Source organism: Agromyces laixinhei (genome assembly GCF_006337065.1).
Lineage (GTDB): Bacteria > Actinomycetota > Actinomycetes > Actinomycetales > Microbacteriaceae > Agromyces > Agromyces laixinhei.
On record NZ_CP040872.1, the window covers coordinates 2,551,724 to 2,666,679 of the forward strand.

Annotated in this window: 104 protein-coding genes, 1 tRNA gene and 3 pseudogenes (2 of these 108 running past the window's edge); 30 read left to right on the forward strand and 78 right to left on the reverse strand. The window is 69.7% G+C overall.

Features of this window, described 5'->3' with window-relative positions:
• The 3 genes in view from FHG54_RS12085 to truB are tightly spaced (at most 26 nt apart) and all read right to left on the reverse strand, a layout consistent with a single transcriptional unit that may run on beyond the window.
• Positions 1-169, reverse strand: the start of a protein-coding gene (locus tag FHG54_RS12085; protein ID WP_139417493.1) for a hypothetical protein. 275 nt of this gene lie to the left of the window's left edge; 169 of the gene's 444 nt are visible here — the first part of the coding sequence; it begins with the start codon at positions 167-169; its stop codon lies beyond the left edge, outside the window.
• 26 nt (positions 170-195) lie between these two features.
• Positions 196-564 carry a hypothetical protein gene (locus FHG54_RS12090; protein ID WP_139417494.1) on the reverse strand — a complete coding sequence of 123 codons (369 nt, stop codon included), beginning with the start codon at positions 562-564 and terminating at the stop codon, positions 196-198.
• Positions 561-1,493: a tRNA pseudouridine(55) synthase TruB gene (truB, locus tag FHG54_RS12095; protein ID WP_420837415.1), complete on the reverse strand. Its 933-nt coding sequence runs from the start codon at positions 1,491-1,493 to the stop codon at positions 561-563. The genes FHG54_RS12090 and truB overlap by 4 nt, the downstream gene beginning before the upstream one ends.
• A gap of 262 nt (positions 1,494-1,755) precedes the next feature.
• Here truB and FHG54_RS12100 point away from each other — a divergent pair, with 262 nt between their 5' ends.
• From FHG54_RS12100 to FHG54_RS12130, 7 genes are all read left to right on the forward strand, one after another.
• Positions 1,756-2,520 carry an ABC transporter ATP-binding protein gene (locus FHG54_RS12100; protein WP_139417495.1) on the forward strand — a complete coding sequence of 255 codons (765 nt, stop codon included), beginning with the start codon at positions 1,756-1,758 and terminating at the stop codon, positions 2,518-2,520.
• Positions 2,517-3,227 carry an ABC transporter ATP-binding protein gene (locus FHG54_RS12105; protein ID WP_198169837.1) on the forward strand — a complete coding sequence of 237 codons (711 nt, stop codon included), beginning with the start codon at positions 2,517-2,519 and terminating at the stop codon, positions 3,225-3,227. Before FHG54_RS12100 ends, FHG54_RS12105 begins: the two co-directional genes overlap by 4 nt.
• Before the next feature lie 98 nt (positions 3,228-3,325).
• Positions 3,326-4,573: an ABC transporter substrate-binding protein gene (locus FHG54_RS12110; RefSeq protein WP_139417496.1), complete on the forward strand. Its 1,248-nt coding sequence runs from the start codon at positions 3,326-3,328 to the stop codon at positions 4,571-4,573.
• A gap of 68 nt (positions 4,574-4,641) precedes the next feature.
• Complete coding sequence (locus FHG54_RS12115) at positions 4,642-5,511, forward strand: branched-chain amino acid ABC transporter permease (protein ID WP_139417497.1); 870 nt, start codon at positions 4,642-4,644, stop codon at positions 5,509-5,511.
• Positions 5,508-6,536 carry a branched-chain amino acid ABC transporter permease gene (locus FHG54_RS12120; protein ID WP_139417498.1) on the forward strand — a complete coding sequence of 343 codons (1,029 nt, stop codon included), beginning with the start codon at positions 5,508-5,510 and terminating at the stop codon, positions 6,534-6,536. The genes FHG54_RS12115 and FHG54_RS12120 overlap by 4 nt, the downstream gene beginning before the upstream one ends.
• Positions 6,537-6,571: 35 nt before the next feature.
• Complete coding sequence (locus FHG54_RS12125) at positions 6,572-7,567, forward strand: ketopantoate reductase family protein (protein ID WP_139417499.1); 996 nt, start codon at positions 6,572-6,574, stop codon at positions 7,565-7,567.
• An 88-nt stretch (positions 7,568-7,655) separates the two neighbouring features.
• Entirely contained in the window at positions 7,656-8,579 is a 924-nt protein-coding gene (locus FHG54_RS12130; protein ID WP_198165844.1) for a LysR family transcriptional regulator, read from the forward strand.
• A gap of 92 nt (positions 8,580-8,671) precedes the next feature.
• On the opposite strand, the gene FHG54_RS12135 is transcribed toward FHG54_RS12130, so the two are convergent.
• Both FHG54_RS12135 and FHG54_RS12140 read right to left on the reverse strand, forming a co-directional pair.
• Positions 8,672-9,970, reverse strand: a complete 1,299-nt coding sequence (locus FHG54_RS12135) for an LPXTG cell wall anchor domain-containing protein (protein WP_139417501.1) — start codon at positions 9,968-9,970, stop codon at positions 8,672-8,674.
• Between the two features lie 273 nt (positions 9,971-10,243).
• A complete protein-coding gene (locus FHG54_RS12140) occupies positions 10,244-10,846 on the reverse strand; it encodes a nucleoside/nucleotide kinase family protein (protein WP_139417502.1) in 603 nt (200 codons plus the stop codon).
• Positions 10,847-10,895: 49 nt separating this feature from the next.
• Between FHG54_RS12140 and FHG54_RS12145 the strand changes: the two genes are divergently transcribed.
• The gene (locus tag FHG54_RS12145) at positions 10,896-11,786 is read left to right on the forward strand and encodes an HhH-GPD family protein (protein WP_139417503.1); all 891 of its coding nucleotides are present in this window, start codon (positions 10,896-10,898) and stop codon (positions 11,784-11,786) included.
• Here the strand turns inward: FHG54_RS12145 and rbfA are convergent, their stop codons facing one another.
• From rbfA to FHG54_RS12260, 23 genes and pseudogenes are all read right to left on the reverse strand, one after another.
• Positions 11,787-12,263, reverse strand: coding sequence for a 30S ribosome-binding factor RbfA (gene rbfA, locus FHG54_RS12150; RefSeq protein WP_139417504.1), 477 nt, complete (start codon positions 12,261-12,263; stop codon positions 11,787-11,789).
• A gap of 65 nt (positions 12,264-12,328) precedes the next feature.
• Positions 12,329-15,130 carry a translation initiation factor IF-2 gene (infB, locus tag FHG54_RS12155; RefSeq protein ID WP_139417505.1) on the reverse strand — a complete coding sequence of 934 codons (2,802 nt, stop codon included), beginning with the start codon at positions 15,128-15,130 and terminating at the stop codon, positions 12,329-12,331.
• Positions 15,131-15,213: 83 nt separating this feature from the next.
• Positions 15,214-15,477, reverse strand: coding sequence for a YlxR family protein (locus tag FHG54_RS12160; RefSeq protein ID WP_139417506.1), 264 nt, complete (start codon positions 15,475-15,477; stop codon positions 15,214-15,216).
• 78 nt (positions 15,478-15,555) lie between these two features.
• The gene (nusA, locus tag FHG54_RS12165) at positions 15,556-16,554 is read right to left on the reverse strand and encodes a transcription termination factor NusA (RefSeq protein WP_139417507.1); all 999 of its coding nucleotides are present in this window, start codon (positions 16,552-16,554) and stop codon (positions 15,556-15,558) included.
• A 102-nt stretch (positions 16,555-16,656) separates the two neighbouring features.
• Positions 16,657-18,421 (reverse strand): annotated as a pseudogene (locus tag FHG54_RS12170) (proline--tRNA ligase).
• Positions 18,422-18,482: 61 nt separating this feature from the next.
• Positions 18,483-18,674 carry a hypothetical protein gene (locus FHG54_RS12175; protein WP_139417508.1) on the reverse strand — a complete coding sequence of 64 codons (192 nt, stop codon included), beginning with the start codon at positions 18,672-18,674 and terminating at the stop codon, positions 18,483-18,485.
• A 74-nt stretch (positions 18,675-18,748) separates the two neighbouring features.
• Positions 18,749-19,879, reverse strand: a complete 1,131-nt coding sequence (gene ispG / locus FHG54_RS12180) for a flavodoxin-dependent (E)-4-hydroxy-3-methylbut-2-enyl-diphosphate synthase (RefSeq protein ID WP_139417509.1) — start codon at positions 19,877-19,879, stop codon at positions 18,749-18,751.
• Positions 19,880-19,949: 70 nt separating this feature from the next.
• On the reverse strand, positions 19,950-20,669 hold the full coding sequence (locus tag FHG54_RS12185; RefSeq protein WP_139417510.1) for a hypothetical protein: 720 nt from the start codon (positions 20,667-20,669) through the stop codon (positions 19,950-19,952).
• Between the two features lie 8 nt (positions 20,670-20,677).
• Positions 20,678-20,968, reverse strand: a pseudogene (locus FHG54_RS12190) (flavodoxin-dependent (E)-4-hydroxy-3-methylbut-2-enyl-diphosphate synthase); the annotation flags it as partial.
• A 262-nt stretch (positions 20,969-21,230) separates the two neighbouring features.
• Positions 21,231-21,965 (reverse strand): hypothetical protein, encoded by a 735-nt coding sequence (locus FHG54_RS12195; RefSeq protein WP_139417511.1) that lies wholly within the window; start codon positions 21,963-21,965, stop codon positions 21,231-21,233.
• 20 nt (positions 21,966-21,985) lie between these two features.
• Positions 21,986-22,414 (reverse strand): hypothetical protein, encoded by a 429-nt coding sequence (locus tag FHG54_RS12200; protein WP_139417512.1) that lies wholly within the window; start codon positions 22,412-22,414, stop codon positions 21,986-21,988.
• A gap of 171 nt (positions 22,415-22,585) precedes the next feature.
• The gene (locus tag FHG54_RS12205; RefSeq protein ID WP_139417513.1) at positions 22,586-23,635 is read right to left on the reverse strand and encodes an alpha/beta hydrolase; all 1,050 of its coding nucleotides are present in this window, start codon (positions 23,633-23,635) and stop codon (positions 22,586-22,588) included.
• Positions 23,636-23,647: 12 nt separating this feature from the next.
• On the reverse strand, positions 23,648-24,289 hold the full coding sequence (locus FHG54_RS12210; RefSeq protein WP_198165845.1) for a CoA transferase subunit B: 642 nt from the start codon (positions 24,287-24,289) through the stop codon (positions 23,648-23,650).
• A 1-nt stretch (position 24,290) separates the two neighbouring features.
• Positions 24,291-25,064: a CoA transferase subunit A gene (locus tag FHG54_RS12215; RefSeq protein WP_139417514.1), complete on the reverse strand. Its 774-nt coding sequence runs from the start codon at positions 25,062-25,064 to the stop codon at positions 24,291-24,293.
• Positions 25,061-25,963: an alpha/beta hydrolase gene (locus FHG54_RS12220; RefSeq protein ID WP_139417515.1), complete on the reverse strand. Its 903-nt coding sequence runs from the start codon at positions 25,961-25,963 to the stop codon at positions 25,061-25,063. The genes FHG54_RS12215 and FHG54_RS12220 overlap by 4 nt, the downstream gene beginning before the upstream one ends.
• 5 nt (positions 25,964-25,968) lie before the next feature.
• Positions 25,969-26,715: a 3-hydroxybutyrate dehydrogenase gene (locus FHG54_RS12225; protein WP_139417516.1), complete on the reverse strand. Its 747-nt coding sequence runs from the start codon at positions 26,713-26,715 to the stop codon at positions 25,969-25,971.
• Positions 26,712-27,416, reverse strand: a complete 705-nt coding sequence (locus FHG54_RS12230; RefSeq protein ID WP_139417517.1) for a TetR/AcrR family transcriptional regulator — start codon at positions 27,414-27,416, stop codon at positions 26,712-26,714. The genes FHG54_RS12225 and FHG54_RS12230 overlap by 4 nt, the downstream gene beginning before the upstream one ends.
• Entirely contained in the window at positions 27,413-28,972 is a 1,560-nt protein-coding gene (locus tag FHG54_RS12235; RefSeq protein ID WP_139417518.1) for a class I adenylate-forming enzyme family protein, read from the reverse strand. The genes FHG54_RS12230 and FHG54_RS12235 overlap by 4 nt, the downstream gene beginning before the upstream one ends.
• Entirely contained in the window at positions 28,965-30,149 is a 1,185-nt protein-coding gene (locus FHG54_RS12240; protein WP_420837416.1) for a branched-chain amino acid ABC transporter permease, read from the reverse strand. The genes FHG54_RS12235 and FHG54_RS12240 overlap by 8 nt, the downstream gene beginning before the upstream one ends.
• Positions 30,149-31,024 carry a branched-chain amino acid ABC transporter permease gene (locus FHG54_RS12245; RefSeq protein ID WP_139417519.1) on the reverse strand — a complete coding sequence of 292 codons (876 nt, stop codon included), beginning with the start codon at positions 31,022-31,024 and terminating at the stop codon, positions 30,149-30,151. The genes FHG54_RS12240 and FHG54_RS12245 overlap by 1 nt, the downstream gene beginning before the upstream one ends.
• Positions 31,021-31,749, reverse strand: coding sequence for an ABC transporter ATP-binding protein (locus tag FHG54_RS12250; protein ID WP_139417520.1), 729 nt, complete (start codon positions 31,747-31,749; stop codon positions 31,021-31,023). The genes FHG54_RS12245 and FHG54_RS12250 overlap by 4 nt, the downstream gene beginning before the upstream one ends.
• Positions 31,746-32,501: an ABC transporter ATP-binding protein gene (locus FHG54_RS12255; protein ID WP_139417521.1), complete on the reverse strand. Its 756-nt coding sequence runs from the start codon at positions 32,499-32,501 to the stop codon at positions 31,746-31,748. The genes FHG54_RS12250 and FHG54_RS12255 overlap by 4 nt, the downstream gene beginning before the upstream one ends.
• Before the next feature lie 74 nt (positions 32,502-32,575).
• Positions 32,576-33,772: a substrate-binding domain-containing protein gene (locus FHG54_RS12260; RefSeq protein WP_139417522.1), complete on the reverse strand. Its 1,197-nt coding sequence runs from the start codon at positions 33,770-33,772 to the stop codon at positions 32,576-32,578.
• Between the two features lie 148 nt (positions 33,773-33,920).
• Between FHG54_RS12260 and FHG54_RS12265 the strand changes: the two genes are divergently transcribed.
• The gene (locus tag FHG54_RS12265) at positions 33,921-35,105 is read left to right on the forward strand and encodes an acetyl-CoA C-acetyltransferase (protein ID WP_139417523.1); all 1,185 of its coding nucleotides are present in this window, start codon (positions 33,921-33,923) and stop codon (positions 35,103-35,105) included.
• 76 nt (positions 35,106-35,181) lie between these two features.
• On the opposite strand, the gene FHG54_RS12270 is transcribed toward FHG54_RS12265, so the two are convergent.
• Positions 35,182-35,493, reverse strand: coding sequence for an SHOCT domain-containing protein (locus FHG54_RS12270; protein WP_139417524.1), 312 nt, complete (start codon positions 35,491-35,493; stop codon positions 35,182-35,184).
• 212 nt (positions 35,494-35,705) lie between these two features.
• Positions 35,706-36,251 (reverse strand): TetR/AcrR family transcriptional regulator, encoded by a 546-nt coding sequence (locus FHG54_RS12275; protein WP_168197170.1) that lies wholly within the window; start codon positions 36,249-36,251, stop codon positions 35,706-35,708.
• A gap of 167 nt (positions 36,252-36,418) precedes the next feature.
• Between FHG54_RS12275 and FHG54_RS12280 the strand changes: the two genes are divergently transcribed.
• Complete coding sequence (locus FHG54_RS12280) at positions 36,419-36,964, forward strand: hypothetical protein (protein WP_139417526.1); 546 nt, start codon at positions 36,419-36,421, stop codon at positions 36,962-36,964.
• A 109-nt stretch (positions 36,965-37,073) separates the two neighbouring features.
• Here FHG54_RS12280 and FHG54_RS12285 read toward each other — a convergent pair whose 3' ends face one another.
• The 5 genes from FHG54_RS12285 to FHG54_RS12305 form a co-directional block, all read right to left on the reverse strand.
• Positions 37,074-37,736 carry a response regulator transcription factor gene (locus FHG54_RS12285; protein ID WP_139417527.1) on the reverse strand — a complete coding sequence of 221 codons (663 nt, stop codon included), beginning with the start codon at positions 37,734-37,736 and terminating at the stop codon, positions 37,074-37,076.
• Positions 37,733-38,941, reverse strand: a complete 1,209-nt coding sequence (locus tag FHG54_RS12290; RefSeq protein WP_139417528.1) for a sensor histidine kinase — start codon at positions 38,939-38,941, stop codon at positions 37,733-37,735. The genes FHG54_RS12285 and FHG54_RS12290 overlap by 4 nt, the downstream gene beginning before the upstream one ends.
• A gap of 130 nt (positions 38,942-39,071) precedes the next feature.
• Positions 39,072-40,397 carry a M50 family metallopeptidase gene (locus FHG54_RS12295; RefSeq protein WP_198169834.1) on the reverse strand — a complete coding sequence of 442 codons (1,326 nt, stop codon included), beginning with the start codon at positions 40,395-40,397 and terminating at the stop codon, positions 39,072-39,074.
• 68 nt (positions 40,398-40,465) lie between these two features.
• Positions 40,466-41,557, reverse strand: coding sequence for a 1-deoxy-D-xylulose-5-phosphate reductoisomerase (dxr, locus tag FHG54_RS12300; RefSeq protein ID WP_139417529.1), 1,092 nt, complete (start codon positions 41,555-41,557; stop codon positions 40,466-40,468).
• Between the two features lie 56 nt (positions 41,558-41,613).
• Positions 41,614-42,249 (reverse strand): 4'-phosphopantetheinyl transferase family protein, encoded by a 636-nt coding sequence (locus tag FHG54_RS12305; RefSeq protein ID WP_139417530.1) that lies wholly within the window; start codon positions 42,247-42,249, stop codon positions 41,614-41,616.
• A gap of 92 nt (positions 42,250-42,341) precedes the next feature.
• On the opposite strand from FHG54_RS12305, the gene FHG54_RS12310 reads away from it, so the two are divergent.
• Together FHG54_RS12310 and FHG54_RS12315 are read left to right on the forward strand one after the other, a co-directional pair.
• Positions 42,342-43,100 (forward strand): lysophospholipid acyltransferase family protein, encoded by a 759-nt coding sequence (locus FHG54_RS12310; RefSeq protein WP_139417531.1) that lies wholly within the window; start codon positions 42,342-42,344, stop codon positions 43,098-43,100.
• Positions 43,101-43,146: 46 nt separating this feature from the next.
• Positions 43,147-44,088 (forward strand): hypothetical protein, encoded by a 942-nt coding sequence (locus FHG54_RS12315; protein WP_139417532.1) that lies wholly within the window; start codon positions 43,147-43,149, stop codon positions 44,086-44,088.
• Here FHG54_RS12315 and FHG54_RS12320 read toward each other — a convergent pair.
• A complete protein-coding gene (locus FHG54_RS12320; protein ID WP_139418441.1) occupies positions 44,075-44,554 on the reverse strand; it encodes an OsmC family protein in 480 nt (159 codons plus the stop codon). The genes FHG54_RS12315 and FHG54_RS12320 overlap by 14 nt on opposite strands.
• An 85-nt stretch (positions 44,555-44,639) precedes the next feature.
• On the opposite strand from FHG54_RS12320, the gene gabT reads away from it, so the two are divergent.
• Both gabT and FHG54_RS12330 read left to right on the forward strand, forming a co-directional pair.
• The gene (gene gabT, locus FHG54_RS12325) at positions 44,640-46,016 is read left to right on the forward strand and encodes a 4-aminobutyrate--2-oxoglutarate transaminase (RefSeq protein WP_139417533.1); all 1,377 of its coding nucleotides are present in this window, start codon (positions 44,640-44,642) and stop codon (positions 46,014-46,016) included.
• 5 nt (positions 46,017-46,021) lie between these two features.
• Positions 46,022-47,011, forward strand: coding sequence for an asparaginase (locus tag FHG54_RS12330; RefSeq protein ID WP_139417534.1), 990 nt, complete (start codon positions 46,022-46,024; stop codon positions 47,009-47,011).
• A 35-nt stretch (positions 47,012-47,046) separates the two neighbouring features.
• Here the strand turns inward: FHG54_RS12330 and FHG54_RS12335 are convergent, their stop codons facing one another.
• The 9 genes from FHG54_RS12335 to FHG54_RS12375 all read right to left on the reverse strand — a co-directional run bounded on the left by FHG54_RS12335 (position 47,047) and on the right by FHG54_RS12375 (position 64,743).
• Positions 47,047-50,025, reverse strand: a complete 2,979-nt coding sequence (locus tag FHG54_RS12335) for an FtsK/SpoIIIE domain-containing protein (RefSeq protein ID WP_139417535.1) — start codon at positions 50,023-50,025, stop codon at positions 47,047-47,049.
• Between the two features lie 140 nt (positions 50,026-50,165).
• Positions 50,166-50,759, reverse strand: a complete 594-nt coding sequence (locus tag FHG54_RS12340) for a zinc-ribbon domain-containing protein (protein ID WP_168197171.1) — start codon at positions 50,757-50,759, stop codon at positions 50,166-50,168.
• Positions 50,756-53,125: a transglutaminaseTgpA domain-containing protein gene (locus FHG54_RS12345; RefSeq protein WP_139417537.1), complete on the reverse strand. Its 2,370-nt coding sequence runs from the start codon at positions 53,123-53,125 to the stop codon at positions 50,756-50,758. Before FHG54_RS12345 ends, FHG54_RS12340 begins: the two co-directional genes overlap by 4 nt.
• Before the next feature lie 8 nt (positions 53,126-53,133).
• On the reverse strand, positions 53,134-54,456 hold the full coding sequence (locus tag FHG54_RS12350; protein ID WP_139417538.1) for a DUF58 domain-containing protein: 1,323 nt from the start codon (positions 54,454-54,456) through the stop codon (positions 53,134-53,136).
• A complete protein-coding gene (locus FHG54_RS12355; RefSeq protein WP_139417539.1) occupies positions 54,453-55,424 on the reverse strand; it encodes an AAA family ATPase in 972 nt (323 codons plus the stop codon). The genes FHG54_RS12350 and FHG54_RS12355 overlap by 4 nt, the downstream gene beginning before the upstream one ends.
• 12 nt (positions 55,425-55,436) lie before the next feature.
• On the reverse strand, positions 55,437-61,322 hold the full coding sequence (locus FHG54_RS12360; protein ID WP_168197172.1) for a fibronectin type III domain-containing protein: 5,886 nt from the start codon (positions 61,320-61,322) through the stop codon (positions 55,437-55,439).
• Positions 61,322-62,743, reverse strand: a complete 1,422-nt coding sequence (locus FHG54_RS12365; protein ID WP_139417541.1) for a serine/threonine-protein kinase — start codon at positions 62,741-62,743, stop codon at positions 61,322-61,324. Before FHG54_RS12365 ends, FHG54_RS12360 begins: the two co-directional genes overlap by 1 nt.
• A 136-nt stretch (positions 62,744-62,879) precedes the next feature.
• Positions 62,880-63,707: a PP2C family protein-serine/threonine phosphatase gene (locus tag FHG54_RS12370; protein ID WP_139417542.1), complete on the reverse strand. Its 828-nt coding sequence runs from the start codon at positions 63,705-63,707 to the stop codon at positions 62,880-62,882.
• Between the two features lie 25 nt (positions 63,708-63,732).
• A complete protein-coding gene (locus tag FHG54_RS12375) occupies positions 63,733-64,743 on the reverse strand; it encodes an FHA domain-containing protein (RefSeq protein WP_139417543.1) in 1,011 nt (336 codons plus the stop codon).
• Between the two features lie 158 nt (positions 64,744-64,901).
• Here FHG54_RS12375 and FHG54_RS12380 point away from each other — a divergent pair, with 158 nt between their 5' ends.
• Both FHG54_RS12380 and FHG54_RS12385 read left to right on the forward strand, forming a co-directional pair.
• Positions 64,902-65,387, forward strand: coding sequence for an Lrp/AsnC family transcriptional regulator (locus tag FHG54_RS12380; RefSeq protein WP_139417544.1), 486 nt, complete (start codon positions 64,902-64,904; stop codon positions 65,385-65,387).
• A gap of 33 nt (positions 65,388-65,420) precedes the next feature.
• Positions 65,421-66,824: an aspartate aminotransferase family protein gene (locus tag FHG54_RS12385; protein WP_139417545.1), complete on the forward strand. Its 1,404-nt coding sequence runs from the start codon at positions 65,421-65,423 to the stop codon at positions 66,822-66,824.
• A gap of 11 nt (positions 66,825-66,835) precedes the next feature.
• On the opposite strand, the gene FHG54_RS12390 is transcribed toward FHG54_RS12385, so the two are convergent.
• Positions 66,836-67,978, reverse strand: a complete 1,143-nt coding sequence (locus FHG54_RS12390) for a DUF4192 family protein (protein ID WP_168197173.1) — start codon at positions 67,976-67,978, stop codon at positions 66,836-66,838.
• Positions 67,979-68,168: 190 nt separating this feature from the next.
• On the opposite strand from FHG54_RS12390, the gene FHG54_RS12395 reads away from it, so the two are divergent.
• Together FHG54_RS12395 and FHG54_RS12400 are read left to right on the forward strand one after the other, a co-directional pair.
• On the forward strand, positions 68,169-68,660 hold the full coding sequence (locus FHG54_RS12395) for a methylated-DNA--[protein]-cysteine S-methyltransferase (RefSeq protein WP_139417547.1): 492 nt from the start codon (positions 68,169-68,171) through the stop codon (positions 68,658-68,660).
• A gap of 2 nt (positions 68,661-68,662) precedes the next feature.
• Positions 68,663-69,256, forward strand: coding sequence for a DNA-3-methyladenine glycosylase I (locus tag FHG54_RS12400; RefSeq protein WP_415858816.1), 594 nt, complete (start codon positions 68,663-68,665; stop codon positions 69,254-69,256).
• 15 nt (positions 69,257-69,271) lie between these two features.
• Here FHG54_RS12400 and FHG54_RS12405 read toward each other — a convergent pair whose 3' ends face one another.
• The 15 genes from FHG54_RS12405 to FHG54_RS12475 all read right to left on the reverse strand — a co-directional run bounded on the left by FHG54_RS12405 (position 69,272) and on the right by FHG54_RS12475 (position 82,083).
• Complete coding sequence (locus tag FHG54_RS12405) at positions 69,272-70,036, reverse strand: YaaA family protein (protein WP_139417548.1); 765 nt, start codon at positions 70,034-70,036, stop codon at positions 69,272-69,274.
• On the reverse strand, positions 70,036-70,608 hold the full coding sequence (locus FHG54_RS12410; RefSeq protein ID WP_139417549.1) for a P-loop nucleotide/nucleoside kinase family protein: 573 nt from the start codon (positions 70,606-70,608) through the stop codon (positions 70,036-70,038). Before FHG54_RS12410 ends, FHG54_RS12405 begins: the two co-directional genes overlap by 1 nt.
• Positions 70,609-70,617: 9 nt before the next feature.
• On the reverse strand, positions 70,618-70,878 hold the full coding sequence (locus FHG54_RS12415) for a F0F1 ATP synthase subunit epsilon (RefSeq protein WP_139417550.1): 261 nt from the start codon (positions 70,876-70,878) through the stop codon (positions 70,618-70,620).
• A gap of 2 nt (positions 70,879-70,880) precedes the next feature.
• Complete coding sequence (gene atpD, locus FHG54_RS12420; protein ID WP_139417551.1) at positions 70,881-72,344, reverse strand: F0F1 ATP synthase subunit beta; 1,464 nt, start codon at positions 72,342-72,344, stop codon at positions 70,881-70,883.
• A gap of 23 nt (positions 72,345-72,367) precedes the next feature.
• Positions 72,368-73,279: a F0F1 ATP synthase subunit gamma gene (locus FHG54_RS12425; protein ID WP_139417552.1), complete on the reverse strand. Its 912-nt coding sequence runs from the start codon at positions 73,277-73,279 to the stop codon at positions 72,368-72,370.
• Positions 73,280-73,372: 93 nt separating this feature from the next.
• The gene (gene atpA, locus FHG54_RS12430; RefSeq protein WP_139417553.1) at positions 73,373-75,013 is read right to left on the reverse strand and encodes a F0F1 ATP synthase subunit alpha; all 1,641 of its coding nucleotides are present in this window, start codon (positions 75,011-75,013) and stop codon (positions 73,373-73,375) included.
• A 77-nt stretch (positions 75,014-75,090) separates the two neighbouring features.
• Positions 75,091-75,885, reverse strand: coding sequence for a F0F1 ATP synthase subunit delta (locus tag FHG54_RS12435; RefSeq protein ID WP_139417554.1), 795 nt, complete (start codon positions 75,883-75,885; stop codon positions 75,091-75,093).
• Positions 75,886-75,888: 3 nt separating this feature from the next.
• Complete coding sequence (locus FHG54_RS12440) at positions 75,889-76,455, reverse strand: F0F1 ATP synthase subunit B (protein WP_139417555.1); 567 nt, start codon at positions 76,453-76,455, stop codon at positions 75,889-75,891.
• A gap of 23 nt (positions 76,456-76,478) precedes the next feature.
• Entirely contained in the window at positions 76,479-76,715 is a 237-nt protein-coding gene (gene atpE, locus FHG54_RS12445) for an ATP synthase F0 subunit C (RefSeq protein ID WP_139417556.1), read from the reverse strand.
• Between the two features lie 45 nt (positions 76,716-76,760).
• Complete coding sequence (gene atpB, locus FHG54_RS12450) at positions 76,761-77,540, reverse strand: F0F1 ATP synthase subunit A (protein ID WP_232331435.1); 780 nt, start codon at positions 77,538-77,540, stop codon at positions 76,761-76,763.
• Positions 77,541-77,720: 180 nt separating this feature from the next.
• The gene (locus FHG54_RS12455; RefSeq protein ID WP_139417557.1) at positions 77,721-78,197 is read right to left on the reverse strand and encodes a Cg1360 family ATP-synthase-associated protein; all 477 of its coding nucleotides are present in this window, start codon (positions 78,195-78,197) and stop codon (positions 77,721-77,723) included.
• On the reverse strand, positions 78,194-79,474 hold the full coding sequence (locus FHG54_RS12460) for an MraY family glycosyltransferase (protein WP_139417558.1): 1,281 nt from the start codon (positions 79,472-79,474) through the stop codon (positions 78,194-78,196). Before FHG54_RS12460 ends, FHG54_RS12455 begins: the two co-directional genes overlap by 4 nt.
• Complete coding sequence (locus FHG54_RS12465) at positions 79,471-80,232, reverse strand: L-threonylcarbamoyladenylate synthase (RefSeq protein WP_139417559.1); 762 nt, start codon at positions 80,230-80,232, stop codon at positions 79,471-79,473. The genes FHG54_RS12460 and FHG54_RS12465 overlap by 4 nt, the downstream gene beginning before the upstream one ends.
• Positions 80,233-80,335: 103 nt before the next feature.
• Positions 80,336-81,169, reverse strand: a complete 834-nt coding sequence (locus FHG54_RS12470) for an ABC transporter permease (protein WP_139417560.1) — start codon at positions 81,167-81,169, stop codon at positions 80,336-80,338.
• Between the two features lie 5 nt (positions 81,170-81,174).
• Entirely contained in the window at positions 81,175-82,083 is a 909-nt protein-coding gene (locus FHG54_RS12475; protein ID WP_139417561.1) for an ATP-binding cassette domain-containing protein, read from the reverse strand.
• A 130-nt stretch (positions 82,084-82,213) separates the two neighbouring features.
• On the opposite strand from FHG54_RS12475, the gene FHG54_RS12480 reads away from it, so the two are divergent.
• Complete coding sequence (locus tag FHG54_RS12480) at positions 82,214-83,197, forward strand: TetR/AcrR family transcriptional regulator (protein WP_232331436.1); 984 nt, start codon at positions 82,214-82,216, stop codon at positions 83,195-83,197.
• A gap of 3 nt (positions 83,198-83,200) precedes the next feature.
• Here FHG54_RS12480 and prmC read toward each other — a convergent pair whose 3' ends face one another.
• Positions 83,201-84,085: a peptide chain release factor N(5)-glutamine methyltransferase gene (prmC, locus tag FHG54_RS12485; protein WP_139417562.1), complete on the reverse strand. Its 885-nt coding sequence runs from the start codon at positions 84,083-84,085 to the stop codon at positions 83,201-83,203.
• Positions 84,086-84,171: 86 nt separating this feature from the next.
• On the opposite strand from prmC, the pseudogene cysK reads away from it, so the two are divergent.
• A pseudogene (gene cysK, locus FHG54_RS12490) lies at positions 84,172-85,108 on the forward strand (cysteine synthase A).
• Positions 85,109-85,152: 44 nt separating this feature from the next.
• The gene (epsC, locus tag FHG54_RS12495; protein WP_139417563.1) at positions 85,153-85,731 is read left to right on the forward strand and encodes a serine O-acetyltransferase EpsC; all 579 of its coding nucleotides are present in this window, start codon (positions 85,153-85,155) and stop codon (positions 85,729-85,731) included.
• Between the two features lie 31 nt (positions 85,732-85,762).
• On the opposite strand, the gene prfA is transcribed toward epsC, so the two are convergent.
• The 8 genes from prfA to FHG54_RS12535 all read right to left on the reverse strand — a co-directional run bounded on the left by prfA (position 85,763) and on the right by FHG54_RS12535 (position 97,058).
• A complete protein-coding gene (gene prfA / locus FHG54_RS12500) occupies positions 85,763-86,842 on the reverse strand; it encodes a peptide chain release factor 1 (RefSeq protein ID WP_139417564.1) in 1,080 nt (359 codons plus the stop codon).
• 7 nt (positions 86,843-86,849) lie between these two features.
• A complete protein-coding gene (gene rho / locus FHG54_RS12505) occupies positions 86,850-89,042 on the reverse strand; it encodes a transcription termination factor Rho (RefSeq protein ID WP_139417565.1) in 2,193 nt (730 codons plus the stop codon).
• A gap of 385 nt (positions 89,043-89,427) precedes the next feature.
• Entirely contained in the window at positions 89,428-90,375 is a 948-nt protein-coding gene (gene thrB / locus FHG54_RS12510; protein WP_139417566.1) for a homoserine kinase, read from the reverse strand.
• Entirely contained in the window at positions 90,372-91,472 is a 1,101-nt protein-coding gene (thrC, locus tag FHG54_RS12515) for a threonine synthase (RefSeq protein ID WP_232331437.1), read from the reverse strand. Before thrC ends, thrB begins: the two co-directional genes overlap by 4 nt.
• Positions 91,469-92,779 (reverse strand): homoserine dehydrogenase, encoded by a 1,311-nt coding sequence (locus tag FHG54_RS12520; RefSeq protein ID WP_139417567.1) that lies wholly within the window; start codon positions 92,777-92,779, stop codon positions 91,469-91,471. The genes thrC and FHG54_RS12520 overlap by 4 nt, the downstream gene beginning before the upstream one ends.
• Positions 92,776-94,203 carry a diaminopimelate decarboxylase gene (lysA, locus tag FHG54_RS12525; protein WP_139417568.1) on the reverse strand — a complete coding sequence of 476 codons (1,428 nt, stop codon included), beginning with the start codon at positions 94,201-94,203 and terminating at the stop codon, positions 92,776-92,778. Before lysA ends, FHG54_RS12520 begins: the two co-directional genes overlap by 4 nt.
• A gap of 181 nt (positions 94,204-94,384) precedes the next feature.
• The gene (locus FHG54_RS12530; RefSeq protein WP_139417569.1) at positions 94,385-95,362 is read right to left on the reverse strand and encodes an LmeA family phospholipid-binding protein; all 978 of its coding nucleotides are present in this window, start codon (positions 95,360-95,362) and stop codon (positions 94,385-94,387) included.
• Positions 95,363-95,384: 22 nt separating this feature from the next.
• Complete coding sequence (locus FHG54_RS12535) at positions 95,385-97,058, reverse strand: arginine--tRNA ligase (RefSeq protein ID WP_139417570.1); 1,674 nt, start codon at positions 97,056-97,058, stop codon at positions 95,385-95,387.
• Between the two features lie 39 nt (positions 97,059-97,097).
• Here FHG54_RS12535 and FHG54_RS12540 point away from each other — a divergent pair, with 39 nt between their 5' ends.
• The 4 genes from FHG54_RS12540 to FHG54_RS12555 all read left to right on the forward strand — a co-directional run bounded on the left by FHG54_RS12540 (position 97,098) and on the right by FHG54_RS12555 (position 99,857).
• A complete protein-coding gene (locus FHG54_RS12540; protein ID WP_139417571.1) occupies positions 97,098-97,721 on the forward strand; it encodes an iron ABC transporter ATP-binding protein in 624 nt (207 codons plus the stop codon).
• Between the two features lie 16 nt (positions 97,722-97,737).
• Positions 97,738-98,919, forward strand: coding sequence for an ROK family transcriptional regulator (locus tag FHG54_RS12545; protein ID WP_139417572.1), 1,182 nt, complete (start codon positions 97,738-97,740; stop codon positions 98,917-98,919).
• Positions 98,920-98,984: 65 nt separating this feature from the next.
• Positions 98,985-99,057, forward strand: a tRNA-Arg gene (locus tag FHG54_RS12550).
• A gap of 86 nt (positions 99,058-99,143) precedes the next feature.
• On the forward strand, positions 99,144-99,857 hold the full coding sequence (locus FHG54_RS12555) for a response regulator transcription factor (RefSeq protein ID WP_198165851.1): 714 nt from the start codon (positions 99,144-99,146) through the stop codon (positions 99,855-99,857).
• Here FHG54_RS12555 and vanX read toward each other — a convergent pair.
• Genes vanX through FHG54_RS12570 form a run of 3 tightly spaced genes read right to left on the reverse strand, consistent with a single transcriptional unit; the run spans position 99,785 to position 102,499 of the window.
• Positions 99,785-100,441: a D-Ala-D-Ala dipeptidase VanX gene (vanX, locus tag FHG54_RS12560; RefSeq protein WP_139417573.1), complete on the reverse strand. Its 657-nt coding sequence runs from the start codon at positions 100,439-100,441 to the stop codon at positions 99,785-99,787. The two genes, FHG54_RS12555 and vanX, sit on opposite strands and share 73 nt — an antisense overlap.
• Entirely contained in the window at positions 100,438-101,475 is a 1,038-nt protein-coding gene (gene vanA, locus FHG54_RS12565) for a D-alanine--(R)-lactate ligase (RefSeq protein ID WP_139417574.1), read from the reverse strand. The genes vanX and vanA overlap by 4 nt, the downstream gene beginning before the upstream one ends.
• Entirely contained in the window at positions 101,468-102,499 is a 1,032-nt protein-coding gene (locus FHG54_RS12570) for a D-isomer specific 2-hydroxyacid dehydrogenase family protein (protein WP_139417575.1), read from the reverse strand. The genes vanA and FHG54_RS12570 overlap by 8 nt, the downstream gene beginning before the upstream one ends.
• A 175-nt stretch (positions 102,500-102,674) precedes the next feature.
• On the opposite strand from FHG54_RS12570, the gene FHG54_RS12575 reads away from it, so the two are divergent.
• The 5 genes from FHG54_RS12575 to FHG54_RS12595 all read left to right on the forward strand — a co-directional run bounded on the left by FHG54_RS12575 (position 102,675) and on the right by FHG54_RS12595 (position 108,465).
• On the forward strand, positions 102,675-104,660 hold the full coding sequence (locus FHG54_RS12575) for a TPM domain-containing protein (RefSeq protein ID WP_139417576.1): 1,986 nt from the start codon (positions 102,675-102,677) through the stop codon (positions 104,658-104,660).
• 85 nt (positions 104,661-104,745) lie between these two features.
• Positions 104,746-105,483 carry a PspA/IM30 family protein gene (locus tag FHG54_RS12580; protein ID WP_139417577.1) on the forward strand — a complete coding sequence of 246 codons (738 nt, stop codon included), beginning with the start codon at positions 104,746-104,748 and terminating at the stop codon, positions 105,481-105,483.
• A gap of 128 nt (positions 105,484-105,611) precedes the next feature.
• Positions 105,612-106,466 (forward strand): arginase family protein, encoded by an 855-nt coding sequence (locus FHG54_RS12585; protein WP_139417578.1) that lies wholly within the window; start codon positions 105,612-105,614, stop codon positions 106,464-106,466.
• Positions 106,467-106,513: 47 nt separating this feature from the next.
• On the forward strand, positions 106,514-107,995 hold the full coding sequence (locus tag FHG54_RS12590; protein WP_139417579.1) for a dihydrolipoyl dehydrogenase family protein: 1,482 nt from the start codon (positions 106,514-106,516) through the stop codon (positions 107,993-107,995).
• Positions 107,992-108,465: a Fe-S oxidoreductase gene (locus FHG54_RS12595; protein WP_233437763.1), complete on the forward strand. Its 474-nt coding sequence runs from the start codon at positions 107,992-107,994 to the stop codon at positions 108,463-108,465. The genes FHG54_RS12590 and FHG54_RS12595 overlap by 4 nt, the downstream gene beginning before the upstream one ends.
• Here FHG54_RS12595 and FHG54_RS12600 read toward each other — a convergent pair.
• The 5 genes from FHG54_RS12600 to FHG54_RS12620 form a co-directional block, all read right to left on the reverse strand.
• Positions 108,428-109,432, reverse strand: coding sequence for a siderophore-interacting protein (locus FHG54_RS12600; protein WP_139417580.1), 1,005 nt, complete (start codon positions 109,430-109,432; stop codon positions 108,428-108,430). The genes FHG54_RS12595 and FHG54_RS12600 overlap by 38 nt on opposite strands.
• 59 nt (positions 109,433-109,491) lie before the next feature.
• Positions 109,492-111,636, reverse strand: a complete 2,145-nt coding sequence (locus FHG54_RS12605; RefSeq protein ID WP_139417581.1) for an iron ABC transporter permease — start codon at positions 111,634-111,636, stop codon at positions 109,492-109,494.
• On the reverse strand, positions 111,608-112,588 hold the full coding sequence (locus FHG54_RS12610) for an iron-siderophore ABC transporter substrate-binding protein (RefSeq protein WP_139417582.1): 981 nt from the start codon (positions 112,586-112,588) through the stop codon (positions 111,608-111,610). The genes FHG54_RS12605 and FHG54_RS12610 overlap by 29 nt, the downstream gene beginning before the upstream one ends.
• Before the next feature lie 71 nt (positions 112,589-112,659).
• Positions 112,660-113,538, reverse strand: a complete 879-nt coding sequence (locus FHG54_RS12615; protein WP_139417583.1) for an ABC transporter ATP-binding protein — start codon at positions 113,536-113,538, stop codon at positions 112,660-112,662.
• A 56-nt stretch (positions 113,539-113,594) separates the two neighbouring features.
• Positions 113,595-114,956, reverse strand: partial view of an amidase gene (locus tag FHG54_RS12620; RefSeq protein WP_139417584.1) — the 3' portion only. Its footprint extends 63 nt past the window's final position; the window shows 1,362 of its 1,425 coding nt (coding positions 64-1,425); its start codon lies off the right edge, out of view — the gene reads right to left on this strand; its stop codon occupies positions 113,595-113,597.

Consider the following 114,956-nt stretch of genomic DNA (forward strand, 5'->3'; position numbering starts at 1 on the left):
AGAGTGTGTAGGCGAGGGGCGCCTCGTCGAACTTCGAGGCGATCTGCACGAAGGAGCGGCCGATCGCCGCAAGCGCGAGCACGCCGTAGACGGCGACGAGCACTCGCCCGATGCCGCTCATCCGTCGGCCCTGCCGCGCATCGGGCCGGGCGCTGCGCACGTCACTCATGTCGCTCGATTCTCTCAGACCCGCGCTCACGCCTGCTGCACCGTCCAGATCTGCAGCATGCGGTAGACCATCACGCCCACCGCGAGCGCAGCGACCCCCAGGATCACCGTCGACCAGCGATTGCGTTCGACGAGCGCCCAGAATGCCGCTGCCGGCGGCAGAAGCAGCGCGCTGATGAGGTAGGTGTAGAACTCGAGCACGCTGCCGCTCGGCTCGTTGCCGGACGCCGGCGCAGCGATCGCCACGACGAGTTGCGCGACGAGCAGCACCTCGACGAGTGCGAGCGCGCCGATCGTGAGGTCGCTGGGCACCCGGCCCACGAGCCCGAGTGCGATGCACATCAGGCCCGCGACGACCGCAACGGCGAGTTGCACCCACGTGAACCACTCGATCATGCGCCGGCCTCCGTCGATGCGGCGGGCGGAAAGCCCGTGACGACCTTGAGCTGCGTACCGCGCGGCTCGACGATGGCGACGAGGTGGTCGTTCGGATCGACGGCCGCGAGCACCGAGGGCGGCGCGTCGGCGTCGGACGCCTCGAGCCCGCCGACGGCCGCGAGGTCGACGCGCTTGCCGTGGCCGAGGTCGACGGCCTGCTCGGCCGTGAGGGTCACGACGGGCAGCGCCCGCCGCGCGGCATCCGCAGGGCTCATGATGGCGCCCTCGACGTCGAAGCCCTCGAGTTCGCCCGCCTCATCGACACCGAACCGGCCGATGCGGGTACGACGGAGTGCCGCGAGATGGCCGCCGGTACCGAGAGCGGCGCCGAGGTCTCGGGCGAGGGCGCGGATGTACGTGCCCGACGAGCACTCGACGCGCACGTCGATGTCGAGGTGTCCATCGCCGGGGCGGAACGCGAGCGTCTCGAACACCGCCACGGTCACCCGACGCGGAGCCAGTTCGACGGCTTCGCCGTCGCGTACCCGCTGATAGGCGCGTCTGCCCGCGACCTTCACCGCGCTGACCGCGCTCGGCACCTGCTCGATCTCGCCTGTGAGGGGCTCGATCGCAGCGTGGACCGCGGTCTCCGCGACGGCGGCGACGAGTTCGACCGGGGCCGCCTCGAGCGGTTCGCCCTCGGCATCGTCGGTCGTCGTGCTCCAGCCGAGACGGATGGTGGCGACGTACTCCTTGTCGAGGCCGACGAGGTAGTGCAGGAGTCGCGTGGCACCGTTCACGCCCAGGAGGAGGAGTCCGGTGGCCATCGGGTCGAGGGTGCCGGCGTGGCCGATCTTGCGGGTGCCTGCGAGGCGGCGCATGCGCGAGACGACGTCGTGGCTCGTGATTCCCTGCGGCTTGTCGACGAGGAGGATGCCGCTGTTCACGACGTACAGGCTAACAGTCGCCACGCGAGCGGAGCCCGCACTGAGCACGGGGACGACGCGACTGTGGATGTGCAGGAATGCAGACGGGGCTCTGCACGATTGACCATTCCTCGAAACGGTGCCGTCCTTGACAGTTGACCTGGTGCCGCCTACCTTCGGGATGAAACCTGAATCATCAGTCAGGTTCGCACCGTCCTTCTATGGCAGCAGGAGATTCCCCCATGCGCTCACCACGAGATGCCCTCGCAAGGGCCGCCGCCCGATGACGACGAGCACCGCGATTCCGCAGTTGCTGACCGCCCGAGCGCTGACGAAGGACTTCCGCGGCTTCACGGCCGTGCGCCAGGTCGACCTCGCCATCGCAGCCGGGTCGGTGCACGCCCTCGTCGGCCCGAACGGCGCAGGCAAGACCACGCTCTTCAACCTGCTCACCGGGTTCCTCACCCCGACGTCGGGAACGATCACGTTCGACGGGCAGGACATCACGGGCAAGCAGCCGGAGGACATCGCGCACCTCGGCATCGCGCGATCGTTCCAGATCACGAGCCTCTTCGACAATCTCACGGCGCTCGAGCACCTCGAACTCGCGCTGGCGAGCCCGACGGGGCTCGGGCTCCGCTTCTGGCGATCGTCGCGCTCGCTCCGACGTTTCCGCGCTCGTTCGGTCGATCTGCTCGATCAGGTCCATCTGGCAGACCTCGCCGACCGCGAGGTGGGCGAGTTCGCCTACGGCCAGAAGCGCGCACTCGAACTCGCGCTCGCCCTGGCGCTCGACCCGAAGCTGCTGCTGCTCGACGAGCCGACCGCGGGCATGAGCCTCGAAGACGTCGATCGCACGATCGAACTCGTGAAGCAGATCTCGGCCGGGCGGACGGTCGTGTTCGTCGACCACAACATGCACGTCGTCGGCAGCCTCGCCGATCGGGTGAGCGTGCTGCAGCAGGGCGAGATCCTCGTCGAGGGCACCTATGACGAGGTCCGCACCGATGAGAAGGTCATCACGGCATACCTGGGGCAGACGCAATGATCGAGACAGACGCCATGATCGAGATCGGCGGACTCTCCGCCCAGTACGGCGAGGCACGCGTGCTGAACGACGTCTCGCTGACCGTGCGACCCGGCGAGGTCGTGACACTCGTCGGCCGCAACGGGGCGGGCAAGACCACGCTGCTGCGTTCGATCATGGGCCTGCACCGAGACCTCAGCGGTTCCATCGCCTACGACGGCAAGCAGATCGAGACGTGGTCGCCGAACGCCAGGGCGCGGGCCGGCATCGGTTGGGTGCCGGACGACCGCGGCATCTACGCGAGCCTCACGGTCGCCGAGAACCTCGCCCTGCCGCCGGTCGTGCACACGGACGCGTGGTCGATGGAGCAGATCCATGCGACGTTCCCGCGTCTGCGCGAGCGCCGGTCGTCGATGGGCACCCAGCTCTCGGGCGGCGAGCAGCAGATGCTCGCGATCGCCCGCGTGCTCCGCATGGGCTCGCGCCTCTTGCTGCTCGACGAGCCGAGCGAGGGTCTCGCCCCCGTCATCGTGCAGCGCATCGGCGAGATCATCCGCGAGATCACGGCGCAGGGCGTCGCCGTGCTGCTCGTCGAGCAGAACGTGAAGTTCGCATCCACCGTCGCCGATCGGCACTACCTCCTCGCGCAGGGCCGCGTGGTCGAGCAACTCAGCAACGCCGACTTCCTCGCTCGCGAGGGCGAACTCCTGGAGCACCTCGGCATGTAGCGCCCGGCACCGTTCCCCAGATCCTCCCGAGCGCGGCGGCGCCACCCGGCATCCGACACGCCCGATCCATCCACAGCACCACCTACGAAGGAGTAGACATGGCATCCACGAGACGAGGCCTCCTCGGCGTCACCGGCTTCGCTGCGAGCGCGCTGCTGCTCGCCGGCTGCGCCGGCGGACCAGCGCCCGCCGCCGAATCCGAACTCAGCGACGACAAGGTCGTGATCGGACTGCTCAACGACCAGTCGGGCGTCTACAAGGACCTCTCGGGCCCCAACAGCGAAGTCGCGATCGAGATGGCGATCGAGGACTACTTCGCCGAGTACGGCGACGAGGCGGTCGTGACCGAGGAACAGCTCGAGATCGTCACGGCCGACACCCAGAACAAGCCGGATGTCGCGAACACCCAGGCCCAGCAGATGTACGACCGCTCGAACGCCGACATCATCCTCGATGTTCCGGCGTCGTCGGCCGCCCTCGCGGTCGCCGAGGTCGCTGCCCAGAAGAAGAAGTTGTACATCAACGTCGGCGCGGCCACGATGGAGCTCACCGGTGCGGCCTGCAACCCCTACACGTTCCACTGGGCCTACAACACCCAGATGCTCGCCAAGGGTGCCGCGGGCGTCGTCGAAGACGGCGGCGAGACCTGGAGTCTCGTCTACCCCGACTACGCCTTCGGCCAGGACATGGTGAAGTCGTTCACCGGCGCGGTCGAAGATGCCGGCGGCACGATCAACGAGTCGATCGCCACGCCGTTCCCGAACGACAACTTCTCGACGTTCATCACGCGCGCGGCGTCGACGAATCCCGATGTCGTGGGCATCATGGCGGCGGGCGGCGACCTGATCAACTTCGTCAAGCAGTTCAACCAATCGGGCGTGCGCGATCAGGCGACCCTCGCCGTGGGCCTCATGTTCATCACCGACATCCACTCGCTCGGCGTCGAAGAGTTCGCCGGCACCACCTTCACCGACGCGTGGTACTGGAACTACGACGAGCAGAATCGCGAGTTCGCCGACCGCTTCCAGAAGCTGACCGACACCCGCCCGTCGTTCGCTCACGCCGCGAACTACTCGGCCGCGTACCAGTACCTCGACGCCATCCAGCGCGCGGGCACGGATGACGCGGACGCCATCGTCAGCGAGCTCGAGGGCTTGAAGGTGAATGACGTGTTCCTCCGCAACGGCGAGATCCGTGCGGGCGACCACTCGGTCATCCACGACTCGTACGTCGCCAAGGTGAAAGCAGCCGACGATGTCGAGGAGGACTGGGACTACGAGGAGATCATCGCGACGATCCCGGCCGAGGACGCGTTCCCCGACGTGAACCCGGACTGCTCGCTCTGACCGGTTCTTGATCCACGGGGGTGGGTGGCGCTCGCCAGCCACCCCCACACCTCTCGGAAGCTGAAGACATGGAAGCCTTCCTCCAATACACCGTGCAGGGGCTCGCCGCCGGCGGGTTCTACGCCCTCGCCGCCCTCGGCCTCGCCGTGATCTTCGGCGCGCTCGGCGTGGTCAATTTCGCTCACGGTTCGTTCTACATGCTCGGCGCGGTCACCGCCGCCGTGCTCCTCGACGTGCTCGACATCCACTTCTGGGCGTCGCTCGTGATCGTGCCGATCCTCATGTTCATCTTCGGCGTCATCGTCGAACTGCTGCTCGTGCAGTGGCTGCTGAAGCTCGACATCCTCTACAACTTCCTGCTCACGTTCGGTCTGAGCCTCGTGCTCGTCGACCTCGTGAAGCGGCAGTACGGCGTCTCGGGCCTGCCGTACGAGCAGCCGGCGGGACTCGACGGGCTCATCCGGCTCGGTTCCGTCGAGATCCCCGCGTACCAGCTGTTCGTCTTCCTGTTCTCGCTCGCCGTGTGCCTCATCGTCTGGCTCGTGCTCGCCAAGACGCGTGTCGGCATGATCGTGCGCGCGGCGACCGAGGAACCCGAACGGGCCCGGGCGCTCGGCATCAACGTGAGCGCCTGGGTCACTCCGGTGTTCGGTTTCGGCGTCGCGCTCGCGGGGCTCGCCGGCGTGCTCGCAGCCCCGTTCCGGGCGGTCACGGCGACGATGGGCAGCAACTTCGTCATCATCCTGTTCGCGATCGTCGTCATCGGGGGCCTCGGCTCCGTGCTCGGCGCGGTCGTGGCGGGCTTCCTCGTGGGGCTCGTCGAGGCATACGGCCAGGGTTACGCGGGCACCTTCTCCCAAGTGCTGATCTTCGTGCTGATGGCGGTCGTCATCATGGTGCGGCCCGCCGGCCTGTTCGGAAGGAAGGAAGCGGTATGAGCACCGATCTCGAGACGCCGATCCCGACGAAGTTCGACGTCAGCGACTTCGATCCCCAGGCCCGGCGCGCCCGGAGCATCCGCCGGATCCTGCTGGGCGTCGTCGCGCTCGTGGCCGTCATCGGCCTGCCGTGGTGGGTCTACCCGCCCATCGCCGTCGACATCGCCGCGTGGGCCCTGTTCGCCATCTCGGTCGACCTGCTGCTCGGTTTCGTGGGTCTGCTCTCGTTCGGACATGCGGCGTTCTGGGGCGTCTCCGCCTACTCCGCCGGACTCATCGCGCAGAACCTCGGCGTGCCGTTCCCGGTGGCGATCATCGGCGGCGCCATCGCGGCGATGATCATCGCGGTGCCGATCGGCTACCTCGCCGTGAAGCGCGCGGGCATCTACTTCGCGATGGTGACGCTCGCGTTCGCGCAGATGATCTGGTTCGTGGCGAATCAGTGGAACGACGTCACGGGCGGTGAGAACGGCCTGCAGGGCGTTCCGAAGTCGTTCTTCGGCATCGAGCTCATCGAGACCGAGGCGTTCTACTTCTACTACGTCGCCGTGATCCTGATCGTGCTCGGCGCGTGGCTGGCATGGCGCATCGTGAACTCCCCGTTCGGGCGGGTGCTCGTGGCGATCCGCGACAACCCCTCGCGCACCCGAGCGCTCGGCTACGACGTCGAGCGCTACAAGCTGATCGCGTTCGTGCTCTCGGCCGGCATCGCCGGCATCGCCGGCGGCGTGTTCGCCATCAGCCACGGATTCGTGTCGCTGCAGGAGCTCGACTGGTCCACCTCGGGCAAGGTCGTGCTCATGACGGTGCTCGGCGGCATGGGCACCCTGTGGGGCGGCCCCATCGGCGCTGCGGTCATCGTGCTCCTCGAGGATCGGCTCGCGACGAGCGGTTTCGACGGCATCGGCATCATCACCGGGTCGATCTTCATCCTCTGCGTGCTGCTGTTCCGACGCGGCATCTGGGGCACCGCGAAGAACCTCATCGACAAGGCAACGGCGGCCTTCGCGAAGCGCAAGGGGTGAAACGAGCGGTCGCCCGAGCACCCTACGCTTGAAGGGTGAGGATCGGCATCATCGGCGCGGGCGCACTCGGCGGCACGTTCGCGGTTCTGCTCTCACGTGCCGGTCACGAGGTCGAGGTCACGGCGCGCGGAGCCGGACTCGAGGCGATCAGGGTTGGCGGCATCCGGCTGACCGGCGGGTACGGCGACCTGCACGTGCGGGTCGCCGCGGGTACGCGCCTCTCGGTGCGGCCGGATCTCGTGCTCGTGTGCACCAAGGCGCAGGACGCCGCCGCAGCGATCGAAGGCAACGCCCCGCTCATCGACGGTGCAACGGTCGTCGTCGTGCAGAACGGCCTCGACGGCGTGGTGACGGCCGAACGGCTGTTGCCGTCGTCGACCTGCATGGGGTTGCTCTCGATCATCGCCGCGAACTACACGGAGCCCGGCTCCGTGCGGGTGACCACCACCGCCGCGAGCTACCTCGGCCGCGGCGACGGGCTCGCCGACGCAACGTGCGTGCGCGTCGCCGCGATCCTCTCCGAGGCGGTGCCCGTCATCGCGATCGACGGCTTCCGCGGGGCGCAGTGGACGAAGCTCGTCGTCAACATGCTGAACGCCGTGCCCGCGATCGTCGGGCGCAGCGTGCAGGAGGTCGTCGACGATCGGCGCCTGCGCCGGGTCGTCACCGCCGAGATGCGCGAGTGCGTGCGCGTCGGCATCGCCCGCGGCATTCGCTTCGGCAGGTTGCAGGGGCTGGGAAACCTGCGGTTGCGGCTCTTCGCGCGCTTGCCGCTCGTGATCGGACAGGTGCTTCCGTGGCTGATGCGGATCCGCATGGGCGGCAACCCGAACCTCGGCTCGACCCAGCAGAGCGTGCGCCGCGGTCAGCCGACCGAGATCGACCACCTGAACGGCGTGGTCGTGCGCGAGGCAGCTGCCGCCGGTCGGGTCGCGCCCGTCAATCGAGCGCTCACCGCGCTCATGCACGAGGTCGAGGACCGCGGCGCGTTCCTGCCTGCCGAGCGGGTGCTCGACGCGGTGCGGGTCTGACCCCGACCTCGCGAGCAGTATGCCCACGGATGCAGCCTGGCGCACAACGATGAGGAGCTTCACCGACGAGGTGTGCGATTATGCAGAGATGTCGACGACGACGCTGCGCCCTCCACGCCCGAACCCCGATGACCTGCTGGTGCTGCTCGCGGTCTCCCGCACCGGCCGGTACACCGCCGCCGGCGCCGAGCTCGGCGTCAACCACACCACGATCGCGCGGCGGATCACCGCCCTCGAGAGCGCACTCGGCGGACGAGTGCTCGCGCGCGGCGCCGACGGGTGGATGCTCACCGCGCTCGGTGAGCACGCGATCGCCGCCGCCGAGGGCGTGGAGCGCGCACTCGACGGCCTCTCCCCCGAGGACCCACGGCTCGCCGGGGTCGTGCGGCTCTCGGCGACCGACGGCTTCAGCGGGTTCATCGCGTCACCCGCGATCGTCGCGGTGCGACGCAAGCATCCGGATGTCTCACTCGAGATCGTCGCGGCCCAGCGGCGCGCAGCACAGCACCGCATGGGCGTCGACCTCGAGGTCGTGGTCGGCACGCCGCACGTGCATCGTGCCGAGGCCGTGCACCTCGCCGACTACGCGCTCGGCCTCTACGCGAGTCGCTCCTTCCTCGAGCGGCACGGCACGCCTCGTTCGCCCGCCGACCTCGAGGGGGCTCCGCTCGTCTACTTCATCGAGTCGATGCTGCAGGTCGATGCCCTCGACGAAGCGCGCCGGTCGACCCAGGGCATGATCGACGCGGTCTCCAGCACGAACGTGTACGTGCACGTCGACGCGACCCGTGCCGGCGCCGGGTTCGGCCTGCTGCCCGCCTTCCTCGCCGATGGACACGACGACCTCGAGCGGCTCTTCGCCGATGAGATCGATGAGCGCTTGCCCTACTGGCTCGTGTGTCGCCCCGAGGCGCTGACGCAGCCGGTCGTGCTCGCGTTCATCGAGGCTCTCCGGGCGCGCATCGCCGACGTCACCGACGAATTGCTCGGGCGGAGCGCCCGAGCCGCCTGACCTCGGCCCGATACCCGGAATGACGAACGCTGGCGACACACGACGAAGGGGCCCGGCGACCTGCGAGCCGGACCCCTTCGTCGCTGCAGCGGCTAGGACTTCTTGCGCCGCAGGCGTGCGATCACGATGAACGCGGCGCCTGCGAGCACGATCAGCCCCGCGACGATCGCGATCGTCGTGCCGGCGAAGCCGGTGTGCGCGAGGCTCTCGCCGGCCGCGGGCGTCGACGGGGTTTCACCCTCGCCACCGGGCTCGCCCGGCGTGGGAGGTGCCACGGCACAGTCGGGGGTGGCCTCGGGGTAGACCAGCTCGACCGGCAGCTCGGGGTTCACGACGATGGTCGCGTTCGTGAGGTCGCGGGTCCAGGCGAAGTTTCCGTCGGTCTCGACCCAGGTTCCGTCGTCGAGCCGGGTCCAGCCGGGCCAGCCGTCGGCGTTGCCCTCGTCATCGACCGAGGCACCGGGCCAGAGCACCTTGCCCTGGAGCAGGCCCTGCTCGTCGAGCTCGCCGAGGTCGAGCGTCTCGGAGTCGGTGCCGTCGCTCAACACGAGCCGCACGTTCCGGTCGGTCACCTGGTCGTCGGGGTCGGTGAGCGCGACGTCGAAGAAGATCCACGGGGAGTCCGCCTCGCAGACACCCGTCACGACGGAACCGTCGAGGCTCGCCTCTGTGCATGCCTCGTCGTCGACCTCGAAGTTCCAGGTCGTCTTCGCGCCGGGTGCGAAGACGTAGCCGTCTCTCGCGGTCGCCGTGACCGTGATCACGCCACCCTGTTCGGCCTGCGTCCACTCGATGAAGTCCGTGTTGTCGGGGAGGGTCACCTGCTCATTGCCGGGCCCGCACTCGTCGCTGAACGTCGGTGCGCCCTCCACTTCGATCTCCTCGGGCCCAGACGTCGTGCAGTCACCCTTCAGATTCTCGACTCGACCGTCGGAGCCCTTCGTGAAGTCGTCGCTCCACGTCGTGAATGCGTACACCCACGGGGCGGTCGTCGTATCGCCGGGCAGGCTCTCGGTTCCGAGGGTGATCGTGACGTTTCCGTCAGAGGCGACCGGACCCCGGTCCATGCCCGCATCGCTCTTCGGCGTGCCGTCGAATGCGGCGGTGCCGACGCGCCACATCGTCACCCCGTGCTTGCCCGAAGCCTGCGACAACTTCAGCGAGTACGTCACGTCGTACTCGCCGGTGACGGGGTTGCACGCGGCCTTCGCGATGAGGTCGCCGGTGTGCGCGCTGGCGGGGGCGACGACGCCCACGACGGCGAGTCCCGCGCCGAGCGCGAGTGAGGTGAGGATCGCCGCGATGCGGCGGAACGGGCGTCGTGACGACCATCGCACGCGAGTGCGGGCATCAGTGTCGAAGTGCGCCGGAACGGCGCCGGGATTGCTCATTCGGGTTGTCTCCATCGGTCGGCCCGGCTCGGTCGACGAATCCGAGGTGACGGCGGCGCGAGGAGGCGCACAGCACGGTCGACGGGCGCGGTGCGCTCATCGACGGACGTCGGGTGGATCGGGTGGAGAATCGGGTTCGCAGAGCCGGGGGGCTTGGCAGTGCCCCCCATTATGTCCCCTCGAAGGGGGACGCGTCACGTACCGCTTGCGAAGGGTGCGAAATCGTGACCGAACCGTGCGCTGGGCCGGCAGACCCGCCGGCGCTGCGCCCGATCAGGGGCGACCGGAGCGGCCGCGCTTCGGGTGCTCGGGGTCGCGGTTGTCGACGACGACGGATGCCACGAGGCGCGGGTCGCCCTCGGCGTACGCGAGGACGTCGGCAGGGTCGACGGGGTCGCCGTCGAGGGCGATCCGCACGTCCCACAGCTCGGCGAGCCGTTGCCGCAGCAGGAACCGGCCGTCGACGATGAGGATCGCGTCGTCGGGGCCGGTGATCCACTTGGGCTCGACCCAGGCGTCGCGGGCCGGGTCCCAGACCCGGGTCACGAAGGCCGTCGAGCCGCCGAGCCGGAACGGCTCGACGAGCACGCGGCGCAGCGCGGATTCGTCGAACCCGTACCGGTGGTACCGCGCGGGCGTGTCATCGCCGAACACGGACTGCGCCTCCCGCGATCGGTGGAATCCCTCCATGCTCGCGCGGAACACCGAGTGGTCCCGCTCCTCGAGCACGGCGGCGAGGTCGTCGCCGAACGCCGTCTTGCCGCTCTGCAACGGCCCGTCGATTGCGACGATCATGCGTCCCCGCCCGTGATGCCGCAGCACCTCGTCGGCGATCGAGCGAAGGAAGGTGACGCGGGGCGTGGTGACGAGCCTCATGAGAGACGAGCCTAGCTCCGCGGCATCCGCACGCCCGTAGGCTGAACGGATGCCACGCCCGCCGACCCCCGACACGATCGCGACCTCGGTCGTCGACTGGTTCGCCGACGCCGCCCGGCCGCTGCCGTGGCGAGCGGCCGGGGTCTCGCCGTGGGCGGTGCTCGTGAGCGAGTTCATGCTGCAGCAGACGCAGGTCGCGCGTGTGGTGCCGCGCTGGGAGGCGTGGATCGCCCGCTGGCCGACCGCGGCGGCGCTCGCCGCGGAACCGCCGTCGGAGGCGGTGCGCGCATGGGAACGGCTCGGGTATCCGCGACGCGCGTTGTGGCTGCACCGCGCCGCGGTCGAGATCGTCGAGCGCCACGACGGAGAGGTGCCGGCCGACATCGATGCGCTGCTCGCCCTCCAGGGCATCGGACCCTACACGGCGCGCGCGATCGCGGCGTTCGCCTTCGGCGCGCGGGTGCCGGTCGTCGACACGAACACCCGCAGGGTCATCGCCCGCGCCGTGGCCGGTCAGGCCGAACCCGGGCCGCCGTCGACGAGCCGGGACCTCGCAGCGATGGCGGGGCTGCTCCCCCGCGACCGCGACGCCGCCCGCCGATTCAACGCCGGGGCGATGGAGCTCGGGGCGACGATCTGCACCGCGCGGTCGCCGCGGTGCGACGCGTGCCCGATCGCCGGGGCGTGCGCGTGGCGAGCTGCCGGATACCCGGCGTACACGGGCCCGCGGAAGGCGGGTCAGCCGCGGTTCGAAGGCTCCGATCGACAGGTTCGCGGCCTGGTCATGCGGGAGCTGCGCGCTGCGCACCGTCCCGTCTCACGAGCCGAGTTCGAGCCGCTCTGGGCGGATGCGGCGCAACTCGAGCGCGCCCTCACGACGCTTGTGGCCGACGGGCTGGCTGTCGGCAACCCCGACGGCTACCGCCTGCCCGAGAGGTGATCAGCGCGAGGCATCCGCTTCGTCGACCCTGCCGTCGGCACCGTCGTCGTCCTGGTACTCGCGAGGCTTGACGTACGGGTCTGCTTCGCCCGCGTACTCGGCGGTCGCGGCGAACTCGGCCGTCTCAGCGTCGCGCGTCTGCGCCTCACGGAGCAGCGCGCTGATGTGCTCGGCGTTCTCGGGGATCGCATCGGCGATGAACTCGAGCGACGGCGTCAGTCTGGCAGTGATGTTGCGGCCGACCTCACTGCGGAGCATCCCGGTCGCCGCCTTCAGCGCCTTGGCGGAATCCTGCCGCTCTTCGTCGGTGCCGTACACCGTGTAGAAGATGCTGGCGTGCTGCAGGTCGCCGGTGACGCGAACGTCGGTGATCGTGACGAACCCGAGCCGAGGGTCGCGGAGGCCCTTGTCGAGGCGTTTCGCGACGATCTCCTTGATGCGATCGGCCATCTTCCTGGCCCGTGCCGGATCAGCCATGCTGTGTCTCCCCTTCCGAGAGTGAGGAGGGGGTGACGGATGCTCCGCCACCCCCTGACCAGGATCTAGCCCCTGGGCTTCTCCCGCATCTCGATCGTCTCGATCTCGTCGCCCACCTGGATGTCGTTGAACTTGCCGAGGCCGATGCCCGCCTCGAAGTCCGTGCGGACCTCGGTGACGTCGTCCTTGAAGCGGCGCAGCGACTCGATCGCGAGGTTGTCGCCGACGACGACGCCCTCACGGATGACGCGAGCCTTGGCGTTGCGCGTGATCGTTCCCGACCGCACGATGACACCGGCGATGTTGCCGAACTTCGAGGAGCGGAACACCTCGCGGATCTCGGCGACGCCCGACTGCACCTCTTCGAACTCGGGCTTCAGCATGCCCTTCAGCGAATCCTCGATCTCGTCGATCGCGTTGTAGATCACCGGGTAGAAGCGGATGTCGACACCCTCACGAGCCGCGCGCTCGCGCGCCTTCGTGTCGGGGCGCACGTTGAAGCCGACGATGATCGCGTTGTCGATCGTCGCGAGGTTGACGTCGCTCTCGGTGATGGCACCCACACCGCGGTGGAGGATGCGCAGCTGCACCGACTCGTCGACCTCGATCTTCATGAGCGACTCTTCGAGCGCCTCGACGGCACCCGACACGTCACCCTTGATGATGAGGTTGAGCGACTCGACCTTGCCCTCTTCGAGTGCACGGGTGAAGTCCTCGAGCGAGATGCGCTTGCGTGCCTTGGCCAGCTGGGCGTTGCGCTCTGCGGCCTCGCGCTTCTCGGCGATCTGACGCGCGGTGCGGTCCTCCTGCGTGACGAGGAAGGTGTCACCGGCACGCGGAACGCTCGAGAGGCCCTGCACCTGCACCGGACGCGACGGTGTCGCCTCGGCGACGGCGTCTCCGTTCTCGTCGACCATCGCACGCACGCGGCCGTAGGCCATGCCCGCCACGATGGCGTCGCCGACCCGCAGCGTTCCCGACTGGATGAGCACGGTCGCGACCGCGCCGCGCCCCTTGTCGAGCTTCGCCTCGATGGCGACACCGCGGGCGTCCTTGTTCGGGTTCGCACGTAGGTCGAGACCGGCGTCGGCGGTGAGGATCACCGCGTCGAGCAGTTCCTGGATGCCGATGTTCTCGCGAGCCGACACGTCGACGAACATGACGTCGCCGCCGTACTCCTCGGCCACGAGACCGAACTCCGTGAGCTGCTGACGAACCTTGGCGGGGTTCGCCTCGGGCTTGTCGATCTTGTTCACCGCGACCACGATCGGCACGTTCGCCGACTGTGCGTGGTTCAGTGCCTCGACCGTCTGCGGCATGATGCCGTCGTCGGCCGCGACCACGAGGATGGCGATGTCGGTCACCTGGGCACCACGGGCGCGCATGGCGGTGAACGCCTCGTGGCCCGGGGTGTCGATGAAGGTGATCGCGCGGTCTTTGTCTTCGTGCTGGGTGTGCACCTGGTACGCACCGATGTGCTGGGTGATGCCGCCCGCTTCGCCCGCGACGACGTTCGCGTTGCGGATCGCGTCGAGGAGCCGGGTCTTACCGTGATCGACGTGGCCCATGACCGTGACGACCGGAGGACGCGCCATGAGTTCTTCGTCGGTCTCGTCCTCGAGCTCTTGGTCGAGGTCGATGTCGAAGCCCTCGAGCAGCTCGCGGTCTTCATCTTCGGGCGAGACGATCTGGATCTTGTAGCCGAGTTCTTCGCCGAGCACCTGGAACGTGGCCTCGTCGAGCGACTCGGTCGCCGTGGCCATCTCACCGAGGTGGAACAGCACGGTCACGAGCGAACCGGGGTTCGCATCGATCTTGTCGGCGAAGTCGGAGATCGAGGAGCCACGACGCAGACGGATGACGGTGGTGCCGTCGCCGCGGGGAACGCTCACGCCGCCGAGCGACGGAGCCTCCCGCATCTCGAATTCGGCCCGCTTCGTGCGCTTCGACTTGCGTGACTTGCTCTTGCCGCCACCGCGGCCGAAGGCGCCTGCCGTGCCGCCGCCAGGGCCGCGGCCACGACCGCCGCCACCGGGACGCGGGCCGCCGAAGCCGCCGCCGGGCGCACCGCCTGGGCGCTGGAAGCCACCGCCGCCGCCGGGACGAGCACCTGCGCCGCCACCGCCGGGGCGCTGGAAGCCGCCGCCTGGACGCCCACCGGCACCGGCCGGACGCGGTGCGCCCGGTCGCGGTGAACCAGGACGCGGGGCCTGGGGTCGCGGGATGTTGCCGGGGTTCGGACGCTGGCCCATGCCCTGAGCACTCGAGAACGGGTTGTTGCCCGGGCGAGGCTGGGCCGGGCGCGAGCCCATGCCCTGCGAGCTCGAGAACGGGTTGTTGCCGGGGCGGGGCGTGCCGCCGCCCGGGCGCGGCGCGCCGGGACGCGCGGCACCGGGCTTCGGGGCCCCAGAGGGCTTTGCGACGTCGGCACCGGAGCCGGCTGCGTCATCGGACGACGCTGCCGCCGGGGCATCCGTCGCCTTCTCGGCTGCGGCCTGCGCTGCACGCTCTTCGGCCTGCGCCTGGCGTTCGGCGACCGTGAGCGGAGCCTCGACGACGGGAGCCTCGGCGGCCTCGTCCGCGGCAGGCGCCTCAGGGCGCTTCGGAGCCGGCTTGGGGCCCGGCTTCGCACCGGGCTTCGCACCGGCGGAGGCTGCGGGCGCGGCCGGGGCCGAAGCGGCGGGCGCTGCAGCTGCGGCCGCACCTGCGGCCTCGAGCGCCGCCTTCAGCCGACGTGCGACGGGGGGTTCGATGGACGACGAGGGTCCTTTGACGTACTCGCCCATCTCCTTGAGCTTCTCAAGGGCGATCTTGCTGTCGACACCGAGTTCGGATGCGATCTCGTGTACGCGTGGTTTGGCAGCCACTTCTCTCCTGTTCCGGGCCCGACCCCGGACAGGGGCGGACCATCACTGACGGACGGGTCTCATTTCGAGCCGCTCATTAGTTGTCACTCATTGGTCATCACTTCGCCGTTCAGCTTGTTCTCTACATTGCCGGTGTCCACCTCGCCGCGAATGCGGAGCGCACGCCCGAAGGCGCGTCGCCGCACGGCGAGCTGGTAGCACTCGAGTGACGGATGCAGCCACGCCCCCCTGCCCGGAAGCACAGCCTCATCATCTGCGATGACGTGGGAGTTCTGGGCGACGAGCCTCAGAAGTGAGGCTCGTGGGGCACGCGAACGGCATCCGATGCACGTTCTGACGGGTTCCATCTTACACTCTGCGCTGTGTGGCCGCTGACGGCGGCCGATCGGTGGATGTCGGCGGTGACCGCTCGGCGCCCGTTCGGTTCAGTCGGACTCGAGGGCCGAGTCGGGCTGGATGTCGATCTTCGCTCCCGTCAGCTTCGCGGCGAGACGGGCGTTCTGGCCCTCCTTGCCGATGGCCAGCGAGAGCTGGTAGTCGGGCACGAGCGCGCGCACGGCTCGCGTGCCCTCATCGATCACGAACGCGCTCGTGACCTTCGCGGGGCTCAGCGCACTCGCCACGAAGGTCGCGAGGTCGTCGTTCCAATCGACGATGTCGATCTTCTCGGCGCCGAGCTCCGCCGTCACGGCGCGGACGCGCTGACCGAGCTCACCGATCGCGGCGCCCTTGGCGTTGACGCCGGGCTGGGTCGCCCGCACCGCGATCTTCGTGCGGTGGCCCGCCTCCCTGGCGAGCGAGACGATCTCGACGACGCCGGAGGCGATCTCGGGAACCTCGAGCGCGAAGAGCTTGCGCACGAGCGCCGGGTGGGTGCGCGACACCGTGATCGACGGCCCCTTGAGCCCCTTGGCCACGCTCGTCACGTAGACGCGGATGCGCTGGCCGTGCGCATACTCCTCGCCGGCCACCTGCTCTTCGGGCGGCAGGATCGCCTCGACGGTGCCGAGGTCGATGTGCACCATGCGCGGGTTCGGGCCCTGCTGGATGATGCCGGCGACGATGTCGCCCTCGCGCCCGCGGAACTCGCCGAGCACGGCGTCGTCGGCGAGATCGCGCAGTCGCTGGTTGATGACCTGCTTCGCGGCGAAGGCGGCGATGCGGCCGAAGTCGCTCGGGCTGCCTTCGGCCTCGCCGACGACGTTGCCCTCTTCATCGAGTTCGGGAACGAACACCGAGACGTGGCCGGTCTTGCGATCGAGGTGCGCACGGGCCCCTTCGGGGTTCGCGTGGCCGTGCTGGTCGGGGTGCGTGTGCTTCAGGTAGGCCATGAGAATGGCCTGCTCGATGATCTCCACCAGCTCATCGAACGGGATCTCCTTCTCGCGCTCCATCATCCGCAGCACGCTGAGGTCGATATCCATGAACCCGGCCTCCTCTATTCAGCTCTCGTGCCGCTTCCCCTCGGAGCGGACAGGACTCTACGGTACCCGATGCACGGGCCTCCAGACAGCCACTTCGGGCGCTCAGGCGAGCGCGGAGACCACCCCGTCGATCGGCACACTCGTGCGCTCGCCGGTGGCGCGATCCCAGACCTCGACGACACCGTCGGCGACGCCACGGCCGACGATCACGATCTTCGGCACGCCGATGAGTTCGGCATCGCCGAACTTCACACCGGGCGAGACCTTGGGGCGATCGTCGTAGAGCACGTCGAGACGGGAGGTTTCGAGTTCGGGACACGATCGTTTCTGCGGTGTCGAAGACCAACGGGTCCTTGCCGGTGGCGACGACGTGCACGTCGAACGGAGCGACGGCGGCCGGCCAGACGAGGCCCTTGTCGTCGTTGTTGTCTTCGGCGAGGATCGCGAGGATGCGGGTCACGCCGATGCCGTAGGAGCCCATCGTGACGGTCGCGAGCTTGCCGTTCTCGTCGAGCACCTTGAGGCCGAGCACCTCGGCGTACTTGCGGCCGAGCTGGAAGACATGGCCGATCTCCATGCCGCGGGCGAGCTCGACCGGCCCTGACCCGTCGGGAGCGGGGTCGCCGGCGAGCACGTTCGATGCCTCGATCGTTCCGTCGGCCACGAAGTCGCGTCCGGCGACGAGTCCGAAGACGTGCTGCTGGTCGACGTTCGCGCCGGTGATCCACTCGGTGCCGTCGACGATGCGGGGGTCGACGAGATAACGGATGCCGGTGGCCGACGACTCCCCCAGCACGGCGCCGCTCTCGGACCAGGGGCCGATGTAACCCTTCACGAGGCCGGGATGCTTCGCGAAGTCGGCCTCGGTCGCGGGCTCGACCACGGCGGGGGCGAAGGCCACCTCGACGCGCTTCATCTCGACATCACGATCGCCGGGCAGGCCGATCACGACGATCTCGCGGGTGCCATCGGGCGCAGCGACCGCGATCACGACGTTCTTCAGTGTGTCCGCCGCGGTCCACACGCGCCCGTCGGGGCGCGGATATTCGGCATTCGCCAGGTCGACGAGCGTTGCGATCGTCGGAGTGTTGGGCGAGTCGAGCACCAGGGGCGCGGGAAGGCCGTCGAACGGGATCGGCTCGGGCACGACGGTCTCGAACGCCTCGACGTTGGCCGCGTAGCCGCCGGCCGTTCGCACGAAGGTGTCTTCGCCGACCGGCGTCGGGTGCAGGAACTCCTCGCTCTTCGAGCCGCCCATCGCACCGGCATCCGCTTTGACGATGACGTACTCGAGTCCGAGCCGGGTGAAGATGCGCTCGTAGGCATCGCGCTGGGCCTGATAGCTCGCCTCCAGGCCCTCGTCGGAGACGTCGAACGAGTAGGCGTCTTTCATCGTGAACTCGCGGCCGCGCAGGAGGCCGGCGCGCGGCCGGGCTTCGTCACGGTACTTGTCCTGAATCTGGTAGATCGACAGCGGCAGGTCTTTGTACGAGTTGTAGAGGTCTTTCACGAGCAGGGTGAAGACCTCTTCATGCGTGGGCGCGAGCAGGTAGTCGGCGCCCTTGCGGTCGTGCAGGCGGAAGAGGGCGTCGCCGTATTCGGTCCATCGGCCCGTGATCTCGTAGGGCTCTCGCGGCAGCAGCGCCGGGAAGTGCACCTCATGCGCCCCCGCGTTCGTCATCTCTTCACGGATGATCGCCTCGATCTTCGCCTTCACGCGGAGCCCCATCGGCAGCCAGGCGAAGACCCCCGGCGCCTGGCGCCGGATGTAGCCGGCCCGCACGAGCAGGCGGTGGCTCGTGACCTCGGCATCGGCGGGGTCTTCGCGGAGCGTACGGAGGAAGTAGTTCGTCAGACGTGTGGGCACCCGACGATTCTACTGAGCACGACGGATGCCGCGGCGACGCCCGCGTTTCGACCGCCGCCCGTCAGACGCCCTCGTCGTCCTCCTCGTCGGCGAGCGCGAACCTCTCGAGGTCGCCCTCGAGTTCCGTCGCGAGGTCATCGTCGGAGTCGTCGGCCGACTCATCCGAGTCGTCGACGTCTTCGGGCAGTGTGCCCGTGCCGTCGGGATACCCCGCAGTGTCGGGGTATTCGAATTCGTCGTCGTCACCGTTCATCGCGGTCTCCTCTCGCGAACGGATGCCACGGGGCATCCGTTGCCGCCAACCCTACGCGCGGGCGACGGGCGCGACTACGGGGTGAGCACTTCGGGAGCGCCGACCGGCGCATCGGCGCCCATCTCGTCGGCGATGCGGTTGGCCTCCTCGATGAGGGTCGCGACGATCTCGGACTCGGGCACGGTCTTGATGACCTCGCCCTTCACGAAGATCTGGCCCTTGCCGTTGCCGGATGCCACGCCGAGGTCGGCCTCGCGGGCCTCGCCGGGGCCGTTCACGACGCACCCCATGACGGCGACGCGAAGCGGCACGGTCATGCCCTCGAGTCCGTCGGTCACGTCGTTGGCCAGCTTGTAGACGTCGACCTGGGCGCGGCCGCACGACGGGCACGAGACGATCTCGAGCTTGCGCTCGCGAAGGTTCAGCGATTGCAGGATCTGCAGCCCGACCTTGACCTCTTCGACCGGCGGCGCCGAGAGTGAGACCCGGATGGTGTCGCCGATGCCCTCGCCGAGCAGGATGCCGAACGCGGTCGCGCTCTTGATGGTGCCCTGGAACTCGGGCCCGGCCTCGGTCACGCCGAGGTGAAGCGGCCAATCGCCGCGTTCGGCCAGTTGGCGGTAGGCCTTCACCATGACGATCGGGTCGTTGTGCTTGACCGAGATCTTGAAGTCGTGGAAGTCGTGCTCTTCGAAGAGGCTCGCCTCCCACACCGCCGACTCGACCAACGCCTCGGGCGTGGCCTTGCCGTACTTCTCGAGCAGCCGTGGGTCGAGCGACCCGGCGTTCACGCCGATGCGCAGCGATACGCCGGCCGCCTTCGCCGCCGCTGCGATCTCGCCGACGCGGTCGTCGAACTTGCGGATGTTGCCGGGGTTCACTCGTACGGCCGCGCAACCGGCGTCGATTGCGGCGAACACGTAGTTCGGCTGGAAGTGGATGTCGGCGATAACCGGGATCTGGCTCTTCTTGGCGATGATCGGCAGCGCTTCCGCATCGTCACGGCTCGGCACGGCGACGCGCACGATGTCGCAGCCCGACGCCGTGAGCTCCGCGATCTGCTGCAGCGTCGCGTTGATGTTGGTCGTGGGCGTCGTGGTCATCGACTGCACGCTCACCTGCGCGTCGCCGCCGACGAGCACCTTGCCCACCTTGATCTGGCGGGACTTGCGTCGCGGGGCCAGTACCTCAGGGACTTTGGGCATTCCGAGATTCACAGCAGGCACGGGTCGAGTCTACTTCGGTCGGCGACGGACTCGTCCGTCAGCGGATGTCTCAGGCGCCGCCGAGTCCGAGCACGAGGGGCGCCTGCAGATACTCGATGGCTTCTCCATCGGCTCCGGAGTCGACGACCACGGCATCGGCGAACGGGACGCCGCTCGCGGGGTACGGGTGTTCGCCTCGCACGGGACCGTACTCGACGGCGCCGTAGTAGCCGTAGCCGGCCCCATTCATCGACGGGTTCCCGAGAGCGATCGCAGCCGCCACGTCATCGCCGACCTGGTAGCCCTGCTCTGTGGTGAGTGTGACGCCTGACGAGAAGGCCGGCGCGGTCACTCGCACCCAGGCCGGCATCACCATGGGGTTGTTCTCGTCCTCCGCAGCGGCCGCAGTGTCGTAGTAGAGAATCGCGTCCCAGGTATATGCCGTTCCCGGCGGAGATTCCCTCGGCGTGGCGTCCTCGACCACCGGCGCCACCCCGGAGACGCGGGTCAACGCATCGACGAGTTCCGATTCGTGACCTGCATAGGGGATCGCGACGACCAGCTCGGATCCGGCACGGAGCTCCAGCGCCTCGGGCCGCAGCACGACCGAAGTGACCTGAGCGAGCGGATCCTCCGGCGTCTCGGAAGCGGAAGGGGTCGACTCGGCAGGGGGCGGAGAAGTCCCGGGCGTGGACGTCGCCGCGGGCGAGCCGCCCATGCAGCCACCCAGCCCCAGCAGGATGGCGACGGCGGCAGCGGTGAGCGCGGCGGTGCGACGGTTGCGGGTCATCGGACTCCTTCGACTGCACGGGCACTGCGCCCGATCCTCAGCAAGCTTGGCAGGTCGCAGCGCCCTGAAGCGCCAAGCCTCCTCACGATCCGATATCGGATTCGGTCGACGTCATACTTGCGGATGTTGCCGGGGTTCACACGTACGGCCGCGCAACCGGCGTCGATCGCGGCGAACACGTAGTTCGGCTGGAAGTGGATGTCCGCGATGACCGGGATCTGGCTCTTCTCGGCAATGATCGGCAGCGCTTCCGCATCGTCACGGCTCGGCACGGCGACACGCACGATGTCGCAGCCCGACCAGCCGGGGATCAAGCCGGCCTTGCCGAGCTGGTTGAGATCGAAGAACGAGGCGTCGCCGACGATGGCGTCGTGCGTGCCGTGGATCCAGAGGATCGGCGGCTTGCGCTCGAGGTCGACGATGGCAGTGGTGGGGGCGGCCCGAAGCATCCGCTCAGTGCCGCAGTCATCACGAGCGCCAGCGCGCCGGACTCCAGCGCGACCGGACTCCATCGGGGCACGGTCCGCACCTTCGCCGTCGCCGCTCCGGTCCGCTCGTCGATCAGGCGCAACTTTCCTGGTTGACCTGGAGCGGAGCCCGGACACGCTCGATGGCACTCCGGTCGTCGGTCGCAACGAAGTCCACTCCGTGGCGTTCCTCGTGCACCGTGCCGTCCGGCCAGGTCACGTCGCGGCTCGTGAAGTCGAGATACGGGCCGGAGCATCCGCTCGGATTCTCCTGCAGTCCCGGCATCGCCTCGAGAACCGACCACGACGATCCCGCGACCACACCCTGTTCGGTCGTGAGTGCGACTCCCGCGACCTCGGGACCGGTGAACATGATTCCGAAACTCGGCATGTACAGCGTCCGCTCCTGCGTCGCGAAGTCCGCCCAGTTGTCGACGTATCGATGCTCCCAGAGCTCGAATGCCCCCCAGCGGTGCGCTGTGCTCGGCGGGACGTGGCTCGAGCCCGGGTACTCCTCATCGACGGGCGCGGCACCGAGCGCTCCCTCGATCGTCGCGATCGCCGAGTCGACGTCGCCGAGGTAGCCGAGCTCCACGACCACCCCGCCCGAAGCGTCTCGGAGCTCGAGCGCTTCAGGGCGAGCGACGATGGCGACAACGGTGTCGATCGGTTCCACGGTGGGTGTCGGGGCTGAGCTGGGCGACTCGCTCGGGACCGTCGACGGCGACGGCGGTTCCGGGGCGGCCGAACACCCGGCAAGCAGGGTCGTCGCGAGCACGAAAGTCGCGGCGGCCGCGATCGTGGCGCGCATCGCCGAGGAATTGTCCATGGTTCTCCTTCTCATGAGTCTCACGCGCAGCCGTCGCGATGCATCACGCTCGGGGCCGTCACGCTCGCGATGATCGTCTCGTCGTCGGATGCCCGGAATTCGACCGAGTTCCGGGCGTCCTCCATCGTGCCATCGGAATACGTCCTCGACAAGACGACGATCTCCCCGTAGCGCTGTTCGCACAGTCCGTTCGAGTTCGCGTCGGGCGATGCCGCGAAATCAGCCCATGGCTCGCCGGCGACGTGACCGGATTCCGTCTCGAGCCGGACATCACCGGAGACCGCGGCGGTGAAGACGACCCTGAAGTTCGGATACCAGGGACCCTGCACCGCATCGGGCAACTCGTCGGAGTACTGCCGCTCCCGGAGCTCGAAGCCGGCCCACCGGCGAACCGCGCTCGGCAACTCCTGACTCGAACCCGCATCCTGCGTTCCGGGGCGGCCGAACACCCGGCAAGCAGGGTCGTCGCGAGCACGAAAGTCGCGGTGGCCGCGATCGTGGCGCGCATCGCCGGGAAAGTGTGCATGATCCTCCGCTTCAGGGGGTTCCGACAAGTATCGGGCCTCGCGCGAACCCCGAGCGACAGGGTCAGCCCTGATGCGGCGGGCCGGCCCGGTCGATCAGTCGGAAAGCATCGCCACCAGTGCGTCTCGGAACGCATCGGGGTGCTCGAGGTGCGGTGAGTGGCCGCAGTTCTCGAGTTCGAGCTCGGTGACCCTGCCACCGGAATCGGAGTAGCGAGCGAGCACGGCCCGGGTCTGCGCGATCATCGGCTGGGGCGGAGCGACGTCGTCGCCCGGCCAGCCGGGGATCAAGCCGGCCTTGCCGAGCTGGTTGAGATCGAAGAACGAGGCGTCGCCGACGATGGCGTCGTGCGTGCCGTGGATCCAGAGGATCGGCGGCTTGCGCTCGAGGTCGACGATGGCAGTGGTGTTGAAGTGCGTGGGTGCCAGCGTGTTGAGCACGCCGCGGCCGCCCGGCGCGAAGCCCGGCCAATGCTCTGACTGGGCGCTGTCGCCCGGGTAGTTGTCGACACCGGTCTTCGTCGTCAGCATCGACTCGACCCAGATGTCCTCATGCTCCGACTCGAAGCCCGGAACGACATAACTCGACCGGAACACCGCCCGCGGCGATCCCGCCTCGTCGCTGCGGTCGCCGCGGGCGATGCGAGCCACGAAGTCGGGGTTCGCTCCCCCACCGCCGGTGCCCGCGGCATCCGATGCGAGCAGGCCCCCGTCGAGCCGTGTGCCGCCGAATCCGTCGGGCGACACCGGCGCCTGCAGGGTGAGGGTCGCGACGAGTTCGGGCCGGTCGAGGAGCAGCTGCATCGCCACACCGCCCCCGAGACTCCAGCCGACGAGGTGCACCTCGCCGAGATCCATCGCATCGATGACGGATGCCACGTCGTCGGAGAAGTCCCGCACGCCGCGGGTCGCATCGACCGGGAGCGTCTCGCTGTCGCCGAATCCGCGGAGGTCCACGGCGAGCGCGCGAACGTCGGCGGGCAGGGTGAGCATGAGCGGCTGCCAGAACAGCGACGACGAGACGTTGCCGTGCACGAAGACGACGGTGCGGGCCGGGGCATCCGATGGACGCTCGAGGACGTTGGCCAGCAGCCGTGGCGTGCGAACCCTGCGCACCTCGATGCCGGGGAAGATCGTGTCGACCATGGTGATGCCTTCCTACGCGAACGCGGTGGTGTCGAGCGACGGCTCGGTGGCGGCGACGACCTCGTCGACCGTGACACCGGGCGAGAGCTCGACGAGCTTCAGCCCCTCGGGCGTAACGTCGATGACCGCGAGGTCGGTGATGATGCGGTGCACGACCGCGCGCCCGGTGAGGGGCAGCGAGCACTCGTTCACGATCTTCGCCGAGCCGTCTTTCGCGACATGCTCCATGAGGATGATCAGACGCTGGGCGCCGTGCACGAGGTCCATCGCGCCGCCCGGACCCTTCACCATCTTGCCCGGGATCATCCAGTTCGCCAGGTCGCCCGCGGCCGACACCTGCATCGCGCCGAGGATGGCCGCGTTGATCTTGCCGCCGCGGATCATGCCGAAGCTCGTCGCAGAGTCGAAGTACGCGGCGCCCGGGAGCACCGTGACCGTCTCCTTGCCGGCGTTGATGAGGTCGGGGTCGACCGTGTCCTCCGTCGGGTACGGGCCGACACCGAGGATGCCGTTCTCGGACTGCAGCACGACGGTGACCCCGTCGGGCACGTAGTTGGGCACGAGCGTGGGCAGCCCGATGCCCAGGTTGACATACGCGCCGTCGGGCAGCTCCTTCGCCGCCCGCGCGGCCATCTCGAGTCTCGTGAGCGCCATGTCAGTTCTCCTCTCGCACGGTGCGGCGTTCGATGCGCTTCTCGATGTCGGGTCCGACGACCACGACGCGATCGACGAACACCCCCGGCACGTGCACGTGATCGGGGTCGATCGTGCCCGGCTCGACGAGCTCTTCGACCTGTGCGATGCAGACGCGTCCGGACATCGCCGCGAGGGGTGAGAAGTTGCGCGCCGACTTGTCGAACACGAGGTTGCCGTGCCGGTCGCCCCGCAGCGCATGCACGAGGGCGAAGTCGGTCGTGATCGCCTCTTCGAGCACGAACTCTCGGTCTTCACCGCGCACGGTGAACGTCTGCACCGGCTTCACCGGACTCGCGACCGAGATCGTGCCGTCGGGATTGTAGCGCCGAGGCAGCCCGCCCTCGGCGACCTGCGTGCCGACCCCGGTCTGCGTGAAGAATGCGGCGATGCCGCTGCCCCCCGCACGGAGCTTCTCGGCGAGTGTGCCCTGCGGCGTGAGCTCGAGCTCGAGCTCGCCGGTGAGGAACTGCCGTTCGAACTCCTTGTTCTCGCCGACGTACGACGAGGTCATCTTCGAGATGCGCCGGTTCGCGAGCAGCACCCCGAGGCCCCAGTCGTCGACGCCGCAGTTGTTCGAGACGACCTTCAGATCGTCGACGCCCGCGTCGAGCAGCGCCTGGATCAGCACCATCGGGATGCCGCAGAGCCCGAATCCGCCGACGGCGAGACTGGAGCCCGAAGGAATGTCGGCGACCGCCTCCCCGGCGGACCCGACGACTTTGTCGAGTGTCACAATGCACCTTCCTGTGTTTCCGCCGCTTCGATGCGAGCGCGGATCACAGGGATCACGCTACCCGCGCCGAGTGCGGTCATGACGATCGTGTAGTGATTGACGTCGGCGATGTCGTGCACGGCGAGCTGCGGCATCCGCTCCGCCCATTCGTCGACGAGCGCCGACCGATAGAGCGGCGCCGCGTCCTGCAGGCCCCGCGGCGCCCGGAAGAAGTCGACCGGACCGGGCAGGGTCGTGAGCGCCTCGACGTAGCCGCCTGCGCCGTCGAGCTGCACGGCGTTCTCGATGACGGCGGCCGCGACCGCGGAACTGCGCATCTCGGGCGCCTCACCGTCGAGGTCGTACTCGACGTAGGCCTCGATCGACGGATTCCAGTACGGGCCGAGGGCGGGATGCCGCTGCCAGAAGTCGACGTAGGCTGCCCGATCGGGAAAGGTCATGGAGAGCCGCTCGAGCGCCGGGCCGAGCAACAGCGCCGGCAGCTCCGCCTCGGGTACGCCCTCGGGGTTCGGCACGGGCAAGCCGCCGTCGATGAGCGCGATGCCCGCGACCCGGTCGGGGTGCCGCTCTGCGAACCGCACCGAGACGAACGCGCCCATCGAGTGCCCGACCACATATGCGCGGTCGACCTCGAGCGCGTCGAGCATCGCCGCGACGTCATCGGCGTGGCGCTCGATGCCGTAGGGGCCGGGCAGCGAATTGCTGCGCCCGCGTCCGCGAAGGTCGGGGGCGATCACTCGGCGCCCGTCCAGGGCGCCGGCCAAGAGGTCCCAGTTGCGGTGGGTCGCCGAGATGCCGTGCACCGCGAGCACCGGCAGGCCCGGGGCATCCGCTCGCCATTGACCGCCGGCGAGACGGCCGCCCTCGACGGCTGCGAAGACGGGTGCTGGATGGATCATGGCGGTCACCGCGCGGTCCAGCCGCCGTCGATCGTGTAACTCGCACCGGTCGCCATGCCGGCAGCGGGTCCCGCGAGCCACAGCGCCAGGCTCGCGACCTCGCCGGGTTCGACGAGCCGTTTGACCGCGGACTCCGTCAGCATCACCTGCGGCACGACCTCCTCCTCCGAGATGCCGTGCAACCGGGCCTGGTCGGCGATCTGCCGCTCGACGAGAGGGGTGCGAACGTAACCCGGGTTGATGCAGTTGGACGTCACGCCGTGCGGCCCGCCCTCGAGCGCCGTGACCTTCGAGAGACCCTCGAGGCCGTGCTTGGCGGCGACGTAGGCCGACTTGTACGGCGAGGCCCGCAGCCCGTGCACGCTCGAGATGTTGATGACCCGGCCGAAGCCGCGCTCGTACATGCCGGGAAGGGCCGCCCTGATGAGCAGGAACGGCGACTCGAGCATGAGTCGCATGATGAACGCGAAGCGCTCGGGCTCGAACTCCTCGATCGGGCGCACATGCTGGATCCCCGCGTTGTTGACGAGGATGTCGGCGTCGAGCGCGAGTTCGGCGAGTGCGGCGGTGTCGCCCAGATCGACGTGCCATGCCTCGCCGCCGAGCTCGGCGGCCACGCGTTCGGCGGCCTCCCCGTTGAGGTCGGCGATGGTGACATGGGCGCCGGCATCGGCGAAGGCGCGGGCGCAGGCCTCGCCGATGCCGCTCGCTCCCCCGGTGACGAGCGCGCGGCGCCCGCTGAGATCGGTCACGATTCCTCCTTGACTGCCGCGTCACGGCGCGGGCTGACTGCGTCGACGGCCGGACTCGATCCGACGACGGAGCGACCGAGCGCCCCCTCGATGAAGCGCATCATCTCGTCGAGCACGTGGGGCGGCACGGCCCGCGTGCCGCTCGCCGTCGGATCGGCGTCGTCACCGGGCTCGGCGTCGCCATTGCCCCAGAGCACCCAGCGCATGCCGATCATCTCGCCGATGCCCATGAGCGCCCACGCGGCGACCGTCGGGTCGATGTCGCCGATCTCGCCGGCATCGCCCGCTTCGCGAAGGCCGTCGATGTAGCCGTCGACGATGCGGGTGTAATGCAGGCGCAGCGCGTCGGGCGAGACGAGTTCGGCCTCGCGCACGACGCGGTAGAGGGCAGGATGCTCCGCGGTGAACCTGAAGAACGCCGCGAATCCGGCACGCTCGGCGTCGATGCGGGTGGCGGCACCGCGCGTACCCTCGCTCATGGCCTGCCGCACGCGATGGTTCAGGTCTTCGACGAGCTCGTTGAAGATGTCGAGTTTCGTGGCGAAGTAGAGGTAGAACGTGCCCTGCCCGACTCCGGCGCGGTCGGTGATGCGCGAGACGGATGCCTCGTGGTACCCGTGCGCCGCGAACACGTGCTCTGCGGCCTCGAGCAGGCGGCTGCGGGTCTTCTCACCGCGTGCGGTGCGGGGTGCGGCGCTCATCGTACGTCCTTCGTGGGTGTGGGAGCCTCGGCGTTCGCCCGTTCGGCGAGCGCTCGCCGCAGTACCTTGCCGGCCGTGGAGCGCGGCAGTTCGTCGACCAGGTGCACGTCGCGCGGCACCTTGAAGCGGGCGAGCGAGCCGCGGGCGAAGTCGATGAGCTCGGCCGCATCCGTGACCCGGCCGCGGGCGACGACGACCCAGGCCACGCCGGCCTCGCCCCAGCGTTCGTCGGGCACACCGACGACAGCGACGTCGGCGACGGCAGGGTGCCCCATGAGCACGGCCTCCACCTCGGCCGGGGCGACGCCCTCGCCGCCCGAGATGTAGATGTCCTTGATGCGGTCGACGATGGTGAAGTAGCCGTCGGCATCGCGGCGCACGAGATCCCCCGTGTGCAGCCAGCCGTCGTGCAGGGCCGCCTCCGTGCCCTCGGGGTCGCGGAAGTACCCGGCGAAGACCGAGGGGCCGTGCACGAGCAGTTCGCCCTCGGCCTCGCCGCCGAGTCGTTCACCCGTCACCGGGTCGGCGACCGCGACGTCGACGTGCGGGTATGGCTTGCCTGCCGAGCCGGCGCGGCTGCGCGCATCCTCGTCGGGCAGGCAGAGCACGTTGGGTGAGGCCTCGGTGAGTCCGTAGCCCTGGGCCAGGGCGACGCCGCGTCGGTGCCAGATCTGCAGCAGCGCGGGGGGCATCGGTGCGCCGCCGACGATCGCGTGCTCGAGGCTCGAGAGGTCGGTGCGTGCGAAGTCGGGGTGCTGGGCGAGGAAGAGGTAGTTCGCAGGCACGCCCATCATCGTCGTGATCCGTCGCTCCTGGATGAGGTGCAGCACCCGGCCGGGCTCGAAGGTTCGCTCGAGCACGACCGTCGCCCCGGTCCACCAGGCGAGCAGCGGCTGGATGTTCCATCCGCCGACGTGGTACTGCGGCATGACCGCGAGCACCGTGTCGGCGGCACGGAGCTCGGAGATGCGCGAGAACGACAGGTTGGTCCAGAAGCAGTTGGCGTGCGTGAGCACGACGCCCTTCGGCGTCGCGGTCGTCCCCGAGGTGAAGATGATGAGCAGCGCATCGTCGTCGACCACCTCGGTGCGCGCGGATGCCGCGGCCCCGCCGTGCCGCGCCGGCGCCGGGACCCCGGCCTCGACGCCGTGAGCACCGAGCAGCGCCGTCGCGATGCGGCGCGACACCCGGGCGAGCGTCGCACGGGCGAGCGACTCGAACTCGTTCTCGACGAGAAGCAGGGCGGGTTCGGCGATCTCGAGCTGCGTGGCGAGCTCGCGCGGGGCGAGGCGCCATGAGAGCGGCACGAGCACGAGACCGGCCTTCGCGCAGGCGAAGAAGAGCACGACCTGGTCGGCGCTGTTGCCCGAGAGGGACGCGACGCGGTCGCCGATCGCGAATCCCGCCGCCCGGAACGCCGTCGCGAGCAGCTCGGCCCGATCGTCGAGTTCGCGGTAGCTGACGACGACGCCGCGGTCGTCGATCGCGATGCGTTCGGGGGTTGCGCGGGCGCGGTCGCGCGTCCACCGCCCCAGCGTGTGGAGTGCGTCAGGCATCTGCGGTCTCCTCCGCTTCGGCCGGGTGCTGCTTCCGGCCCGTCCGGAAGCGCTGCGGGAGTCCCGCGATCCCCCCGGGCAGGAACAGCACCACGAGGATGAAGAGCGTTCCCAGAATGAACAACGGCTCGGAGAGCGGGATCCGGAGCACATCGGGCAGGGCCGCGATCGCGTCCGAGCCCGCGAGCGCCGTCAGCCGCTGATCGAGCAGTGTGTAGACGATACCGCCCACGATCGCCCCCCAGCGGTACCCCACCCCGCCGAGCACGACGATGACGAGGATCGTGAGGGTGAAGTCGGCCGTCGCGATGCGCGGCGAGGCGCCCGATTGGAGGAGCAGGTATCCCATGCCGGAGACGGCCGCGAGCACCGAGGCGACGATGAAGATGAGCAGTTTCACCGAGTACGGCCGGATGCCGATGACGCGGACTCGCAGCTCGTTCTCGCGCGCGGCCTCGGCGACGTGGCCGGCGCGGCTGCGCTCGACCCAGAGCACCACGAGGTAGACGAGCACGAGCACGGCGAGCGCCATCCAGTAGAGGTTGCGCGTGTTGACGACGCCGACGAACGACTCGGGCACGTTCGCGATGTCGAGCGAGAGCCCCTCGTCGCCGCCGGTGGCGGAGCCGGGGTTGCGACGGATGAGCACCGAACCCGCCTGCGCGAACGCCAGGGTCACCATCGCGAACGAGATGCCCGTGACGCGAAGCGCGAGTGCACCGACCGTCGCCGCGAGCACGATGCCGAAGACCAGGGTGATGCCGATCGAGGCCGCGAAGATCAGCCCGCTGGGCCAGTCGGCGGGCGCGAAGGCGTTCAGCGTCATGCCGAGGCCGTATGCGCCGGCCGCGAAGAAGAGCGCGTGCCCGAACGAGAGCATGCCGGCGAGGCCGAACATCATGCGGTAGCTGAGCGCGAGCGCCGCGATGAGCATCGCGTATGCGAGGAGCTGCAGGGTGCCCGGCGTGTACGTGGGCCCCGGCAGCACGCCGGGAATGTCGATCGCGAGCAGCGGCAGGATGGCGAGCACGACGACGAGCGCGATGCCGCCGAAGAGGAGCACGAGCGGGCGTCGTGCAGTTGCCGCGCCGCCGGACTTCGGCATGGGCGCTTCGCCGCGGGTCGCGGGCGAGGCATCCGTGATCTGCCGGGCGTCGCCCTGAGGCTCTCGAAGCATCATGCGACCTTCCCCATGAGCCCTCTGGGCCTGATGAGCAGCACCGCGGCGAGGGCGATGATCACGACGAAGTCGCCGGTGCCGTCGAGGTAGAAGTTGGCGAACTGCTGCAGCACGGCGACCAGCACCGACGCGATCGCCGCGCCCGTGAGTGAGCCGAGGCCGCCGATCACGGTCACGATGAACGCGAAGATGAGCAGTACCGAGCCGAGGTGCGCCGAGACGTACCCGTAGTAGACCGAGGCGAGCACACCGCCGAGGCCCGCCGCCGCGCCGCCGATGGCGAAGACGATCGTGAACGAGCGCCGCACGTCGATGCCGAGTGCGGTGACCATCGATCGGTTCTCGACACCCGCGCGGATGATGAGGCCGTAGCGGGTCTTCTGGAGGAACAGCACGATGCCGCCGAGCACGAGGGCGGCGCAGACGATGAGCAGGAAGCGGTCGTTCGGGATCTTCGCGCCGAGGATCTCGGTGGTCTGCGTGAGCCACTCGGGCTTCGCGGTGTAGATGGGGTCGGTGCCCCAGATGCCCTCGAAGAGTGCGACGCTCGCAAGTGCCAGGCCGACGGTGATGAGCGCCTGCTCGATGTGCCGCTCGTAGAGCCGGCGGATGAGGAAGTACTCGGTGGCGGCCGCGACGATCGCCCCGACGATCATGCCGACCAGCGCTGAGACCAGGAGGCCCCACCAGGTGCCGTCGGAGACCCGCCGGCCGACCTCCCAGCCGAGGAAGGCGGCGATCGTGAGGAACGCGCCGTGGGCGAAGTTCAGCACGCCCATGAGCCCGTAGATGAGCGAAAGACCGCTGGCCACGAGGAAGTACAGCGCTCCGAGACCGAGACCGGTGATGACGAGGAGGATGACGGTGCTCATCGGGCGCTCCCCTCTGGTGCGGCGCCGGCGTCGTGCACGCCGAGGTAGCGCTGGATGCGGTCTTCGTCGTCGAGGAGTTCGGCGGCTTCGCCCGTGAAGACGACCCGGCCGCCCGAGAGCACGACGATACGCTCGGCGAGCTTTCGGATGACGTGCAGGTTCTGCTCCACGAGCAGGATCGGCACGGTGCGCGCGGCCTCGGCGAGGGTGTCGGCGACCTCGTCGACGATGCGCGGTGCGAGCCCCTTCGTGGGTTCGTCGACGAGCAGGAGCCGGTTCTCGTTCACGAGCGCCCGCGCGAGGGAGACCATCTGCTGCTGCCCTCCTGAGAGCGTGCCCGCGCGTTGCGCCCGGCGGGCGTGGATGTCGGGGAAGAGCCGCTGGACGAACTCGCGTCGGGGATGCTCGTCGCGCTCGGCGAGCCTCAGATTCTCAGCCACGGTGAGCGTGCCGAACACCTCGCGATCCTCGGGCACGTAGCCCACGCCCTTCGCCACGATGCGGTGCGTCGGGAGCCGATCGATGCGGAGGCCGCCGAACTCCACCTCGCCCGAGCGATCGATGAGGCCGAGGATCGACTTGATCGTCGAGGTCTTGCCGACCCCGTTGCGGCCGAGGAGGGCGGTGATGCCGACCGCGGGGACCTCGAATGAGACGTCCTCGACGACCTGCTGGCCCGCGATTCGGCCCGAAAGCCCGCTCACGCGGAGGATCGGCTCGCTCACACCGCCTCCCCGAGGTAGGCGGATTGCACGGCCGGGTTCGCCATGACGGCCTCCGGGGTGTCGACGGCGAGCAGTTCTCCGTGGTGCATGACGGCGACGCGGTCGACGAGGCCGAGCACGACCTCCATGTGGTGCTCGACCATGAGCACGGTGCGGCCGCCACGGTGCAGACCCCGGATCACCTCGGTGATGGCGGGAACGTCGCCCGAGGCGACGCCCGCCATCGGCTCGTCGAGCAGGATGACCTTCGGCTCGGCCGCGAGGAGCATGGCGATCTCGAGCTTGCGCTTCTCACCGTGCGAGAGCCCGGAGGCCTCGGTGCCGGCCCGGTGCTCGAGGCCGACCTCGCCGAGCGTCTCGAGGGCGCGGGTGCTCGCGGCATCCGTTCGCCTCGGAGTGCGGAAGACGGAGGTCGCGCCGCCCGCGTGCGCCTGGGCGACGAGCCGCACGTTCTCGAGCACGCTGAGGCCCGGGAACAGGCTCGAGGTCTGGAAGGTACGGCCCAGGCCGGCCGCCGCCCTGCGGTGGATGGGAACGTGCGTGACGTCCTGTCCGTCGAGGCGCACTCGTCCCTCCGTGGGCCGGATGACGCCGGAGACGACGTTGAAGAGCGTCGTCTTGCCAGCCCCGTTCGGCCCGATCACCCCGAGCATCTCGCCGGCAGGCACCTCGAGCGCGACATCGTTCAGGATCCGGGCTCCGCCGATGCGGAGCCCGACCTGCTCGAGGGCGAGCATCACATGGTCGGTCATGACTGCCTCACTGCGTTGGAGGGACGTGGGCCGAGGATATCGCCCGCGCCGCTCGCGCGACGCGGGCGAAGCACTCACTCGCCGGCGATCGGCGGTGCGACGGTCTCGGCATCGATCGTGTCGATCAGCTCGGGCACCCAGCTGCCGTCGCTCTGCACGAGCTTGGCCTGGTACATCGGCTGGATCATGGCGTGATCCTCGGCGCGAACGGTGATCTCGCCCTTCACCGAATCGAAGGTCCAGCCCTCGAGCGCGTCGATCATGCCGTCGACGGTGTCGCCGCCTTCGCGCACGGCCTGCACGATCATCTGGGCGGCGACGAAGCCGTCGGGCGAGAACAGGTCGGGGGTGGCACCCGCCGCCTCGAGGTGCTCGATCATCGCCGCCTCGACGTCGGTACCGGCCGCTCCCGCGAAATAGTGATTCAGGAACGAGATGTCGGCGGATGCGTCGCCGTACGCGCCGTACGTTGCGACATCGCCGAGACCGGTGACGACCGGCACGGCAGCGAACACGCCCTGCTGCTGGAGTGCGGTCCACATCGCGCCGGACGAGGCACCGGCCCAGGCGACGAAGATCAGGTCGGGCTGGGCGGTGAGCAACTGCTGAGCGAACGGCGTGAACTCGGTCGCGTCTTCGGCGACGAGCACGCCCTCGACCGTCGCCCCCTGCCCGCCGAGCACGGCCTGGACCCCGGCGAGGTTGCCCTGGCCGAACGCGGTGTCCTGCGCGAAGACGACGACCTTCTTGCCGGCGGGGTCGCCGATGAACGTCCCCGCGGTCGCGACGTCCTGGTAGGTCTGTCGGCCCGAGCGGAACGTGTATTCGTTGACCCCCGTGATGGCGTCGGCCGCTGCGGGGCCCGAGATGTAGAGGATCTTGTTCTGCTCGGCCTGCTCGGCGAGCGCGGTGGCGATGCCGGATGCCGCGGTGCCGGCGAGGATCTCGTAGCCCTGCCCGATGAAGTCCTTGGCCTTCGACACGGCGGTGTCGGGGTTGCCCTGGTCATCGGCCCACTCGATCTCGAGCTCGCGGCCGTCGACGGTGCCGGTGCCGTCGGTCGCGTAGTCGAGACCCGCCTCGAAGCCCGCGGTGTAGGCCTCGCCGTATGCGGCGAGGGGGCCGGTCTGACTCGTGAGCATCGCGATCTTGACGGGCGCTCCGGAGTCGGTCGGCTCCGCTGTTCCGCCGGCGGTCGGGGCGCACCCGGCCAGGGCGATGGTCGCGGCGGCGATGACGGCCGTCGCGAGATACTTCTTCGTAACTCGCATGGGTTGTGTGCCTCTCGACGATGAATGGCTGGAACGTGGGATGGATCCTGGTGCGATTCGAGAACCTGACAGCTGGTTCAGGTCTCAGGAAAGTAGAATAGGCTGAGAGCAGCGCAGCTCGCAACCCGAACGAAGGAGTCCCGGAAACATGAGCATCCCCGACGTCGTCATCATCGCTGGGGCACGCACCCCGTTCGCCCGCATCAACGGCAACCTCGCGGGTCGGTCGGCGGTCGAGCTCGGCACCGTCGCGATCCGGGGCGCCCTCGAGAAGGCCGGGGTCTCCCCCGACGATGTCGACGCCGTCATCATGGGTCAGGTGCTGCAGGCCGGCGCAGGCCAGAACCCCGCGAAGCAGTCGGCCGTCGCGGCCGGCATCCCGTGGCGGGTTCCCGCGACGACGATCAACAAGGTCTGCCTGTCGGGCCTCGTCGCGATCACGGACGCCGCGCGCCTCATCCGCCTCGGCGAGGCATCCGTCGTCGTGGCGGGGGGCCAGGAGTCGATGACGAACGCGCCGCACCTGCTGCCCGGCTCGCGCCGCGGCACGGCGTACGGCTCGTGGGACCTGCTCGACCACGCCGCCCACGACGGGCTCACCGACGCCTTCGACCACGACTCGATGGGTGCCTCGACCGAACGCTTCAACGGGCGGTACGAGATCACCCGCGGAGCCCAAGACGAGATCGCCGCGGCATCGCACGTGCGCGCCGGCGCGGCGCAGGCCGACGGCACCTTCGCCGACGAGATCGTTCCCGTCGAGATCCCGCAGCGCAGGGGCGAGCCCGTCATCGTCGCCGAAGACCAGGGCGTGCGACCCGACTCGACGGTCGAGGTGCTTGCCAAGCTCCGGCCCGCGTTCAGCGCTGAGGGCACGATCACGGCGGGCAACTCCTCGCCGCTCTCCGACGGCGCCGCCGCCGTGATCGTCGCGAGCCGAGAATGGGCGGAGTCTCACGGGCTCCCCTGGCTCGCGCTCGTCGGCGCGGCCGGCCAGGTCGCCGGCCCCGACAACTCGCTGCACTCGCAGCCGTCGAACGCCATCGCCGCGGCCCTCGAGAAGGGCGGTGTCGCGGCATCCGACCTCGATGTCGTCGAGATCAACGAGGCGTTCGCTGCGGTGTCGCTGCAATCCATGCGCGATCTCGATCTCTCGAGCGACATCGTCAACGTGCACGGCGGCGCGATCGCCCTCGGCCACCCGATCGGCGCATCGGGTGCACGACTCGCCCTGCACGCCGCGCTCGAACTCTCGCGCCGCGGCGGCAGCAACGCCGCGGTCGCCTTGTGCGGCGGCGGCGGCCAGGGCGAGGCACTGCTGCTCTCGCGCTGACGCGCGCGGCTCTGACCGACCACCGCCGCTCCCCGCTGCGAAGGGCGGATGCCGCAGCATCCGCCCCTCGCCGCCGTCAGGCGTTCGGCCGGTTGGCGCGCAGCACCTCGAGGCGCGCGCGGTACTCGGTCTCGTCGATGTCGCCCTTGGCGTACCGCTCCGAGAGCGTCGACTCGGCGCTCGCTCCGGCGCGCATCCACGGCGGCCCGTAGGCGCCGTCGGGTGCGCCGTGGGCCCAGTAGCGACGGCGGCCCCGGGTGACCAGGAAGATGATCAGGCCGATGACGAGGAACCAGAAGATCGGGATGAGGAAGAAGACCCATCCGAAGCCGGCCGCCCAAGGGCCGGCGTGAGTGACCACCGCGGTGGTGGCGAGGGTGGCGAGCATGATGCCTCCAGTGTTCGTGCGGCCCGGACTGGGCCTTCGCGAACCATGCTCGTGCAGTGGCGGCATCAGCGAATCCGACCCGGGGAGTCACTTCGACTGCTCCCGCGGGAGCAGTCGAACGTGCTGGAGGAAGGGACGAATGATGACCCGTCGTGAGCGGGGATGTCCGAAGCCGTGCTCAGGTAGACGCCGTTCGCCGTCGACGAGCAGCATCATTCGCTCTGTCGCATCATTGCCCGCTCGAAGATGTCGGCCACTTCGTGGGCCTCGGGAACCGGATCGTACCCCGGGTCCACGCGCATTTGACCGAGCAGCCCATCAAGGGTGCTGCGAATCGTGCGCGCCATGATCGGCGTCGAGAATGCCCGGAACTCTCCTGCCTCCTTCCCGCGTTCGAAGAGCACACCGAGTGCCGAGAGCTCCCGTTCGTTGGCTCTGGAATGCTCGCTGTGCCGGATCGTGCCGTCGGCGCTACGAGAATGAGCGACGATCTCTCGCAGCGCGGCCATGTGCGCGGGGTAGGCACGATAGAACTCAGCGCTTCCCACGATGAAGGTCCGGACCGCGCGCAGCGCGGTCGACTGCGTCTCGATCGTAGGACGAAGCTCTTCGGTCGCGATTCGGTAGACCTCGCTGACCACGGCATCGAGCAGGTCGTCGCGGCCCGAGAAGTGGTAGAGGATCACGCCGCGGCTCACGCCGGCCCGTTTGGCGATGCGCGAAAGCGATGCCTGCACGTACCCGTCCTCGGCGAGCACGTCGATCGCGCACGCGATGAGTTGTGCGCGACGGGTGCGCTGAATGAACGTCGACCGACCCGGCTCGCGGGCGATTCTCTCAGTCATGACAGGGTACCTTCGCTGGTTTTCTGACATTAGCGTTCTAAATTTACCATCACGGTCAGAATTCTTGCTAACCTGTCCGAATGACGTACAGCACCCGTGCCACTTCGCCCGGCGACGTCGGCACCACATACAAGACCGAACGCCCGACCTGGGCGCAGATCCCTACTCCGTTGCGGTGGTTGATCCCCGCGGTCGGGGTCGGCATCTGTCTGCTGATCGCACTTCCCGTCGCGATGATGATCGGCAGAGACGGGTTTCTCACCGACAGCATCATCGCGGCCGATCCGTCCTTGACAACGAGGCAGCTCGAGTTCGCGATCATCGGCTCGATCGTCTACGCGGTCGTCCTGCATGCCGTCGATGTCGTGCTGTCGATCTGGTTCGTGGTGAAGATCATGCATGGTCGGCAGTGGGCACGCATCGCGCTCAGCGCGTACCTCGTGATCGCGACGCTCGGCAGCCTGTACTCGGCCGCATCCGGGAGCGCATACCTGTGGGCGGTCATCCCCGGCGACGCCATCCACATCATCATGCTCGTTCTGCTCTGGGCGCCCCGATCGGTCCGCGCGTTCTTCGCGACGTACAGTGGGCGACGCTCGTCACCGGAGGTTCCGGGGTCACCATGACCTCCACGTCAACCTGGCGTGAGTGCGACATCGGCTGACGCCGGCACAACGCGCGAATCCGGCCGGGGAATGGGCGGTCGGATCGGCGTGCTGCGGCAGCACGTCGGGGCTACTGCCATCCGGGCGCGACGAGCCCAGACTCGTAGGCGACCACCACGAGGTGCACCCGGTCGCGCGCCGCGAGCTTCTGCATGATGCGCGAGACGTGGGTCTTCGCGGTCAGCGGGCTGAGCACGAGCCTCGCCGCGATCTCGTCGTTCGTGAGGCCGAGTCCCACGAGGCGCAGCACCTCGCGCTCGCGATCGGTGAGCGCCGCGAGCCGCTCCTCGTCGGGCGCGTCTCGGAGCCCGGTCGACATGCGTTCGAGCAACCGCTTCGTGACGCCGGGCGACAGCAGCGCCTCGCCTTCGGCGACGACCCGCACCGCGCGGATGAGGTCGACGGGCTCGGTGTCCTTCACGAGGAATCCGCTCGCCCCGGCCCGCACCGCCCTCGCGACGTACTCGTCGAGCTCGAAGGTCGTGACGATCACGACGTGCACGCCCGCGAGCTTCGGATCGGCGGCGATCTGCTCGGTCGCCCAGAGGCCGTCGCCGTCCGGCATGCGGATGTCCATGAGCACGACGTCGACCGGCTCCCGCCCCACGAGCCGCAGCAGTTCGGTGCCGCTCGACGCCTCTCCCACGACCTCGATGTCATCTTCGGCGGCGAGCAGCGCGTGGAAGCCGGCGCGCACGAGCACCTGGTCGTCGGCGAGCGCAACGCGAATCATGCGACGCCATCCCATGGCAGCCGCGCAGTGACGCGAGTGCCGCCGAGCGGCGACCGGGCGACCTCGACCGCGCCGCCGAGGAGGGCCGCGCGCTCGCGCATGCCCAGGATGCCGCTGCCCTCGCCGTTCTCGACGCGGCGATCGCCGGGGGCGTCCTGGCCTGGGCCGGCCGGACCGACGCCGTCGTCGTCGACCGTGAGCACGAACTCGTCGCTCGCCCGCTCGACGGTCACGACGACCTCGGTCGCGCGGGCGTGCCGCACGACGTTCGTGAGCGCCTCCTGCGCGATGCGAAATCCCGCGAACTGCACGGCGCGCCGAGGGGCTTCCGTGAGTCGGTCGACGAGCCGCGCATCGAGCTCGGGCGAGCGGATGCCGCGCACGAGCCTCGGGATCTCGGCGAGCTCGGCCTGCGGCACGAGCGGCGCGTCCCCGTCGCGGATGACGCCGAGCACGGTGCGCACCTCTTCGAGCGCCGACTTGGAGGTCTCCTTGATGCTGCCGAGCGCGGTGCGGGCCTGCTCGGGGTCGCGGTCCATGAGGTGCAGTCCGACACTCGCCTGCACGTTGATCTGCGACAGGGCGTGCCCGATGACGTCGTGCAACTCCCGGGCGATGCGTACGCGCTCGCGCTCCTCGGCGCTCTGCCTGCGCCGCATCGCCTCGGCACGGTGGGCCGAGGCCCGCGCACGACGCACCCGCACGAACCAGCCGATGCCGAAGCACATGGCGAGCGCGAGCGTCGTGAACGCGATGCGGAACGGATGCCATGACTGCCCGAGCATCGAACCGAGCACGAGCGCCGCGACCCACGCCGCGACGACCGAGGAGACGGCCCAGACGACCGCTCCGCGGGCGACCGCCAGTACGATCGCGAACGCAACGGCGATGTAGGGCGGGCCGACATCTGGCGCCAGCGCGAAATCGGCGAGCGCGGCGGCGGCGACCAGCGCGACCGTCGGCCCCGGGAGGCGCCTCGCCCCGAGCAGCGCGATCGGGCCGGCCGCGGCGAGCGCGACCTGGCCGATGCCGACGACCCACCCGGCGTGGCTCCACACGGCGATGCCGATCGCGGCGGGCACCTGCACGATGAGGCTGATGATGACCGGCGCGAGCAGTACGACGCCCGACGGGGGCCGGAATCGTTCGGGGCGACCGCCCCACGGCGCGTGCCACGGCGGTCCGTCCCAGTTCTGCGACGGCATTCCCCGATCGTATCCCCGGCGCCGTGTACGCGAATCGGCCATTCGGAGACTCACTCGCTACTCCGAGCGGTGTACGAGGCGGCGCGGTTCGAGGGTGCGCTGCGCGCGGCGAGGGCGATGGGCGATGCGATCAGAAGATCTGCACCGGCTTGACGACATCGGCGTAGATCAGGAGGGCGCTCATCGCGCCGAACACGACGACGACCGCGAGCGTCACCGGCATGAGCTTCGCGAGGTCGACTGGGCCCGGATCGGGCCGACGGAAGAGCTTGGCGAACCCGCGACGGATGCCCTCCCAGAGGGCGCCGGCGATGTGCCCGCCGTCGAGCGGCAGCAACGGGATGAGGTTGAAGACGAACAGCGCGATGTTCAGCGAACCGAGGATGCCGAACATCGTGGCAGCCTTCGACGCGATCGGGATCTCGTCGATCGTCGCGATCTCGCCGGCGAGCCGGCCGACGCCGACGACCGACATCGGGCCGTTCGGGTCGCGCTCTTCGGTGCCGAACGCGGCGTTCGCCACGTCGATCATGCGCTGCGGCAGGTTCAGGATGATACCGGCGACGCCGGCCACGTTCTCGCCGACGGTGGGCAGCACGGCGGTCACGGGCCGCTGCACGATCTCGTTCGCCGCGTAGATGCCGACGAACCCGAACTGATCGGTGAGCGGCTCGCCCGCGGCATCTCGCACCACGCCGCCCTGGTCGTCGAGCACGTAACGCTCGCTGAGCATCGGCGTGACCTCGAGCTCGACGGTCTCGCCGTCGCGCTCGACGACGAAGGCGACCGGCTCGTCCGCATTCTCGCGGATGATCACCGTCGACTCGTTCCATGACCCGATCGGCTCACCGGCGATCGAGACGATGCGGTCGCCGGGTTCGATACCGGCCGCGGCTCCGGGGGCCGCCGGGTCACCGGGCTCGCACGTCTGCCGCTCGCTCGTCGCGGGCAGCGCGCACGCCGAGACCGAGCCGACCGTCGTCGAGAGCTGCTGCACGCCGAATCCCATGAGCACGATGGCGAAGAAGACGGTCGCGAGCAGCAGGTTCATGAACGGGCCGCCGAACATGATGATGATGCGCTTCCACACCGGCAGCCGGTAGAACGCGCGGTGCTCATCGCCCGGCGTGATCGACTCGGTGCTCGAATCGCGGGCATCCTGCACGAGCCCGCGGAAGAATCCCGTGCTGTCGGCGTGCACGCGTTCACCCTTGCCGGGCGGGAACATGCCGATCATCGAGATGTAGCCGCCGAGCGGAATCGCCTTGACGCCGTATTCGGTCTCGCCCCTTCTTCGCGACCAGAGGGTCGGGCCGAAACCGATCATGTACTGGGTGACCTTGACTCCGAAGAGCTTCGCCGGTACGAGGTGCCCGACCTCGTGCAGACCGATCGACACGGCGAGGCCGATGACGATGATGACGACGCCGATGATGAAGGCGAGCACGGAATCCACGGCTGCAAGCGTACTGCGGTCGGCTTTGAGCGCGCTGTCGGTCGGCTGTGAGCTCGGCGAGCGCGAACTCAGCCCGAGATGCGCGCGATGCGCGCCTCGGCGCCGCGACGGGCGATGCGCTCGGCCTCGGCGAGCGAGGCGACGGAGAGCGCCGTCTCGGATGCCTCGTGGTGCTCGACGACCGCCTGCACCGTGTCGACGATGTCGAGGAACCCGATGCGCCCGGCGTGGAACGCCGCCACCGCCTCCTCGTTCGCGGCGTTGAACACCGCCGGATACTCGCCGCCGGCACGCCCGACCTGCTTGGCGAGTGCGACCGCGGGGAATGCCTCGTTGTCGAGCGGCTCGAACGTCCACTCCTGTGCGCGCGTCCAGTCGAGAGGCGTGCCGATGCCGCCGACCCGGTGCGGCCAGTCGAGCCCGAGCGAGAGGGGCAGGCGCATGTCGGGCGGCGAGGCCTGCGCGATCGTCGAGCCGTCGATGAACTCGACCATCGAGTGCACGATCGACTGCGGGTGCACGACGACGTCGATGCGGTCGTACTCGACGTCGAAGAGCAGGTGCGCCTCGATCACCTCGAGCCCCTTGTTGATGAGCGTCGCAGAGTTGGTCGTCACGACGAGGCCCATGTCCCACGTGGGGTGCGCGAGCGCCTCGGCCGGTGTCACGGCCGTCAGCTCGTCGCGTCGGCGCCCACGGAACGGGCCGCCCGACGCCGTCAGCACCAGCCGGCGCACCTCGTCATCGGTGCCCGAGCGCAGCGCCTGGGCGAGCGCCGAGTGCTCGGAGTCGACGGGCACGATCTGACCGGGCCGGGCGATCCGGGTGACGAGGTCGCCGCCCACGATGAGCGATTCCTTGTTGGCGAGCGCGAGGGTCGTGCCCCGCTCGAGCGTCGCGAGCGTCGGCCCGAGCCCGACGGAGCCGGTGATGCCGTTCAGCACGACATCGGCGTCGACCTCGCGCACGAGCTGTTCCGCCTCATCGACACCGACGGCCGTGTGCTCGACGCCGAACTCCGCCGCCTGGGCCTCGAGCAGCGCTCGATTCGAGCCGACGGCGAGCCCGACCACGTCGAAGCGGCGCGGGTTCGCCCTGATGACGTCGAGGGCCTGGGTGCCGATCGAACCGGAAGAGCCGAGGATGATGACGGAGCGCACGTCACCACTGTATGGGAGCACGTGCGGGTGCAGGAGACCGCGGTGCAGGCAAGTCCTCAGAGCAGGGCGACCGACGCGGCCCGGCCGCCGGGCACCTCGATGTCGTGGAAGCGGATGCCGCGCCATCCGGAGCCGAATTCGGGCGGGCTCACCTCGATTCGGCCGACGCCGCCGTCGTCGCTCGGCATGCTCAGCGCCAGCCTCGAAGGTTCGATGAAGTCGGTGTGGCCGATGGCGCGGAGGAGCGCCGACTTCCGCGCCCACAGCGTCGCCCGGGCGATGGCGCGTGCGTTCGGGTCGAAACGGTCGAGCGCCGCACGCTCGCTCGCATGGAAGGCCGCTTCATCGATGACGGCTCCGGTCTCGAGTGAGGCCGGCTCGATACCGACCCCGACCGGATGCCTCGTGGCCGCCGCTCCGACCACGGCATCGCCTGCGACGGCGACATCGGCGTACCACGGGGCGCCCGAGGGGGTCAGCGGATACGCGATCGACGGCCGCCCGTGCCGTGCCCCGCACTCCACGCAGCCGTGCACGAGTTCGACGTCGTCGGCGGGCACCCCCGTGGCATGCGCGAGCAGTCCGCGCAGAACCGTGTCTGCCGCCGGGCCACGGCGCCCGCGAAGCATCACGACGACTCGTACACCGGAGTCCCCGAGCTCGATGAGCTCGCCCTCGGCCGCGACATCCATACCCCCATCCTCTCGCACCCGTGCCGCGGCGGCCGACGCACCTTCACTCGGATATGCCGCGGTGCGCATGCCATGGCCCGTAGGGTCGAACGGTGACAGAGATCGAAGGCGACACCGTTCCCGCTCCGGTCCGGCAGGGTCCGCTCTACCGAATCGTCCGCGGCATCCTCCGCCCGCTCGTACGTCTCATCTACCGGCCGACGATCACCGGGGCCGAACACGTTCCCATGCACGGGCCGGTCATCCTCGCCTCGAACCACCTCTCGTTCGTCGACAGCATCGTGATTCCGCTCGCCTCACCGCGACCCGTGCAGTTCCTCGCCAAGTCGAGCTACTTCACCGGCACCGGCTTCTCGGGCTGGGTCTCGCGCACCTTCTTCGGCGCGATCGGCGCCGTCGCCGTCGACCGCGGCGCCGGCTCGCAGGCACAGGAGGCCCTCGATGCCGGCGAACGCATCCTCGACGCCGGCAACGCCTTCGCCATCTACCCCGAAGGCACGCGTTCGCTCGACGGCCGTCTCTACCGCGGCCGCACCGGTGTCGCCTGGCTCGCACTGACCACGGGTGCCCGTGTCGTGCCCGTTGGTCTCATCGGCACCGAGAAGATCCAGCCCGTCGGGGCGAAGCTGCCGCGCGTGCGACCCGTGACGGTGAGCTTCGGAGCGCCGCTCGATCTCGCGAGGCACGGCCAGGCCGGGTCTGGGCGCGCCCGTCGAGCCGCGACCGATGAGATCATGGCGGCGATCCACGCGCTCAGCGAGCAAGAGCTCGCCGGCGTGTACAACGAAACCCCGCCGCAAGGCGCCCTCGCCAAGCTCGCCGACCGCGTGGTTCCGCGCGAGCGGATCTGACCGGATTCCCAGCTGTTCCCGGTCTCGCACCGGTATCGTCGGTTCGATGCGCTCTGCCTCGATCATCAGCCGCGTCGCCGCGGCGGTCGTCGTGGTGCTCGCGTTCGCCGCGTGTTCGGGTCCGGGCTCCGGCGACATCAAGCGTGCCGCCGCCGGCAGTGAGGCCGCCGCCGTCGTCGAGCTGCCGATCCCGTCGGCGACCGAGTTCGACCCCGGCCACATCGTGAGCGACGACTCGTTCTACGACAGCGGCGCGATGAGCGAGGTCGAGATCCAGGCCTTCCTCGAGGGTCTCGACTGCCGCCCGAAAGACCGCGTGCCGTGCCTCGCCGACTTCATGCAGAGCACGGCGACGCTCCCGGCGGCGGGGCCCGGGCACTGCACCGAGTACCGGGGCGGCATCCGGGAGCGGGCGAGCCGCATCATCTCCAAGGTCGCCGCGTCGTGCGGTGTGAGCCCGAAGACCCTGCTCGTGCTCCTCCAGAAGGAGCAGTCGCTGCTCACTCGGCCGAGCGAGTCCGGCTACCTCCGGGCGATGGGGTACGGCTGCCCCGACACCGCCGACTGCGACACGAAGTACTTCGGCTTCTTCAATCAGGTCTACAACGCCGCCTGGCAGTTCCGGCAGTACACCGAGCAGCCCGATCGCGCGTACCGCATCGGCGCGGTCGACGTGCAGTTCCATCCGGATGCCGCGTGCGGCGCGGCACCCGTCGCCATCGCCAACCAGGCGACGGCGAACCTGTACAACTACACGCCGTACCAGCCGAACCCGGCCGCCGTGGCCGACCCCGAGGTCGGAGACGGGTGCTCGGCCTTCGGCAACCTGAACTTCTGGCGACTGTGGCACCGGTGGTTCGGCGACCCCGAATCGGAGCGGTACCCCGGCTTCCTGCCGCCGTGCAGCAGGCTCGTCGGCGGCCAGGCGTGCCCGATCCCCGAGGCGACGCTGCCCGCGGTGCCGCTGGCGCGACTCAGCGCTGACTGACGGTCACGACCGGTTCGTGCCGCACCGGGAATGCCACGGATGCCGCGATGAAGCACTTCTCGGCCGCCTCGCCGTGGATCGTGCGGGCGAGCCCCAGCATCGAGGCATCCGCCACGACGACGCGCGGTCGCAGTACGGCCTCGACGAATGCCCCGCCGCCGCGGCCGTCTTCGCGCATGAGCCCGACGGGCCGATCGGTGTAGCCGCGCACGAGAATGCCGTGATTCGTCGCGACGTGCAGGTACGAGAGCATGTGGCACTGTCCGAGAGCGGCGAGCAGCAGCTCCTCGGGGTTCCAGCGCTCGCGATCCCCGTGGAACGCCCGGTCGCTCGACCCCGTGATCTCGTGCAGCTTGTCCGCCGCGCGAACGACGTGCTGACGGCCGTAGTCGCGATAGCCCGAGGTGCCCGTGCCGCGGTCGCCCTGCCACTCGACCTCGATCTCGTAGCGGTGTTCGCCGAGCATGCTTCCTCCGATCGTGCGCGCGGGCCGCGCCATCCGATTCTGCACCCCGTTGGCGGCCTCGGCGCGGCGATAGGCTGGGGTCACCATGACTGATTCCCGCATCGACGCCCAGACAGCCGCCGCCCCGGTCTATTCCGTGCCGCAGGAGCGCAAGATCGTGACCGCCATCCCCGGTCCGAAGTCGCTCGAGCTGCAGGCCCGACGATCGAAGGTCGTCTCATCCGGCGTCTCCTCGGCGCTGCCCGTCTACATCGAGCGGGCGAACGGCGCGATCCTGGTCGACGTCGACGGCAACCGCTTCGTCGACTTCGGTGCCGGCATCGGCGTGACCACGGTCGGGCACACCGAGCAGAGCGTCGTCGCCGCGGCGGCCGAGCAGCTGCAAGACGTCATCCACACGCTCTTCACGATCACCCCGTACGAGGAGTACGTGCGTGTCGCCGAACTCCTCGCCGAGCGCACGCCGGGCAACTGGCAGAAGAAGAGCGTGCTCGTCAACTCCGGAGCCGAGGCGGTCGAGAACGCCGTGAAGATCGCCCGCAAGCACACCGGTCGCCGTGCCGTCGCCGTGCTCGACCACGCCTATCACGGCCGCACGAACCTCACGATGGCGATGAACTACAAGGCGATGCCGTACGCGACCGGGTTCGGTCCGCTCGCCGGCGACGTCTACCACGCGCCGAGTTCGTACCCATACCGCGACGGCCTGTCGGGCGAAGATGCTGCCGCCCGCACGGTCGCCTACCTCGAGAAGGTCGTCGGGGCGAGCGACCTCGCCTGCCTCGTCGTCGAGCCGATCCAGGGCGAGGGCGGCTTCATGGTGCCCGCCGACGGGTTCCTCCCGACCCTGCAGGCGTGGTGCACCGAGCACGGCGTCGTCATGATCGCCGACGAGATCCAGTCGGGCATGGCCCGCACCGGCCGCTACTACGCGAGCGAGCACTTCGGCTGGGAGCCCGACCTCGTGCTCTCGGCGAAGGGCATTGCGGGCGGCCTTCCCCTCGCCGCGGTCACCGGTCGTGCCGAGATCATGGACTCCGCGCAGCCCGGCGGACTCGGGGGCACCTTCGGCGGCAACCCCGTCGCATGCGCCGCGGCCATCGCCGTCTTCGAATCGATCGAGCAGAACGACCTGCTCGCCCACGCGCAGCGCATCGAGGCCGCCCTCCGCGCGGGCCTCACGAAGCTCGCGGAGCGCTACGACATCATCGGTGAGATCCGCGGCATGGGAGCCATGATCGCCATCGAGCTCGTGCAACCCGGCACCGCTCGCACCACGAAGATCCCGAATGCCGAAGCGGTCGCCGCGATCGTCGCGTTCGCCGGCCAGCACGGCGTGCTCTTCCTCAGCGCCGGCACCTTCGGCAACGTGCTGCGCTTCCTGCCGAGCCTGGCGGTGAGCGACGCACTCATCGAAGACGGTCTCCGCGTGCTCGACGACGCCCTCGCCTCCATCGGATAGCACAGGTGACCGGCACATTCTCAGTCACTGACAGCGTCGAACTCGCCGTGGTCGAGCGTAGTGGTTTCACCGAGTCCCGGCACGCGGGTTCCGCCGTCGTGCTCTCCCCCGAGGGCGAGGTGCTGCGCGCCCTCGGCGACGTCGTCACCCCGATCTTCCCCCGGTCCTGCCTGAAGCCGTTCCAGGCCGTCGCCGTCATGACCTCGGGCGTCACGCTCCGCGGCGAAGACGCGGCGATCGCAACGGCGAGCCATTCGGGCACCGCGGCGCATGTCGCACTCGTGCGGCGCCTGCTCGAACGGCAGTCGCTGCCCGAGTCGGCGCTCGGCTGCCCGCCGGCGGCCCCCAGCGACCAGGTGGCGCGCGAACAGCTCACCCGCTCCGGGGGCCCGCGTGAGCGGGTCTACATGAACTGCTCCGGCAAGCACGCGGCGATGCTCCTCGCCTGCGTCGCAGGCGACTGGCCGCTCGAGGGCTACCTCGAGTTCGGCCATCCGCTGCAGAAGCGTGTGCTCGACGTCATCGAACGCTTCACCGGAGAGCGCCCGGCGGCGACGGCGGTCGACGGCTGCGGCGCCCCCGTGCACGCGATCAGCCTCGGCGGGCTCGCTCGCGGCATCCAGAAGATCACGACCGCCGCGGCCGGCTCACCCTTCGCCCTGTATCGCGAAGCGGCGGCGCTCACCGAGGCCGTGCGCGAGCACGCCTGGGCCGTGGGCGGCCCCGGCCAGCCCGACACGGTCGCCGTCGAGCGCCTCGGCGTCTTCGCCAAGATCGGCGCCGAGGGCGTCATGGTCATGACGGCACCCGACGGCACCACCGTGGCGCTCAAGGTGCTCGACGGTTCCTCTCGCGCCTCGACGATCATCGCGCTCCGGCTGCTCGCCCAGTCGGGCGCGATCGACGACCGGGCCATCGATGCCGTGCAGACCGAGCTCGACCTCTGGGTCATCGGCGGCGAGCAGCGCGTCGGCTCGATCCGCGCCACCATCTGACCCGGCCCTGTACCCGAGCTCTCGGCCGACTGTCGTCAACCGCCGGGTGCCACGGGCCAGATCGCGCGCTGCACGCCCGTCACCGGGTGGATGACCCAGCATTGCGAAGTGTCGTCGAGGAGCGGAGGCAGTTCTCGGGTTCGCCCGAGGGAGCGGAACTCGATCAGGCTGCCGTGCACGACCTTTACCGCATCCTCCCTGAGCGTCGCGCTCAGCGACCAACTCGACGCCCACGCGTCGCCGTCGCCGACGATCACCGGTGGCGGCGCATCCGGGCTCGAGGCGGCGAGAGCGGCCCGCACGGCGACCTCGCCGCCGGCGGTGAGCAGAATCGGCGCTCGCCCTGCGGCGGCGATCGTCGCCGCGGCCGCGCGAGGTGCCGTCGTCACGACGGTGTACGGCGTGTCGGGGCGCAGCTCGAGTGGCAGCACCGGGGGCGCGGCGCCGAACGAGCGTCGGGCCGCATCGACGACCTGCAGCCGGTGCCCGTGCCACTGGCCCGACCCTGAAGGCGCCGTCCCGCGCCAGAGCTCACCCCGGCCGCCCGCCTGCACGAGATCGGTTCGCGTCGCGTGCCGAAGCAGGAGACGCGAGCCGAACGCATCGCGGAGCCCCGCCCCGAGCGCCGTCGGCTGCACCGCTGACGCGGCGACCGCCAGCCCCCGTGCGCGCCCCTCGCGGATCAGCGACTCCACCATGGCCGAGGCCGCATGCCGGTACTCCTCCGGCCAGGCGCGGAAGCGCATGTCGAGGTCGTCGATCACCACGAGCGTCGGAACGACCGCTCCCCCGCGGACAGCGGCCTGTGCGCCGGCAAGCGCGTCCCAGACCGCGCTCCGCGGTCCGTCGAGACGCAGCGTCGTCGACGGAACGTCGTCACCCCCGGCCAGGCTCTCTGCGGCGGATTCGGTGGCGTTCTCGACCGCGTTCTCGACCGCAGTCAGCGCCGTGCTCCGCCCGCTGCCGGGAGCGCCGAGAACGAGGAGGGCGCCGTCGCGCAGCGGCGACCACCGTGCGGCACTGCGGCGCTGCCGCTCGGGCTCGTCGACCACGCCGAACGAGAGCCCGTCGAACGAGAGCGCATCGTCACCGATGGCGGGGCGGTCGTTCACCGTTCCCGCCCGCTGCCCCGCCGCTTCCGGTTCTGCGGCGGTGACGAGTTCGGCGACCGCATCGGGGGCGATGCGGGTCGGCAACGGATCGAGCCAGGTGCGTCGCGCTCGCCGGGAGCCGGATGCCGCCGCGACCTCATCGATCAGTTCGCGGACGGCGATCGCGCTCTGGAACAGCACCGGAATGCCGTCACCGCGATCGATCACCCCACGGCCGGGAGCGCTCGAAAGAATCTCCGAGGCCTCCGGCGTGCCGACCACCGCCTCGCTGTCGGAGCGCTGCAGCACACGCAGCGACACGCGGATCGCGCAGTTGGCGGTGACCTGTTCGCGAACGACGCCGTTGGGCCGCTGCGATGCGAGCACGAGGTGAACGCCGAGCGAGCGTCCCCGTGCGGCGATGTCGCCGACGACCGCGCCCAGTTCGGGAAAGCGCTCGATCATCGCCTGGAACTCGTCGATGACGATCACGAGACGTGGCAACTCGACCCGGTGGTCGAGAGCGGCGATGTCTCGAGCACCCGCTGCGGCGAGCACCGTCTCGCGGTGCGTCAGCTCGGCGCGCAGGCTGAGCACGGCGCGCTCCGCCTCCGATTCGTCGAGGTCGGTGACGATGCCCGTGACATGCGGAAGCCGGCGGACCGGCTCGAACGCCGCCCCTCCCTTGAAATCGACGAGCAGGAACGAGACGCGCGACGGCGGGTGGGCCCCCGCGAGCGCGACGATCCAGGCGAGCAGGAATTCGCTCTTCCCGCTGCCGGTCGTGCCGGCGACGAGCGCGTGCGGTCCGCTCCGTGCGAGGTCGAGTTCGAGCGCGTCGTCGGCCGCGATGCCGACGACGGCGGCGAGCGTGGACCGATCGGCGCCGTCGCCGCCCGAGCTGCGAAGCTCGTCGAGCCGCACTCGCGACGGAAGCGCGCGTGAGCGGTTGCCGAATCCGGCTCGTTCGGCCGCGGCCGCGGCCGAGCGGGCCCAGCTCTCCGATTCAGCGGCACCGACGAGCACGGGGACCATCGGTGCATCTGCGGCTGTGCCCTGACGTCGCAGGATCGCACGGTCGGGCCCTTCGAGCATGACGATCGCACCGAGACCCGGCGGCAGTTCCGAAGGGATCCTCGCGATCGCGACCACGGCGGAGTCCGGCTCATCGGTCTGCGGTGACCCCGCCGGCCGATCGATCACCACCAGTCCGGCACGGCCCCGCCCTCCCGCGTGCGGCAGGTGGTGCAGCCATGCCCAGGGATCGCCATCGCGCTGCACGGGGCCGGCGACGGTGAAGCCGCGAGGATGCGCGTGGTGGGCGAACTGCACCACGCAGGCGCGCGCAGCGGCGCGCGCGAGCTGCAGTTCGCCGGCGAACCCGATTCCGGAGCCTGCCGCTGCGAGCACCGGCGCGTCGTCGAGTCGCCCGGCCCCGAGCAGCAGCTCACGGTCGGTGGAATCGATCGGCGCACCGTCGACCCTGAGCGAGCTCGCCACTGCACCGCGACCGAGCACGATCGGGGGCGGCGGGTCGTCTCGCCACGCCGAATGCTCCGCTTGCTCGAGCACACGGCGCGACGACGGCGATCGATGCCACGCGGCTCTCCGTTCGAGATCGTGCCGCTCCCGAATCTCAGCCGAGAGCTCGATGAGCCTCCGTCGTCGGTCATCGGCCCCGCGTCGGCGCTGCCGACGCGCGGAGCGCCGCGCATCCACCATCGAGGCGATCGCCACGAGCGGGCCGAGCGCCGCGAACATCAGCGAGAACAGCGACCCAGTGATCGCCCACAGTCCGATCGCGCCGGCCACCGGGGCGAGCGAGGCGATGAGCGGAAATCCCGCGCGTGCGGGATCCGCGGGAGCGGGGGGCAGCGCGAGCGGGATGTCGAGCGACGCGGGTGCGGTATCGAAACGGTCCACGGTGCGATCAGATCACGAGCGGCAGAGCCGGCGCCGAGGCCGGCACGGTTCGGTGGGCTCGTCGGACGGTATGGGGCTGTGGAGGAGGGGTCCGTGCGAAACGTCGGCCCGAGGCGAGTTGCCCCTCCTCGCAAGGAACGTCAGGAAACCACGAAGAACTGCTCGGCGAGCTCGACCCGGCTCCCCCTCGGCACGAGGTAGCGGCGGCCGGGCTCGCACCGCATCGCCCCGTCGTCGGGACGACGCACGATCGTGCCATTGCCCGAGAACCGGTCGGCGATCCAGAACGTGCCATCGTGCTCGCCGAACTCGAGGTGCGTCTTCGACACCGACAGGGAGCGATCGGCGATCTGCACGAGATGATCGAACACCTCGCCCGGCTGCGGCAGCGGACGACGACCGATCAGTCCGGTGCCGAAGACCGTGCGGGTCTCGCCGGTGCTGAATGCCAATGCGAACCGCACCGGCCCGCCCCTCACCAGCGGCCCGCCCGTCACGAGCGACTCGTCGCCCGAGGCATCCGCCCGCTCTATCGCCGTGGGGGCGCGGAAACCCTCGACCGGGATCGAGATCACGCCGCTGCTGCGCCGCACTGAACGCTCGAGCACCGTCGTGTCGCCGGGGCGAGGGTCGAGGCGGCGGCGCGACTCGGGAGTCGCGCTCGTCGAACTGCCGCATTCGCCGCAGAACATCGCTCCGTCGGGGAGCTCGGCCCCGCAGATCCGGCACCTCACGACGGCGCTCCTCTCCGGCTCACAGCGTACCCGCCGAGGGAGGCCAGCGAGACCCGGGCCCTGAGTCGCTCGCGCAACGATCGGGGTTCCCCGAGCCGGCGCTGCAGTTCATCGACCGACTCCCACACCCGGAGATCATCACCGTCGGTCGGGCCGTCGGGCGCGAACACCGAGCGGTCGACGACCGAGGCCAGCACGAGCGGCGCGAGCCCGCCCACAGTGGCCGCCTGCTCGGCTCGCGTCGCGGTGGGCTTGATCGGATAGCCGAAGTCGGCAGCCGAATCGGCGAACTCCTGCCACCCGCCCTCGATGCGTTCGACGGCGGTCGGTGCTGTACGCCGCAGACGCCGACGCCGCAGCTTCGCGACCACGACCGCGAGGAACGGACTCAGGAGCACCGCGAGCACCCCGAGCACGAGTCCGGTGACCCCGAGCACGCCGAGCAGCGTCTGCATCCAGGCATCCCGGCCGTCGGATTCGTCGGGCGGGGTCTCGGGATCGTTCGCGAGTTCGTCGACCGGCGTGCGTTCCGCCGGCGGTGGCAGCGCCGACTGCGGCCGCGACACGATCGTCGGCTGGTCGGGCTCGCGCTCGGGTATCGGCCGCGGCATGGGGTTCGGGTCGACTGGGATCCACACGCCGTCGGCGCGCTGCACCTCGATCCAGGCCTGCTTGTCACCGCTCACGAACCGCGTGACGCCGTCGGGCACCGACTCGCTCGGGGCATCCGTCTCGCCCGACGACCCCGACGGCCCTGCCGACCCTGCCGCCACGGCCGCGGCCTCATCTGCCGCCGCGGCGGCCGCCGCCCTGCCGGGCAGGTACCCGACGGCGACCCTCGCCGGAAACCCGATGCGCCGCGCCATGAGCGCCGCCGCCACCGCGTACTGCTCGCCATCGCCGACCATGGGTCGTTCGTTCCCGAGTTCTGCGAGACGGCCGAGCGAGTGCCCGGATCGGCTCGCCACCTCGTCGTCCGCACCGTGGCTGACGTACCCGTTCGCTTGGAATCCCTCGATGACGGCCCGCAGACGATCCCCCGGCTCATCGGACGCCGGAGCCCACTCTTCGAGCAGGAGCGCGAGCTCCTTCGGCAACTCCGGCGCCGCCGGCAGCACGCTCGTGCCGGGGTCGAGCGGACCGAGTGCAGACGGATCGACCGGCACCACAGAGGTCGCCGTGTAGCGATCACCGGGCTGCAGTGGCGTCTGCACCGCACCCGTGCTCGTGACCTCGTTGTAGAAGAACGACTCGGTGAGCGTCTCGGCGCGCGGCCCGCCGAACGTCATGCGCTCGAGACGGCCGATGCCGGGCACCCATACCTCGGCGTACCCGCTGATCTCGACTTCGATCGAGAGCCGATCGGTGGCATCGCCCAACCCCGACTGGTCGAGCCGGTACGGCACCCGCGTGAACCGCCCCGATGCGGAATCGCCGTCGCCCCCGCCCACCGTGTAGACGATGCCGTCGTACGAGTCGAGGCTCGCCATTCGCACGCCGGCCCCCTCGGGCAGCCCGCGAACGTCGAGCATCGGCCGGTCCGCGACGCCGTCGCGGAATGCAGCCCGAAACCCCGCGAGGGGGCTGTCGTGCTCCCTCGGCTCGAACGGCGGCTGCAGCTCTGCTCGCACGACGTTCCGCGGCGGCACGGGCAGGGCGACGGATGCCGCGGTCGCACCCACGACCGCAATGGCGACGAGCACCGACGCCCCGGCCACGCGGCGCGCGTCGGAGAGAGCGGCCTCGACCTTGCGGCCGCTCGTGATCGCACGACGATCGGCGATCGCGACCCTGACGAGCCACGCCACCGTCGTGATGAGGAAGGCGATGCCCGCCTCGACGGCGAATGCCGAATGAACGACGCCGAGTGCGATGCCCGTGACGAGGAGCACGGCCGGCGGCAGGGCCGCCGCCGCCGGCCAACGGCTGCGCAGCGCGATCGTGGTCGTGGCCGTTGCCGCGATCAACCCCAGCAGGAACGGCGGCACGAGCAGTGCCTGGTACGACCCGACCGGGACGGAGATCGTGACGAGCTGTTTCCAGGAGAGCGCGGCGCCCGCAAGCAGTTCGACGAAGCCGGCGGGAGTCGGCACGACGCCGGCGATCGCGCGACCGGGCACCGCGGCCGGCACTCCCAGCACCAGGAAGACGCCGAAGACCGAGAGCACGACGACCCACGTGGGCAAGCGGAACCGCGCCCCGAGCACGCCGATCACGACACCGGCAACGATCGCGACCGCTGCGGCGATGAGGAACGCCGTGCTCTCGTAGATCGGCCACCACGGCACCATCGCCGCGGCGAGCATCGCGGCGACGAGCGCGACCGTGACGAGGGTCGGTCCGAATCGACGTGCGCCCGCCGGCATGCGGTGATTCACGAGACCGACGCCGATCGCGCGAGCAGGGCGCGCAGGTCTTCGAGATAGCCGATGCCGAAGACGGTCAGGCCGGCGATCGTTCGCGCGCTCGCCTCGCCCTCCGGCGAGCACTGCACGGCGATCGCCTCGACCGCGGGCGGCAGCCGCGCCGCCGCAGCTCGCACCGGGGCGACACCGCGAGCGGAGCCCGTCACGATGAATGCGAGCGAGACACCCGAGATCGTCTCGGCGGCCGCCCGGGCGACGTCGGGCAGCATCACGGCATCTGTCTCGGTCTCGACGACGCACAGCGCGTCGAGGAGCCGATCGCGCGAGACCGTCGGGAGCTCGCGCATCGCTGAGCGACCACCCCCCGTCGCCTGCCGACGCCCGGAGACCACGAACGACACCGTCCGGGCGTCGCGGATCGCGCGCGCACCGACCGATGCCGCCGCGCCGACGGCGAGCTCGAATTCCGCCTCGTCGACATAGGCGGCGGGATCGAGGTCGAGGAGCACCATGAGACGGCTGCGCCGGGTCTCCTCGAACTGGCGCACCATGAAGACGCCGGTCTTGGCTGAGCTCCGCCAGTGGATGAAGCGACGATCGTCGCCGGGTACATACTCGCGCAGGGCGTGGAAGGCGATGTCGCTCACCGTCAGGTCGCGCGTCGGCGTGCCCTCGAGATCGCGGATGAAGCCCGTGCTGAGCGCGTTGATCGCCACGGTTCGGGGATGCACGTGCAGTTCGGCGGTCTCCGACCACACGTACTCACGTCGCATGAGCCCGATGGGATCGGCGTGGACCGTGCGAGCCGGACCGACCGGCACCACGCCGCGGCGCTCGGTCGGAATGTCGAACTGCTCATCGAACACCGCACCGCGCGGCAACCCGGGCAGCACGCGTTCGATGATGCGCCGGCCCACGGGCAGTTCGAGCTGGACCGCACCGAATCTGCGGCGACCCGGGTTCGCGGCGATCAGCCTCGCGCGGGCCGGCTCGCCCACGACCACCCGCGGCAACGGCAGCAGGAGCTGGATGGTGCCGGCACCGCGCCCGATGAGCCAGACGGATGCCGCGGCCACAAGCACCGCGAGTCCCCACCCGAGCGCGATGAGCTCGAGCAGACCCCAGGTGTACCCGGCGACGAGCACGAATGCCGCGGCGATGACCACCGCCCAGCCGAGCGGCGTCACGACGCCCTGCACGTACCTCGCGCCCTGGACGATGGCCGTTCCGGCGCGACCTGCCGCCACGACGGCTCGCCCGATGATCACCGCGAGCAGGCCGGCCTTCCTGGCCTCCTCGGGGATGGTCGTGCGGGTCTCGGTGAGCGTCACACCGCCTGCCTGGTCGAGGGCGGCGGCGTCTCGATCAACACCTGGGCGATCATGTTCGAGGCCGTCACGCCGTCGAACTCCGCCTCGGGGTCGAGGATCAGCCGATGAGCGAGCACGGGCTCGGCGAGTGCCTTCACGTCATCGGGCACGACGTAATGGCGACCGCGCCCTGCCGCGTGCGTCTTGGCCGCTCGGATGAGCGCGAGCGCCCCGCGCACGCTGACGCCGAGCCGCACCTCGCGAGCCGTACGGGTGGAGTCGACGAGGCGCGAGACATAGTCGTGGATCGTGGGGTCGACATAGACGGTGCGTGCCGCTGCGGCCATCTCGACGACCTCCTCGGCGGCGAGCTGAGGGGTCACGCGGTGCTCGTGCGCTCGCTGATCGGCGCCCTCGAGGATGCGGATCGTCGAAGCGTGGTCGGGGTAGCCGATGGAACTGCGCATCAGGAACCGGTCGAGCTGCGCCTCGGGCAGCCGGTACGTCCCTGCCTGCTCGACGGGGTTCTGCGTCGCGATGACCATGAACGGATGCCCCACCGGATGCGTCTGCCCGTCGACCGTGACCTGGCCCTCCTCCATGACCTCGAGAAGCGCCGACTGCGTCTTCGGGCTCGCTCGGTTGATCTCGTCGGCCAGCACGATGATCGAGAACACCGGGCCGGGATGGAACTCGAACACCCCGGTGCGCTGATCGTAGACGGTGACCCCCGTAATGTCGCCGGGCAGAAGGTCGGGAGTGAACTGCACACGATTGCTCGTGCCGTCGATCGACTGGGCCATCGCCCGCGCGAGCGAGGTCTTGCCCGTGCCCGGCACATCGTCGAGCAGCAGGTGACCCTCGCTGAGGAACGCGGTGAATGCGAGCCGGATGACCCGGTTCTTGCCGAGTAGCACTTCTTCGACCGCGCCGACGAGTCGATCGAGCGTCGCGGCGAACCGCGCCGCCTCCTCGGGGGTCATGGTCATCTCGGCTCCATCTCAGCGGTTCTCGTAGCGAACGACGACGCCCGCGATCTCAACATCCAACCAGACGCGCTCACCGCCCACGGCGTCGGGGATCTGACAGTTCGTCGGAGTCTGCGCGGGGCGGCCGGTGCGGTCGCCGTCGATGCCGCAACTGAACGCCACCGGGAGGCCGGAGTTCGCGGGTGCCGCGGTCCACGACCAGTTCTTCGCACCCTCATCCCAGATCCGGCTCGGCAACGCGAACGACAGCGAGGGCCTCGCATCGGAAGGTATGGCTCCCGACCACGCTCCGCAACTGCCCCAGACCGAGCAGGTGCGCACCTGGAATCTCACGGCTTCGCCGAACGGACGGGCGAAGAGATCCTGCGCCCACCCCGAGCCGCTGAAGCTCTGCAGCGTACCGGGGATCTGCGCACCGTTCTGGTCGACGGCGACGATGTCGTAGCGCCACGCATCGGGCGAGACGCCGGTGATGTACCGGTCGTAGACATCGGCGGTGCGGAAGTCCATGCGGCTGTCGACGTCACGAACCGCACCGGGCGCGGGCCGTACGACGGCTCCGGCGACCTCGGTGTTCACGCATGCCGCGCGGTTGTAGCCCCACACGACGAAGGAGTACCTGGTGGACTCCGCGGTGCCGGCGAACTGCACGCTCGTGACGCCCGGCCCCACGGAGACCACTTCGGCGACGGACCCTCCGCCGACCGGCGGGGAGACGGTGCCCGGCGCCGGCTTCGACACGGAGCACGCCTGGCCTCCGCCCGGCACTCTCGACTCCCCGTCGACGAGACGCTCGACGAAATACCCGCCGATGGGGTCGCCGTTGCCCGCGAACGCATCCCAGGCGACCGTGACCGTGCCGGCTGCGGCGTCGCCGTTGACGGCGATGCCGCCGGCGATCGGTGCGCCGAACGGGGTGCCGCTGGTGCCCGCCTCATTCCAGACCGCGAGCGAAGGATACGCCTGGTTGCGGGCACTGACCGTGATCGGCACCTGGCTACCGTTCACGAGCGGCGGGGAATCGACCGAGCAGAGCGTCGCCGTGCACGCGGTGCTCGCCGAGACTTCGCTCGGAGCGCCGGCGACGGTGACCACGTACGACTCGATCGCGCTCCCGGAACCGGCCCGCACCGGATCCCATTCGATGGAGAGGCGTCCGTCGAGCGGCATCGCCCGCAGTCCGCTCGGCGGCGGCGGAACGACGTCCGACCAGAGCGGCCCCGGCGCGTCCGCCGGGTCGGAGAGACCGATCGCGTTCTTCGCCCGCACCCGCACGTTGACGGCGTTCGCCGGGCCATTGCCGTACGTCGGCACCGTGCACGTCGTCGCGGAGCACCCCGTCGTGCTCGTCACCTCGCCCGTGTCGGCATCGACGACCTCGATCTCGTAGCCCGTGATCGGCGAGTTGTTGAACGCGCCCGCGCCGAAGGCGACGTCGAGGGTGCCGTCGCCGAAGCCGGTCACGCTCGCCCCGGTGACCGGGTCGGGGCGGTCCTGCACGGAGATCGTGACGAGCCCCCAGGCGTATCGGCTCGCGTCGCCGGTGGCGTCGGCCACTTGGTACTGCACCGTCGAGTTCACGGGCGCCGCGCCGGGATCGATGGTCACGTTCAGGGTCGAGCGGTCGTCGCTCGGTTCGATCGAGACTCCGGCGGGCAGATCGTCGGCGTCGGCCCCGCGTACGTCGACGACCCGCAGCGGAACGTCGGGGAACGGGTTCGTGGCACGGTCGTTCTCGAGCACGTCGATCGCCGTCGTGCGTCCGCGGGCGACGATCGCGCTGTCGGGTGCCGGACGGGCGATCGGTTTCGTCGACGGCACCACTCGCAGCTCGATGCGGCCCGGTCTGCCCTCGCCGGCATCGTCGGCGACCCCGATGGGGACCGCGGCCCGCGTTCCCTTCGAGGTCGAGGCGTCGGCGCTGATCGTGAGCTCGCTGCCGTCGAACGAGAAATCGAAGCCCTCGACCGGCGGCGGCAGCAGCTGGTAGACGAGTTCGTCGCGCGCCCCGGGGTACGGGTAGTTCGTGAGCTTCAGCAGATCGATCTGCTTGGACTGGCCGGGTTCGAAGTCGATGACGCCACCGACGAAGACGGGCGGCTGGCTCTTCGTCGGCGCCACGGTGATCGGCACCACGATGGTGCCGATCCGTGCCGAGGGGTCGGTCGCCGATTCGCCGTCGGTCACCGTGAATGAGAGGGAGGCCGGCCCGAAGTAGCCCTCCTCGCTCCGGTACCTGAGCGTGTTCTCATCGACGACCAACTCGGTTCCGTCGCTGTGCGATGCGCGCACGGTCGCGGCATCCGTGATCTTCACCGGTCGCCCCGAAGCGGCGATGACGTAGTCGTCGAGTTCGATCGTGACCTCGTCGCCGCTGACGACGCGAACGGCCGGGGCATCGGTGCGCAGTTGCGGGAGCGCGTCGTCGCGGCCGGGCACCCAGATGAATGCGTACGCGACGATCGACGGGTCCTCAGGATGCGCGACGGAGAACGGGATGACACGCCGGTGGTCCGCCACCGGCACCCGGATGCTGCCGTTGCTGCGAACCTCGGCGCCGCTCTCGTAGCCGTCGACGAGTCCGACGGTGAGATCGGAGACCTCGGCGTCGGCGAGGAACACGTTGCGGAGCACGGGCACGTCGATGCTGTCCTTGTCGAGGATGTCGCTCAGGGTGAGCACCGTGTCGGATGCCTCGGGGCGAGCGAGCGCCGCGGTATCGCTGGCTTCGACGCGGAGGAAGGTCGAGGCACTGCCGAGCTGTTCGTTCTCGATCGTGTAGATGAAGCCGTACTCGCCTTCACCCGGCGGAAGCTCGACCTCGATGCGATCGTCGACGATGGTCGCGACGGCCTCACCCTCGGTCGGCGTGACGTTCGTCAGCGTCAGAGCGCCCCCGTCGGGATCGGAGTCGTTCTCGAGCACCCGGACGGAGACCGTGCGCGCCGGCCGCACCTGCACGAAGTCGTTGACGGCGACCGGCGTGCGCGCTCCGTCGAGGCGCGGCGCGATGCCGACTCTGACGGTGCCGACGGCGCGCGCACCGAGGGCGTCGACGACCTCGTACTCGAAGTCATCGGTGCCCGCCGAGTACTCACCCGCCTGGTATTCGAGCCAGTCGGGGCCATGGGCGTTGACGTTGCCGAGTTCGGGGCTGCCTCCCTGCCCCAGCAACTGCACGCTATCGCCCTCGGGGTCGGATCCGCCGAGCGGCACCGGGATGCGGACCGTCTCGCCCGAGAGCACGCGGGCGGTCACGGTCGCCGGCACCGGCGGCGTATTGGTCTCGGCGTCGGCGGCACGCACCGAGATCTGCACAGTGGCGGTGGCCGACTGTCCGTCGGGCCCCGTGATGCGGTAGATCGCCTCGTACTCCCCCGGCGTCTCGGGGGCGAAATAGCGGAGCCGATCGCCGTCGACGAAGAGCAGACCGGCTTCGGGCTGCCGTTCGACCGTCGGATCGAGTGCGAGCGGCAGGGTGTCGGGGTGCTCGTCGTTGGCGAGCACCGAGATGTCGACGACGTCGCCGGTACGCGCAGAGATCTTGTCGGGCACCGCGACGGGCGGCTGGGCGATCTCGAGTTGTGGCACCTCGACGAGGGTCACCTCGCCCTCGGCCTCGGCGAGGCCGTTGCTGATGCGGTACCCGAACACCGACGAGCCGGTCTCGAGCGGTCCCGAGAGCGTCACCCGGAGAATACGGTGCTCGACGACCTCGACCTGGATGCCGGCGTCGACCTCGGGGCTGCCGAGGCCCGTGAGGATCAGCACGCCGCCCGTCGGATCGATGTCGGTGGCGAGCACGTCGACGTCGACCGGTTGTCCGATCCTGAGGAACGCCGTGTGCGGCACCGTGATGGGGGTGGTGTCCTGCTCGGGCGGGGCCGCGACCTCGACTCTGACGCGGCCCGTCGTCGTCCACGTGCCATCCGTCACCGTGTATTCGAGCGAGTGGGTGCGCACGGCGGAACTCACGAACCGGAAGGTGCCGCCGTCGAAGTCGGGGGTGAGCTGCGCGTCGGGCTTGGCGGGGACGGCGCTCAGCTGGATCTGACCCGAACCGCCGCGCACGTGCCGAAGCGGGTCGATCCGCACCTCTTCGCCCGCCGTCGCGAGCACGACGAAGGGATCCGCAACGATGGGCACATCACCGGGCGGCCGAACGCCGACGCCGAGCACGCCGACGCCGGTGTCGCGCCCGTCGGACACCACGAGCGAGACGGATCGTTCGGTGCCGGCACCGCCCTTCTCGTCGAACACGATCATGCCGTCGGCCGTCGACGACAGTGCGTCGGGCGCGGCGGTCGTGGCTCGCTCGAGGAAGAACGGATCGCCGTCGGGGTCGACCCAGTCGCCGAGCACCGCCGTGTTCACGCGGCCCCCGGCCGCCACGAGTGCCTTGGACTGCCGTTGCTGCACGGGCGGCGAGTTCTCGTCGGGGTCGCGCACGGTCACGCTGACCGAGGCATGGGCGGTGCCGCCGAAGCCGTCGTCGATCGTGTAGCCGAAGGTGATGACCCCGGATGCCTCGTCGTCGAGCTGGAGCTGCAACTGCTGTTGGTCGGCGATCCGTTCGAGCACGACACCGGCAGGCAGCTCACCGTCGACGGTCTTGACGATGAGGGCGTCGCCGTTCGCGTCGTAGTCGTTCAGCAGCACCGGCAATGACGTCGTGCGGCCCGGGCGAGCGCCGAAGTCGTCATCGGCGGCCACCGGCGGCACCTGGCTCTTCTCGAGCGTCGGCGGCGTGTCGGGGTCGTTCTGCTCGACCGTCTCCTCATCGCGCTCGATCGCGAGCAGGGCATCCCAGTTGTCGATGAGTCCGAAGCCGGCATCGACCGCCCACGTGAGGCCGCTGCGGCGTTCGTTGAGCACGAGCGTCGCGCCGTTGGCGACGAACGCGTAGTCGCCGGTGCCCGGTGCAGACGGCAGTTCGACGTCGTCGCCGGCATCGGCACCGCAGGAGCGCCATGCCGTGCCGCCGCCCCACGCGGCGTAGAGGCATCCGTCGTGCGTGAACGGTGCGGCAGGAATGCCCGAACGACCCTCCACCAGCATCCGCGGCGCCTCACCGTCGAGTCCGACGCTGACGAGCCCACGCCGTGTGGCGATCACGACCTCGTCGCCACTGTTCGACGGGGCCTGCAGCACGGGCGCGTCGTTGGCGCCGATGGCGTCGCCGAGGTCGATCGCCCCGCGCTCGAGATGCAGGATGCGGGTATCGACGTCGTAGACCGCCCACCGTCCGCCGACCGAGGTGATCACCACCTCGTGTTCCTCGACGAGCGGCTCGATCTGCCAGCGTGCTCCGACCGTCTCGGCATCGGCCGCGTCGACTTCGCCGATGTCGCCCGTCGACGGTGTGTAGGCGAAGAGCGTGCCGTCGGGTTCGACCGAGGTGACGGATCCGGGTCCGAACGAGAGCATGGGCTCGGAATCGGCGTCGAAACGCGCGAACTCGGAGACCGGCGTCGACCAGACGTCTCCTCCCGACTCGACGACGACCCGGGAACCGGCGAGGGCGAGCACTGCGTCGTCGGGCGGGATCGCGACGGTCTCGGTGAGACTCGACGTGGTCGCGTCGACCATGCGCACGGTCGCCCGATCGGGGTCGAGCACGAGCACCGTGGATCCCTGCTGCACGATCTCGACACCGCCCGAGCGGGTCTCCACGACCGAGTTCAGTTCGAGCAGGGCGGTGTTCGCACGGCCGACCGCCTGATGCTTGCCGCTGACCACCCACGCAGAGGCGTCGCCGAGATCGACGCGTTGCGCGGCGTACCCCCCGGAGGCGATCGCGACACCGGCCACGAGTGCCACCACGGCGGTGGTCGCCGCCACCGTGATGGCGGCGGATCGGCGTCTCAGAATGCGAGTCAGGTCGGGGATCTGCGGCATCATGACCCCTGGTCGACGGCGACGGACACGTCGACGCAGCGCTCGGCACTCGACGCGCCCGATCTGCCGTCACGCGTGACCGCGACGCTCGCGCACACCCGGTCGCCGTCCCCGGCGGTCACCGTGATGCTCGCCTCGCGCTGCGGCGGCAGCATCTCATCGTCGACGGTCACGACGTACGCGTCAGCGGTCTGGAGACCGGGGTCGTTCCAGGAGAAGGTCACGCCGCCGTCGGTCGCCGTGCCTTGGACGTCGGTCACCACGGGGATCGATCGGGCGCCCTGGATCACCGCGTAGGCACCGACGCCGACGAGCACCACGAGGGCCACGGACACGAGCGAGACACCCCACGCGAGCCGGCGGCTGCCGGGCCGGCTCGTGCGGCTGCCGCTCATGCCGAGGTCGTCGGCGCGGGAGTCGGCGCCGGGGAGCGCTGCACTGCGGGGTGCCGTGCGCGGCCGCCGGCGGCGCCGGCCGGCGTCACCGGTGCCGTGCACCCCGCTGACGCGGGTCCGCTCCTCGACGTCGACGGCGGTCGCGAGGGCCCAGTCGTCCACCGCGACCTCGATCGGAGTCTGGGTGAGCCCGAGTTCCTCCTCGACCGATTGCAGGTCGCGGATGAACTCGAGCGCATTCGCCTGCCGGTCCGACGGCCGGCGCGACATCGAACGTGCAAGCACCTGTTCGAGGCTCTTCGGCACGTCGGTGCGGCCGGTCGGAGCGAGCTTCGCCCTGTCGATGCGGGCCATCAGTGCGCCGGATCCGTTATCGCCGCCGGGCACCTCGAACGGGCTGCGACCCGCGAGCAGCGAGTACACGGTCGCGCCGAGCGACCAGACCTCGCTCGCGACGGTGCCGGAGACCTCGTCATGCAGCACCTCGGGCGCCGACCACGGGATCGACAGCCCGACGGCGTCGGAGGACTCCGCTTCGCCGAGGGTCGCCGCGATGCCGAAGTCGGAGAGGACGGGATGGCCATACGCCGTCGTGAGGATGTTCGACGGTTTGATGTCTCGGTGCAACACCCCCTGCCGGTGCGCGGTCTCGACGGCGCTCGCGATTCGCACCCCCACGGAGAGCACCTCGGCCAGCGGCAACTGCACCGCACGGTATCGCTGGCCGAGCGAGGCGGAGCAGTACTCCATCACGAGGTACGGACGCCCGTCGGCTGCGACGCTCGCCTGGTACACCGTGAGGATCGACGGGTGCGACGAGAGCTGTGCCATGAGGTTCGCCTCTGCCTGGAACATCTGGCGCAGGTCGTCGGTGACGACTTCGGCGAGGAGCACCTTCACGGCGACGAGCCGCCTCGGCATGTTCTGTTCGTAGAGGTACACGTCGGCGAAACCGCCGGAGCCGAGCACGCTGACGAACGCGAACCCGGGGAGGTTCGGCGGAGTGGACGGCAGTCGACGCGACACGTTCCTCCTGCCCTGCTCGGGGTCGTTGCAGCGCCACCCGGTCGCCGGCGGCGCCCGGTGCACATCATTGTAACCGCGGGCGACGGATGCCTCGTGGCGCTGTGGACAGCCCGGTCGGCCGCCCTCGCCGCACCCGTCAGTCGCGTTCCGGCTCGCCGACGCCGGTCTGCTGCGGTGCCGCCGGCCCGACGACCTCGAGCACGTCGACGACGATCGCCGTGACGTTGTCACGGCCTCCGTTGCCGAGTGCGGCTTCGAGCAACTGCCTCGCTGCCTTCTCGGCTTTCGCATTGGCGACGAGGAAGTGCCGGATCCCGTAGGTCGTCAGCTCCTTCGTGAGTCCGTCGGAACAGATCAGCAACCGCATGCCCGACTCGACGGCGATCGCGCGGTAGTCGGGGATGGGCATCTCATGGAAGCCGACGGCCCGCGTGATCACGTTCGAGTGCGGGTGCGTGTCGGCCTCTTCGCGCGTGATCTGGCCTGCATCGACGAGCTCCTGCACGATCGAGTGGTCGACCGTCAGTTGCTCCAGTACGCCGCCGACGAGCCGGTACACCCGCGAATCGCCGATGTTGAAGACGATCCACGCGGGTTCGTCGGAGATCACTCCGAGCGCGGCACCGGTGACCGTGGTGCCGCTGCCTTCATCGGTGACACCCGCACCGCGACCCATGTCCTCGACCGCGAGCCGCAGGGACTGGTCGATCTCGGCCGTGCCGACGAGGCTCCTGCCGCCGTGTTCGGCGAGCCGGGTGACGACCGCGGCGCTCGCGAAGTCGCCTGCAGCGTGGCCGCCCATGCCGTCGGCGACGGCGAAGATCGGAGCCTGGGCGACGAAGCTGTCTTCGTTGACCTCGCGGCGATGCCCGGTATCGGTGACCGCCGCCCACGCGAGCGTGACCTCGGTGCCGTCTGGCAGCGTGATCCGATGACGGGCATTGCCTTTGCCGATCTGGGTCACCTGGGAGGCCTGCTGTCTGTTCGGGTCATGCGCCGGGAGCACCCAGAGCGAAGAGGATCTCGACGATCGTACCGTCTCCGAGATCGAGGCTGCTTCCCGGAAGCACGACGATGGACTCCCCGGCGCGCAAGCGACGAGCGCCCGAACCCGTGCGGAGCACGGTGCCGTTGGTCGAGTGCAGGTCGGTGGCGACGAGTCGGGAGCCGACGATGCGCAACTCGAGATGCGTACCCGAGACGACCGCCCCGGGCGAGGAGACGGTCAGGAGTTCGGGCTGTGGGCCGGATGCGCCGATGCGCGGTTTCACGGGGCGCCGCCCGATGAGCACGGGAACCGTCACCGTCTGCGGCGGTCCGATGCCGACCCGGAATCGCGCCCCGATCGACTCGGTCTGCCGTTGCTCCCCCGGCGAAGTCGGCTCGGGCTCACGTTTCGGCTCCGCATCAGGATTCGGCCCGGCCTCCCCCGTGGCGGACCGGGATGGTCGCGGGGTCACGATCGTGTCGGCGACGGCGATCTCCACCGTCGCGGGCGCTGCGGCATCCGCCGTCTCGGGCACTGCCGCCCACTCGATGGACGAGGCCCGAAGACTCGCCCGACGATGGGTGATGCGCTCACCGGAGCCCGGCGCGCGTTCGAGCGGCGACGCGGCATCGGTGATGCGCAGCGCGACGACGTCGTCGAAGTCGGCGAGATGCCACGGCTGTATGCCGCGTGCATCGAACCGCCGACTGCCGCCCGGCGAGGCGAGGTCGACGACCGCATCGCCGCGCACGACCGCGGTGACGCCCGTCGACGAGTCTTCGCCGGTCCACCAGACGAGGCCGAACGAGTCGATCGGGTCGGTCCGGCCCGAGGGAATGAGCCCGACGAGGGCCTCGAGCGCGAGCTCATCGTCGCCTGCGGCCTCGGCGAGCGCGGTCAGCACCTCGTCTGGCGCGGGCGCCGCGAGCGCGGCGATGAACCGGTCTCCCAGGATCACGTCCCACACACGTGCACCGGCAACCGCCGAACTCGAGACCGCGCCTGAGACCATGCGGATCATTCTGGCACCGCGCCCGCCCCCTTCGCCGACACGGGTCGTGCCTTCCGGCACCGGTGGGCATCGGCCGAACTCTGTGGATTCAGTTGCCTGGACGCCGCAACTCAACGGAATCGCTTGCACGAGGCATCCTTCGCTGTCAGAATCGTGCCATGACGACGAACAACGGGCGTTCTTCGCAACCGCGACCCATGCACCTCGACGTCGTCTCCAAGGCGATCATCGAGCAGTTGCAGGCCGATGGGCGGCGCTCGTATTCCGACATCGGCAAGGCGGTCGGCCTGTCGGAGGCCGCGGTGCGGCAGCGCGTGCAGCGGCTCACCGAGTCGGGCGTCATGCAGATCGTCGCCGTGACCGACCCGATGCAGCTCGGCTTCACGACGCAGGCCATGATCGGCATCCACACCTCGGGTGACACCCGAGTGCTCGCCGAGCAGCTCGCCGAGATTCCCGAGATCGACTACGTCGTGCTCACTGCCGGAAGTTTCGACGTGATGGTCGAGATCGTCTGCGAGAACGACGACGAGTTGCTCGACCTCCTGAATACGCGCATCCGCGTGCTCGCGGGCGTGCAGTCGACCGAGACATTCGTCTACCTGAAGCTCCAGAAGCAGTACTACAACTGGGGCACCCGCTGAGACGAGCGGGTGCGCACCGAGAAGGGGAAGGCCATGACCGACACGATCGCCGTCGACACGCACTCCGACATCGACGCCCTGCAGCAGAAGGCCAAGGACCATCTCTGGATGCACTTCGCCCGGCAGTCCACCATGGAGACGTCGGGGGTGCCGATCATCACCCGTGGACTTGGCCACCATGTCTACGACATCGAAGGCCGTGAGTACTTCGACGGGCTCGCGGGACTCTTCGTCGTGAACGCCGGTCACGGCCGCACCCGTCTCGCCGAGGCCGCCGCCAGGCAGGCGGAGCAGCTCGCCTACTTTCCGATCTGGTCGTACGCCCACCCCTCGGCGATCGAGCTCGCCGACCGGCTGGCGGGGTACGCGCCGGCCGATCTCAACCGCGTCTTCTTCTCGACCGGCGGAGGTGAAGCCGTCGAGACGGCGTTCAAGCTCGCGAAGTACTACTGGAAGCTCCAGGGCAGGCCAACAAAGCACAAGGTGATCTCCCGTTCGGTGGCCTATCACGGCACGCCCCAGGGCGCACTTGCGATCACCGGCATTCCCGGAATGAAGGAGATGTTCGAGCCGGTGACCCCCGGCGGGTTCCGGGTTCCGAACACCAACTTCTACCGTGCCGCCGAGATGGGCGCACCGGCCGACGACCTGGAGGCCTTCGGCCTGTGGGCAGCGAACCGCATCGAGGAGATGATCCTCTTCGAGGGCCCGGAGACCGTCGCCGCGGTCTTCCTCGAGCCGGTGCAGAACTCGGGCGGCTGCTTCCCGCCGCCTCCCGGGTACTTCGCGCGCGTGCGCGAGATCTGCGACCGGTACGACGTGCTCCTCGTCTCCGACGAGGTCATCTGCGCGTTCGGCCGCCTCGGGCACATGTTCGCGTGCGACGCCTACGGATATGTGCCCGACATGATCACGTGCGCGAAGGCCATGACGTCGGGATACTCCCCCATCGGCGCGACGATCGTCTCGGAGAAGATCTACGCGCCGTTCGCCGAGGGCAACACGTCGTTCGCTCACGGGTACACCTTCGGCGGGCACCCGGTATCGGCGGCGGTCGCTCTGGAGAACCTCGACATCTTCGAGGAGGAGGGGCTGAACGAGCGGGTCCGCGAGAACTCGCCGCGCTTCCGCGCCGAGCTCGAGAAGCTGCTCGACCTCCCGATCGTCGGCGACGTGCGCGGCGACGGGTACTTCTTCGGCATCGAACTCGTGAAGGACAAGCAGACGCGCGAGACCTTCGACGACGACGAATCCGAGCAGCTGCTCCGCGGCTTCCTGTCGAAGGCACTGTTCGATGCGGGTCTCTACTGTCGCGCCGACGATCGCGGCGACCCCGTGATCCAGCTCGCGCCACCGCTCACGATCGGCCCTGCCGAATTCACGGAGATCGAGCAGAAGCTCCGCGGCGTGCTCACCGAGGCCTCGAACCGAATCTGATGGCGGGCGATTCACCGGCCACTGAACGCCCACTCGGGCAGGGTGCCGCTGCCGATGAGTGTCGACAGCAGCCCGGCCATCGAGTGACCGGGGTCGATGTCGATCGCGCGGTCGATGAACGCCCCGGCCGCCGAACCGCGACCGAGCGACCACGCGAGCCACGCCGCGATGCACAGCGGACCGACCCGATGGGCCGGCGACGCGTTCGCGATGAGCTGGCGCAACAACGCGAGCGCGCGTTCCACTCGGCGCACATCGGGCCGGAGCGTCGATCTGCCGATCATCAGCCGCGAGAGCATCTCGCTCACCTCGCCGAGTGTGCCGGCCGCCATCTCCCGTACGACGAAGCCGTCGACCGTCTCGCCGAGCTCGGCGGCGCGGTCGGCGGTGTTCATCGCGTCGTCGTGCGCCGCCTCGCCGACGAGCACGCCGAATCCGATCTGCAGCATCATGGCGTCGCGCAGCGCCGGGATGGACGCGAGATGCAGGAACCACGCGAGTCGGAGCGGCGGATGCACCGACTCGCGGCCCAGCAGCGTCTCCACGAGCGCCACCGGATCGCCGTTCTCGCCCAGCCGCCGCAGCGTCTTCTCGTGCGCCTCACCGGTGAGCTGCTCGAGCGCATCGACGATTCGGGCGGCGACGTCGGGCTCCGCAGCGGGCAGGGTCGCGCTCTCAGACGGCGACGACGCGACCTCTCGCACGTCGGCGGCGAGCCTGGTGACCGGGCTCTCGTCGATCAGGGCGAGCGGATGTCCCGTGGCGGGCGTGTCGGGATCGAGCAGCGAACCCCACCCGTCCGACGCCCGGCAGAGTGCATCGCGAACGAGGAAGCCCGCTTCCTCTGCACGTGCGGTGAGCATGCCGAGCAGCGATCGTTGCGGCATGCCGCGCCCGACGCCGAACCGGGCATCGGTGTACACGATCGGCACGAGGGCGTCGACCCCGGGCAGCCGGCAGAGGGTGCCGACGATCGTTGCGACGAGCGGTGCACGGTCGCGCACGCGTCTCGGCAGATCGAATCGCAGCACTCCGGCGGTGCGGTTGCCGATGAAGGCCACGCAGACGAGGGAGCGCTCGGGGCGGAACCCGGCGAGCGACGGAACGAGAGCGAGGAAGTCGTGCGCCGCCTCGGCGCGGATGATGGTCGTCATGCGGCGAGCATTCCGCCGGCACGACGGGCCGGGCGGCGTCCGTGAACGCCCTGTGCGCATTCTCGGCGAATCCGCCCCTGTCGAGGGGAAGTCGGTGGCACTCTCCCTCCACAGCCCCGGATGCAACACGCGACCGGCCGATGTCCGTTTCCCGCCAGCCGCTGTCGGAGGCCGCGGTTACGCTCGAACCATGACGAACGTGTACCTCATCCGCCTCGACAGCCCGATCGGGCGTCTCGAACTCGTCGCCGACGACGAGGCCGTCACGAGCCTTTCCATCGAGAGCGCAGGCAGGCTCCCCCACGATGGTGAACCCGAACACGCCAACGACGTGCTCCGCACGGCTCGCGAGCAGCTCATCGAGTATTTCGCCGGGCGGCGGCTCGATTTCGACGTGCCGGTGCGACTGGCCGGCACCCCGTTCCAGCAGGCGGTGTGGGCCGAGCTCGAGCGTCTGCACTGGGGTGAGGCCACCTCGTACGGCGCGCTCGCTGCGGCCGTCGGGCGGCCCGGGTCTGCCCGGGCCATCGGCGGCGCGGTCGGAGCCAATCCCGTGCCGATCATCGTCGGCTGCCACCGCGTGCTCGCGAGCGACGGTCGCATCACCGGGTACTCGGGCGGCGAAGGGGTGCCCACGAAACTCTGGCTGCTCGGGCACGAGCAGATCGGGTTCGCCGCGTGAGCGTGATCCCGAGACCCGAGATCATCGTGGGCGACGACGGGCTCGCCAGGTGCGGGTGGGGGGCCGCCGACCCCGAGTACCGCCGGTACCACGACGAGGAGTGGGGAAGGCCGCAGCATGATCCGGTGAGGCTCTTCGAGAAAGTGTGCCTCGAGGGCTTCCAGGCCGGACTCTCGTGGATCACGATCCTGCGACGTCGCCCGGCCTTCCGCGAGGTCTTCCACGGATTCGATGCCGAGCGGGTCGCCGCCATGACCGAAGACGACGTCGCGCTCCTGCTCGACGAAGAGCGCATCATCCGCCATCGGGGCAAGATCGAAGCGACGATCCAGAACGCCCGGGCCACGCTCGAACTCGAGATGCCGATCGACGAACTGCTCTGGAGCTTCGCACCCCCGCCGCGTGCGGCAGCCGTGGTGAGCTTCGCCGAGGTGCCTTCGACGACGCCCGAGTCAGCTGCGATGAGCACAGAGCTGCGCCGCCGCGGGTTCCGATTCGTGGGGTCGACGACCATGTATGCGCTCATGCAGGCCGCAGGCATGGTCGACGACCACCTCGCCGCATGTCACCGTTCATCGCACGCCGCCGCCGCGTGAACCCCCGGCGAGTGATCAGGCGGCCACCAGTTCGAGTTCGCAGACGCTTGCGGTGTGCCGGCGCTGCCCGAACGAGAGCGAGAAGCCCGCTTCGCGCGCCCATTCGATCAGTTCGTCGATCGAGCGGGGGTTCGGTCGCTCGGTCAGCACCGCGCGGGTGAAGAGCCCCTTCGCTCGTTTGTTGAAGTGGTTCAACGCACGTCGGCGGCCCGCCCCATCGACGGAGACCACCCGAACGAACGCCGAGTCGGGGCGCACAGGGGTCGGTCCGAGCTCGACGTACGCCTCGGAGCGGAGGTCGAGCATCACGCCGGGCTCCGCTTCGAGCGCTGCCGCGATCGGCGCGCGCCAGAGTGCCTTCAGCCGAACGCCGGGCAGTCGCGAATCGTGCGAGAGCCGATACGCGGGAATCCGGTCCATGGCACCGAGCGGTCCGAACAGCGCGGAATGCACGACGACGTGATCCGCCGCGTACGCACGCGCCTCCGCGTCGAGCGTGGCAGCGTCGAGCGCGTCGTACAGCACACCGGTGTAACGGTCGAGCGCCGGCATCGTGGGCGAGACGAGCAAGTCTCGATTGCGCCCGACCTCGTGCACCTGTCGCGGGCCGAGTTTCAGGGCACGCATCATGTCGTCGGGCTCGCGCGCCAGCGCGACCACGGCGCCGGCCGTCGCTGTGCGAATCGGCGTGAGTTCAGCGAACGAGAGCGCATGCAGATCGAGCGCGACTTCATCTCCGCCGTCGCGCTTGGTCTCCGACGGCGGGAGCAGCAGCCGCACTAGGAGCCGATGAAGGCGAGCGCGGCTTCGACGTTCGATCCGAGCGACTCGATGCTGTCGATCGTCATTCGCGGCAGCGCCGACGACGGGCCGGTCCACGGTGCATAGCCCTCGAGGCTCTGCTCCACGGCGCGCCACGTCGTCTCCTCGAGGTGCGGTAGCCCGCGCTCCCGCTTTTCGAGACGGGCGCGGTGCAACGCCTCATCAGAGCAGACGACCTCGATGACGCGAAGTCGCACCTCGGCTCGTTCAGCGAGATCTCGCCACTGGAGCCGTGCCGCCTCACCGGCATTGACCGCGTCGACGATCACCGTGCGGCCCGAGTCGAGCTCCTTCTCGGCGATCTCCTCGGCCACCAGGTAGGCGGCGAGACCCGTGGGCTGGTCGGCATCGATGCCGGCCCGCAGGATCGCAGACTCGATCGGGTCGACCGACACGACCGTGGCGCCGAGCCGGGCGCCGACGATCTCACCGATCGTCGACTTTCCCGCCCCCGGCAACCCGGCCATGACGATGAGCTGCGTGACGCTCAGATCACCGAACTGTCGTTCGATCGGCGGCTCCCCCTGCATCCGTGTCTCCTACGCCAGCTCGGCCCGTGATGCCACGAGCTGCACGGCGTTGGCCTGAACGGACAGGAAGCCGTCTTCGGCATTGGCGGTGATCTTCTCCCCGCCGGGCAGGGTGACTCGAACCTCGCCGCCGGCGAGGATCGCGAGCATCGGCTCGTGACCCGGCAGAATGCCGATCTCGCCTTCGACGGTGCGAGCCACCACCATGGTCGCCTCGCCCGACCAGACCTCGCGGTCGGCCGAGACGACACTCACGTTGAGGCTGGCCATGCTCAGCCGTTCTCCTTCTGGATCTGCGCCCACTTCTCTTCGACGTCGCCGATTCCGCCGACGTTGAAGAAGGCCTGCTCGGCCACGTGGTCGAAGTCGCCGCGAGCAATCGCGTCGAACGACTCGATCGTGTCCTTGAGCGGCACGGTCGAACCCTCGACACCAGTGAACTTCTTCGCCATGTAGGTGTTCTGCGAGAGGAACTGCTGGATGCGGCGCGCGCGCGACACCGTGATCTTGTCTTCCTCGGAGAGCTCGTCGACACCGAGGATGGCGATGATCTCCTGCAGCTCCTTGTTCTTCTGCAGGATCTGCTTGACCGTGGTGGCGACGCGGTAGTGGTCTTCGCCCAGGTAACGGGGGTCGAGGATGCGCGACGTCGAGGTCAGCGGGTCGACGGCCGGGTAGAGGCCCTTCGACGCGATCTCACGAGAGAGCTCGGTCGTCGCATCGAGGTGCGCGAAGGTCGTGGCCGGTGCCGGGTCGGTGTAGTCGTCGGCCGGCACGTAGATCGCCTGCAGCGACGTGATCGAGTGACCGCGCGTCGAGGTGATGCGCTCCTGAAGGATGCCCATCTCGTCGGCGAGGTTCGGCTGGTATCCCACAGCGGACGGCATGCGGCCGAGGAGCGTCGAGACCTCGGAACCGGCCTGCGTGAAGCGGAAGATGTTGTCGATGAAGAGCAGCACATCCTGCTTCTGCACATCGCGGAAGTACTCCGCCATGGTCAGGGCCGAGAGGGCGACGCGAAGACGCGTTCCCGGCGGTTCGTCCATCTGGCCGAAGACGAGGGCGGTCTTGTCGAAGACGCCGGCCTCTTCCATCTCGTGGATGAGGTCGTTGCCCTCACGGGTGCGCTCGCCGACTCCGGCGAACACCGACACACCGCCGTGGTCCTGCGCGACGCGCTGGATCATCTCCTGGATGAGCACGGTCTTGCCGACACCGGCACCGCCGAAGAGGCCGATCTTTCCACCCTGCACATAGGGCGTGAGGAGGTCGATGACCTTGATGCCGGTCTCGAAGAGCTGAGTCTTCGACTCCAGCTGGTCGAAGGCGGGGGGCTTGCGGTGGATCGGCCAGCGCTCGGTGATCTCGATCTGTTCGCCGGGCTCCCCGTTGAGAACCTCGCCGGTGACGTTGAACACCTTGCCTTTGGTCACGTCGCCGACGGGCACGGAGATCGCCTCGCCGGTGTCCTGGACCTCTTGGCCGCGGACGAGGCCGTCGGTCGGCTTGAGGGCGATGGCACGCACCAGGTCATCACCGAGGTGCTGGGCGACCTCGAGCGTCAACGCGGTGGTGGTGTCGCCGATCGTGATCTCGGTCTTCAGTGCGTTGTAGATCTCTGGAATCGAGTCGTGCGGGAACTCGATGTCGACGACGGGGCCGGTGACCCGGGCGACGCGGCCGACGGCGCCGGCCACAGGCGCGGCCGCGGCCGGAGCGGTAGCGGTGTCAGTCATGTGTTCTCTCTCTTCGTAAGGGGCTACTTGGCGGACGACAGCGCGTCAGCGCCGCCCACGATCTCGGAAATCTGCTGGGTGATCTCGGACTGGCGTGCATTGTTCGCCAGGCGCGTGTAGTCGGTGATCAGCTTGTCGGCGTTGTCGGAGGCCGACTTCATCGCCTTCTGCGTCGCCGCGTGCTTGGCTGCGGAGGACTGCAGCATTGCGTTGTAGATGCGGCTCTCGATGTACACCGGCAGGAGACCGTCGAGAACGGTCTCCGGGTCGGGCTCGAACTCGTACAGCGGGAACACCTCGGCCTTGCCCGCCGGCGCCTCAGGTGCTTCATCGCTCTCGACGAGCTCGAGCGGCAGCAGTCGGGTGACCACCGGAACCTGCGTGATGCGGCTCACGAAGCGGTTGTAGACGATGTGGATCTCATCGACGCCGCCGTCGCCGGCGTCCCGGAGGAACGCCTCGAGCACCGCATCTGCGATCTCTTTCGCCGTGTCGAAGTCGGGGTTGTCGGTGCCGCCGATCCAACTGCGCTCGAAGGAGCGGCGCCGGAAGTTGAAGTACCCGACCGACTTGCGACCGACGAGGAAGTACTCGACCTGCTTGCCCTGGCTCTTCAGGAGCTCGGTCAGCTCTTCGGCTTCACGCAGCACCTGCGAGTTGAATGCACCCGCGAGGCCGCGGTCGGACGTGAAGACCACGATCGCCGCGCGATCGATGCGCTCGGGTTCGGTCGTCAGCACGTGTGCCACGTTCGAGTAGCTCGCAACCGCCGAGACCGCCCGCGTGATGGCGGTCGAATACGGCTCGGACGCCGCAACGCGCGCCTGTGCCTTCTGGATCCGCGAGGCGGAGATGAGCTCCATCGCTCGCGTGATCTTCTTGGTCGTCTGGGCAGACTTGATCTTCTGCCGGTAGACCCGAAGCTGCGCTCCCATGTTTCTCCTGTGTCCTGTCTTCCTGGTGCTGGGCTCTCGACGCGACCCTGTGAGGTCAGTTCCCGTCGAGAGCCGCAGGGAACCTCGGAATGACTAGCGGCGGCCCTTGACGATCTTCTCCTGGACGACCTCTTCTTCAGCGATCGCTTCGAACTGCTCCGACCCGACCGAGGCGAGCGGCTTGCCCTCGCCCGTCTGGAACTCGAGCTTGAACGCGTCGACGGCGCCATCGAGCTCGGCCGCCGTCTCGTCGGAGAGCACATTGGTCTCGCGCAGCGAATTCAGCACCTCGGTGTTGCGCGCGAGGTAGTCGTGCAGCTCGGCTTCGAAGCGGAGGATGTCTTCGACGGGAACCTCGTCGAGCTTGCCCTTGGTGCCCGCCCAGATCGACACGACCTGCTTCTCGACCGGCATCGGCGAGTACTGAGGCTGCTTGAGCAGTTCGGTCAGGCGCGCACCACGGGCGAGCTGGCGGCGGCTGGCCGCATCGAGGTCGGAGGCGAACATCGCGAACGCCTCGAGCGACCGGTACTGCGCGAGCTCGAGCTTCAACGTGCCCGAGACCTTCTTGATCGACTTGACCTGTGCGTCGCCGCCGACTCGGGAGACCGAGATGCCGACGTCGACCGCCGGGCGCTGGTTCGAGTTGAACAGGTCGGACTGGAGGAAGATCTGGCCGTCGGTGATCGAGATCACGTTGGTCGGAATGTACGCCGAGACGTCGTTCGCCTTGGTCTCGATGATGGGCAGACCCGTCATCGAACCGGCGCCGAGTTCGTCGGAGAGCTTCGCGCAACGTTCGAGCAGACGCGAGTGCAGGTAGAAGACGTCACCGGGGTACGCCTCGCGTCCCGGCGGGCGACGGAGCAGCAACGACACGGCACGGTAGGCCTCGGCCTGCTTCGACAGGTCGTCGAAGATGATGAGCACGTGCTTGGAGTCGTACATCCAGTGCTGGCCGATGGCCGAGCCGGTGTACGGCGCGAGGTACTTGAAGCCGGCGGGGTCGGAGGCGGGAGCCGCGACGATGGTCGTGTACTCCATGGCTCCGGCGTCTTCGAGGGCGCCCTTCACCGAGGCGATGGTCGAGCCCTTCTGGCCGACGGCGACGTAGATGCAGCGAACCTGCTTCGACGGGTCGCCCGACTCCCAGTTGGCCTTCTGGTTGATGATCGTGTCGATCGCGATGGCCGTCTTGCCGGTCTGACGGTCGCCGATGATGAGCTGGCGCTGACCGCGGCCGACCGGGATCATGGCGTCGATCGCCTTGATGCCCGTCTGCATCGGCTCGTGCACCGACTTGCGCTGCATGACGCCCGGCGCCTGCAGCTCGAGGGCACGACGACCCTCGATGCCGGTGATCTCGCCGAGGCCGTCGATCGGGTTGCCGAGCGGGTCGACGACACGGCCGAGGTAGCCCTCGCCGACGGGAACGGAGAGCACCTCGCCGGTACGGGTCACCTCCATGCCCTCTTCGATGCCGGTGAACTCACCGAGCACGACGACGCCGATCTCGTCTTCGTCGAGGTTCTGCGCGAGACCGAGCGTGCCGTCCGCGAAGCGGATCAGCTCGTTCGCCATGACCGAGGGAAGCCCTTCGACGTGCGCGATGCCGTCGCCGGCGTCGGTGACGTACCCGACCTCGGTCTTCTCTGCCTGGCCCGGCTCGTACGAGGAGACGAACTCCGAGAGAGCCGAACGGATCTCGTCGGGGCTGATGGTGAGTTCTGCCATTGTCTTTTCCCTTTTTCTGTACCGGTTGTACAGCTACTGGTGTGTCGCGGCGCGGACGCCGGTTGTGTCAACCGGCATCAGCCGGCAAGCTTCTGCCGCAGCGAGCTGAGGCGCGAGGCGACGCTGCCGTCGATGACGTCGTCGCCGATCTGCACGCGGACCCCGCCGAGCACGGCGGGATCGACGATGGTGTCGAAGCGGACTCGGCGGCCCGCCTGGGCTGCGAGTCCCTGCTCGAGCCGGCCCAACTGGGCGGCGCTGAGCGGAACCGCGCTCGTGACCGTCGCGATGTCGAATCCGCGCTGGTCTGCGATGACGGATGCCCCGTGGCGGAGCAGTTCGCCGATGCGGCGGTCTCGGGGCTGCAGCACGAGGTGCCGCACGATCACGATCGTCTGAGGCGATGCCTTGCCGGCGAGGAGCCGGTCGACGATCTTCGTCTTGGCCGCGGTCTCGCCGAGCTTCGACCCGAGCGCGAGCTCGAGCTCTGCGTCGCTCGCGACGGCTCGCTCGAATGCGAGCAGTTCGGCGTCGAGGTCGACGCCGTCGGGCGCCGACTCCGCGGCGACGCGGATGCCGAGCTCTTCGATCCCCGCGAGGAAGTCGTCGCCGGACGACCAGCGACGCGACGCCGCACTCACCAGGAGCGAAGCGGCCTCCGCGGGGATACGGGAGCCGAACACGGCACCGACGAGCTCGCGCTTCTGTGCGACGTCGGCCTCGGTGTCGATGAGCGCCGTTCGCAAGTGCGCGGAATCGCCGATCACCCGGCCGGCGGCGAGGAGTGCCTCGGCCACCGGGAGCTCGGCGCGGCCGAGTTCTGCCAGCGCGGCCTTCGAACCGGCCAGGGCCTCTCTCGTAGCGCTACCCATGGACTACTTCTTCCCTCCGGCGGCGGCCTCTGAGGCCTCCAGGTCGGCGAGGAAGCGGTCGACGACCGCGGTCGCCTTGGCGTCGTCGGACAGCGACTCGCCGATCACGCCGGAGGCGAGGTCGATGGCCAGCGTGCCCACCTCGGAGCGGAGCGAGACGAGCGCGGTCTGGCGCTCCGCCTCGATCTGCGCCTGTGCGCTTGCCGTGACGCGAGCGGCCTCGACGGTCGCGGACTCCTTCGCCTCGGCGACGATCTTCTTGCCGTCATCGCGAGCCGTCTCGCGGATGCGACCGGCTTCGGTGCGCGCGTCGGCGAGCTGGGCGGTGTACTCCTCGAGCGCCGCCTCCGCTTTGCGCTGCGCCTCGTCGGCCTTCGCGATGTTGCCCTCGATCGCCTCGCCGCGCTCGTCGAGCAGCTTCTGCACGCGCGGGAGCACGTACTTCCAGAAGAAGATCAGGAGGACGACGAAGATGACCGCCGACCAGACGACGTCGTACATCGCCGGAAGAAGGACGGGCGGAGTGCCCTCCTGCTCCTCGGTCGCAGCTCTCAAGACTGCTTGCAGCACAGTTGCCTCCTACGTGGCAGGGGTCAGAAGCCGAAGATGAAGCCCGTGGCGATGCCGACGAAGGCGAGCGCCTCGGTGAAGGCGATACCGATCCACATCAGGACCTGGAGACGACCGGCCAGCTCGGGCTGGCGGGCGACGCCTTCGATGGTCTTGCCGACGACGATGCCGACGCCGATGGCCGGGCCGATGGCCGCGAGGCCGTATCCGACGGTCGCGATGCTGCCGGAGATTTCAGCGAGAACGGTGGTTGAGTCCACGTTCGGTTTCCTTTCCTAGGGAATGTTCTGGGCGGATGCCCGGGCTCAGTGCTCCTCCGCCACCGCGAGCTGGATGTAGACCGCGGTGAGGAGCGTGAAGACGTAGGCCTGCAGCACTGCGACGAGGATCTCGAAGAGCGTGAAGGCGAAGGCGAAGGCGAGGCTGCCCGCAGCGAGCGCGGACCACCACCCGCCGGCGGTGAAGAGGAAGAACTGCGTCGCCGAGAAGAAGAGCACGAGCAGGAGGTGGCCGACGATCATGTTCATGAGCAGTCGGAGAGTCAGCGTCACCGGCCGGATGAGGAACGTCGAGATGAACTCGATCGGCGTGACGATGATGTAGACGGGCCACGGCACACCCGACGGGAAGAGCGAGTTCTTGATGAAGTTCTTCGGGCTCTTCTTGAGACCTGCGTAGATGAAGGTGCAGTACGAGATGACGGCGAGCACGAGCGGCACACCGATGACCGAGGTGCCCGCGAGGTTCAGGCCGGGGATGATGCCCGTCAGGTTCATGAACAGGATCATGAAGAACATCGTGGTGAGGATCGGCAGGAACCGCTTGCCGTCTTTCTTGCCGAGCAGGTCGTCGGCGACGTTCACACGCACCATGTCGAGACCCATCTCGACGAGGCTCTGGAAACGGCCGGGAACGACCTTCATGCGGCGAGTGCCGAGCCAGAACACGAGCAGCAGCGCAGCGACCGCGATGAAGCGCACGAGCATGACTCGGTTGATCGCGAACGGCGTGCCCTCGAAGAGGAAGACCTCGGGGAAGAACTCCCAGATCGACGGGGGGTGGAAGCCGCCGTCGTCGGTTGACATCGGAACCAGCAGGCTCAGAGCGTTAACTAGCAGCGCTTTCTCCTGTTTCGGGGCGAGGAGCTCGGCTCCTGCGGCGACGAACATGGGTTGCGGAGCGCCCGTGCGCGAGCAAGGCCGAACCGTGGGGGGATCCCCATTACTCTAGCAATACTTCGCGCTCACGACGAACCACGGCAGGGCTCACTCGTCGGTGGGCGCCTTCGGCAACTCGACGTCGCTGACGTACGGCAGGCGCGACTTCGCCACCACGAGCACGTCGACGACCAGCGAGGCGATGACGCCCGCGACGAGGCTGAGGAAGAGCACCGTGGGATCCAGCCAGTCGGCCCCTCGCAGCACGACGACGAGCACGATGAAGACGATGAACTTGAGCAGCCACCCGCCGAGCACGATGCCGAAGAACGCACCGACGAAGAGATCGCTGCCCGAGAACCGGTTGGCGAGGAGGATGCTCGCGGCGGTCACGCCCATGAACACGACGGCCATGAGTGTTCCGACCAGGGCGCCGAGAAGGCCGGGAACCCCGGCGAACAGGAATCCGAGCACCGCGCTCACGACGAGGATCACACCGGCGAGCGCCGCACCCCACAGCAGTGCCCGTTGCAACACGGGGTTCGAGGTCGGCGTGCGGTCTGATTCGGGTCGTGCGTCGTTCATCGTGCTCCAGATTCGGGGTCGCCGGATTCTACCGAGGCGTCCTGAGCACCGGCAGCGGATGCTTCGGCACCGGCGAGCTCGTCGAGCCCCGCGGCATCCGCTTCAGGGGTCTCGTCGACGGCCTCCGCCTCGGCCGCGACGGTCAGTCGCTTGCGGCGGCCGAGGGGGGCGAGCGTGATCACGGCGCAGATGACGAACCCGATGAAGAGCGCGAGGAGCGCCCAGAGGGAGGAGATCTTGAAGTAGACCGGGAAGACGTAGGTGAGGAGGCATCCGACCGAGGCGACCGCGGTCCAGCCGTACAGGATCAGCACCGCGTGCAGATGCGAGTGGCCCATGTCGAGCAGTCGGTGGTGGAGATGCTTGCGGTCGGCGGAGAACGGCGACTTGCCGGCGCGGAGGCGGCGCATCACCGCGAGCCCGAAGTCGAGCAGCGGGATCACGAGCACGGCGAACGGCAGCAGGATCGGGATGAACGCGGCGACGAACTGGTTGAGGCCGACGCCCGTGGGGTTCAGCTGGCCCGTGACCGCGACGGCCGACGTGGCCATGAGCAGACCGATGAGGAGCGCCCCCGCGTCGCCCATGAAGAGCTTCGCGGGGTGCCAGTTGAGCGGCAGGAACCCGGCGCACGCGCCGACGAGGATGATGGCCACGAGCGAGGCGAGGTTGAAGTAGTTCGTCGGCGAGGTCTGCTGCACGAGCAGGTAGGAGTAGAGGAAGAACACGCCGTTCGCGATGAGGGCGACTCCGGCGACGAGGCCGTCGAGTCCGTCGATGAAATTCACCGCGTTCATGACGAGCACGATCACGAACACCGTGATGATCGCGAACATCCACGACGAGCCGACCGTGATGCCGCCGATCGGCAGCGACACGATCGAGACGCCCTGCCACGTGATGAGGCCCGCCGCCAGGAACTGGGCCGCGAGCTTGGTCGTCCAGTCGAGGTCCCAGATGTCATCGGCCACGCCGACGACGACGATGAGGAGCGCCGCACCGAGGATCGCGAGGATCTGGCCCGGGTTCTGGAAGACGATCGCGATGCTCGAGAAGCGCGCCGAACCGAGGTTCGCGATGACGGCGGCCGCGGCGAACGCGATCAGGATGCCGACGAACATCGCGACGCCGCCGAGGCGAGGCGTGGGCCGCGTGTGCACGTCGCGCTCGCGGATCTTCGGGTAGAGCTTGTACTTCAGGCTCAGTTTCCAGACGATGATCGACCCGCCGAAGGTGACGAGCGCCGTCAGCAGGGCGATGGCGAGGAAGAGGGTCATGAGGCGGGGGTGCCCGCTTCGTCGTCGGATGCCGCAGGCTCGCGCTCGGCCGCAGGCTCGACGACCTCGGGCTCCAGCAGTTCCTCCCCCACGACCGCGGCGATGCGCTCGCGCGAGATCACGCCGGCGCGCACGATGCGGAGTCGCCCGCCGTCATGGGCGAGCGCCGTGGCATCGACGATCGTCGACGACGTGTCCCCCTCGCGTTCGCCGACGGCCTCGTACGAACCGCCGGCGGGGCCGCCGTCGAGGTAGACGCGCACCGAGTCGCCGAGCATCCGGGCCGCATCCGCCGCCGTGGTCGCCGAGGGCTCGCCCGAGCGGTTCGCCGACGACACGGCCAGCGGGCCCGTCTCCGCGAGCAGTTCGAGCGCGATCGGGTTCGCCGGCATTCGGAGGGCGACGCTGCCGCCCGTCTCGCCGAGATCCCACTGCAACGAGGGCTGTGCGTGCAGGATCACCGTCAGCCCGCCCGGCCAGAACCGGTCGACGAGCTCGCGCACGGCGGGCGGCACCTCGCTCGCGAGCGCGTCGAGGGTCGGCGTGCCGGGGATGAGCACGGGCGGCGGCGAGGTGCGGTCGCGCCCCTTTGCTTCGAGCAGCCGGGTGACGGCCTTCGCATCGAACGCGTCGGCGGCGACCCCGTAGACCGTATCGGTGGGGATGACGACGAGTTCTCCGCGCCCGATGGCGCCTCGTGCGAGGCGCATGCCGGTGAGGAGCTCAGAGTCGACCGAACAGTCGTAGATGGCAGTCATGACCTGCCCGATTCTAGACCAGCGCCCGGTGACGACCGCGCCGGCGGAACACGGATGCCGCGGCGCTCGCCTGCGCCGCGGCATCCGCTGCCGGTCGACCGACTCAGCGGCGCCCGGACTTGCGGCGGAAGAGCCAGCCGCCCCAGACGACCGAGACGACGATGATGCCGACGCACCAGCCGAGGGCCCACCACGCGGAGTCGTCGATGGGCGTGCCCATGAGGAGCCCGCGGATCGTCTCGATGACGGGGGTGATCGGCTGGTTCTCGGCGATCCACTGCAGCCACTCCGGCATCGTCGCGACCGGCACGAACGCGCTGGAGAGGTAGGGCAGGAAGAGCAGGATGAATCCGTAGCCGCTCGCCGCCTCAGGGCTCGACGCCGCGAGGCCGATCGCCGCGAAGAGGTAGGTGATCGCGAGGATGTAGAGCGCCACGAGCGCGAACACGGCGAGCCACTCGAGCGGGTTCGCGGTCGGCCGGAAGCCGACGAGGAATGCCACCGCGATCACCACGGCCGTCGCCACGAGGTTGCGGGCGAGGCTCGCGACGACGTGCCCGGTGGTCACAGCGCCGCTGCGCAACGGCATGGTGCGGAACCGGTCGATGATGCCCGTCGTCATGTCGCGCGAGACCGAGATGGCCGTCGACGATGCGCCGAATCCCGCGCAGAGCAGGATGATGCCGGGCACCACGTAGTCGACATAGCCGCCCGAGGGGTCGATCGCGTTGCCGAAGATGAAGGTGAACATCAGCATCAGCATCGTCGGCAGCAGCACCGCCATGAGCATCGCGTCGATGTCGCGCACCGAGTGGCGGAAGCTGCGGACGATGAAGGTGGACTCGGCCGTGAACGGGCCGAGTTTCGCTCGGGCGGGCGCCGGCGCGGCGCCGCCAGAGGTCGTCGTGGTCGGGCCGGCGGTCGTCAGGGTCGTCATGGTGGTCACTTCGATTCGATGAGTTCGGGGGCGGATGCCGCAGAGCCGGCGGTGATCGCGAGGAACACGTCGTCGAGGCTCGGGCGTCGGATGGAGACCTGCGCACCCTCGGCCGCAGAGGCCGGCGAGTGGTCGATCAGGTCGATGGCCGCGCGCAGCCCGTGCACGCTGCCGTCGGTCGGCAGTTCGAGCAGCAGTTCGCCGTCGGCGCCGCGGAGTTCGACGACGTCACCGCCGATGCGCGCCTTCAGCTCGTCGGCGGTGCCCTCCGCGGCGATGCGCCCTCGGTCGAGCACGGCGATGCGGTCGGCCAGCCGGTCGGCCTCCTCGAGGTACTGCGTCGTGAGGAAGACCGTGGTGCCGGCCTCGGTGAGCGATCGGATGACGTTCCAGAGCTCTTGGCGGCTGCGCGCGTCGAGCCCCGTGGTCGGCTCATCGAGGAACAGGATCGGCACGTCCACGACGAGGCTGAGCGCGAGGTCGAGGCGTCGGCGCATGCCTCCGGAATAGGTGCCGAGACGCCGGCGCGCGGCATCCGTCAGCTCGAACCGCTCGAGCAGCTCGGCGGCGCGGCGCCGTGCCTGCTGTCGGCCGAGCCCGGAGAGCCGGCCCATCATGACGAGGTTCTCGGTGCCGGTGAGTACCTCATCGACCGCTGCGGACTGGCCCGTGAGCGCGATGCGCTGCTTCACCTGCTGGGGTGCGGCGGCGACATCGAAGCCGGCGACCCTGGCGTTGCCCGCGTCGGGCTTCACGAGCGTCGTCAGGATGTTGATGGCGGTCGTCTTGCCTGCGCCGTTCGGGCCGAGCAGCGCGAACACCGACCCTTCGGGCACACTGACGTCGAGGCCCGCAAGCACTTCGGTCGACCCGAATCGCTTGCGGAGCCCGCGCGTCTCGATCGCGACTGACATGGAGTTCTCCTGTTCTCTCGTCTGCACCCCCACCGATTGAGTATGGCGCAAACTGTTTATGTGATGCACTGTTGTTTAAGTAATACACAGTTCTAGACTGTCGTCAACACCAATCGAGAACGGACCCCAAGTGAGCCCTGAGCGTGTGAACCCCGAACGAGGCGACCCAGAACTCCCGCGCGGCGTCGCACTCGCCTGGGGCGTCGCGGCGAACCCGCAACGCGGGCCCAAACGCGAACTCTCCATCGAACGCATCGTCGACGCGGCCGTGGAGATCGCCGACGCCGAGGGGCTCGCGGCCGTCTCGATGAGCCGCGTCGCCGCGGCGCTCGGCTTCACGACGATGTCGCTCTACCGCTACGTCACGAGCAAAGACGACCTGATCCTGCTCATGCAGGAGGGCGCGATGGTGCCGCCGGTGCCCGACGAGACGATCGAACGCGGCTGGCGCGACGGCGTCAGGGCGTGGGTGCTCGCGATTCGCGGCGCCTATCTGGCGCACCCGTGGCTCGTCGACATCCCCATCTCGGGCGCCCCGATCACGCCCAACAGCCTGCTGCTGGTCGATTGGTTCCTTCGCGAGGTGCGTGACCTGCCGCTCAGTGACGGCGAGAAGATGTCGACGCTGCTCCTCCTCACGAGTTATGCACGCGCCACCGGAGCGCAGGAGCGCGACCTCGGCGTCGCCGCGGCGACCGCCGACCCGGCCGATGTGACGGGCGCGAACTTCTTCGAGGCGCTCGCCGAACTCGTCACCCCCGAGCGGTTCCCCTACCTCAGCCCGCTGCTCGCCGGCGGCGGCTACGTCGCCGTGCCCGGCGAGGCGCCTGACGAGACCGACGACGACTTCGACTTCGGCCTGGCGCGCATCCTCGACGGCATCGAGCACCACGTCGGGCGTGTCGAGTCCGGCGATGCCGTCGTGACCGACGCGCCCCTCCCGCCGCTGCTCGACCTGCCTCGCGACCGAAAGGTCCGCGATGCGGCGAAGTCCAGGCGCGAGGCCGAGAAGGCGCTCCGCGAGGCGCAGAAGCGCGAGCGAGAGGCGATCAAGCACGCCCTCGAACGCGAGAAGCACGCTCGGGAGAAGGCGGAGCGGGCCAAGAAGGAGTAGCGCTCAGCGCACGGCCGTGGTCGCACGGTCGCGCGTCGTGAGATCGCGGTGATGGGCGATCGCCCGCCAGCCGTCGGCCGCGAGGATCTCGGCGATCGGCGCCGACTGCTCCTCGCCGTGCTCGATCACGAGCACGCCGCCCGGCCGCAGCAGCGCGAACGCCCGCCGCGAGAGCACCCGCACGACGTCGAGCCCGTCGGCACCGCCGTAGAGCGCCGTCTCGGGGTCGTGACGTCGCACCTCGGGGTCGCGCGGCAGTTGCCGAAGCGGCACATATGGCGGGTTCGAGACCACGACCGCGACCCGTCCGTCGAGTTCGGGCAGGGCATCGGCGAGGTCGCCGAAGACGAGTTCGAGATTCGGCGCACCGACTTCGGCGACGTTCCGTCTCGTCCACACGAACGCCTCTGCCGACTTCTCGACCGCCCACACCCTCGCGTGCGGCACCTCCGTCGCGAGCGCGAGCGCGATCGCGCCGGTGCCCGTTCCGAGGTCGACACCGATCGGCGCCGACTCGGCGGCGGCCCCGAGCGCGTCGATCGCGAGCTGGGCGACCTGCTCGGTCTCGGGCCGCGGCACGAAGACCCCTGGCCCGACCTGCAGCTCGAGGCTCCGGAACGGCGCCCGACCCGTGATGTGCTGCAGCGGCTCACGGCCGGCTCGCCGCGCGACGAGCCCTGCGAGGGCCGCGGCATCCGCTTCGCCCGCCTCACCGCCGACGACCATGCGTGCATGCAATGCACCGCGCGAGAGGCCGAGCACGTGCCCGATCAGGAGCTCTGCATCGACCTCGGGATCAGGGACCCCGGCCGCGGCAAGAGTCGACACCGACTCGTCTCGGAGCGCGCGCAGGGGCCGGGCTCGGTCGTCGGGGGGTGTCGTATCCACGCAATGGAATGTAACGCACTCGCCTCGGTGCGAGCCGAACCCTAGGCTGAGGCCGTCGTGCACCACCGAACCCGAGAGGCAAGCCAATGGCGCAGATCTACGAGAACATCACCGAGGTCGTCGGCCGCACACCGCTCGTGCGCCTGAACCGGCTCACCGAGGGCGCGGGCGCCACGGTGCTCGCCAAGCTCGAGTTCTACAACCCCGCCGCCAGCGTGAAAGACCGCATCGGCGTCGCGATCATCGACGCGGCCGAGAAGTCGGGCGAACTGCAGCCCGGGGGCACCATCGTCGAGGGCACGAGCGGCAACACCGGCATCGCCCTCGCGCTCGTGGGCGCCGCCCGCGGCTACAAGGTCGTGCTGACCATGCCCGAGACCGCGAGCGTCGAGCGTCGCGTCGTGCTGCGTGCCTTCGGCGCCGAGGTCGTGCTCACTCCCGGTGCCGAGGGCATGAAGGGTGCCGTCGCGCGCGCCGGCGAGATCGTCGCGAACACGCCGGGGGCGATCCTCGCCCGTCAGTTCGAGAACGAGGCGAACCCGGCGATCCACCGTTCGACCACGGGTCCCGAGATCTGGGCCGACACCGACGGCGAGGTCGACATCCTCGTCTCGGGCATCGGCACGGGCGGCACCATCACCGGCGCCGGCGGGTTCCTCAAGGAGCAGAAGCCCGAGCTGCAGGTCGTCGCCGTCGAGCCCGCCGACTCCCCCATCCTCACCGGGGGCGCCCCCGGCCCGCACAAGATCCAGGGCCTCGGGTGCGAATTTCGTTCCCGACGTACTCGACCGTGAGGTGTACGACGAGGTCATCGACGTCGCCGCGGGCGACGCCATCGCGACCGCCCGCACGCTCGGATCCGAAGAGGGAATCCTCGGCGGCATCTCGTCGGGCGCCGCGGTCTGGGCGGCACTCGAGGTCGCCAAGCGACCCGAGAACGACGGCAAGACGATCGTCGTCGTCGTACCCGACTTCGGTGAGCGTTACCTCTCGACCGTGCTCTACGAAGACCTGCGCGACTGAGGCAGGCGAGCGACATCGGGGCCGCACCTGATTGACTTGAATCCGTGACCTTCATTCGGGCTCTCCGCGAGGACATCGCCACCGCGCGATCGCACGACCCCGCCTCGCGCAGCGGATTCGAGGTGTTCTTCACGTACTCCGGCATGCACGCCATCTGGGGCCACCGGCTCGCCCACATCGTCTGGGCGGCCGGGCTCCGGCTCCCCGCTCGCGTGATCTCGCAATTCGTGCGGTTCCTGACCGGGGTCGAGATCCATCCCGGCGCCACCATCGGCCGGCGCTTCTTCATCGACCACGGCATGGGTGTCGTCATCGGCGAGACCGCCGTGCTCGGCGACGACGTGATGCTGTATCACGGGGTCACACTGGGCGGAAAGGCGGCTCGGGGCATCGGGCGCGGGGCGAAGCGGCATCCGACCCTCGAAGACGGCGTGACCGTGGGCGCGGGCGCGAAGGTGCTCGGCAACGTCACGATCGGCGCATGGAGTGCGGTCGGCGCGAACGCCGTCGTGACGAGGGACGCCCCGCCCCACTCGCTCGTCGTCGGCATCCCCGCAACCGTCAAGCCGCTCTCGCACGCGACGGCCGACGCGGCGCGCGGCATCCACGACTGGCATATCTGAACCCACAGCGCGCTCGAGGCGACGAGGGCGGCTACTGCTGGTCGCCGAGGTGGGCCAGTCGCGCCTCTTCGTCGGCCTGGACGGCCGACTCGATGATCGGATCGAGCGCGCCGTTCATGACGTGGTCGAGGTTGTACGCCTTGTACCCGGTGCGGTGGTCGGCGATGCGATTCTCGGGGAAGTTGTACGTGCGGATACGCTCCGAACGATCCATCGAGCGGATCTGCGACTTGCGGGCGTCGGACGCCGCAGCAGCGATCTCCTCCTGCTGACGAGCGAGGATGCGGGCTCGAAGCACGCGCATCGCGGCCTCGCGATTCTGCAGCTGCGACTTCTCGTTCTGCATCGACACGACGATGCCGGTCGGCAGGTGGGTGATGCGCACTGCGGAGTCGGTCGTGTTGACCGACTGCCCGCCGGGACCCGAGGAACGATAGACGTCGATCTTCAGGTCGTTCTGGCTGATGTCGACCTCTTCGGGCTCGTCGACCTCGGGGAAGACGAGCACACCCGTCGTCGAGGTGTGGATGCGCCCCTGCGTCTCGGTGACCGGCACGCGCTGCACGCGGTGCACGCCGCCCTCGTACTTCAGGTGCGCCCAGACCCCCTGCGACGGGTCGGTGGCGTTCGACTTGATCGCCACCTGCACGTCTTTGTAGCCGCCGAGGTCGGACTCGTTCTGGTCGAGCAGCTCGACCTTCCACCCTTTGGACTGCGCGTACTGGATGTACATGCGCAGCAGATCAGCGGCGAAGAGAGCGCTCTCGGCTCCGCCTTCGCCGCCCTTGATCTCCATGATCACGTCGCGGCCGTCGTCGGGGTCGCGCGGGATCAGGAGGCGCCGAAGTCGCTCCTGTGCCGCTGCGAGCCCCTCTTCGAGCGCGGGCACCTCTTCGGCGAACGCCTCGTCCTCCTTCGCGAGCTCGCGAGCGGCAGCGAGGTCGTCCTCCGCCCCGAGCCACGCCGAATGCGCGGCGACGATGCGGCTCAGCTCGGCGTAACGCCGGTTGACCTTCTTCGCCCGGGCGGCGTCGGCGTGGAGCGCCGGGTCGGCGAGCTCCTCCTGCAACTGCGCGTGCTCGGCGGCGAGGCTCTGGACGGACTCGAACACGAGAGCCTCAGCGGTGATCGGTCTCGTGCCCGTGCGAGTTGCCGTGGCCGGCGACCGGCATCGACTTCTGCATGAGCATGAGGAACTCGACGTTCGACTGCGACTCCTTCAGGCGACCCAGCACTGCTTCGAGCGCCTGCTGCTGCTCGAGACCCGCGAGGGCGCGGCGCAGCTTCCAGGTGATCTTCACCTCGTCGGGCGAGAGGAGCATCTCTTCGCGGCGCGTGGACGACGCGTTGACGTCGACCGCGGGGAAGATGCGCTTGTCTGCGAGCTGGCGCGAGAGACGGAGCTCGGAGTTGCCGGTGCCCTTGAACTCCTCGAAGATCACCTCGTCCATCTTGGATCCGGTCTCGACGAGGGCCGTGGCGAGGATCGTCAGCGAACCGCCGTTCTCGATGTTGCGCGCAGCGCCGAAGAAGCGCTTCGGCGGGTACAGCGCCGACGCGTCGACGCCGCCCGAGAGAATGCGACCGGATGCCGGTGCGGCGAGGTTGTACGCCCGGCCGAGACGCGTGATCGAGTCGAGCAGCACGACGACGTCGTGTCCGAGCTCGACGAGTCGCTTGGCGCGCTCGATGGCGAGCTCGGCGACCGTCGTGTGGTCTTCGGCCGGACGGTCGAAGGTCGATGCGATGACCTCGCCCTTCACCGTGCGCTGCATGTCGGTGACCTCTTCGGGTCGCTCGTCGACGAGCACGACCATGAGGTGGACCTCGGGGTTGTTGATCGAGATCGCGTTCGCGATCTGCTGCAGCACGATCGTCTTGCCGGCCTTCGGCGGCGCCACGATCAGGCCTCGCTGGCCCTTGCCGATGGGTGCCACGAGGTCGATGATGCGCTGCGTGAGCTTGGTGGGCTCCGTCTCGAGGCGCAGACGCTCCTGCGGGTAGAGCGGCGTGAGGCTCTGGAAGTCGACGCGACCCGCCGCCTCGTCGGTCGTCTGGCCGTTGATCGAGTCGACCTTCACGAGCGCGTTGTACTTCTGACGGCTGTTCGACTCGTTGTCGCGCGGCTGCTTGATCGCGCCGACGACCGCGTCGCCCTTGCGCAGGTTGTACTTCTTCACCTGACCGAGCGAGACGTAGACGTCGCTCGGGCCGGGCAGGTACCCGGTCGTGCGCACGAAGGCGTAGTTGTCGAGCACGTCGAGGATGCCCGCGATGGGGATCAGCACGTCGTCGTCGAGGATCTCGGGCTCGACCTCGTCGCCCATGCCCTGACCGCGGCGCTTGCGGTCGCGGTAACGGTTGCGACGGCCGCCTTCGCCGTCTGGCTGGGCCTGGGGGTCGCGCGACTGGCCGTCGCGGCCCTGGCCGTCGCGGCCCTCGTTGTCGCGACCCTGGTTGTCGCGTGCCTGCTTGTCGCGGCCGCGGCCGCCCTCGCCCTGCTGCTTGCCCTTGTCGGCGTCGCCGCCCTGCCGCTTCTCGCCGGACTTGCCGCCCTGCTCGTCGCCCTTGCGGCCCTGGTCGTCGTTCTGGCGGTCGTTCTGACGACCCGACTTGCGCTCGCCCTGCTTCTGCTCGGGCTGCGCACCGTCGTCACCGCGCTCGGCCCGGTCGCCACGCTCGCCGCCGCGACGACCGCGGTTGCGGCTGCGGCCCTGGCGGGGCTCTTCGGCGGGAGCGGCTTCGCCGTCTGCACCGGTCGACTTCGCGCCTCGTGCGCCTTCACCGGTCGCTGCAGCGAGTTCTTCGCGCACGGCGGCACGGGCCGCCTCGCGGGCTTCGTCGGTCTCGGGAGCGGGAGCGGGAGCAGGAGCGCCAGCGAGGTCGACACCGGCGGCGCCGCCGTTGACGTGCTGCACCGCGGTGGTCGTCGCACTGGTCGCGCGACGGGGCTGACGACGCTGGCGGGTGGGAGCGGCCGCTGCGGTCTCGTCGGCCGCGACATCGGTCACGGCTGCCGACGGCGCCGCCGGGGCCTCGGCCGGAGCATCGGCAGGGGTGTCGACGTCGAGCTCGACGGGCGCGGCCCGCTCGGTCGTGGAAGCCTCGGCCGTCTCGACCGACGCGGCAGCATCTGAGCCTGCGGCCGACTCCTGGTGCGCGGCGATCAGCTCCACGAGGTCGCCCTTCCGGCGCTTCGAGCCGCCGGCGAGGCCGAGGGACGCTGCGAGCTCCTGGAGCTCGGCGACCTTCATGGCGGACAGTCGGGCGGTGTTGGCCACGCGATCGGCGTGGTCGGTTCCGTTGGTCACTGGGTATGTTCCTTTCCCCTGTCGCAAGAGTTGCTGATTCAGGAGAGCTGATCGCTGACACGAGCGATGTCGGTGCGCACGAGGGCGCAGACACGCGCGAGAGCGAAGCAATAGATTGCCGGAAATTGCACGAGCGAGCCGGGACGCGAACAGTGCGTCGCCTGCCAGGTGCGTCGCCAGCCTATCATCACCGGGCCGTTGGTTTCACACGCGGCGCGCCTGTGAAGTGCGGATGTCACGTGCGGATGATCGAGCTGGGCTGCCGCCTTTCGCTCTCCGGTCTCCCGCGAGGGGCGGCGTCGCCTGAGTGGTCTGCCGCGGACGCTGCGCGGCGCTGGGACGCCGAGCGAGCTGGGGCTGCCGCCTTTCGCGACGGTTCGGACCGCTAGGCGCTCTGAACCGTCGCGCCCTTGAAGTCCACGGCGAGCGGCAGGGCCTGCCATGCGGTGTCGGCGGTCGCCTCGACGAGTGCGATGGCCGCAGCGCGTTCGCTGGGATCGCTCGCGAGCACGAGGATCGACGGCCCGGCCCCCGACACGACCGCCGGATGCCCCGCCTCGCGAAGCACCCCGATGAGCCGATCGGTTTCGGGCATCGCCTTGGCCCGATAGTGCTGGTGCAGCTTGTCTTCGGTTGCCTGGAAGAGCAGTTCGGGGCTCTGGACGAGCGCAGCGACGAGGAGCGCCGATCGCGAGACGTTGAACACCGCGTCTTCGTGCGGCACCGACTCGGGTTGCAGCGAGCGGGCGAGCGCCGTCGACATCTCGTGCTCGGGCACGAGCACGAGCGGGGAGACGCCGCGATGCACGATGAGCTTCTTGTGTCGCGGACCCTCCGGAGTCACCCAGGCGATCGTGAGGCCGCCGAAGAGTGCCGGAGCCACGTTGTCGGGGTGGCCCTCGAGTTCGGTGGCGAGATCGAGCAGTTCATCGGCACCGAAGTCGACGACGCCGTCGAGCAGCCCCCTGGCGGCCATGACACCGGCGACGATCGCGGCACCGGATGAACCGAGACCGCGGCCATGCGGAATCGAGTTGTGCGCCACGAGCCGCAGCGCCGGCAGCGGCACCCCTGCGCGGGCGAAGGTATGGGCGATCGCGCGAACGACGAGGTGACGCTCGTCGAGCGGCACCTCCCCCTCGCCGACGCCGTGCACCTCGATCTCGAGCCCTGAGCCGTCGTGCCCCGGCGAGTCATCCGGAACCGAGACCTCGATCTCGTCGTACCTGGCCAGCGCGAGACCGAGGGTGTCGAAGCCCGGGCCGAGGTTGGCCGAGGTCGCCGGAACCTTCACGAGTACGCGGTGACCGGTCAGCGACGGCACAGCGGTCATGAGGCGAGTCCGAGCACCGAGGCGATCTGCGCGGTGTCGACGGGAACGACCGTCGGCTGCACGTCGGAGCCGTCGGCCATGCGAAGCGCCCACTGCGGGTCCTTCAGACCGTGCCCGGTGACCGTGAGCACGACGCGTGCGCCTGCGGGGACGACGCCGGCGGCCGAACGCTCGAGGAGGCCCGCGACCGAGATGGCCGACGCGGGTTCGACGAAGATGCCGACCTCAGCGGAGAGGATGCGCTGTGCCTCGAGGATCTTCTCGTCTTCGATCGCGCCGAAGTAGCCGTCGGACGCGTCGCGCGCCTCGAGCGCGAGTTCCCACGACGCCGGATTGCCGATGCGGATCGCGCTCGCGATCGTGTCGGGGTCGCGCACGACCTCGCCGCGCACGATCGGCGCCGAGCCCGCGGCCTGGAAGCCGAACATGCGAGGCAGACGCGTGGCGTTGCCCGCCGCGATGTCTTCGCGGTAGCCGCGCGTGTACGCCGTGTAGTTGCCGGCGTTGCCCACGGGGATGAAGTGGAAGTCGGGAGCATCGCCGAGCACTTCGACGACCTCGAACGCCGCCGTCTTCTGCCCCTCGATACGGTCGTTGTTGACCGAGTTCACGAGGTGCACCGGGTAGTTGGCCGCGAGGTCGCGCGCGATGTCGAGGCAGTCGTCGAAGTTGCCCTGCACCTGCAGGAGTTCGGCGTTGTGGGCGATGGCCTGGCTGAGCTTGCCCATCGCGATCTTGCCCTCGGGCACGAGTACGGCGGCCTTGATGCCGGCGTGCGTCGCGTAGGCGGCCGCCGACGCGGAGGTGTTGCCGGTCGAGGCGCAGATGACGACCTTCGCACCGTGCTCGACGGCCTTCGTGACGGCCATCGTCATGCCGCGGTCCTTGAAGGAGCCGGTGGGGTTCATGCCCTCGAACTTCACCCAGACGTCGGCGCCGGTGCGTGCCGAGAGTGCGGGAGCAGGCAGGAGCGGCGTGCCGCCCTCACCGAGGGTCACGATCGGAGTGGCGTCGGTGACGTCGAGCCGGTCGGCGTACTCGCGGATGACTCCGCGCCATTGGCGGGAATTCGCCTTGGGGCTGATGGGGGTGTTCACACTGCTCCTTCGACTCGGAGGACGGACGCGAGGGATGCGACGACTGGACTCTGGACGAGGGCGGCGACGGTCTCGGCGAGCGCGGACTCCTTCGCCTCGTGCGTCCCGATCACCAGCGTAGCCCGATCGGAACCCTCGTCGACCGTCTGCTGCAATTGCTCGACGGAGACGCCGTGGTCGGCGAAGGTACGGGCGATCTGCTCGAGCACGCCCGGTTCGTCGGCGACCTCGAGGGTGATGGCGTACCGCGTCGTGATTCGCCCGATCTCGAGCACGGGCAGCGCCGCATGCGTCGACTCGGCCGTGCCCGGGCCGCCGATCACGTGCCGACGGGCGATCGCGACGAGGTCGCCGAGCACGGCCGATGCGGTCTGCACTCCCCCGGCGCCCGCCCCGTAGAACATGAGCGGGCCGGCAGCGGATGCCTCGACGAAGACCGCGTTGTTTCCGCCGTGGACGGCGGCGAGCGGGTGGCTGCGCGGCACGAGCGCCGGATAGACCCGCGCCGAGACGCCCTCCTCGCCGGTCTCGCCGTCGGTCAGCCGTTCGCAGATCGCGAGGAGCTTCACGACGTAGCCCGCGCGACGTGCGGAGTCGACCTGTGCGGCGGAGATCTCCGTGATGCCCTCGCGGTGCACCGCCTCGACGGGCACGCTCGTGTGGAATGCGAGACTCGCGAGGATCGCCGCTTTCTGCGCGGCGTCGTAGCCGCCGATGTCGGCGGTCGGGTCGGCCTCGGCGTAGCCGAGTTCGGTCGCCGTCGCGAGGGCGTCTTCGAGGGTGGCGCCCGTCTGGTCCATGCGGTCGAGGATGAAGTTCGTCGTGCCGTTCACGATGCCGAGGATGCGGTCGACCCGGTCGCCCGCGAGGCTGTCGCGCAGCGGCCGGATGATCGGGATGGCGCCCGCGACGGCCGCCTCGTACGAGAGCTGGGCGCCGACCTGCTCAGCGGCGGCGAAGAGCTCGGGGCCGTGCTGCGCGATCAGCGCCTTGTTGCCCGTGACGACGTCGGCGCCGGAGGCGATGGCCTGCAGCATGAGCGTACGAGCCGGCTCGATTCCGCCCATGAGCTCGATCACGATGTCGGAGCCGAGGATGAGCGCGTCGGAGTCGGTCGTCAACAGCTCGCGGGGCAGCTCGGCATCGCGCTCGGCGTCGAGATCCCGCACGGCGATGCCGACGAGTTCGATGCGGGCGCCGATTCGCTGGGCGAGCTCGTCGGAGTGGTCGAGCAGGAGGCGTGCCACCTGTGAGCCGACGGAGCCCGCGCCGAGCAGGCCCACTCGGATGGAGCGGTACTCGATCATGCAGGGTTCCCTTCCATGGGGCGGTCGTTGGAGAGGTCGGATGCCGCGAGCACGGCGTCGCGGGCGAGCAACTGCTGCTCGGTCTCGCCGTGCACGATGACGCGCGCGACGCCGTCGCGCACGGCGATGACGGGCGGGCGCGGCACGTGGTTGTAGTTGGAGCCGAGCGACCAGCAGTAGGCGCCTGTCGCGGGCACGGCGAGCAGGTCGCCGGGGGCGACATCGCCCGGCAGGTACTCGGCGTCGACGACGATGTCGCCCGACTCGCAGTGCTTGCCGGCGACCCGCACGAGGGCGGGCGCGGCGGTCGAGACCCGCGAGGCGATGCGGGCTGAGTACTCGGCACCGTAGAGCGCTGTGCGGGCGTTGTCGCTCATGCCGCCGTCGATCGAGACGTAGCGGCGCACTCCGCCCTCGATCGGCACGGGCTTGGTCGTGCCGACCGTGTAGAGCGTGACCCCGGCCGGGCCGATGATCGAACGCCCGGGCTCGAAGGCGAGCTTCGGCACGGGGATGCCGTGCTCGCGGCATCCGGTCGCGACGGCGGCGGCGATGCCCTGCGCGATCTCCTCGATCGGCGAGGGCTCGTCGGCCGAGGTGTAGGCGATGCCGAAGCCGCCCCCCAGGTTCAACTCGGGAACCGGCCCGGTCTTCGAGAGTTCCGCATGCGCGCCGAGCAGTCGTTCGGCGGACTCGGCGAAGCCCGCAGCGTCGAAGATCTGCGAGCCGATGTGGCAGTGCAGGCCGATGAGGTCGAGCGACGCGTGCGATCGGATTCGGGTGCCGAGTTCGACCGCACTGGCCAGCGGCACGCCGAACTTCTGGTCTTCGTGGGCGGTCGCGAGGAACTCGTGCGTCGATGCGTGCACGCCGCTGTTGACGCGGAGCCGCACGGGCTGCACCCGGCCTGCGCGCGCCGCGGCATCCGCGACCCGTTCGATCTCGATCTCGCTGTCGATGATGATCGTGCCGACGCCGGCCTCGACGGCGCGTTCGATCTCGGCGACCGATTTGTTGTTGCCGTGGAAGCCGATGCGGGCCGGGTCCGCGCCCGCCGCGAGCGCGACGGCGAGTTCGCCACCGGTGCACACGTCGACCGCGAGTCCCTCCTCGGTCACCCAGTGCACGATCGCGCCCGACAGGAAGGCCTTGCCCGCGTAATACACGGTCACGGTCGTGCCGATGGCTGCTGCGGCGTCGTCGAATGCGCGCCTGATCTGCGACGCCCGGGCCCGGGCGTCGGCTTCGTCGACGACGTGGAGCGGGGTGCCGTACTCGGCGACGAGCGACGCCGCATCGACTCCGGCGATCACGAGCCGGCCGGCTTCGTCGCGTGCGGCGGTGGACGGCCAGACGAGCGGCGCGAGTGCGTTGGCGTCATCGGGCACGCGGAGCCATCCGGGGACAGGTGCACTGGATGCCACGGGGGAACCTCACGGACGGAATGGCGGCGGCATGGATCGCTCGAGGCGAGCGAACCCGGATCGGTTCCTGAAGCCTGCTGTGCGCGCCACCTTGTGGGTCGGCGTACCGCGAGTCTACCGAGGGGTGCGTGCCGAGCCGAATCGACGCCGGCGGCAGTGCGCTCGGGTTCGGTCAGCACGGTCAGTCGCAGGTGCCCCGCTGCTGGAGGCTCGCGGAGTCGAGCACGAGGCCGTCGCCGTCGAGCTCGACGACCGCGGTGCCCGGCGTGACCGAGACCGATTCGAGGAGCACGCCCGCCGGCAGCCGGTCGGCGATGCACAGCTCGATCGGGGTGCCGCCGACGAGTCGGTCGAGGAGTCCCGACACATCGAGCGATGCACCCCCGGCGGTGACCTCGACGCCGGACGGTTCGAGCAGCACGGCGTCACCGGCGGCCGTGGGGGTCGCGGTGACCTGATAGGTGAGGGGCAGGCCGAGCAGTTCGACGGAGCCCTCGTACCCGACGATGCCGTCGCCGAGCGTGAGTCCGGTCTCGACGCCGGCGACGGTGACCAATCGGTTCACCGACTCCTCGTCGGCCGTGATCGTCGCGCTCAGGCGCCGCACGGGCGACGACGTGTCGACCGGCAGTCCGTCGGCGACGACTTCGACGGCGAGGGGTGCGCCGTCGACGCTCAGCTGGGGCGCGGAGAGCTCGACGTGCTGCATCGTTCCCGAGAGGTACTGCGCGATGACGGAGAATCCGCCGATGCGCACGTCGACGTCGCCCTCGACGCCCTCGGGCAGGTTCGCCTCGATGTTCTGGGCGACACGCTGCTCGGCGATGCCCCGGCCGATGACGTCGGCCACGACGACGAGGGCGACGATCGCTGCGAGCACGACACCCACGACGATCCAGATGCGGGCTGAGCGGCCGAGTCGACCGCGAGACCGGGGCTCGGCGGGGTCTTCGGCCGGTGCAGCGGCGGCGTTGCGTGCGGCGGGCGGCGCGATGACCTCGGTCGGCCGCGCGTCGGTGAGGTCGCCCGGCATGACGGCGGTCGCCGCCGTGGCCTCGTCGGTCGCCTGCGGCTCGCCCTCGGGCTCGTCCGCACCCGACCGCCACCACGCCCGCTCGGAGCCATCGCCCCGGTCGCGCTCGTCGCCGTGCTTCACCATCGGTGCCTCCGGGTCGGGTCGGTCACATGCGTTCGGGTGCCGACACGCCGAGCAGCGCCAGTCCGTTGCGCAGCACCTGGCCCGTCGCGTCGTTCAGCCACAGCCTCGTGCGGTGCATCTCGCCGATCGGCTCCTCGCCGAGTGGGAGCACGCGGCAATTGTCGTACCAGCGATGGTAGAGCCCGGCGAGTTCCTCGATGTAGCGCGCGACTCGATGCGGTTCGCGGAGTTCGGCGGACTGGGCGACGACGCGCGGAAACTCCTGCAGCGCGCCGAGCAGCGCCGACTCGGTCTCGTGCGTCAGGAGCTCGGGTGCGAACGACGAACGATCGAGACCGACGGATGCCGCGTTGCGGTCGACCGCGCAGGTGCGGGCGTGCGCGTACTGCACGTAGAAGACCGGGTTGTCGTTCGTGCGGCGTTGCAGGATCTCGGGGTCGATCGTCAACGGCGAGTCGGCGGGATAGCGGCCGAGGGTGTACCGGAGCGGGTCGGTGCCGAGCCAGGCCTGCAGGTCGTCGAGTTCGATGATGTTTCCGGCGCGCTTCGAGAGCTTCGCACCGTTGATCGACACGAGCTGGCCGATCTGCACCTCGATATCGCGCTCAGGGTCGTCGCCGGCGGCGCCCGCGAGCGCCTTGAGGCGGTGCACGTACCCGTGGTGGTCGGCGCCGAGCAGGTAGATCTTGTGCTTGAAGCCGCGGTCGCCCTTGTCGAGGTACAGCGCCGCGTCGGCCGCGAAGTAGGTGTAGACGCCGTTGCTGCGGCGGACCACCCGGTCTTTGTCGTCGCCGAAGTCGGTCGTGCGCACCCACACGGCGTCGTCGAGCTCGAAGACGTGGCCCTGGGCACGCAGGCGCTCCACCGCGGTGTCGACGTCGCTGAGCCCGTCGTCGCCCGTCGAGTGCATGCGGCGTTCGCTCGTCCACACATCGAAGTGCACGTTGAACCGGGCGAGCGACTCGCGGATCTCGGCGAACTGCAGCTCGTAGGCGATCTCCTTCGCGGTGTGCAGCGCGACGTCATCGGCGAGCTCGAGCAGCTTGGGCTCGCGTTCGAGCACGCTCGCGGCGAGGTCGGAGATGTAGCTGCCCGGGTAGCCGCCCTCGGGGGTCGGCTCCCCCTTCGCCGCGGCGAGCACCGACGCTCCGAACGCGTCCATCTGGCTGCCGGCGTCGTTGATGTAGTACTCGTTCGCAACCTCGGCGCCGGCCGCACGCAGCACCCGGCTGATCGAATCGCCGAGCGCTGCCCAGCGGCTGTGCCCGATGTGCAGCGGGCCCGTGGGGTTCGCCGAGACGAACTCGAGGTTGATGACGCTGCCCGAGAGCGAGTCGCTGCGACCGTAGTCAGGGCCTGCCTCGACGATCGTCTTGGCGAGAGCGCCGGCGGCTGCGGCCTCGAGGCGGATGTTGATGAAGCCGGGTCCGGCGACCTCGGCGCTCGCGACGCCGTCGACACCGGTGAGCCCGGCGGCGAGCTCGGTCGCGAGGTCGCGGGGGCTGCGACTCAGCGGCTTCGCCACGCGCATCGCGAGGTTCGAGGCCCAATCGCCGTGCTCGCGGTTCTTCGGACGCTCGAGCACGACCTCGGCCGCCGTCAGCTCGAACACGACCTCCTCGCCCTCGGCACGACGTCGCTCGACGAGGGCGAGCACGAGGTCGTACAGAGCGAGCGAAAGATCGGCGGGAGTCACCAGTAAATCCTACCCGCCGCCATTGATAAGGTTCGTCACATGCTGCGCTCGCCCCACCCCTTCCGCGTCCGTCCCGCCGTCACCGTCGCACTCGTGGCCGCGGCATCCGTGATGCTCCTGAGCGGATGCACCGGCGAGGCCGCGGCGCCGGAGAATTCGACGGCCCCGCCGCAGGCGAGCGAGGCACCGGACAGCTCCGCCTCCCCCGAGCCCACTGAGACCGCAGAGCCGACCGTGCCGTTCGCCATCGAGTGCGACGCACTGGTGACCGCCGATCAGCTCTATGCGTTCAACCCCAACTTCGGCACTGCGCCCGACTACTCGCCGAAGGGCGAGCACGTCGTCGCCGTCGTGGAGGAAGACGGCACCGCCTGCGGCTGGATGAACCAGACGAGCGGCGAGATCATCGAGGTCGCCGTCTCGACTCCGTCGCCCGCGGCACTGCTCGCACACAAGAACGAGGCGGCCGTGGGTTCGACCGCCGTCCCGACGTATGGCACTCCTCCCGCGGTCGAGGGATACTTCCGCCAGACCAGCGGCACGGGCGCCGCCCAGATCTTCACCGGCCCCTACTGGATCGTGATCGCCTCCCCCGTGCTCTTCGAACCCGGCGACGCCGGCCAGCTCGTCGCCGATGTGCTCGGCAACCTTCCCCCGGCATGATCACGGCGCTGCGACCATGAAGGCATCGCACGGCACCCCGTCGTGGCTCGGCGCCGTCAACGATCGGGTCGGACTCTCCGCCCTGCTCGACCACGGCCCGCTCACCCGCAATCGCATCTGCGAGCTCGTCGGCGTCTCGAAGCCGACCGCGTCGATGATGATGACCCGCCTGATCGCGGCCGGCGTCGTCGAGGAGCGCGGGCAGGTCGCCGGAAATCCCGGCCGGAGCGCCACGCTCTACGCCGCACGCACCGACCGGCCGCTCGCCGTCGCGATCGCGATCGAGGCCGACGAGCTCCGCGCCTGCGTCGTCGACGCCGCGGGCAGTGAACGGCCCATGGTGCGCATCGTGTTCCCGCGCGACGCCGCCGAGCGCGACGCGGTGCGAGAGGTCGCCGCGGCGATCCGCGACGCGAGCGCGGCCGCAGGCACCGACCCTTCCGTCGTGCACACCGTCTGCATCGGCACGGCCGGCTATGTCGATCCCCACGACGACGGCACGCTCTTCAGTGAGACCCTGCCCGGCTGGCCGATCACCGGACTCCGCCGCACCCTCGAGACCGAGCTCGGCGTCGCGGTCTACATCGAGAACGACGTGAACCTCGCGGCGATCGCCGAACGCGAGTCCGGCGCGGGCGAGGGCCGTGACGTGTTCGCGCTGCTCTGGCTCGGCAACGGCGTCGGCGCGTCCTTCGACGTGGCGGGCGACCTCCACCGTGGCAGCTTCGGCGGCGCCGGCGAGATCGGGTTCCTGCCCCTCTCGGCCGCGGCCCAGGCACTCGACGAGCACGCCGTCACGAGCCAGGACCTCGCCGGTGCCCTTGCGGTGCGCCGCATCGCGGTCGCGCACGGGCTCGCCGCCGACGACCACCGCGCGATGCTCGAGGCGATCGCGGCGAGTCCCGAGCGGGCGGCGATCTTCGAGGACCTCGGCGAACGCGTCGCCCACCTGTCGCTCCCGCTGCTCGCGACGCTCGATCCGGGCAGGCTCGTACTCGCCGGCCCGACTGCGATCGTCGGAGGACGGCCCCTCGCCGAGGCGGTGGAGCGGGGCATCCGTCGCATCAGCAGGTGGTACCCCGAGGTCGTCGCGACGCACCTCGATCACGACCCGGTACTGCACGGCGCGCGAGCCTTCCTCACCGCGAAGGTGCGCGACGAGCTGCTCGGAACCGTCGCCAGGCTCAGCCTCTCCTGAGGCGGCTTTCCGGTGCCGTCGGGGTCGGGAACGGGTGCGCGAAGTGGTAATGTCTCTAGCTGTGCGCCTCCGTAGCTCAGGGGATAGAGCGCCGGTTTCCGGTACCGTAGGTCGGGGGTTCGAATCCCTCCGGGGGCACGTTGGGTCGAGTGCGGCATCGTGTTGCCGGTTCGTCTGCGGATTTCCTTACGCCGACGATATGCACCGACCCGTACCCTTGAAGCATGCGCGTACTGGTGGTCGAGGACGAGGTCTTCATGGCGGAGGCCGTCCGCGATGGACTGCGCCTGGAAGCGATCGCCGCAGACATCGCCGGTGACGGCGACACTGCCCTGGAGTTGTTGAGCATCAACTCCTACGACATCGCCGTCCTCGATCGCGACATTCCCGGGCCCTCCGGCGATGAGGTCGCCGAGCGCATCATCGCTTCCGGCAGCGGTATGCCGATCCTGATGCTCACCGCCGCCGACCGGTTGGACGACAAGACTTCCGGTTTCGAGCTCGGTGCCGACGACTACCTCACCAAGCCGTTCGCGTTGCAGGAACTCGTGCTGCGCCTCAGGGCGCTTGACCGCAGACGTGCCCACAACAGGCCGCCGGTGCGAGAGCTCGCCGGCCTGCGGCTGGACCCGTTCCGCCGCGAGGTGTACCGAGACGGGCGGTACGTCGCGCTCACCCGCAAGCAGTTCGCCGTGCTCGAAGTCCTCATGGCCGCCGACGGCGGAGTCATCAGCGCCGAAGAGCTCCTGGAACGGGCCTGGGACGAGAACGCCGACCCCTTCACCAACGCCGTACGCATCACGGTCTCCGCCCTGCGCAAGCGCCTCGGGGAACCCTGGCTCATCGCCACGGTGCCAGGTGTCGGCTACCGCATCAGCCCCGCACTCAGTCCGGCCGACCGAGCTCGAGCGGCCGGCGTGACGGGGAAGTCGAAGTAGGTGTCGGGGAAGGGTTCGTTCCTCAGCGTGTAGTGCCACCACTCGCACTCGTACCGATCGAAGCCGGCGCTCTCCATGATGGAGCTCAGATTCCGGCGGTTCGCCGCCTCGGCTTCCGTGATCCCGTCTGCTCCATGATGTGAGATCGGATCCATCAGGTCATGGTCCCCGCCCATGTGGGCGAGTTCGCCGGTCACGAGGTCGAAGAGCGACAGATCGACGGTGCCGCCTCGACTGTGACCCGACTTGGCTGCCACGTATCCCTTCTCGAACATCTCCGATCTGTCGATGTTCGGGTAGTGTCGCGGCTTCTTCCGACCGTCCTCGGGCTGCCTCGACCACTGCATGAAGCAGTCCACGGCGCGCTGGGGGCGGTAGCCGTCCCACAGCAGCAGGCCGAAGCCCAGCGACGCGGCGCTCTCCTGCGCTCGTCTCAGGGCTTCGCACAGCGCCGTCGTACCGACGATTCGATTGGCCGAATAGCCGTCCACCGGCTTGCCGGTGAAGTTGTCCCAGGTCGCGTACTTGGCATCCCAGCGCACTCCGGGCACCAGTTCATCCACGAACACGAAGTCGTCGATCATCGCTCCGCCCCCTGCAACGCCAGCGACACGAGCCGTTCGATGACCTCGGAGAGCGGCAGTCCCGCCGCGGTCATCATCCTGGGGTAGCGGCTGTACGACGTCAGACCCGGCAGCGTGTTGACCTCGTTCAGGACCACCTGCCCGTCATCCGTGAGGAACATGTCCACGCGGGCGAGTCCGGTGCAGCCCAGGGTGCGATAGACGGTCTTCGCGGTCTCCTGCACGAGCCGACGGGCTTCCTCGGAAATGTCAGCGGGAACGATGAACGACGAGTTCTCCGAACCGGTCTCGGGTGAGTCCTCCTGGTGGATCCTGAAGAAGCCATGCGACAGGGCGACGCGATCCACCTCGCCCGCGGTCAGGTCCGGATCGTTGCCCACGATCGCGCATCCGACCTCTCTACCGTCCACCGCCTCCTCGACCAATACCTTCGAGTCGAACTGCCGTGCGGTCTCCAGCGCGCTCGGCAGCTCATCGCCTCGGGTGACCTTGCTCACGCCGAACGACGAACCTGAACGGGCCGGCTTCACGAAGACGGGGTAACTGAGCTGGTCGGGGTCGACCGTGTCGTCAGGCGTCACGATCCAGAACTTCGGTGTGGCGATTCCCGCGCTTCGCACGACGGTGTAGGCGAGGGACTTGTCCATGCACAGGGCGGAGCTCTGGATGTCGCAGCCGACGTACGGGATGCCGGACAACTCCAACAGCCCCTGCATGGCGCCGTCCTCGCCGAGCCTGCCGTGCAGGACTGGAAGCACGACGTCCAGCCTGACCGCCTCGACGCGGCCATCGTTCACGACCAGCAGGCCGTGGGTGCTTCGGTCGGGTGACAGCACGACGGGGCGGCCGGATTCCTCCCATCCCGGCTCAGGACTGTCGCAGAGCAGCCACTCTCCGCTCGACCGTATGCCGATCCAGTACGGCTCGTACGTCTCGATGTCGAGGTGCTTCGCGACCTCTTGCGCAGACTTGACTGAGACGAGGTGTTCTTCGGAAGTTCCCCCGAAGAGGATGCCGACTCTCGACCTATCCATGCGGTGTCTCGCTTTCGAATCTCAGGCAGTTGATGAGGCTGTTCTCGATGGTGTCGCTCAGTGCTCGGTCGGTGAAGAACGCGGAGTGGGGGCTGATGAGCACGTTCGGCAGCCTCTGCAGTTGCAGCAGCGTCGAGTTCTCGATGGGCGCGTTCCGGCGGTCGGTGTAGAAGATCCCTTCCTCTCCTTCGAGGACGTCGAGCGCCGCACCGCCCAGGCTGCCGCGCTCCAACGCCGCAAGCAGGGCTTCGGTATCGAGAAGCGGCCCGCGGCCGGTGTTGACGACGAACGCGCCCTGCTTCATCTCGTCGATGCGTCGACGGTCGAGCAGATGGTGCGTGGCTGCGGTCAGCGGGGTGTGCAGCGTCACGATGTCGCTCCGCCGCAGCAGTTCGCTGAGCGGAACGTGGTCGGCGGAGGTATACGCGCGGCGGTCGTGGGCCAGAACGCGGCAGCCGAAACCGCCCAGCCGGTCGATGACGGCTCCGCCGATGCGTCCCGTTCCGACCACCCCGACGGTCAGGTCGCGCAGTTCCCTCCCTCGGATCTCGCCCAATCGGTAGTCATGCGCATCGGTACGGCGGAGGACGGACTTCGCATGGCGCACGGCCATCAGCATCAGCATCAGCGTGTAGTCCGCGACGCTGTCGGGCGAGTAGGCGACATTGCCGACGGCGACTCCGACGCTCGCCGCATAGTTCACGTCGAGGTGGTCGTACCCGATGCTCCTCGTCGAGATGTAGCCCACGCCGGCCGTGCTGAGTGCACGCAGCATGGCATTCGTGAGGCGTGTCTTGTGGCCGATGCTGATGCATCGGTTTCCGGTCGCCGATTCGATATTGGCTTCGGATATCGCTGCCTCGATGATGGTCGGCAGCACGCCGAAGCGCGGCGCCATCGCTCGCAACTGGTCGGCCTCGTCCCGGCCGCATCCGTAGAAGGTGATTCCACGTGCCGGGGCGAGTGCGGAGGACGCGTACGCCGGCGCGGCCTCCGCGGTTCGTGGTGGTGCGCTGTGGCTCATGCATCCCAGTCAATGGAGCGCGGTGTTGCCGGCCCGTATCCGATTTTCGATACGCCGACGATAGGTACGGAGACGCATGTCGTGCAGTCTCCTCGTGGCCGGTCGATCGTGGACGACGCACGCGCCCGCCCCATAGACTCGAACTCGTCTGTCGGTCGGGGAAAGGCGCTGGTGCATGCGCGTAGTACGCAAGTGGTCCGCGGCGCTCGCGATCGTCACCGGAGCGGTGATCGGTACCGGCGCGGCCGGGCTCGCATGGGCTGAAGATCCCGTCACGTTCACCTCCTCCCCCGTCGTCGACAGCGTCGGGGCGCTCGGGGCCGACACCGACGGGGTCGTCGCGGCGCTCGAGTCCGCGGCCGACCGCAGCGGTCGTCAACTCTTCGTGACCTACGTCTCGACGTTCACGAACCCCGCTTCGGCGACGGAGTGGGCCGACGAGACGGCCGTCGCGAACAACATGGGCAGCGACGACTACCTGCTCGCCGTGGCCGTCGACGGCGGCGCCTACCATCTGTCGGCGGCGGGCGACGCCTCGCTCTCCGACGGCGAGCTCGACCGGATCGCGCAGCGTGTCATCGAGCCGAAGCTCCGCGACGGCGATTGGGCGGGCGCGGCGATCGCCGGCGCCGATGCCATCGCCGGCGATTCCGGAGGCAGCGGCTGGGGCTTCGTGTGGTTCATCGTGATCGCCGCGGCCGTCGTCGTGGTCATCGCGGTCGTGCTGGCCCGGCGCAAGAAGAAGAAGTCGGGCGACGCCGGCGCCGGTCAGGTGCCGCTCCCCTCGATCGAAGAGCTGCGCCGTCAGGCGGGCAGCGCCCTCGTGCAGGTCGACGACGCGGTGAAGACGAGTGAAGAGGAGCTCGGCTTCGCCGTCGCCTCTTACGGCAAGGACGCGACCGAGTCGTTCCGTGCGGCGCTCGACACGGCGAAGGCGAGGGTGGCTGAGGCGTTCACCCTGCAACAGCAACTCGACGACGCCACGCCCGACTCCGACGAACAGCGCCGCGAGTGGTACGGCGGCATCCTGCGGCTCACGGGTGAAGCCGATGCACTCCTCGACGAGCAGGTCGAACGGTTCGACGAACTGCGGGCCCTCGAACGCGACGTGCCCGCCCAACTCGCCCGAGTGCAGGCGGTGGCCGTTGCTGCCGAAGCCACCCTCGAGCCCGCCGAGCAGCGACTCGCAGCGCTCGGCACCCAGTACGCGGCTTCCAGCATCGCGCCGATCATCGACAACGTGACCGAAGCGCGGTCGCGCATCGGCTTCACCCGCGAGGCGCTCGCGGCCGCGAGTGCGGACGCCGCCGCAGGCGATACCGCACAGGCAGCGGTCGGTATCCGCGCAGCCGAGGAATCCGTCGACCAGACCACACTGCTGACGGCGGCCGTCGATCGGCTCGCCGCCGACCTCGAGGCCGCGGATGCGGCCGTGACCACAGGCGTCGGCGACCTCGATCGCGATGTCGCAACCGCACGTGGGCTGCAGAATGCGGATGCCGCGGCGACCGCCGACCGGGTGGCCGCGGAAGTGGCGGCTCTCCGCGCCGCGATCGCCGCGCCGGGCCGGGATCCGATGGAACTGCGTGCGAGGCTCGAGCGCGTCGACGCCGAGATCGACGCGATGATCCGGAACGTGCAGGATGCCGCGGAACGCGCCTCCCGCGCGCAGGCGCAGCTCAGCCGTTCGCTCATGACGGCCAGAGCGCAGGTGCAGGCGGCCGAGGATTACCTCGTCGCCCGCCGCGGAGCGATCGGCGCGGAGGCGCGCACCAGACTCGCCGAGGCCGGGCGACTCCTCGTCGAGGCGCAGGCGTCCGCAACGACCGACGCTGCCGCAGCCCTTGCCTCGGCGCAGCGCGCGGAACGGCTCGCAGCCGAGGCCATGTCGCTCGCCCAGCGCGACGTCGGCGGGTTCGGCGGCGGCATGGGCGGCATGGCCGGTGGCTACGGCGGCACGGGCGGAGGATCGGGCGGCAACGACATGCTCGGCGCGGTGCTCGGCGGCATCCTCATCAATTCGGTCTTCGGCGGTGGCGGCCGTTCCTCGGGTGGCTTCGGCGGCGGCCGCTCCTCGGGTGGCTTCGGCGGCGGCCGCTCCGCCGGAAGCTTCGGCGGTGCCGCGACCCGTTCGCGGCGCGGGAGCGGGGGACGCTTCTGACCCGCCCGACGCACCGTTGACCGCTGCCACACGACCGACCACGACCGACCACGACCGAACTCGAACACCATGAAAGGGAACCACCATGACGAAACAGTCCATCTTCGGACGGATCTCGCAGCTCGTGCGAGCCAACATCAACAACCTCATCGACCAGGCTGAAGACCCGCAGCTGATGCTCGACCAGATGGTGCGCGACTTCACGAACGCGATCGCCGAGGCCGAAGCCGCGATCGCCGAGACCATCGGCAACCTGCGTCTGCTCGAAGACGACCACCGCGAAGACGCCGAAGCTGCGCGCGAGTGGGGCGAGAAGGCCATCGCGGCGAGCCGGAAGGGCGACGAGATGCGCGCGGCCGGCGACGCCTCCGGAGCCGACAAGTTCGACAACCTCGCCAAGGTCGCCCTCAGTCGCCAGATCTCGTCCGAGAACGAGGCGAAGGCGGCCGAACCGCAGATCGCCGCGCAGACCGAGGTCGTCGACAAGCTGAAGGACGGCCTCAACGGCATGAAGGAGAAGCTCGTTCAGCTGAAGAACAAGCGCTCCGAGCTCGTCGCCCGCGCCAAGTCGGCCGAGGCGCAGAAGCAGGTGCACGACGCCGTCAAGTCGATCGACATCCTCGACCCGACCAGCGAGATCGGCCGCTTCGAAGACAAGATCCGCCGCGAGGAGGCCGTCGTTCGCGGTCAGGCCGAGCTCGCCGCGTCGAGCCTCGACGCGCAGTTCAACGAGCTCGACGACCTCGGAGAGCTCACCGAGGTCGACGCCCGACTCGCGGCGCTGAAGGCCGGCGGCACGAGCCAGGGCGCCATCGGCGGCTGACCTGCTCAGGTCGGGCCTGTCTTGCCTTCGAAGGTCTCGACAGGCCCGAACTGCAGAGTCCGCCCGCCACACGGAATCGGCCCAGACGCACAGGCGCGGATGCCCCGGGGCGCGCGATACTTGAGAACATGCCCGCAACATTCGTGGTGGTCCCGCTCTGGCAGGGATCCGTCTCCTCCCGCGCCATGAGTCATGCGGACGGCGCCGACGCCATCCTCGGCGACCTCCCGAGCACCTCGACCATCGTCATCGAGGTTCCGGTCGAGGCCGGGGAGTCGCTCGGCACCGGAGTTCAGCGGTACAGCACGCTCGTGCGGGTGCGCGAGCGCACCGCCGAAGCCCTCTCCCGTGTTCCCGACTGGGCGCTCACCATCGGCGGCGACTGCGGAGCCTCGCTCGCCTCGGTCGGCCACGCCTCTGCCCGCGCCGCCGGCGGTCTCGCGGTGCTCTGGCTCGACGCTCACCCCGATCTGAACACCCCCGAAACCTCGCCGTCCGGCGGGTTCGGCGGCATGACGCTGCGGGCCATCGCCGGCGAGGGTGCCGAAGGGCTCGCCCTCGACCCCGAGGCACGGGTTGCACCCGAACGACTCGTGCTCGGCGGCATCCGTGCGATCGACGACGAGGAGCGCCGCTTCATCGACGCCCACGGCGTGGCGACGCTCACCGTCGAAGACCTCTCCGACCCCTCGCTCGTGATCTCAGCCCTCGAGGCGACCGGCGCCTCGCACGTGTTCATCCACATCGACCTCGACGTGCTCGACCCCTCGGCGCTCGCGGGGCTGTCGTACCCGATGCCCTTCGGCATCGGCGCCGCCGAGCTCATCGCGCTCGTGCGCGCAGTTGCAGCACGCTTCCCCCTCGCGGGTGCGGCGATCGCCGGATTCGCGCCGGCATCGGCGCAGACCGCCGCCGACGACCTGCCGACGATCCTGCGCCTGGTCGGCGCGCTCACTTCCGGCAACGCCGCGCCGACTGCCTAGGCTGGACGGCAGGCCGTCGGCACCTGCCGCGGGCAGGAGGGAGCGGGATGGAACGCGAAGTCGACGTCATCGTCATCGGCGGCGGGCCGGTCGGGGAGAACGCGGCGGATCGGGCACGCGCGGCCGGATTGGAGGTCGTGCTCGTGGAGCGAGAGCTTCTGGGCGGTGAATGCTCCTACTGGGCGTGCATCCCGTCCAAGACGCTGCTGCGGAGCGCTGCAGCCCTCCGCGCCGCTCAGCGCGTCGGCGGAGCGGAACAGGCCGTCACCGGACGTCTCGATGTGCAGGCCGTGCTCGCCCGGCGCGACTACTGGGTCTCGGACTGGAGCGACCAGGGCGGCGCCGACTGGCTCGAGAGCATCGGCGTCGGGATCGAACGCGGACACGGTCGACTCGACGGCGTGCGGCGAGTGGTCGTCGAACGGCCGGGCGACGAGGAGGTCGCATACGCCGCCCGCCACGCGGTCATCGTCGCGACCGGCACCGACTCGTTCATTCCGCCGATCGCCGGACTCGCCGAAGCGGCGCCGTGGACGAGCCGCGAGGCCACGAGCGTCACCGAACCGCCGGCCAGGATCGCCGTCATCGGCGGCGGCGTCACGGCAGTCGAGATGGCGACGGCGTTCGCGGGTTTCGGCACCGACGTCGTCGTGCTGGCCCGCAGCGGCCTGCTCGGCGGAATGGAGCCGTTCGCCGGCGAGGCCGTCGCGAAAGGGCTTCGCGAGCTCGGGGCATCCGTACGACTCGGCGCGCAGATCGAACGCGTCGATCGCATCGCGTCCGGCGAGGTCGTGGTGACACTCGCGGGCGGCGAGACCGTCACGGCCGACGAGGTGCTCGTGGCCACCGGGCGACGGCCCCGCAGCGATCGGCTCGGACTCGAGACGGTCGGGCTCGAACCGGGCGCCTGGGTCGCCGTCGACGACACGATGCTCGCCACGGGCGCCGACGACAACGAAGCGCGCCCGTGGCTCTACGCCGTTGGCGACCTGAACCACTGGGCTCTACTCACCCACCAGGGCAAGTACCAGGCGCGGGCGACGGGCGATCTCGTCGCAGCGCGCGCCCTCGGCCGCGCCGAGCACACGGAACCGTGGGGCGCGCACGTCGCGACGGCCGACCACTCGGCCATACCGCAGGTCGTGTTCGCCGAGCCCGAGGCGGTCTCGGTCGGATGCACCGTGGCAGAGGCCGAGCGTGACGGCCGGCGCGTGCGCGTTGCCGACGTGTCGTTCGCCTCGGTCAGCGGCGCGGGCATCGTCGCCGACGGATACGAGGGGCAGGCGAGGCTCATCGTCGACGCCGAGCGGAACACCGTCATCGGCGCGACCTTCGTCGGACAGGACGTCGCCGAGCTCGTGCATTCGGCGACCATCGCGATCGTCGGCGAGGTGCCGATCGATCGGCTCTGGCACGCCGTACCGGCCTTCCCCACGATGAGCGAGGTCTGGTTGCGGCTGCTCGAGGCGCTCGGGAGACCAGCGGCAGCGGATGTCGCTTCGGATGCCGTGCCCGAGGCCGCAGCGTGAGCGCCCTCCGGCCGGGTCGCACCGACGACCGCACGATCCGCATCCGCCTGACCGACTCGCCCATCAGCCGGATCGGATACTGGTGGGCGACTGCCGTCGGCTTCACGTGGGGCTTCATCTGGAGCACCGGCCCCATCGAGCGCCGCCACGGGCTCGTCATCTTCACCGGCATGCCGAAGTGGACGTTCGGCCGAGGCGGCTCATGCGTCGGCGGCTGCTACCTCACGAACCACAACACCGGTGAGCGCGTGCTCGGTCACGAAGCCGTGCACAAGGCGCAATGGCTGCGGTACGGCATGCTCTTCCCGCTGCTCTACCTGATCGCCGGACGCAACCCGCTGAAGAACCGCTTCGAGATCGAGGCGGGCCTGGAGGCCGGCGGCTACCTGCCCACTCGGCGAACACGCTCCCAACCCGCTCCCACTCGGCCGCCTACCCTTCGGCGCGGCCGAGCTTCCAGTACCCCATGAAGGCGACCCGGCGGCGGTCGATGCCCAGCCCCTTCACGAGGTGTCGGCGGAGCGTCGTGATCGCGGTGGCCTCGCCGGCCAGCCACGCGTAGAGCCCGCCGTCGTCGGCCGCGTCCGGCACTTCCCAGAGGATGTCGTCGTCGTCGAGCTTCGGGAGCTCGCTCGAAGCAGGTGCGGCCGCAATCGTCGCAGGTGCGGCCGGCACTGCGGCAGCAACAGGGTCGGCCTCGACCCACGCATCGGCCCACGCGGTGACCGCGGCGACGAGGCAGGCGCCGAAGCCCGTCTCGCCTGCTGCGCCTCCCGATGATGCCGGGCCGCCCGCTGATGCCTGCACCCCCACTCCTGCCGAACCGCCCGCTTCGGCACGCGGCAGCCACTGCACCGAGACTCCGGCCGGGGCCTGGAGCTCCAGCGCGTCGCCGGCCTCCGGCACCTCGAGGAACACCGCGCCCCGCGCATCGGCGGGCAACTGCTCGAGGATCGCGCCGACGGCCGGCACCGCGGTCTCGTCACCCGCGATGAGCAGCGTGCGGGCGGCGCCGGGGCGCCACTCCCAACCGCCGGACTCGTCTTCACTCGTTGCATCGGGCGCGATGACGAGCATGCGGTCGCCGATCTGTGCGGCGCCGATCCACCGCGAGGCAGGGCCGCCGTCTCCGTGCCCGACGAAGTCGACGTCGAGTTCGCCCGCCGCCGGGCGGGCGGCCCGGATCGTGTAGGTGCGGATCGGGTTGCGCCGGTCGTCGGGCAGCGAGCGCCACGCCGAGTACCAGTCGCCCTCGCGTGGCACCTCGTCGTATCCGCTCGCCGCGAGCGGCAGCACGACCTTGATGCGCTGGTCGGGGCCGTCCCACCCGAGCTCACGCAGATCGTCGGAGCGGAACGTCACGCGCACGAAGTGCGGCGACATCCACCTGATCTCGGCGACCTGGGTGTCGAACACTCGGTATCCGGGCTTGGCCATGCGATTTCTCTCCTGTCGGACGGACGGTCGGGTGGTGGCCGGCGTCTGGGGGCCGGCCGTCAGTCGCTCCGGCGCGAACGCCACAGCAGCCAGACGAAGTAGGGGGCGCCGACGATCGCAGTCAGCAGACCGGCGGGCAACTGGGCCGGCGCGATGACGGTGCGGCCGAGGGTGTCGGCGACGCAGACGAGCAACGCGCCGAGGAGCGCCGCGAGCGGCAGCACGAGGGCGTGGCGGGAGCCGACGAGCGCTCGCGCCGCGTGCGGTGCCACGAGGCCGACGAAGCCGATCACGCCGACCGCGGCGACTGCGGCGGCGGTGAGGGCGACGCTGACGACGAGCAGGCCGAGCCTCGCCGAACCGAGCCTCACCCCGAGCACTCGCGGGGTGTCGTCGTCGAACGCAAGCAGATCGAGTTCGCGGCGCGCCGAGACGAGCAACGGCACGGCCACGAGGATCACGATCACGAGCGGGATCAGCTGCGGGAAGGTGCGCCCGTACGTCGAGCCCGACATCCAGGTGAGCGCCTTCGCCGCGTTGTACGGGTCGGTCGCGATGATGAGCATCGAGGTGACTGCGGCGGCGGCGGCCGACACGCCGAGACCGATCAGGATGAGCCGCGTCGAGGCGAGCCCGCCGCGCATCGCGAGACCGAAGACGATGATCGCGGCGAGGGCAGCACCCGCGAGGCCGCCGACCGTCACGCCGAGGAACGTGGCGAGCGGCCAGAAGGTGATGACGAGCACGGCGCCGACGCCGGCACCGCCGGTGACGCCGAGGATCGCGGGTTCAGCGAGCGGGTTGCGCGAGACGGCCTGCACGACGGTGCCCGCGAGCGCGAGCGCGGCACCGGCGAGTATCGCCGCGGCGACGCGAGGCGCGCGGGTGTTCATGACGAATTCGACGAGGGGCCCCGCCTGTCCGGTCACCCAGTTGAGCACGTCGCCGCCGAGCATCTTGGCATCGCCGAGGAGGAGCGACACGAAGGCGAGCACGATGAGCAGCACCACGGATGCCGCGATGACGAGCACACGCCCGCGGCGCGAGAGCCCGGTGCCGATGACGAACCCCGTGCCGCTCTCGGAGGAGGCGCGCGCACGGAGGGCGAGCGCGACGAGGAACACCGCACCGAAGATCGTGGTGACGACGCCGGTGGGTACCTCGACCGCGGCCTGCCCGCCGAACGCGAGGCGCAGCAGCACGTCGGCACCGAGTACGACGATGACGCCCATGACCGCCGCAGCGGGGATGAGGAGCACATGCTTCGCCATGCCGGGCACGCGCACGGCGATGAGACGCACGATCGCGGGGGCGGCGAGGCCGACGAACCCGATCGGCCCGGCAACGGTGACCGCGGCCGCAGAGAGCAGCACCGCGATCACGAGGCCGATGAACCGGGTGCGACGCACCGGCACGCCGAGCACCGTTGCCGTGTCGTCGCCGAGCGCGATGAGGTCGAACCGACGGGCGAAGAGGAAGAGCGCGGCCACGGCGACGACGACGACGGGGCCGAGCTCGAGCACGGGGCCCATGCCGATCTGGGCGAGGTTGCCGACACCCCAGGCGTAGAGCCCCTCGGTGCGCTCGGGGAAGAGCAACAGCAGCATCGTCGTGAGCGCGGTGAGCGCGAGCGCGAGCGCCGAACCCGCCAGCACGAGACGCACGGTGCCGCCGCCTCGGCCGCCGCCGGCCGAGAGGGCGAGCACGAGGCCGGCCGCAGCGAGGCCGCCGACGAACGCGACGACGCCGCCTCCCGCGAACGGCAGCGCGAGGCCGAACGCCGCGACCGCGACGACGGCGAGGTACGAACCGGCGTTGACGGCGAGGGTGTCGGGCGAGGCGAGCACGTTCCGCGAGATGCTCTGCATCACGAGGCCCGCGACGCCGAGGGCGACGCCGACGAGCACCCCCGCGGCGAGGCGCGGCATTCGCGAAGCGAGGAGCACCGCGCTCGCCTGGTCTTCGGACGCGCCCGTGAGCAGCCCGAGCAACTCCTGCAGGCCGACATCCGCCGATCCCTGTGTCACGTGCACCGCAGCGAGCAACGCCGCCGCGACGAGCCCCAGGGCGACGAGGAGCACCCCGCCGAGGCGGGGCCGAGCGCCTCGCGCGGGGGTCGCGCCGTCGGCCTGCTCGGCGGGCAGGAGCGCCGACTCGTCTGCCAGGGGCGGCGATTCAGCCGGCAAGAGTGGTGACGACCGCATCGATGTAGTCGTTCATCGACGAGGGACCGCCGAACATCCAGATGCCGTCGGGCAGACGGTGCACGTTGCCGCTCTGCACGAAGGGCAGGGAAAGCCAGACGGCATTGCCGGCGAGCTCGTTCTGGTACGCATCGGTCTCGCCGTTCGCGATGTAGAGGAACTCGACGTCGCCGACCGATGTGAGGCCCTCGACATCGATCGAACCGAGGCCGTAGTCGGCGTCGCCCTCGCCCGTCCACACGTTCTCGAGACCGAGTTCCTCGGTGACCGCCGTCAGCAGGGCACCCTCGGCGAAGGGACGGATGGAGACCTGGCCGCCGGTTGCCCAGGAGTCGCTCATCATGAACGGGGCGCCCGAGAGCCCGGCGGCCTCGAGCTCCGACTTGCCGTCGGCGAGATTCTCATGGAAGCCGGAGAGAAGATCCTCGCCCTCGGCCTCGTGACCGGTCGCGGTCGCGATGCGCTCGAGGTTCGACTCCATCTGGCCGATGGGGTTCGAGGCGTCGGCGCCGCGCACGACCATCACGGGCGCGAACTCCTCGATCTGGGCGATCACGGACTCCGACAGATCGGTCGTGGTCAACACGAGGTCGGGCGCGAGCCCCGCGATGGCGTCCACCGAGGGTTCACCCCGATCGCCGACATCCTTCACGGAGTCGTCGAGCGCCTCGGCCTTCACCCAGTCGCCATACCCCTCGGTGTCGGCGACGCCGACCGGCATGACGCCCAGCGCGACGAGGTTCTCTGCGGTGTTCCATTCGAGCGCGACGACCTTCTCGGCCGGTGCCGCGAGCTCGACGGACTCGCCGCGGTCGTCGGTGATGACGATGGCGGCCTCGCCGCTCGCCGCGCCGGCCTCTTCAGTCGTTCCGCAGCCGGTCAGGAGCAGTACGGATGCCGCGGCGATGGCGGTCAGGGCGATGGTCGGCCGGGTACGGGAAGCGGTTCTCATGGTGTCCTTCGATCGGTGCACAGGCACAGCGGTGCCGCGCGAGGGGTGGATGGTTCGGCAGGTGCCGGGCGCTACCGCTCGGCGACGACGAGCCGCTCGGCGCGTTGGCGCGTGTTGTAGCGGCCGACAGGACAGGTCGTGATGCAGCCGCGGTCGTCGACCTCGACCTCGACGCGGATGCCGTACGCCGAACTCAGCACATCGGAGACGAGCACCTCGCCCGGCGTTCCGACGGCGCGGACGCGGCCGGTCTCGAGCAGCACGACGCGGTCGGCGACGGCGGCGGCCTGATCGAGGTCGTGGAGCACGACGCCGATCGTGACCCCGTGCTCGTCGGCGAGCTCGCGGATCAGGTCGAGGAGTTCGACCTGATAGCGCAGGTCGAGAAAGGTCGTCGGTTCGTCGAGGAGGAGCACGCTCGTGTCTTGGGCGAGGCACGACGCGAGCCACACGCGTTGCAGCTGACCGCCGGAGAGCCGATCGACCGGCTGCTCGGCGAACGCCTCGATCCCCGTGAGCTCCATGGCCCGGGCGACGATTCCGGCGCCGTCGGCATCGCCGGCGATCCACCGACCACGGTGCGGGTGCCGCCCGAACTCGACGAGTTCGCGCACCGTGATGCCGCCGGGCGTCGGCCGGCTCTGCGCCAGCAGGGTCACGCGCCGCGCGAACTCGCGGCCGTTCAGCGTGGCGGCGTCGATGCCGTGCTCGAGCACGTCGCCGGGCGGGGTGCCGAACGACCCATCGCTGATCGTGTGGCCGTCGTCGGCGGCGAGGAGCACGCGGCCGGCGTCGGGCCGATGCAGTCGGGCGAGAGCCCGCAGCAGCGTCGACTTGCCGCTGCCGTTGGGACCGACGAGCGCGGTCACCTTGCCCGGTTCGAGGTGGATCTCCGCTCCGTGCACCACGGGGGCGCCGTCGTAGGAGAGGGTGAGGCCGAGACCGAGCATGGATTCAACTATAGGTGAGGCTTACCTAACTTCGTCAATCTCGGCGTCACACCCGGTCACCAGAGCTCTGGATGTCGCCGGCTCCGCCGCACGCGTCCTTCGAGCTGCGCGGCGATCGCGAAGAGGGTCGCCTCCCCGCCCGGGCGGCCGATGAGCTGCACGCCCATCGGCACGCCGCCGTCGGTCTCCGAGACGGGCACCGTGATCGCCGGCAGGCCCGCGACGTTCACGAAGGAGGTGAACGGCGTGAACTGCACCTGCTGTGCGAAGTTGCGCTCGCCGTCGTCGGCGTCGTACCAACCGACCGGCCGCGGTGTGAGTGCGAGTGCGGGCGTGAGCACGGCGTCGTATGCGGCGAACCGGCGAATGATCCGCTCCTCGAAGCCCGTCAGCCACGCGAGCGCCTCGGCGAGCTGCCGCGCCGGCAGCGCACGGCCGCGTGCGAGCAGCCAGCGGGTCAGCGGTTCGAGCAGCGCTTCACGTTCGCCGTCGACGGGAATCGTCGCGGCACCGGCTTGCCAGATCGTGCGGAACGCCTCGGGATACCCGGGCTCTGGCTCGGGCGCCATCGCCTCCAGGCCGTGACCGAGCGCCTCGAGTGACTCGATGGCGACGTCGAGCGCCGAGCGCGCCTCGGGGTCGATCACGATGTCGTAGGACTCATCCCACGGCGAGTCGGTCATGACCCCGAGCTGAAAGCGGCCCTCGTGGCGCATCGCCGCGCCGAGGTACGGCCCGTCGTCGCCCGGCGCTCGTACTGCGAAACGGTGCGCCGCAGGGTACCCCGACGGTGCGATGAGGCCGTCGAGAAGCAGCGCGGCATCGGCGACCGTGCGGGCGAGCGGCCCCGACACGCCGAGTCCTGCCAGGCCGGTCAGGCCCGAGCCCGCCGACACACGCCCGCGCGAGGGCTTGACCCCCACGAGCCCGCACGAGGCGGCCGGGATGCGGATCGAACCGCCGCCGTCGGATCCGGGTGCGAAGGGCAGCATTCCGGATGCCACGGCCGCAGCCGCGCCCCCGCTCGAGCCGCCGGCGCCGAGCGAGAGGTTCCACGGGTTGCGGGTGGGCGGCACGCCCACCCCTTCGGTGTAGGAGGGCAGTCCGAACTCCGGTGCCTGCGATTTGCCGAGGCTGACCGCGCCTGCCGTGTCGACCGCCTGCACGAGTTCGTCTGAGGCATCCGGAACGAAGTCGGTGAATGCACGGGAGCCGAACCGGGCCGGCACGCCGGCGCGGAGGTGCAGGTCTTTGTCTGCGAGCGGAAGCCCCCACAGCGGCGCCGTCTTCGGCACCTCTGCGGTCACCCGGCGCGCCCGCTCGATCGCGGCATCGGGTGTCACGGCCGCGAACGCGCCGACCTCGGGGTTCAGCCGTTCGATGCGGGCGAGGTAGTGCTCGGCCAGTTCGACGGGGGT

Coding starts and splice junctions, on each gene's coding strand:
- FHG54_RS12090 (WP_139417494.1), bottom strand. CDS start 564: ATGATCGAGTGGTTCACGTGGGTGCAACTCGCCGTTGCGGTCGTCGCG.
- FHG54_RS12100 (WP_139417495.1), top strand. CDS start 1,756: ATGACGACGAGCACCGCGATTCCGCAGTTGCTGACCGCCCGAGCGCTG.
- FHG54_RS12105 (WP_198169837.1), top strand. CDS start 2,517: ATGATCGAGACAGACGCCATGATCGAGATCGGCGGACTCTCCGCCCAG.
- FHG54_RS12110 (WP_139417496.1), top strand. CDS start 3,326: ATGGCATCCACGAGACGAGGCCTCCTCGGCGTCACCGGCTTCGCTGCG.
- FHG54_RS12115 (WP_139417497.1), top strand. CDS start 4,642: ATGGAAGCCTTCCTCCAATACACCGTGCAGGGGCTCGCCGCCGGCGGG.
- FHG54_RS12120 (WP_139417498.1), top strand. CDS start 5,508: ATGAGCACCGATCTCGAGACGCCGATCCCGACGAAGTTCGACGTCAGC.
- FHG54_RS12130 (WP_198165844.1), top strand. CDS start 7,656: ATGTCGACGACGACGCTGCGCCCTCCACGCCCGAACCCCGATGACCTG.
- FHG54_RS12135 (WP_139417501.1), bottom strand. CDS start 9,970: ATGAGCAATCCCGGCGCCGTTCCGGCGCACTTCGACACTGATGCCCGC.
- FHG54_RS12140 (WP_139417502.1), bottom strand. CDS start 10,846: ATGAGGCTCGTCACCACGCCCCGCGTCACCTTCCTTCGCTCGATCGCC.
- FHG54_RS12145 (WP_139417503.1), top strand. CDS start 10,896: ATGCCACGCCCGCCGACCCCCGACACGATCGCGACCTCGGTCGTCGAC.
- rbfA (WP_139417504.1), bottom strand. CDS start 12,263: ATGGCTGATCCGGCACGGGCCAGGAAGATGGCCGATCGCATCAAGGAG.
- FHG54_RS12160 (WP_139417506.1), bottom strand. CDS start 15,477: ATGGAACCCGTCAGAACGTGCATCGGATGCCGTTCGCGTGCCCCACGA.
- nusA (WP_139417507.1), bottom strand. CDS start 16,554: ATGGATATCGACCTCAGCGTGCTGCGGATGATGGAGCGCGAGAAGGAG.
- FHG54_RS12175 (WP_139417508.1), bottom strand. CDS start 18,674: ATGAACGGTGACGACGACGAATTCGAATACCCCGACACTGCGGGGTAT.
- ispG (WP_139417509.1), bottom strand. CDS start 19,879: ATGCCCAAAGTCCCTGAGGTACTGGCCCCGCGACGCAAGTCCCGCCAG.
- FHG54_RS12185 (WP_139417510.1), bottom strand. CDS start 20,669: ATGACCCGCAACCGTCGCACCGCCGCGCTCACCGCTGCCGCCGTCGCC.
- FHG54_RS12195 (WP_139417511.1), bottom strand. CDS start 21,965: ATGGACAATTCCTCGGCGATGCGCGCCACGATCGCGGCCGCCGCGACT.
- FHG54_RS12205 (WP_139417513.1), bottom strand. CDS start 23,635: ATGGTCGACACGATCTTCCCCGGCATCGAGGTGCGCAGGGTTCGCACG.
- FHG54_RS12210 (WP_198165845.1), bottom strand. CDS start 24,289: ATGGCGCTCACGAGACTCGAGATGGCCGCGCGGGCGGCGAAGGAGCTG.
- FHG54_RS12220 (WP_139417515.1), bottom strand. CDS start 25,963: ATGATCCATCCAGCACCCGTCTTCGCAGCCGTCGAGGGCGGCCGTCTC.
- FHG54_RS12230 (WP_139417517.1), bottom strand. CDS start 27,416: ATGAGCGCCGCACCCCGCACCGCACGCGGTGAGAAGACCCGCAGCCGC.
- FHG54_RS12235 (WP_139417518.1), bottom strand. CDS start 28,972: ATGCCTGACGCACTCCACACGCTGGGGCGGTGGACGCGCGACCGCGCC.
- FHG54_RS12240 (WP_420837416.1), bottom strand. CDS start 30,149: ATGCTTCGAGAGCCTCAGGGCGACGCCCGGCAGATCACGGATGCCTCG.
- FHG54_RS12245 (WP_139417519.1), bottom strand. CDS start 31,024: ATGAGCACCGTCATCCTCCTCGTCATCACCGGTCTCGGTCTCGGAGCG.
- FHG54_RS12255 (WP_139417521.1), bottom strand. CDS start 32,501: ATGACCGACCATGTGATGCTCGCCCTCGAGCAGGTCGGGCTCCGCATC.
- FHG54_RS12260 (WP_139417522.1), bottom strand. CDS start 33,772: ATGCGAGTTACGAAGAAGTATCTCGCGACGGCCGTCATCGCCGCCGCG.
- FHG54_RS12265 (WP_139417523.1), top strand. CDS start 33,921: ATGAGCATCCCCGACGTCGTCATCATCGCTGGGGCACGCACCCCGTTC.
- FHG54_RS12270 (WP_139417524.1), bottom strand. CDS start 35,493: ATGCTCGCCACCCTCGCCACCACCGCGGTGGTCACTCACGCCGGCCCT.
- FHG54_RS12280 (WP_139417526.1), top strand. CDS start 36,419: ATGACGTACAGCACCCGTGCCACTTCGCCCGGCGACGTCGGCACCACA.
- FHG54_RS12285 (WP_139417527.1), bottom strand. CDS start 37,736: ATGATTCGCGTTGCGCTCGCCGACGACCAGGTGCTCGTGCGCGCCGGC.
- FHG54_RS12290 (WP_139417528.1), bottom strand. CDS start 38,941: ATGCCGTCGCAGAACTGGGACGGACCGCCGTGGCACGCGCCGTGGGGC.
- FHG54_RS12305 (WP_139417530.1), bottom strand. CDS start 42,249: ATGGATGTCGCGGCCGAGGGCGAGCTCATCGAGCTCGGGGACTCCGGT.
- FHG54_RS12315 (WP_139417532.1), top strand. CDS start 43,147: ATGCGCTCTGCCTCGATCATCAGCCGCGTCGCCGCGGCGGTCGTCGTG.
- FHG54_RS12320 (WP_139418441.1), bottom strand. CDS start 44,554: ATGCTCGGCGAACACCGCTACGAGATCGAGGTCGAGTGGCAGGGCGAC.
- gabT (WP_139417533.1), top strand. CDS start 44,640: ATGACTGATTCCCGCATCGACGCCCAGACAGCCGCCGCCCCGGTCTAT.
- FHG54_RS12345 (WP_139417537.1), bottom strand. CDS start 53,125: ATGCCGGCGGGCGCACGTCGATTCGGACCGACCCTCGTCACGGTCGCG.
- FHG54_RS12355 (WP_139417539.1), bottom strand. CDS start 55,424: ATGACCATGACCCCCGAGGAGGCGGCGCGGTTCGCCGCGACGCTCGAT.
- FHG54_RS12360 (WP_168197172.1), bottom strand. CDS start 61,322: ATGCCGCAGATCCCCGACCTGACTCGCATTCTGAGACGCCGATCCGCC.
- FHG54_RS12375 (WP_139417543.1), bottom strand. CDS start 64,743: ATGGTCTCAGGCGCGGTCTCGAGTTCGGCGGTTGCCGGTGCACGTGTG.
- FHG54_RS12380 (WP_139417544.1), top strand. CDS start 64,902: ATGACGACGAACAACGGGCGTTCTTCGCAACCGCGACCCATGCACCTC.
- FHG54_RS12385 (WP_139417545.1), top strand. CDS start 65,421: ATGACCGACACGATCGCCGTCGACACGCACTCCGACATCGACGCCCTG.
- FHG54_RS12390 (WP_168197173.1), bottom strand. CDS start 67,978: ATGACGACCATCATCCGCGCCGAGGCGGCGCACGACTTCCTCGCTCTC.
- FHG54_RS12395 (WP_139417547.1), top strand. CDS start 68,169: ATGACGAACGTGTACCTCATCCGCCTCGACAGCCCGATCGGGCGTCTC.
- FHG54_RS12410 (WP_139417549.1), bottom strand. CDS start 70,608: ATGCAGGGGGAGCCGCCGATCGAACGACAGTTCGGTGATCTGAGCGTC.
- FHG54_RS12415 (WP_139417550.1), bottom strand. CDS start 70,878: ATGGCCAGCCTCAACGTGAGTGTCGTCTCGGCCGACCGCGAGGTCTGG.
- atpD (WP_139417551.1), bottom strand. CDS start 72,344: ATGACTGACACCGCTACCGCTCCGGCCGCGGCCGCGCCTGTGGCCGGC.
- FHG54_RS12425 (WP_139417552.1), bottom strand. CDS start 73,279: ATGGGAGCGCAGCTTCGGGTCTACCGGCAGAAGATCAAGTCTGCCCAG.
- atpA (WP_139417553.1), bottom strand. CDS start 75,013: ATGGCAGAACTCACCATCAGCCCCGACGAGATCCGTTCGGCTCTCTCG.
- FHG54_RS12435 (WP_139417554.1), bottom strand. CDS start 75,885: ATGGGTAGCGCTACGAGAGAGGCCCTGGCCGGTTCGAAGGCCGCGCTG.
- atpB (WP_232331435.1), bottom strand. CDS start 77,540: ATGTCAACCGACGACGGCGGCTTCCACCCCCCGTCGATCTGGGAGTTC.
- FHG54_RS12455 (WP_139417557.1), bottom strand. CDS start 78,197: ATGAACGACGCACGACCCGAATCAGACCGCACGCCGACCTCGAACCCC.
- FHG54_RS12460 (WP_139417558.1), bottom strand. CDS start 79,474: ATGACCCTCTTCCTCGCCATCGCCCTGCTGACGGCGCTCGTCACCTTC.
- FHG54_RS12465 (WP_139417559.1), bottom strand. CDS start 80,232: ATGACTGCCATCTACGACTGTTCGGTCGACTCTGAGCTCCTCACCGGC.
- FHG54_RS12470 (WP_139417560.1), bottom strand. CDS start 81,169: ATGACGACCCTGACGACCGCCGGCCCGACCACGACGACCTCTGGCGGC.
- FHG54_RS12475 (WP_139417561.1), bottom strand. CDS start 82,083: ATGTCAGTCGCGATCGAGACGCGCGGGCTCCGCAAGCGATTCGGGTCG.
- thrB (WP_139417566.1), bottom strand. CDS start 90,375: ATGACCGCTGTGCCGTCGCTGACCGGTCACCGCGTACTCGTGAAGGTT.
- FHG54_RS12520 (WP_139417567.1), bottom strand. CDS start 92,779: ATGATCGAGTACCGCTCCATCCGAGTGGGCCTGCTCGGCGCGGGCTCC.
- FHG54_RS12530 (WP_139417569.1), bottom strand. CDS start 95,362: ATGGTGAAGCACGGCGACGAGCGCGACCGGGGCGATGGCTCCGAGCGG.
- FHG54_RS12540 (WP_139417571.1), top strand. CDS start 97,098: ATGCTGCGCTCGCCCCACCCCTTCCGCGTCCGTCCCGCCGTCACCGTC.
- FHG54_RS12545 (WP_139417572.1), top strand. CDS start 97,738: ATGAAGGCATCGCACGGCACCCCGTCGTGGCTCGGCGCCGTCAACGAT.
- FHG54_RS12555 (WP_198165851.1), top strand. CDS start 99,144: ATGCGCGTACTGGTGGTCGAGGACGAGGTCTTCATGGCGGAGGCCGTC.
- vanX (WP_139417573.1), bottom strand. CDS start 100,441: ATGATCGACGACTTCGTGTTCGTGGATGAACTGGTGCCCGGAGTGCGC.
- vanA (WP_139417574.1), bottom strand. CDS start 101,475: ATGGATAGGTCGAGAGTCGGCATCCTCTTCGGGGGAACTTCCGAAGAA.
- FHG54_RS12570 (WP_139417575.1), bottom strand. CDS start 102,499: ATGAGCCACAGCGCACCACCACGAACCGCGGAGGCCGCGCCGGCGTAC.
- FHG54_RS12575 (WP_139417576.1), top strand. CDS start 102,675: ATGCGCGTAGTACGCAAGTGGTCCGCGGCGCTCGCGATCGTCACCGGA.
- FHG54_RS12580 (WP_139417577.1), top strand. CDS start 104,746: ATGACGAAACAGTCCATCTTCGGACGGATCTCGCAGCTCGTGCGAGCC.
- FHG54_RS12585 (WP_139417578.1), top strand. CDS start 105,612: ATGCCCGCAACATTCGTGGTGGTCCCGCTCTGGCAGGGATCCGTCTCC.
- FHG54_RS12590 (WP_139417579.1), top strand. CDS start 106,514: ATGGAACGCGAAGTCGACGTCATCGTCATCGGCGGCGGGCCGGTCGGG.
- FHG54_RS12600 (WP_139417580.1), bottom strand. CDS start 109,432: ATGGCCAAGCCCGGATACCGAGTGTTCGACACCCAGGTCGCCGAGATC.
- FHG54_RS12605 (WP_139417581.1), bottom strand. CDS start 111,636: ATGCGGTCGTCACCACTCTTGCCGGCTGAATCGCCGCCCCTGGCAGAC.
- FHG54_RS12610 (WP_139417582.1), bottom strand. CDS start 112,588: ATGAGAACCGCTTCCCGTACCCGGCCGACCATCGCCCTGACCGCCATC.
- FHG54_RS12615 (WP_139417583.1), bottom strand. CDS start 113,538: ATGCTCGGTCTCGGCCTCACCCTCTCCTACGACGGCGCCCCCGTGGTG.